Here is a 112,327-nt window from a genome sequence, read left to right as displayed (position 1 = left end):
GAGCACGTCGCGGCGCCTCAGGAGGCGTCGGCGGAGGGTTGCTGAGCGGTCTCGTCGGCCTCGCGCGGCACCTGCGGCGTACGGTCGGCGAAGGTCACCTCGACGGACTCGAACCCCTTGTGCCGCTGCGCCTTGGCGTACGCCACGTAGGCCCGCTGATCCGCGGGCGTGAGGATCACATTGTCCGTGAACGGCGTCAGGAGGGCTCGCGGGTACAGGCGACGACGGAGCACCACATTCACCTCCAGGCCCAGCACGGCCATGATCGACGCGATGTAGATGAACGCGACGAGGCCGAGGACCAGGGCGAACGTCTGGTTGACCTGGTTGTCCGCCTTGCCGATGACCTCGCGGACGTACGTGTTGCCGATCCACTGCAGCGCCTGCCACAGCGCCCCGGTCACAGCCGCCCCGGGGACCACGGCGCGCGGCTTGGCGCGTCCGAGGCTCACGAGACGGAAGATCGCGGTGAAGATGAGGACCGTCAGCAAGAAGCTCGCGAGCTGCACGAGGCGGCCGAGCGCGGGCCCGAGGTCCGTGCCGATGACGCCTGGGTTGGACAGCACGGACGTGGTGATCGCGAGCGCCATGATGCCGATGCCACCGACGAGCAGGAACGCCAGGCTGCGCAGCCTCAGCAGGAACGGGTTGGCACGGCTGTTGCGCGGCACGGACCAGGCGATGTTGGCGGCATTCTGGATCGCCTGGCCCAGCCCCATCGCACCGTACGTCGCCGTCACCGCACCGACGATGATCGCGCCGGTGCTGCCCTGCAGTCCCTCGGGACGGCCGAGCTGGTCGCCGACGATCGGGAACTGGCTGAGCGCCGAGTCGAGCAGGCGGTCGCGCAGCCCCTCGTCGCCCTGCAGGATGAACCCGAGGATCGAGGTGCTGAGCAGAAGCAGCGGGAAGATCGCGATGAACGCGTAGTAGGTGATGATGGCCGAGAGATAGGCGCCTTGGTCGTCGAAGTACTTGTAGATGACCGCGATCGGGAAGCCGACCACCGGGTGCTTGCGCTGGAATCGATCGATCCTGCCGATCGGCCGAGGACCCTCCTCGCTCACGGCGTCCTCGGCGGGACGGGGAGGTACGGCTCGAGCGCGCTCACGACGGCGTCGAAGCGGGGCTCGTCGAGCACCGCACCCTCGCGCCGCACGTCGGCCGGGTCGATCAGGAGGAAGCGGTTGAGGCGCACCTCGCTGGGCCGGCCCTCGCGGTCCCACGGACCCACTCCGATGTCGAGCCAGAACCGACCGTCCCGCGCCTCCTGCTCGTGATCGCGGTCGTGGTCCTTCGAGGTCATCATCAGGCCGACGAGCGACGCCCCGTCGTGGGCGATCAGGAGGACCGGCCGGTCCTTGCCCTGGGCCGGATCGTCCTCGTACGGGACCCACGTCCACACGACCTCCCCCGGATCCGGCCGCCCGTCCGGATGGGGGTCGTAGGCGATGTCCACCCGGCAAGCCTGCCACAGCGGAGCGCGTCGGCACGCCAGCGCGCTCAAGCGGCCAGTGTTCGTCCGAGGTAGGCGCTGCGCAGACCCGCGCGGGCGCGAGTGCCCAGCGCAGAGACCGCATTGGCCGACATGCCGAGCTCGGCAGCCAGCTCGTGCGGCCGTCGGCCCTCCACCTCGAGCTGCCACAGCACGCGCTGCCATCGCTCCGGCAGCGTCCGGTACGCCTCGCGCACCTCGTCGTCGAGCTCGGGCAGCGAGGTGGGCGTCGCCAGCCCCTCGATCTCGGCGGTCGGCTCGCACCGCCGCCCCTGCGCCCGCCGCCGCGCCGCCTCGTGGCGGACTGCCGTCAGCAGATAGGCCCGGAAGGACGCCACGGGTCCGCGGCCCGCGCAGATCTGCGCCAGCACCCGCGCGAACGACTCGGACACCACGTCGTCGACGTCCTCGCGGCTCGTGGACCGTCGGGCGACCCGCTCCGCCACCGCTCGGTGGCGCACGAACAGCACCCCGTACGCCTCGCGGTCCCCGGTCCGGGCCAGCACCACCAGCTCTGCGTCTGTGTCCATGGGACCAGTTATCGCCGACCCGGCAGGGCTGCCACCAGTGCCGTGACCCCTGCCTGTGGACAACCGGGACCGCCGGCGCCCGTCGCGGCGAGACTGGCGCCGTGGAGACCTTGACCCTCACCGAGCTGGCCCGCCGCATGGGCCGGCGCTGGGTCACGCTCCTGGCCGGGGCCGGCGCGGGGCTGGCCCTCGGGCTCGCGACCCACATCGTGCTACCGACCCGCTACGAGGCGGTTGCTGTCCTGCGGATCGACGGGCCCGACCCCGCGCGCATCGACATGGCCGCCGAGGAGGCGCTGGCCTCGTCGCGGCGTGTCACGGCCGAGGCGCGGGACGCCCTCGGGGAGTCCGGCCTCTCGATCCGCGAGCTCGAGGACGCGGTCTCGGCCACGACGGTCAAGGAGTCCCGCGTCCTGCAGGTGTCATACGCCGCGGACGACCCGAGGCGGGCGGCCCGCGCGGCGGACGCGGTCGCCAACGCATATCTCGCGGTCCGGGCCGTCGACGCGAGACGGCTCGGCGGGCGAGCGGCCTCGACCGCCGAGGTCATCGACCCCGCACGCACGCCCACGGCCCCGCTCGGACCGGGTCGCCCGACGTCAGCGCTCGGCGGGCTGGCCCTGGGGCTGCTGCTCGCGGCGCCGGTCTCGGCGCGGCCTACTGCTCGAACGCGGGCAGGTCGCGCTTCATGACCTTGCCGGTCGGGTTGCGCGGGAGCTCGTCCAGGAACATCGTGCGCGCCGGCACCGCGAACCGGGCCACCCGGCCCTTGGCGTACGCCGCGACGTCCTCCTCGCTGAGCGAGCTGCCCTCGCGCACGACGACGTACGCGGCGAGGACCTGGCCGAACCTCTCGTCGTCGATGCCCGTGACCACCACGTCGGAGATGTCCGGGTGCTCGACCAGCGCGTCCTCCAGCTCGCGGGGGAACACGTTCTCCCCGCCAGAGATGACCATGTCGTCGTCACGGCCCGAGACGAACAGGCGACCGTTCTCGTCGAAGTGGCCCACGTCGCCGGTGTTCATCAGGCCGTCCGCGAACGCCTTGCTGTTGCCGTCGGTGTAGCCGCCGAACGGCATGTCGTTGCCGACGTGGATCACGCCGGTCTCACCCTGCGGCACCTCGCGACCGTCGGGGTCGAGGACCTTGACCGTGGTCCTGAAGGGCGGCACCCCCGCGGTGCCGGGCGCCTCGCGCAGGTCACGGGGTCCGGCGATCGTGACCCAGCCGGTCTCGGTCGCACCGTAGAAGTTGTAGACGGAGTCCGTGAACAGGTCCATGTAGCGGTTGGCGAGGTCGCCGCCGAGCGCCGAGCCGCTGCTCGCGGTGATGCGCAGCGACGAGACGTCGGTCCGGGCGATGACGTCCGGGTCGGCGTCGACCATGCGCTGCATCATCAGCGGCACGACGACCAGCGCCTCCGCGCGGTGCTGCTCGACGTCGCGGAGCACCTGCTCGGGATCGAAGCGCCGCCGCAGGACGTAGGTCGGCACGGTCGAGAGGTTGAACGCGAAGTTGAGCAGTCCCCACGAGTGGAACAGCGGCGCCGCGATGACGATCGTGGAGCGGCCGCGGTACGGGATCGCGCCGAAGAAGGCGATCAGCGGCCTCAGGTCCTTGGGCTCCTCACGGCGGGCTCCCTTGGGCAGGCCCGTGGTGCCGGACGTGAAGATGATGATCTGCCCGTGGCGCGACGGCTTCGGGTGCGCCTTCGCCGAGAGCCCGCGGGCGAGCCCGGACACCGTCGGCAGGTCCGCGGGAGCGTCGGCGTCCGCCCAGCCGAGGACGATCGTGGACCGGTCGACGTCTTGCGCGACGTCCAGGAACTCCTGGTCCACGATGACGCACGAGGCGTCCTCGCGCTCCGCGAGCTCGGCGAGCTGGGAGCGGCTCGCCATGGTGTTGAGCAGCAGCACCCGGGCACCCACCTGCATGATCGCGACGATCGCGACGACCATGTGGCGGTGGTTGCGGGCGAGCACCGCGATCGAGTCACCGGGCTCCACGCCACGGTCCTTGAGCGCCTGCGTGAACCGGTTGACCTCGGCCGAGAGCTCGGACCACGTGATCTCGCCCGCCTCGTCGACGATCGCCGCCTGACCCGGGAAGCGCGCGGCCGCGGAGTGGACCCCCGACGGCAGGCCCGGCCCCCACTTGGCGAGCTGGATCCCGGCGCCGAGCAGGCGGTGGGGCGGGACCGGCCGCAGCATGCCGATACGGCGCACGACCTTCAGCGTGTAGCCCAGCTCAGTCATGGATCCTCGTTCCGCAGCGGTGGCCCGACCGTATCCGTCGGGACGACCCGAGCGAGTGTAACAACGAGTTACAGCATCTTCCAGAGCGCTGCTAGAGCGCTCCGTCGCGGGCCAGCACGGCTCGGACGGTGCGCGCGAGGATCGCCAGGTCCAGCCGCAGGTTCCAGTTGTTGACGTACTGCAGGTCCATGCGGATCGACTCCTCCCAGGAGAGCGACGAGCGTCCGCTGACCTGCCACAGCCCCGTGAGGCCCGGCTTGACGTGCAGGCGTCGCCAGACCCACTCGCTGTACTGGGAGGTCTCGGACGGCAGCGCGGGACGCGGCCCGACGAGCGACATCTCCCCCCGGAGCACGTTGACCAGCTGCGGGAGCTCGTCGATCGAGGTGCTGCGCAGCACGCGCCCGAAGCGGGTCACCCGTGGGTCGTTGGTCAGCTTGAACAGCGGACCGGCACCCTCGTTGCGCTTGCGGAGGGACGGGAGGCGCTTCTCCGCATCCACGACCATGGTGCGGAACTTCCAGATCGTGAACGGTCGGCCGTCCTGGCCCGAGCGCTCCTGCTTGAAGATCGCAGGTCCGCGGGAGCCGAGACGGATCAGCACCGCGATGAGCAGCAGGAGGGGTGACAGCACCAGCAGGAGAACGGCGGCCGTGACCCGGTCGAGCACCGACTTGAGCGCCAGCGACATGAGGTGGTCGTTGGGGGCGCGCAGCGACAGCGCGATCTGGTCGCCCACCCGCCGGGGGCGGAGGAACTCGACGTGATCGCTCATGTCGGCGACCACGAGGCACTCGACCTCGGCCCGCTGCAGCGCCCACGCGAGATGACGCAGCGCGGGCGTGGAGAGCGCCCGCCCGCTGGCGATGACGACCGACGTGGCCTGGCGCTGCACGACAGCCGCGAGGACCTCGCGGACGACCTCGGCGAGCCCGTCGTCGGACACCGCACCGACGGGGGCGAGCTCGTGCGGCGACCGCCACGAGCAGGTCGCGACGACGTTGACGTCCTTGCGCTTCGCCCAGCGCGACTCGAGCCGCCGCACGGACTCCACCTGGCCCACCAGGATGGTCGGGGTGCGCCGCAGGAGCTGGCGGTGCAGCACCGCGGAGAGCGACAGGACCACCGGCGCGGCGGCGACTGCGACCGCCGCCTGCCGGACGAGCTCGGTGTTCGGCGCGTCACCGAGGACGAAGCCGAAGGACGCGAGACCGAGGATCTCCACGAAACGGATCGCCGGCTTGAACGAGCGGGCCCGCTCGAAGGCGCGCAGGGCGGCGAAGCTGTAGAGCAGCCAGATCGCGACCAGCCCCACGACCCCTGCCTGCCACGACAGCGGCAGGGCGAAGTGGCGGTGCGCGAGATACCACGTGACCGCGAGGGCAGCGGCGTAGCCGATCACGCCCTGGCGCAGCACCGCCCGCGGGGCGCGGCTCAGCCTGGTGCCCCGCACGGCACGCGCGGTGACGTCGGTCTCGAGACCCATCAGCGGGGTGCTCACGTTCATCACGGCCATGCCTAGATCCCCTTCCCCGCGAGATTGGCGACCCGCGCCACGACGTCGGCGGACAGCAGCCGGAACGAGATCAGCAGGCCGAGCCAGGCGCGGACGTCGTGCCGCCGTGCGCCCAGCGCCCGACGGAGCCAGGGCCGCGCCTCACGTCGGCGACCGGCCGCGGCGAGCGCGAAACCTATCTGCGAGCTCATCCGCGCGAGCGCCGCGGGGTCCTCACGGAGGCCCGGATGCTTGTCGAGCAGATAGGTCAGCCCCTCGGCGTACTGCGCCCACCTGCCGTAGAAGAACGACTGCCCGGACCAGCGGACCGAGACCAAGGGCTCGTTGACGAGCCGGATCGGGGCGACCTGCGAGGTCGTCAGCAGCACGTCGTAGTCCTCGCCGTACGCCCCGGGAAGCTCCTCGTCGATCATGCCGACGGTGTCGACGAGCACGGACCGGCGAAAGACGAAGCTGCTCGAGTGCAGCCCCGCGATGCGGTCCCGCACGAGGTCGTCGTGGGTGACCACGGTCAGTGGGACGGGGCGTTGGTGGGTGCGGCGACCGTCGTCGACCTCCATGGCCGTGCCGACGAGGCCCACCTCGGGATGGGCCGCGAACACGGCCATCTGCGCCTCGAGCTTGCCGGGCAGCCAGTGGTCGTCGTCGTCGAGGAAGGCCACGAACTCGTGCGAGGCGGCGAGGATCCCGGTGTTGCGGGCCCCGGCCAGGCCCCGCACGCGGTCGTTCGTGACGGCCCGCAGGACGCGAAGGGGTGAGGTCTCGACGGCGGGGAGCTCGGGCTCGCACGCGTCGAAGACCACGATGATCTCGATCGGGCCGGAATAGGTCTGGTCCACGATGCTCTGCACGGCCCGCCTCATGAGCTCGGGACGGCGGTGCGTGGGGACGACCGCGGTGATGGGCGGGCACACGTCGGTGCCCGCGGTCGACGGACGCCGCTCGGAGGCGATCACTCGCCGCGCTCCGTCAGGAACGAACGCAGCATCGAGCTGGAGGTGTGCCGCGTGTAGGGGAAGTAGACGACGTCCACGTCGAGAGCGGCCATCGCGCGCTCCAGCCGATAGCCCTTGGGTGTCCCCTGCCAGTCGTTGCCCTTGAAGATCGCGTCGAACGGGCGCTGCTCCCAGGCCGCGACCTTGTCCTCGGACCGGTCGATGATGACCTCGTCGACGATCCCGAGCGCGGAGATGATGTCGATCCGCTCGTCACAGGGCACGACCGGGGGGCGACCCTTCAGGTTCTCGACGTACTCGTCGCTCGCGACCCCCACCACGAGGTGGTCACAGCGGTTGCGCGCCCGCCGCAGCAGGTTGAGGTGTCCGACGTGGAACATGTCGAAGACGCCACTGGAGTAGCCGACGTCGTACCTGGGGCGCACATCACTCACGGATTCCATGCCTTCACTCGGTGTCGACATGGAAGAGACCGCTGCCGCTGCTTCGTGACGGGAACGTGACGAGAATTCGCGAGCCGGCTCAGGAGGACGGTGGCGCGGCGACCTCCTGGTCGACCTCCTGCAGGTCCAGGTAGATCGACATGCACTCGCGGCAGACCGCGAGGTGGCCGTGGACCTTCTCCTGGTCACGCGCGGACGCGGTACGGCGCACGAACGCCGAGAGCTTGGCCCGCACGTCCCGGCACGAACGGCTGTCCTCCGGCGCGGCGGACTTCACGTGCTGCTGCAGGTACGCCTCGCGCAGACCGTTGCGTGCGCGGTAGACCAGGGCCGAGACGCCGTTGGGCGACAGGTCGAGCAAGGACACGAGCTCGTGCGGCTTGCGCCCGTCGACATCGAGGTGCCACAGCACCGTGCGCCACCGAGGGGGCAGCGACTCGTAGGCCGCGCGGATCGCGGCACGCTCGAAGCCGTCGAGCTGGCCGTCGCCGAAGGGCACGGGCTGATCGATCTTGGCGACGTCGTCGGTGGGCGTGACCCGTTTGCGCGCCTTCGCCCGCCGGGCCGACTCATGCCGGATCGTGGTGAACAGATAGGCCCGGAACGCGGTCTCGGGGCCCTTGCCCCGCCGCACGAGGTCGAGCACTCGGGCGAACGACTCCGCGACGACGTCCTCGGCGTCCTCGTACTGCCCCAGATTTCGGGCCAGGCGGTGCGCGGCGTAGCTGTAGCGCGTGAAGAGGGCGGCATAGGCCTCTGCGTGGCCGTCACGAGCCTGCGCCAGCAGCACTCCGTCGTCGACCTCGACGGATCTGTCGGCGCCAGGCACGTTGACCAAGTCAACGTCCTGCATGGTGTCCCCTGGATTTTTGTCGATCGAACCTCGTGAGAGATTCCCCTGGATCAGCTACCGCTTGTCACGGCAATCGGAAGCATGGCACGCGTCCCGGGGTTCGTCCATAGCTCGAACGGCCCCTGTTCCCGGTGATTTCACCCGTCAGCCCTGGGCAAAACCGACTACCCGGGCACCACGGGACGCCAATGGTTTTCCGGACCGTCGCGGAAGAAAAATCTTGTACGCGCGTCATGTCCGGGTGGTGCCCCGCTCTCTTGGAGTAGAGCCCCGAACAGGGGAACCGTGACCTCAAGGACGAATTCAGATGGCCTCCGCCCAGCAACCTGTGCAGCTGACCGACCTCGTCGGTTCGCTCAAGCGGCACTGGTCCGTCGTCGCCGTCGTGGCGATCGTCGGCCTCATCCTCGGAGTGCTCGCCTCCTTCGCGATCCCGCCGACGTACGACGCCACCACGACGGTGTCGGTCAACCCCATGGACGCCGATCCGCTCAGCTCGGGTGCCGACGCCTCCAAGTCGGTCAGCATGGCGACGGAGGCCGGCATCGTCACGTCGAGCAAGGTCGCCAAGGCCGCGGCCGCACTGCTTCGTCCCACCTATGACCTCAGCACCGAGCAGGTCCGCAGTGCGACGTCCACCGACTCCCCCGAGGGCTCGCTGATCCTTCGCATCCACTTCTCCGGCGACACCGCGAAGCAGGCCGCCGCCGGCGCGGACGCGGTCGCGGAGGCCTATCTGACGCTGCGCCGTGACGAGGCCGCAGGCCAGGTCGACCGCCTCGTCAAGGCCGCGAACACGCAGCTGCGCAAGATCCGCATCGACTCCAACACCGACGCGTACGCGAGCCGGCTCGCCCAGCAGTCCCTGCGCATCCAGGCCGACGCCCTGGGCGAGAGGATCGCCCAGATGAGCTCATTCGACCTGGTCCCCGGGCAGGTCGTCGGCGTCGCCGACGTCCCGTCGAGCCCGTCCAGCCCCGGCCCGGTCCCGCTGGGCGCGGCGGGCCTGTTCCTCGGCCTGCTGGTCGGCATCCCGATCGCCCTGTTCCGCAAGGAGGAGGAGGACTCCGAGATCGGCGGCGTCGACCGGTTGCACGCGCTCGGCGACCAGATCGTCCTCGACGGCACCAAGGACAGCAACCGCGCCGACACGTGGGACATCGCGGCGTTCATGCTGAAGATCCCGACCACGATCGGGGCCGACGGCCCGTTCATCATCATGGTGGACGCCGAGGACGACAACGGGCGCTCGCTCACCCCGGGCGAGGAGCTCGTGGACGCCCTGGCGCGCCGCGGCCGCGCCGCCCGCTTCGTCGACGCCGGTGCGATCAACGAGGGCAAGATCAGCCGCGGCTGGCCGACCGAGAAGAAGCGTCAGTCCTGGGCCGGCGAGATCGTCGTGATCGACACGACCCGCATGACCTCCGACGCCAACAAGGTCGCCCTGGCCACCCGCTCGGACTCGGTCCTGCTGGCCCGCGCCACGACGGACGACGCAGCGGCGCTGCGCAGGCTCGCGGGGCTGCTCTCGTCCAAGGGCGTCGACATCGCCCTGGCGGCGCTGTTCCCGCCCCGCACCGAGATGCTCGCCCTCAGCCGCTGACGCCGCCGCCCGCCGCTCGTCTCACCGCGAGCGGTGGGCGACCAGGTCGACGAGGCCCAGCCGGTGCCGCAGCGGGAAGCTGATCCCGAGGTAGACCGCGGCCACGACCACGACCGTGCCGAGCATGACCGGCACGGACGATCCGAGGACCAGGCGCGCCGCGAGGCACAGGGACCCCGTGAGCGCGAGCGAGAGCGCTGCGGCGACCAGGAGCGGTCTCCCCTGCGGGCGCAGGTCCATCAGGTGCTGCACCTGGTACACCACGACGGCGGTGTCCACGAGGATCGTGACGGCCCAGGCGACGGCCGCCCCCTCGATTCCCCACATCGGCACCAGGACCAGGTTGAGGGCGACGTTGAGCGCCAGCGCGCCGGACTTGTCGGCGAGCTGCCACGTGCTGCGACCGCCCATCAGCAAGATGGTCTGCACGGTCCCCGCGGCCGTGGCCAGGCCCATCGCGACCGCGAGCGTCGCCAAGGCGGGCCACCCTGCGTCGAAGCCGGGTCCGAACAGCGAGAGCACGGCATCGCCGAACACCGCCAGCACCACGAAGAACGGCCACGCGAGCCAGATCATCGCGGAGGTCACCAGGCCGTAGATCTCCCGGGCCTCGTGGACCGCGCCTCGCGCGAGCGCCGCGCTGATCTGCGGTCCCACCGCGATGCGGGCCGCCTGCTGGATCACCTCGCCGGCGCGGGCGCACCGGGTCACCACCGCGTACACCCCCGCCTCCTCAGCCGAGGTGAGCACGCCGACGATGAGGACGTCGACCCACTCGAGCAGGATCTCGACCGCGGCCGTCACGCCACGGGTCGCGCTGAACGTCCAGAACTCGCCGGACGCCCGCCGCAGCTCGGCGGGGCGGGCCGGGCGCCCCCGGACGGTTCCCGCGTGACGCCGCAGCATCATGACCGCGACCAGCGTCGCGAGCACGAGGACGACCGGCACCGGGGCCATCCAGGCCGTCAGCACCGCAGCGACACCCCCGCCCGCCGAGACCACCGCGAAGACGGCACCCAGGCGCAGGAACGGCAGGGCGATGTTCTGCAGCAAGGGGTACGTCAGCACGTCGCCGAGACCGCGGGACACCGACAGCATCACCGCGATCAGCGACGACAGCACCGCGAGCGCTGCGGCACCCACCACGAAGCGCGACGAGAGACCGTCGAACGCTCCCGGGTACGTGCGGACCGTCGCCGCCGCGACCGCCACGACGAGGACACCCCCCAGCACGACCGGACGCAGCGCGGTTCGCACCAGGTGGGGCACGTCCGCCGACCTCCCGGTGGCGCGCGCGGCCGAGACGAACCGCACCAGACCGGTGTCAGCCCCGAGCTCGGCGACGTTGGAGACGATCATGAAGACCGCGACGACCAGGAAGTAGGTGCCCGCGCCCTCCGTGCCGAGCTCACGTCCCACGACGGCCGCGAGCAGCAGGCCCACGACCGAGCCCGCGGCGCCGCCCACCAGGTTGACCGCCCCGGCCCACGCGATGCCGCGGGTGCCGGGCTCAGCCACCGGGGCGGGACGGGTCGAGGCCGTAGCGCCGGCGCAGGAGCACGGCGGCCACGAGCATCACGGTCAGCAGCTGCATGATGTCCATGCCGTAGACGAGGATGATCACGCTGGCGACCACGAGCACGCTGTGCAGCACCAGGTCGATGTCGCCGGGAGCGCGCCACGTGCGAGCGGCGGTGCCCCACAGGAAGACCAGGAACAGTGCGAGCCCGACGAAGCCGAAGCTGAACATCAGCATCCACACATAGCCCTGGGTGCCGAGCGAGATGCCCGGCTCCGCGGAGGGCCGCGGCGCCCCGTAGCCGAGCAGGGGCGACTGCAACGTGCGGCGGAACGTCTCCTCGTAGAGGCCGAACCGGGTCCCGTTGGAGTCGCCGTACTCCTGCCGGGTGTGGATCTGGGTCAGCAGGCCGTTGGCGACGAGCACCACCGCCGCCCCGATGCCGAGCACCGCGATCGTGATGACCGGCGCCGCCCGGTTGCGCACCGCCATGCGGATCACCACGTAGACGGCCGCCAGGACGAGCCCCGCGAACATCCCCCGGTTGGAGGTGCTGAGCGCAGGTGCCAGCATCCCGCACATCCCGGCCACGATGCCCGCCCGCAGCAGGATCGACCGGGTCTGCAGGAAGCACGCCACCGCGACGGGCGTGAGCAGGACGATCGCGACCCCCCAGCTGTTCGCGTACGGGAAGGGTGCGGACGGCCGGATGAAGTCGGTCGGCGAGCCGAAGGGCGACTGGATCTCCGCGAACGGCGGGAAGAACAGGTCATGGACGTACTCGTTGCTCGTCAGCGACGACGGCAGCAGCAGGCCCACCGGGGTCGACAGGCGCACCGTGGGGAACGCGAGCCCGGCCAGACCGCCGACGACCGTGAAGAACCAGACGAACGTCAGCGCATCGACGATCCTGCGGCGGCTCAGCCGGCTGCCGGCCGCGATCGTGTAGACGAACGCGGTCCCGACGATCACGAGGATCGAGAACCGGTAGGCGTATCCGAGCAGCCGGGACGTTCCCTCGACCATCACCGCGCAGGGCACGACCCACACCACGAACGCCGTGAAGGCGTGGACGCCGGGGACGAACCGGGTGGCTGCGTAGTGCGCGAGGTACGACAGCATCACGACGGTCAGCAGGACACCCGTGATGACGGTCGCCCCGAGCAGCCAGAAGACCGGGAACCCCCACAGCAGTGCGAGGACCGGCCAGCCCGGCAGGGCCTCGGCCGGCGAGTCGACGACGAGGTCCGGCTCCCGGACGCGGGCCACGGTGGCCATCAGGCCCCGCGGGCGAGCGATGCGAGCTCGCGACGGCGACGGACGCAGGTCGCGGCCAGCAGCAGCGCGTTGAGCGCCGCGAACACGCCGTAGGCCCACAGGAACGGGGTCGTCCAGGCCCACAGCACCACGACCAGGTTGAGCAGGCCGGTGTCGGCCGGCGCCTGGATCCACACGCCGAACCGGGGCACCGACTCAGGACCTGCCACGGGGTCCCTGCGCGCGAGCTGCTCGGCCAGGATCTGCGCGAAGAACCGCACGGTCGAGACCAGGGCGAACACGAGCGGCACGAGCAGCACCGCGTCGGAGACGTCCGTGAAGCGATGGAGCCCGATCAGCACCGCGAGGTGGAAGAGCAGGTGCCGGGCCGAGTCGACGACGTGGTCGAGCCATTCCCCTGCGGGCGATCCCGTGCCGCGCAGCCGTGCGAGCTGGCCGTCGGCGGAGTCGAGTGCAAAGCCGAGCTGCAGCAGCAGCATCGAGGCGACCGCCATCGTCGGGCCCGGCTCGACCCCGACCAGGAGGCCGGCCCCGGCCAGGAATGCGAGGAAGCTGGCCGCCGTCATGTGATCGGGCGTGGCCCGGGTCTGGGCGGCGCCCGCCGCGATGAGCCGGCCCAGCCGGCGGTTGACCACCCGCATGTACCAGGGGACCCCGGCCCCGCTCTTCTGCGCGCGGGACAGCGCGGCGTACGCGGCCCGCACCCCCGTCGACTCGGTCAGCCCGGGCGCCGTGCTCACGAGGTCGCCACGAGCGAGAGGTCCATGCTGGCGCTCGGGGTCGCCCGATAGTTCGAGTGCACCTCGACCGCGATGCTGTTGGCGCCGTCCTTCAGGACGCTGACCGGCACGTCGATCGTCACCGGGGCGGCCAGCGCCGACGCGGTCGACACCGCCGTCGTGGCATACGTCGTGCGCGTCAGCGCGCCGACGGGCAGGTTGGACCGCCCCACCTCGACGCCGTTGACGTGGATCGCGACTCCGTCGTCCGCGCGGGTCACCAGCGTGAGCTTCTTGACCGCGGACGCGTCGGGCACCGCGAACGAGCGCCGGTAGTACGACGTGAGCGCCCGCGTGCCCCCGGCGGCGACGTCGATGTTCGTCATGATCGGACCCGACGTGCCCCAGCCGAGGGGGGCCGCGCCGGTCCGCCACCCGCTCGTGGCCGCCTCGGACGTCGTCCAGCCCGCCGGGACCGTGGCCGCGTTGTCGAAGAGGTACGACCACGTCGACCCGGCCGGGACGAGAGGTGTCGACGTCGCCTCCGTGCCCGGCGCCTGGTTGCCCGCCTCGGCGACGAGCGACATGTCCATGCTCGAGCTCGGCGTCGACTTGTACATCGAGTGGACCTCGACGCCGATCGTGTTGGAGCCCGTACGCAGTGCCGACACCGGGACCGTGAAGGTGACCGGATTGGCCACGGCGGTCGCGGTCGACGGCGCGGACAGGGCGTACGTGCTCGCGCTGAGTGCGCCGGCCGGGAGGTTCGACCGTCCCACCTCGACACCGTTGACGTGGACCGCGACGGCGTCGTCGGCCCGCGTCGTGAGCGTGACGGTCCCGAAGGTGCTGCCCGGCGCGATCGTGAACTTCTTGCGGTAGTAGGACGTCACGGGGCGGGTCTGGCCCGCGGGGACGTCGACGTTGGTCGCGAGCGGACCCGTGCCCCAGCCCAGGGGTGCGGCTCCCGTGCTCCATGCGGAGTCGTCGAAGAACGACCGGTTCCAGTCGCTGCCGACCGCGCTCGGGTCGACGCGGTAGGCCCACGTGGAGCCCGTGGGCACCAGGGTCGTGGTGACGGGTGCGACCGCCGCGGAGACGACCGCGGTGGACGCCGAGCGGTTTCCCCAGCTGTCCGCGGCCCGGACCGCGTAGCGATCGGCCTCGATCGCGCCCGGGACCGTGACGCGCGTGGAGGTGCTGGTCGCCACGACCCGGTCGTTGCGCAGCACCTCGTACGTGACGCCGGACGTCGAGCTCGCGCTCCAGCTCACGGTCGCGGAGCTGCCGCTGCGCGCCACCGTGAGCCCACCCGGCCGGCCGGGCGCGGTGCTCGGCCTCGGGGCGTAGCGCACGAAGCCGCCGATCCACTGGTTGGCGCCGTTCTCCTTGACCGACGACGTGATCGAGCCGCCGGCCCAGAGCGTGCCGTCGCTCGCGACCTTCAGCGCCCAGGCGCCGAGACCGTTGCGCGCGCGCATCTCGGGTGTGAACTCCATCGCGAAGTCACCGGTCTGCTCGTCCCACGCGCCCACGTAGTAGGTCTTGTCTGCCTGCGTCCAGGTGATGTTGGTCGAGCCGGGGCTCGTGGTGTCGTACGCCGCGGTGTCCGAGTAGTTCCAGTGCTCGCAGTGGCACCCGCCGTAGACGACCCCGTTGCCGCCCGTGATGGCCTGCAGATCACCACCTGCCTTGGTGATGTGGGTGTTCTCCAGCGCGAAGGTCGAGGTGTCGTAGGAGAACATGCTGTGCTGGGAGCCGCCCAGCCAGACCTTGCTGCCGACCTGCTGCACCGCCTGCTGGTAGCGGGCCGAGCCCTTGGTGCTGAACGTGGGCTGCCAGGCGGCGGTCCTGTTGCCGCCCGCCGCGGTGCTGATCGCGGCGGCCCGGTCCGCAGGCTGGGCGCCGTCCTTCATCGTGGTGAAGTAGCCCGCGAAGTAGACCGTCGACTTGTCGTCGCTGACGTCCAGCGCCGTCCCGGTGCCGTTGAAACCGGGGTTCCAGCCGTTGTCCGCGGTGCCGGTCGACAGGGCGATGCGGCCGCCGTTCTTGGCGTAGCGCTCCGTCGTCCCGGCCTTGATGAAGTGCGTGAACGCACCGGTGAGGTAGAGGTAGGTGCCGTCGGTGTCGAGGCCACGCACCGACACCTTGCCACCCGACATGCGGTTCTCCAGGTTGGTCGCCCACGAGGTGTCGAGCGCACCCGTCGTGGGGTTCAGGACGACGAGGCCGCTGCGGGCCGTGCCCGCGACCTGCGTGAACTCCCCGCCGACCGCGAGCCTGCCGTCCGGCAGCGCGGCGAGCGACTTGACCATGCTGTTGAGCCGAGGGGTGAACGACCTGATGAACTCCCCCGTCTTGACGTCGAAGGCGGCGAGGTACGGCTGGGCCACGCGGTCGTTCCCGGTCGCCGTGGCCCCCTTGAGGACGGTCGTGAAGTTGCCGCCGACGTACATCGTGCCGCCGATCTGGGCGAACGCCTGCACCTCGGTCGCGTTCTCGGTCGTGCCGCCGTTGCCCAGACCCGTGACGCCCCACGTCGTGGTGAGCGAGCCGTTCTTGGGGACCGCGCGGATGGTCTGTGCGGGCGTGCCCGCGGCGGGGATCTCGGTGAACGTCAGGTCGCTGCTGCGCAGCTTGGGCCGGATGAAGACCTGGCTGAACGGCGTGCCGTACGCGCCGCCGGACGCCTTGGAGTAGATGTAGCTGCCGGCCGCGGTCGAGCCGATGCCGTTCTGGCCGAAGCTGAAGCCGCGCACGTAGCCGTTCCTGGCGTTCTCGTGCGTCCACAGCCGCTTGTAGGCCGTGTCGGCGCCGAACTCGTACGTCGTGGTGTTGGAGATGGACGAGCCACCGATCGTGACCGTCGCGAGGGGGAAACCGGCCCCCAGCGCCCAGCTCCACCTGTCGCGGGAGCCGGCCCGGTACGACCATCGCGTCTCCTGCCAGCTGGTGCCGTCCTGGTTGACCGCGCGGCGGACCCGCACCCCGCTGCCGTATGCGGGGTCGTCGAACCGTTTGCCGCCGAGCAGCCCGTTGATGACGGTCGAGTCGAGCTGACGGGGGGCGAAGGCGGCCTGGCCCGTGACCGTGCCGGCGACCTCGGCCGGGGTGCCCTTGCCGTTGTAGTTGTAGGTCCAGTTCTCGCGGCCGCGGCCGATGAGCGCCCAGCCACCGCCGTCCGTGCTCTGGTCGCAGTAGATCTGCGTCGGGACCTGCAGCTGCGGGGTGAGGATCCAGTAGACGCCGTCCGGTGCAGCACTGTCGAGCTGCTTGACCTCCCAGCACGAGGCCGCGGCGGTCGAGGGCGACAGACCGTCGACCGGGGTCGCGGCCCCGGCCGGGGAGCTGAGACCGGCGAGGCCGGACACGACCAGCACCGGCAGGAGGGCAGCCAGCAGGGCCGCACGGAGGGGGCGGTGGGAGAACGCGCTCACGGTGGATCCTCGGGATGTCGGAACCGGGCGCGACGAGACACCGCACCCTTCTACGAGGAAAGAGTCACCACACGCCCCATCATGACGTCGTGCCGGCACCCGATTGCCGGAACGCCGGGGTCATCGGGCTGGTTCGGCGGCGAGCAGCCGGGCCTCCTCCTCGGTGAAGATGCGCGAGCGGATGATGAACCGGTTGCCCGTGGGGCCCTCGATCGAGAACCCCGCGCCCCGTCCCGGCACGACGTCGATCGTGATGTGGGTGTGGGACCAGTACGCGAACTGCTCGCGCGAGATCCACACCGGCGCGACCTCGGGCGCCCCGTACTCCAGGTCCCCGAGATGGACGTCCTGGTGGCCGGTGAGGAACGTGCCCTCGGTGAAGCACATGGGGGCCGACCCGTCGCAGCACCCGCCGGACTGGTGGAACATCAGCGGCTTGTCGTGCGAGGCCCGAAGGCCGCGGAGCAGCTCCGCAGCCTTCGGGGTCAGCGCGACCCGCTCGACCGATGAGGGGTCGAGCGGAGACATCAGAAGAAGCCCAGCTTGTTCTCGTCGTACGAGACCAGCAGGTTCTTGGTCTGCTGGTAGTGATCGAGCATCATCTTGTGGTTCTCACGCCCGATGCCCGAGGACTTGTAGCCGCCGAACGCCGCATGGGCCGGGTACTGGTGGTAGCAGTTCGTCCACACGCGGCCGGCCTGGATGTCGCGCCCCGCCTTGTACGCGGTGTTGGAGTCGCGGGACCAGACCCCGGCGCCGAGCCCGTAGAGCGAGTCGTTGGCGATGTCGATCGCCTCGGCGTAGTCCTCGAAGCCGGTGACCGAGACGACCGGGCCGAAGATCTCCTCCTGGAACACGCGCATCTTGTTGTGCCCCTGGAAGATCGTCGGCGCGACGTAGTAGCCACCCGACAGGTCGCCGCCGAGGTCCACGCGCTCACCGCCGGTGATGACGCGGGCGCCCTCCTGCACCCCGATGTCGAAGTACGACAGGATCTTCTCCAGCTGGTCGTTGCTGGCCTGCGCTCCGAGCATCGTCTCGGTGTCGAGCGGATTGCCCTGCTTGATCGCCTTGACCCGCTCGGTGGCGGCCGGCAGGAACTGCTCGAGGATCGAGTTCTGGATCAGGCCACGGCTCGGGCACGTGCAGACCTCGCCCTGGTTGAGGGCGAACATCGCGAACCCCTCGAGGGCCTTGTCGTAGAACGCGTCGTCCTTGCTCGCGACGTCCTCGAAGAAGATGTTGGGGCTCTTGCCTCCGAGCTCGAGCGTCGCCGGGATGAGGTTCTGGCTCGCGTACTGCGCGATGAGGCGGCCCGTCGTGGTCTCGCCCGTGAAGGCGATCTTGCGGATGCGCGAGCTCGAGGCGAGCGGTGCACCGGCCTCGACCCCGAAGCCGTTGACGATGTTGACGACACCGGCCGGCAGCAGGTCACCGATCAGCTCGATCAGCAGCATGATCGACGCGGGGGTCTGCTCGGCAGGCTTGAGCACGACCGCATTGCCCGCGGCCAGTGCCGGGGCTAGCTTCCAGGTCGCCATGAGCAGTGGGAAGTTCCACGGGATGATCTGGCCGACCACGCCGAGCGGCTCGTGGAAGTGGTACGCGACCGTCTGCTCGTCGAGCTGCGACAGCGCACCCTCCTGGGCGCGGATCGCCCCGGCGAAGTAGCGGAAGTGGTCGACCACGAGCGGCAGATCGGCCGCCATCGTCTCGCGGACGGGCTTGCCGTTGTCCCACGTCTCGCCGACCGCGAGCATCTCCAGGTTCTGCTCGATGCGATCGGCGATCTGGTTGAGGATCGCGGAGCGCTCGGTGACGGACGTCTTGCCCCACGCGGGCGCAGCGGCGTGAGCCGCGTCGAGCGCCGCCTCGATGTCCTCGGCCGTGCCGCGGGCGACCTCGGTGAAGACCTTGCCGTTGACCGGCGACACGTTCTCGAAGTACTGGCCCTTGACCGGGGCGACGTACTCGCCGCCGATCCAGTGGTCGTAGCGCGACTTGTAGGAGACGACGCTTCCTTCGGCTCCTGGCTGGGCGTACACGGTCATGCGTAACTCCTTGGCTCGGGGATCGTGACGCTAGTCACAGCCCCGTTGCAGCGCCGTTGCAGCAGCCTGGGATGTCGACGGGCCGTCAGCCGAGCTCGTCGTCGAGCCTCGCCACGTGGCCCGCGACCTGCGCACCGCGCGGCGACGTGGGCGGCAGGATCGACAGGACCCGTTCCCAGATCTCGAAGTCGTCGCGCCCGTGATCGGTGTCGGCGAACGACAGCAGCGCGTCGGCGTCGTCGGAGGCGAGCAGGCACGACCTGACGCGCATGTGCAGCTCGTCGCGCAGCCGCTCGACCCCCGGCGCCGTGGACGCGGGCAGCACCGGCCCGCGGTAGCGCGCGACGGCGCGGCGCAGGCGACCGGCCGCCAGGTCGTCCCTGACCTGCGCGACGTCGGTGACGATGCCGCCGTCGACGCGGTAGGGCCGCGACAGCAGGCCGACGGGTCCCAGCACACCGCGGAGCCGGGACAGCTCCGCCCGGACCGTCACGGGCGCCTGGTCGTCATCGTTGAGGGCGACGGCGAGCTCGGCGGTGGTCAGCCCGTCCTGCGAGTCCGCGAGCAGCAGGATGATCTCGCTGTGCCGCAGGCTCAGTCGCGTCGTCGTGGTGTCGTGGCGCAGGGTCGCTCCGTGGACTCCCAGCACCTCGAGGGCCGGGGCCGGCCGCCCGTGCCTCGTGACGGACGTACGCCGCGGTGGGCTCAGCCGCTCGATCCGCAGCTCGGCCTCGACCGCTGCGACCGTCGCACGGACGAGCGACAGGCTCTGGGGCGACACGACCTCGACGCCGCCGGTGAGGTCGAGGACGCCGAGGATCGCACCGGTGTCGGGGTCGTGGATCGGCGCCGCCGAGCAGCTCCACGGGGTGACCTGCCGCGCGAGGTGCTCGGGGCCGAAGATCTGCACCGGCCGGTCGAGGGCCAGCGCCGTCCCGGGGGCGTTGGTGCCGACGCTCGACTCGCTCCAGTCCGCGCCGGGCAGGAAGTGCATGGCCTCGGCCCTTCCCCTGAGGGCCGCATCTCCCTCGACCCACAACAGCTGCCCCGCGGCGTCGCTCACCGCGACCAGGAGACCTGCGTCCGCGGCGCTCTCGACCAGGAGCTCGCGGATCACCGGCATGCCCGCAGCGAGCGGGTGGGAGTCGCGGATGCTCGCGAGCGCGGCGTCGTCGAGGCGGATGGCCGCGAGCACCTGCTCGGGGTCGAGCCCGTTGCGGACGCTGCGACGCCACGACTCGAGCACCAGACCGCGAAGGGCGGGATCGCCTCGGCCCGACGCCACGAACGTGTCGTGCGCGGCGTTGAGATACCTCGACAGGGTGACCGGGTCGGCTCCCGGTGGCATCGCGAGGTCGTTGGTCCGACCCATCCTCGGAGTCTACGTCTCGACGTGACCTGCGTCACGCCGATCGCCGTGCCGGCCTCCCGAGCCGGGATCAGGGCAGGTCGTCGAGGCTCCAGTCGACGTCCTCGCGGACGATCCGCGCGGGCGAGCCCGCCGCGACCGTGTGCGGTGGCACCTTCTGGCCACGCACCATGCTCCGCATCCCGACGACCGCCCCGTCGCCGATCTCGACGTGGCCGGTCACGACCGCGTCGCGGCACAGCCACACGTGCCGGCCGAGGCGGATGTGTGCCCCGTACGGATTGATCCGCTCGCCCGTCCGGCGGTCCTCGAGGCGGTGCATGTCGTCGGTCGCGATGTACACGTCGGCGGCCCAGAGCTGATCGGGCTCCGCGACGATGCTCCCGCCGTTGCGGGCGTCCACGATCGCGCTGCGCGTCGCGACGAGCGGGCCGTGCAGGACGATCTGCGAGCCCGCTCCGCAGTAGAGCTCCCCCGCCGTGAGCGCGCACCCGCGCCCGATGAAGACCGTCGCGCCGTCGCCGCCGACGAGCAGCGAGGTGAGCCACTCCAGGTGCGAGCCGACCGCGACCAGCACGTCCCGCACGGGGAACAACTGCAGCGACGCCAGGACGTGGTCGGGCAGCGAGGCGCCGTCAGCCAGGTAGAGGGCGTTGCCGCAGTCGTGCCACCAGTCGGGCATCGTGTCGGTCACGAGGTGCCAGGTCGTCCCGTCGAGGGCCGGGGCGTCGGCGCCGGCCGCCCGCAGGCGGTCTCGGTGCTCGACGGACAGGGTCGGGCGGGGGCTCAGGTCCACCGCGACATCATCGCGTCCGCCGCGGTCCACCCGGACGTCGGGGCGGCGCGCTCAGGCGTCGCGCCGCACGAACAGCGTGTACGCGAGAGCGATCAGGGCGGCCACGAACACCCCCATGACGATCCCTCCACCGAGCGCGCCGAACGGCTCGGCACCGAGGGCGCGCTGCACGAAGTCGTCGACCGACGACTGGACGTACATCTGGCTGCCGGCGTCGTACGGGAGGTACTTGAGGATCGCGGTGATGCCTCCCGAGCCGCGCGGATCGGCCGAGTTGGTCTTGATGATGACCACGATGCTCTGGACGATGAACTCCAGCAGGCTCGGCACCAGCATCAGCAGGGCGACCGCCGCGGTCTGGTTGCGCACGATCGCGGCGTACGCCAGGCCCGACAGCGCGAACAGCGCGGTGTACAGCACGATCCCGGCGCTCGTCTCGACGAAGGCCCCACTGCTGGGCATGTCGAGCCCGTAGACCGCGATGCACAGCAGCCCGATCAGCACGCACAGCACCGCCGTCACCGCGGCGATCACGGCGGTCGAGATCACCTTGGCCCAGAACACGTGCGTGCGGTTCGGGATCGCCGTGAGGGTTGCGCGGATCATGCCGTGCCGGTACTCGTGACCGGTCGAGAACACCCCCAGCAGGCCCACGACGTACGCCATCAGCAGCGGGGCACCGGTCGAGCCGCCGATCGTCGCCAGCACCTGGAAGGTCTCGTCACCGCCGGCGAACGACGTGGAGCGGTCGAGCGACCAGGCGATCAGCACCGCGAAGACCACCTGCAGCGCGAGTGCGATGCCGATCAGCCAGTACGTCGACCGGATCGTCCGCAGGCGCACGTACTCATAGCGCAGGGCGTCCATCATGACGGCTCCCCCTGGGTCCCGCGGAACTCCTCGGACAGGCCGGTGGCCTCGAGGAATGCCTCCTCGAGCGTCGCCTGCCGGGTCGTGAGCTGGTGGACGCGTGCACCCACGGCCTGCGCCGCATCGCCGACCTGCTCGGCCGAGACGCCCCGGACCACGAGATCGTCCCCCTCGGGGGCGATCGTGGCGCCCAACGCGTCCAGGGCCGGGCGCAGCAGCGCTGCGTCGGGCGTCCGCACCGTCACCGAGCCGAGGCGGCTGTGCGACACGAAGTCCTGCACCGGGCCGTTCGCGAGCATCCGGCCCCGCCCGATCACGACCAGCTGGTCGGCCAGCATCCCCATCTCCTGCAGCAGGTGGCTGGACACGAACACCGAGCGGCCCTCGGCGGCGAGCGACTGGAGCAGGTGGCGCAGCCAGGTGATGCCCTGCGGGTCCAGCCCGTTGCTCGGCTCGTCCAGGATCAGGGTGTCCGGATCGCCGAGCAGCGCCGCTGCGATGCCCAGCCGTTGCCCCATCCCGAGGCTGAACTTGCCCGGCTTGCCGCGGGTGACGCCGGTCAGGCCGACCATCTCGATCACCTCGTCGACCCGGCTGTCGGGGATCCGGTTGGGCGCCGCGAGCATCCGCAGGTGGTTGCGCGCCGATCGGGTGGGATGGAACGGCTTGGCCTCCAGCAGCGTACCGACGTGCCGCATCGGGTGGTCCAGCTCGCCGAAGGTCAGGCCGTCGTACGTCGTGGTCCCCTCACCCCGGTCCAGCCCCAGCATGAGCCGCATCGTGGTGGACTTGCCCGAGCCGTTCGGCCCGAGGAATCCGGTGACGCTGCCGGGCCGCACCGTGAACGACAGGTCGTGCACCGCCCGGTTGCTCCCGTACGCCTTGCCGAGCGAGCGTGCCTCGATGAGTGCCATCCGCTCACCCTGCCACGAACCGGCACCGCCTACCGTTCAGACATGGACCCCACATTTCGACCCATCGAGGACGAGGTCACCACCGACCTCCGCGGCGAGATGACCTACGCCGGCTATCTCCAGCTGCCGACCCTGCTGTCGGCCCAGCGTCCCGTCTCGGACCACCACGACGAGATGCTGTTCATCGTCCAGCACCAGGTGACCGAGCTGTGGCTCAAGCAGCTGATCCACGAGCTGCGCTCCGCGATCGCCCTGCTGGCGGAGGACGAGCTGTCCCCCGCGCTCAAGCGGCTGGCACGCGTCAAGGCGATCCAGCGCCAGATGTTCGAGCAGTGGTCGGTGCTCGAGACGCTGACCCCCGTGGAGTACGTGCAGTTCCGCGACTCGCTCGGCAAGGCGTCGGGGTTCCAGTCACCCCAGTACCGCACCGTCGAGTTCCTGCTCGGCAACAAGAACCCGCAGATGATCGACGTCTTCGCGCACGATCCCGAGCTGCGCGCCGGGCTGCAGGCGGACCTGGAGTCGCCGAGCCTCTACGACGCGTTCCTGCACTATCTCCGGCGCCACGGCCACGACGTGCCGCCCACCGTCCTCGACCGGGACCTCACCCAGCCGTACGCCGCGGACCCGGGCGTCGTCGAGGTGTTCCGCCGGGTCTACGCCGACCCGCAGGCCCACTGGGACGCGTACGAGATGTGCGAGGAGCTGGTCGACGTCGAGGAGAGCTTCCAGCTCTGGCGGTTCCGCCACCTCAAGACCGTCGAGCGCATCATCGGGTTCAAGCGCGGCACCGGTGGGTCGTCCGGCGTCCACTTCCTGCAGAAGGCGCTCGAGCTCACGTTCTTCCCCGAGCTCCGCGACGTCCGCACCCACCTCTGACCCGCGGGTGGCCTCCTACGCGGGGACGGGGACGGGCTCGGAGCGGCGCTGGTAGCGCAGGCCGACGATGAAGATCGCCAGGCCCAAGGTGGCCAGCACCACGCCGACGAGGCTGGTCGCACGATAGCCGTGGCCCGCCTCGATGATGACCGAGCCGAAGAACGCTCCGAGGCCGTTCGCGATGTTGAGCGAGGAGTGGTTCAGCGCGGCGCCGAGCATCTGCGCCTCCCCTGCGGCGTCCATCAGCCGGATCTGCAGGTTGATCGCGACGATCGAGCCTAGTGCGCCGACGGCGAAGACCAGCACGAGCGCCGGCACGACCTGCGCCGCGGCGAAGTAGAACGCGACCAGGACCAGCGGTGTGGCGATGAACCCGGCCAGGACCGAACGCTCGACGTCCCAGTCGGCCAGCAGGCCCGCAGCCCAGGAGCCGACCACCGAGCCGAGGCCGAAGGCGAGCGTGAAGACGGCGATCCACCCGGCGTCGAGATCGGCGACCTTGGTGACGATCGGCGCGATGTAGCTGTACATCGCGAACAGGCCACCGAAGCCGACCATGCCGGCCGCGACCGCGAACAGCACCTGGGGCTGCTTGAGGGCCGAGAGCTCTCCGCGCACGGAGGCGCCGGTGTTGGCCGGCGAGTGCGGGACGAACACGAAGATCATGAGGGCGGCAGCGGCCGCGATGCCGAGCACGGCCCAGTACGCGCTGCGCCACCCCAGCGACTGGCCGAGGAGCGTGCTCGCAGGCACACCCGCCACGGTCGCGACCGACAGCCCGAGCATCACCGAGCTGACGGCGCGTCCCCGCATCTCAGGACGTACGAGGGAGGCTGCGAGCAGCGAGGCGACGCCGAAGTAGGCGCCGTGCGGCAGGCCCGCGACGAATCGCGCCGCCATGACGGGCAGGTAGCCGCTGGCCAGCGCGGTGATCGCGTTGCCGAGACCGAGCGCGAGGATCAGCCCGATCGCGAGCCCCTTCTTGGGCAGGCGCGCGCCGAGGGAGACGATGATCGGCGCGCCGATCACGACACCGAACGCGTACGCCGTGATGAGGTGACCGGTCTCGGCGTTGGTGCGCTGGATGCCGTCGGCGATCTCCTCCAGCAGCCCCATCGTCATGAACTCGGTCGTGCCGATGGCGAATCCGCCCATGGCGAGGGCGATCAGGGCCAGCGACACGTGCCGCGTGCGCAGAGGGGTCTCGAGAACAGTCACACTCCAGTGCAAGCCGTCCCGGCGCCGAGGTGTTCCCCGGTCGACCTGCGTGTCACGTCACACTCGCGGGCGGCGTCAACTCACCTTGGTGCTCGCGCTGACCGCAGCGACGGACGCGAATCCCTTCTTGGTGCCGGTGACCCGCACGGACACCCGCTTGCGCCGGTCCTTCTTGGTCAGCTTGTAGGTCGACTTGGTCGCCCCCGAGATCGGCTTGCCGTTGCGCAGCCAGCGGAACGTCGTGTAGCGGTAGCCCGCACCGCTCCAGGCCCCGCGGCTCTTGATCTTGACCTTCTTGCCCACCTTGAACGTGCCCGAGACCGTGGGCCGGCTCCCGGCGTACGCGGGGATCCGCAGCGCGGCCGTGCTCGTCTCCAGCTCAGGTGCATCGTCCTTGACCGAGGTCGTCCGGAACGCGATCGAGCGTCCGGCGTCCTCGGTGGTCAGCAGGTACGTCTGCCCGGACGCCCCGAGGATGTCGAGCCCGTCGCGGGTCCACGACGAGATGACCGAGGCGCCCTCCGTGCCGGGGCTCGTGAACGTGGCCGTCAGGGTGCGCTTGACCGCGGCCGTGCCGCTGACCCTGACACCGGGTGCGGCGAGCCCGCGCTTCGTCGCCACGATCTCGTTGGACCGCAGCGGCTCGCGGCTCTCGTCGTACGGTCGGACCAGGACGCTCAGGCGCTGTCCGACGTCCTCGGGCGTGACCGTGTGCTCCGGGCCGGTGTCGCCGGGGCCGGGAACCTGCTCACCGTCCCACAACCAGACGTACGTGTAGCCGCCCGAGTCACCCTCGAGCGAGCCGAGGCTCTTGATCGTGAGCGTCTCGCCCACGCGTCCGGTGCCCGAGATGACGGGCGCCACCAGCGCCCCCTCGGCGTCCGCCGAGGATCTCGGCAGCACGAGGCCGGCCGCCGCGAGGGCCAGGACGGACAGCGCGAGGAGGAGCTTCTTCATGGGACACCTTCTGCTCGTGAGGTGTCCGGGACGGCTCGCAGACACCGTCCCGGACACTCACGAAGAGTCCGTGCCCCTCACTTCATGACGCGGAACGTCAGCTGAGCGTGGCCAGCACCTCGAGCAGCGTGCCCGAGGGACGCATGACCGCCTTCACCTTGGTCTCGTCGGGGCGGTAGTAGCCGCCGATGTCGGCCGGGGAGCCCTGCACCGCGAGGAGCTCGTCGACGATCTTCTGCTCGTTGCTGACGAGCGCGTCGGCGACCTCGGTGAACGCGGCCGCGAGGTCGGCGTCCTCGGTCTGGCTGCTCAGCTCCTTGGCCCAGTAGAGCGCCAGGTAGAAGTGGCTTCCACGGTTGTCGATCGTGCCCAGCTTGCGTCCCGGCGACTTGTTCTCGTCGAGGAACGTGCCGGTGGCCCGGTCGAGGGTGTCGGCCAGGATCTGCGCCCGGGCGTTGCCGGTCGTGGTCGCCATGTGCTCGAAGCTCGAGGCCAGGGCCAGGAACTCGCCCAGGCTGTCCCAGCGCAGGTAGTTCTCCTTCACGAGCTGCTGCACGTGCTTGGGAGCCGAGCCGCCGGCGCCGGTCTCGAACAGTCCGCCGCCGTTGATGAGCGGGACGATCGAGAGCATCTTGGCGCTCGTGCCCAGCTCGAGGATCGGGAACAGGTCCGTGTTGTAGTCACGCAGCACGTTGCCGGTCACCGAGATCGTGTCCTCACCCTTGCGGATGCGGTCGATCGAGTACTGGGTCGCCTCGACCGGGGACATGATCTCGATCGTCAGGCCGTCGGTGTCGTGCTCGGCCAGGTACGTCCGCACCTTCTCGATGAGGTTGGCGTCGTGGGCGCGCGACGGGTCGAGCCAGAACACCGCGGGGGTGTCGGACGCCCGGGCGCGCGTCACGGCGAGCTTGACCCAGTCGCGGATCGGGACGTCCTTGGTCTGGCACGCACGCCACACGTCGCCGGGCTCGACCGCGTGCTCGATCAGCACCGTGCCGTCGGCGGCGACGACCTGGACCGTGCCGGTCTCCGCGATCTCGAACGTCTTGTCGTGGCTGCCGTACTCCTCGGCCGCCTGCGCCATGAGGCCCACGTTGGGCACCGAGCCCATGGTCGTCGGGTCGTACGCGCCGTTGGCGCGGCAGTCGTCGATCACGGTCTGGTAGACGCCCGCGTACGAGCTGTCGGGGATCACCGCGAGGGTGTCGGCCTCGTTGCCGTCGGGGCCCCACATGTGGCCCGACGTGCGGATCATGGCCGGCATGGACGCATCGACGATGACATCGCTCGGGACGTGCAGGTTGGTGATGCCCTTGTCGGAGTCGACCATCGCCAGCGGGGGGCCGTCCGCGAGTCCCTGCTCGAACGCGGCCTTGATCTCGGCGCCGTTGGGGAGCTTGTCGAGGCCGGCCAGGATGCCGCCGAGGCCGTTGCTCGGGCTGAGGCCCGCGGCCTGGAGGTCGGCGCCGTACTGCTCGAAGACCGCCGGGAAGAACGCCTTGACGACGTGGCCGAAGATGATCGGGTCCGAGACCTTCATCATCGTGGCCTTGAGGTGCACCGAGAACAGGACACCCTCCTCCTTGGCCCGGGCGACCTGCGCGGCGAGGAACGCGTCGAGGGCGGCCGCGCGCATGACCGTGCCGTCGACGATCTCGCCCGCGAGGACGGGGAAGGCGTCCTTCAGCGTCGTCGTGGTGCCGTCGGCGCCCACGTGCTGGATCGACACGGTCGTGTCGGCGTCGATGACGACCGACTTCTCGTTGGAGCGGAAGTCGTCCGCGCCCATCGTGGCGACGTTGGTCTTGGAGTCGCTGCTCCACGCACCCATCGAGTGCGGGTGCTTGCGGGCGTAGTTCTTGACCGACGCGGGTGCGCGGCGATCGGAGTTGCCCTCGCGCAGGACCGGGTTGACCGCACTTCCCTTGACCTTGTCGTAGCGCGCGCGGACGTCCCGGTCCTCGTCGGTCTGCGGGTCGTCCGGGTAGTCGGGCAGGTCGTAGCCCTGCGACTGGAGCTCGGCGATGGCCGCCTTGAGCTGCGGCACCGAGGCACTGATGTTGGGCAGCTTGATGATGTTGGCCTCGGGCGTCTTGGCCAGCTCGCCCAGCTCGGCCAGCGCGTCACCGATCTGCTGCTCGGGGCTCAGGCGGTCGCCGAACAGGGCGATGATGCGCCCGGCCAGCGAGATGTCGCGGGTCTCGACCTCGACCCCGGCGGTCGAGGCGTAGGCCTCGACGATGGGGAGGAACGAGTAGGTGGCGAGGAGCGGGGCCTCGTCGGTGTGGGTGTAGATGATCGTGGCCATGAGAGCGGTGTCTCCTCCAGAGTGGGACGCCAGGAAAGTTGTTTGACATCAAGATATCTCACTCGGCGCCGGGCCGCTGCCGTCCCCTCCGGGAGCCGAAACGCCCGTGTCGGTCCGCGGCACCCGCACCGCCCCCGGGGCGCCTTCGGGACGCGGCTGCGCTACTTTCGGAAGGTATCTCCCAGATTTCCGCACCGTTCAAGGAGCACCTCTCGTGAGCACAACCCCCGTCAAGGTCGCCGTCACCGGCGCTGCCGGCCAGATCGGCTACAGCCTTCTCTTTCGACTCGCCAGCGGTTCGCTGCTCGGTCCTGACACCCCGATCCAGCTGCAGCTGCTCGAGATCACCCCGGCGCTGAAGGCGCTCGAGGGCGTCGTCATGGAGCTCGACGACTGCGCGTTCCCGACCCTCGCGGGCGTCGAGATCGGCGACGACGCCGAGAAGATCTTCGACGGCGTCAACCTCGCCCTCCTCGTCGGCGCGCGTCCGCGCGGCCCGGGCATGGAGCGCGGCGACCTGCTGTCGGCGAACGGCGCGATCTTCACCGCGCAGGGCAAGGCGCTCAACAAGGTCGCGGCCGACGACGTCCGCATCGGTGTCACCGGAAACCCCGCCAACACCAACGCGCTGATCGCCATGACGAACGCCCCCGACATCCCGCAGGAGCGCTTCTCCGCGCTGACGCGTCTCGATCACAACCGGGCGATCTCGCAGCTGGCCGCCAAGACCGGCTCGGCCGTGTCGGACATCAAGAAGGTCACGATCTGGGGCAACCACTCCGCGACCCAGTACCCCGACATCTTCCACGCGGAGATCGCGGGCAAGAACGCCGCCGAGACGGTCAACGACCAGTCGTGGATCGAGAACGACTTCATCCCGACCGTCGCCAAGCGCGGCGCCGCGATCATCGAGGCCCGCGGTTCGTCCTCGGCCGCCTCCGCGGCGTCCGCCACGATCGACGCGGCCCGCGACTGGCTGCAGGGCACGCCCGAAGGTGACTGGGCGTCGATGGCTGTCCGCTCCGACGGCTCGTACGACGTCCCCGAGGGCCTGATCTACTCCTTCCCCGTGACGACCAAGAACGGTGACTGGGAGATCGTCCAGGGTCTCGAGATCGACGAGTTCTCGCGCAGCAAGATGGACGCGACCGCGGCCGAGCTCATCGAGGAGCGCGACGCGGTCAAGGAGCTCGGCCTCATCTGAGCCGACCCCGCCCCATGAGTGGCGCAGCGTGACTGGTTCCCCAGGGAGTCCAGCCGCGCTGCGCCACTGGCGTTCGGGGGCCTTTCGCGTTCGGAGCCCTCAGCCGGGCTGGCCGGGGATGACCCAGGCGAGCACGATCAGCGCCGACCCCAGGGTCGCCATCCAGAAGATGTCGAACGCCTTGCCGCGCACCCGCAGCATGCCGGTGTGGTCGATCGGCACGACCGAGCGGGCGAGCGCTCCCACGACGAACGCGGCCCCGATCGCGACGATCCCCACGCGCCACGGTCCGACCACGACGAGCACGAGCCCGACGAGGACGACCAGCAGCTGCAGCAGGTACAGCTGCGAGCCGCGGCTGCGGGGTCCCCTCACGGGTGGAGACGCTCGGCGGTGTCGACCACGTTGGCCAGCAGCAGGGCACGGGTCATCGGACCCACGCCGCCGGGGTTGGGCGAGATCCAGCCCGCGACCTCGTACGCCGCGGGGTCGACGTCGCCGACGATGCCATTCGCGTCCCGGCTCACGCCCACGTCGAGCAGGGCCGCACCGGGCTTGACCATGTCGGCGCGGATGATGCCGGGGACGCCCGCCGCGGCGATCACGATGTTCGCGCGGCGCACCTCTGCGGCGAGATCTTTCGTGCCCGTGTGGCACAGCGTCACGGTCGCGTTCTCGGAGCGACGGGTCAGGAGCAGCCCCATGGGACGTCCGACGGTGATGCCGCGGCCGACCACGACGACGTGCTGCCCCGCGATCGGGACGTCGTGGCGGCGGAGCAGCTCGATGATGCCGCGCGGCGTGCACGGCAGCGGCGCCTCCTTGCCCAGCACGAGCCAACCGAGATTGGTCGGGTGCAGGCCGTCCGCGTCCTTGTCGGGGTCGATGCGCCCGATCGCGGCGTTCTCGTCCAGGCCCTTGGGCAGCGGCAGCTGCAGGATGTAGCCGGTGCACGACGGGTCTGCGTTGAGCTGGTCGATCGCGGCCTCGACGTCGCCCTGGCTCGCGGTCTCGGGCAGGTCGATCCGGATCGACTCGATGCCGACCTCGGCGCAGTCGCGGTGCTTGCCCGCGACGTACCACTGGCTGCCCGGGTCGTTGCCCACGAGGATCGTGCCGAGGCCGGGCACGACTCCCTTCTCGCGAAGAGCGTTCACCCGCTCACGGAGCTCGCTCTTGATCGCGGCTGCGGCCGCCTTGCCGTCGAGGATCTGCGCTGTCACGGGACGAGTGTTTCACGTCCGGGGCGCCAAATCGGCGACGGGCCGAGCCGGACGGACGCCTAGACTCTCCTGCGTAGCGATGTCTGGAGCAGGTCCAGGCACGTGAATGCGCAACAATTCCCGAGGGAGCATCGATGGTCACCCGTGCCCAGCTGTCCCAAGAACGCAGCCGCGTGCGTCGTGACGAGCTGCTGGCGGCGGCGATCGACCTGTTCATCGAAGGCGGGTCCCGGGCGATCACGCACCGTGCCGTCGCCGCCCGCGCGGGCCTTCCTCCCGCCACCACGACGTACTACTTCGAGTCGATCGACGAGCTGATCCGTGAGGCCCTCAGCTCCCACATCACGCAGTGGACGGTTGAGCTGGACGCGCTCGCGCAGATCGACATCGACGTGTCCGTGAGCCTGGACGAGGCGGCGACGTTCATGGGCAACGTCTTCGCCCACCGCGGCCCGGAGGCCGCGGCCGTGGAGCTGTCCATCTTCCTGGCGGCCGCGCGCGAGCCCGGGCTGCGTCACGCCGCCCAGGCGGCCATCACCTCGCTCGAGGCGGTGGCGACCAGCGTCCTCGGCCAGCTGGGCGTCGACCGGCCTGAACGCCTTGCCGCAATGATCGTCTCCCTCGTCGCGGGCACGGCACTGCGCCGACAGGCCGGCGTCTACGCCGAGGACGAGGAGGCCCGCATCCTGACCGCCGCGGTCCGCGACCTCGTCGCCGCGCACACCCTCGGGCCGGACGGAGTCGACCGCACGCTCGCGACGCTGCGGCCCGAGCCGGCCTGAGCAATTACGCTGTTCCCTCTTCTCAATTCGATTGTTTGTCGATAGATTAATATCGACCGACGATTGGATCCACTCATGGCCCGACCCACCATCCTCGTGCTGCGTCTCGTGATCGCCGCCATCGTCCTCGGCTCGTTGTTCGTGCAGGTCGTCATCGTGCCGCTGCTGGCGACCGACCTGTCCGAGGACGTCAACGACGACGTCGCAGCCGTCCGGGTCCCCGTCGTGGTGATCATCCTGCTCGCGATCGTGTGCGTGCAGGTCTCGATGATCAGCGTGTGGCGCCTGCTGACCATGGTCCGGCGAGGCACCGTCTTCTCACCTCGCGCCTTTCGCCACGTCGACGTGGTCATCGGTGCGATCGCGGTGGCGGCTGCGCTGATGTTCGCGCTCGGTGCGGTCCTGGCCCCCGGCGAGGCGGCCGCGCCCGGGGTGGTCCTGCTCATCGGAGGACTCGGCGTGCTGCTCGCGGGCGTCGCGCTCATCGTCACCGTGCAGCGCGCACTGCTGGTGCAGGCCGTCGAGCGCGACGTCCGGGCCCAGCAGCTCGAGTCCGAGCTCGGCGAGGTGATCTGATGGCGATCGTCGTGGACATCGACGTCATGCAGGCCCGCCGCAAGATGTCGGTCGCCACCCTCGCCGAGCTCGTGGGCATCACCCCCGCCAATCTCGCGGTGCTCAAGAACGGCCGGGCCAAGGCGGTGCGGTTCACCACGCTGGAGGCCCTGTGCGTCGCGCTGGACTGCCAGCCCGGGGACCTGCTGCGCTGGGTCCCCGACGACGCCGAGGAGCAGCCGCCGCTCAGTGGAAGAAGTGCCGGGTCCCCGTCACGTACATCGTGACGCCGGCGGCCTCGGCCGCCGCGATCGACTCCTCGTCCCGCACCGATCCGCCCGGCTGCACGACAGCCTTGACCCCGGCGTCGAGCAGCACCTGCAGGCCGTCGGCGAACGGGAAGAACGCGTCGGAGGCCGCGACGGCACCGGTCGAGCGCTCGGCACCGGCCCGCTCGACCGCGAGGCGGCACGAGTCGACCCGGTTGACCTGGCCCATGCCGACGCCGACCGAGGCGCCGTCCTTGGCCAGGAGGATCGCATTGGACTTCACCGCACGGCACGCGGTCCACGCGAACGCCAGATCGGCCAGAGTTGCCTCGTCCACCGGCTCACCCGCCGCGAGGGTCCAGGTGGACGGGTCGTCACCCTCGGCGTCGACGTGGTCGCGCACCTGGACGACGACGCCGCCGCTGATCTGACGGAACTCGCCCACCGTGTCGTCACCGCCGGCACAGCGCAGGACACGGATGTTCTTCTTGCCCTGCAGCACCTCGAGCGCTCCGGGCTCGTAGTCCGGGGCGACGATGACCTCGGTGAAGACCTCGGCGACCTGCTCGGCCATCGCGACGCTGACCGGGCGGTTGGTCGCGATGACGCCGCCGAAGGCCGAGACCGGATCGCAGGCGTGGGCCCGCGCGTGCGCCTCGGCCACGTCCGCGCCGACGGCGATGCCGCACGGGTTGGCGTGCTTGATGATGGCCACGGCCGGCTGGTCGAAGTCGTACGCAGCGCGGCGCGCCGCGTCGGTGTCGACGTAGTTGTTGTACGACATCTCCTTGCCGTGCAGCTGCTCGGCCTCGGCGAGCCCTCCGGTGCCGTCGGTGTAGAGGGCCGCCCCCTGGTGCGGGTTCTCGCCGTAGCGGAGCACCGTGGACTTGTCCCACACCTCGCCGGCGAACTCGGGCCAGCCGTCCTCGGAGGCCGCGTAGCCGTTGGCGAACCACGCCGCGACGGCGACGTCATACGCGGCGGTGTGGGCGAACGCCCGCCCCGCGAGCTGCTTGCGCTGCTCGAGCGTGAAGCCGCCGGCCGCGATCGCGGCGCGGACGTCGTCGTACGCCGACGGGGAGACGACCACCGCGACGCTGGGGTGGTTCTTGGCCGCGGCACGGACCATCGACGGTCCGCCGATGTCGATCTGCTCGACGCACTCGTCGGGCGTCGCGCCGGAGTCGACGGTCTCGCGGAACGGGTAGAGGTTGACGATCACCAGGTCGAAGGGCTCGATCTCGAGCTCGGCCAGCTGCTCGACGTGCGAGTCGAGCCGCAGATCGGCCAGGATGCCGGCGTGGACCCGCGGGTGCAGCGTCTTGACCCGCCCGTCCAGGCACTCGGGGAAGCCCGTGAGCTCCTCGACCGGGGTCACCGGCACGCCTGCGGCCTCGATGGTCTTGGCGGTGGAGCCGGTCGACACGATCGAGACACCCGCGGCGTGCAGGTCGCGCGCGAGCTCCTCGAGGCCGGTCTTGTCGTAGACCGAGACGAGGGCGCGCTTCAGGGGGCGGGGTGCGTCAGTCATGCCAGCTCTTTCATCGGGGGTGGTCCGGGCCGAGCCGCACGGCCCGGTCGTCGAGGTGGAAACCTTCGCGCGCGAGCGTGCCGACCCACTCGACCAGCATCGCGCGCTCGCTCGTCTTGATCCGCTCGTGCAGGGAGCTCTCGTCGTCCTCGTCCAGCACGGGCACCGCGACCTGGGCCACGATCGGTCCGGTGTCGACCCCCTCGTCGACGACGAAGAGCGTCGCGCCGGTGACCTTGACGCCGTACGCGAGGGCGTCACGGGGTCCGTGCATGCCGGGGAACGCCGGGGACAGTGCCGGGTGGGTGTTGAGCGTGCGCCCGCCGAACAGGGCCAGGAACGCGGGTCCGGTGAGCTTCATGAAGCCGGCGAGGACCACGAGATCGGGATCGTACGACGCGACCTTGTCGGCCAGGGCGATGTCCCAGGCCTGGCGGTCCTCGAACTCAGCGGTGCGCAGGACGAAGGTGGGGATCTCGTGACGCTCGGCGCGGGCCAGGCCCTCGATGCCCTCACGGTCGGCGCCGACCGCCACGATCTGCGCCCCGTACGCCGGGTCAGTGGACGCGTCGATCAGCGCCTGCAGGTTCGTCCCGCTGCCAGAGACGAGGACGACCAGTCGCGCTGGTGTCCGAGGGGCGAGGGGCACGGCCACCACGATAGTGGTTGAGCGCCGCGCCGATGGCCCCGCCCACCGCCATGACGGGCACGGCGACGAGCAGGGGGGTCAGGGCGGGCGGGCCGGCATCAGCCATGCGCCCCGGACCGATCGCTCCTCCGGACAGTGCGACCAGCACCCCGAGGACGAGTCCGGCGAGCGCGCCGGCGGCGCCACCGAGCACCACCCTGGCCAGGACGCCCTCGCGCGCACCCGGGACGAGCCGCCAGCCGCACAGGACGCCCGCGAGCAGCGGCACGAGCCCCAGCACGAAGACCCAGTCGGGGAACTGACCCGGCGCGGGCAGACCGGCGAGGACGGGGAAGCCCGGCACCTGGCCGAGCTGGGCGCCGCTGAGATCGACCGAGGTGTCGGTGCCGAGTGCGAAACCAGGACCGAGCAGGACCGAGGTGGTCCACAGGATCAGCGTCGGGACGGCCAGCAGGGACCCGACCCCGAGCGCCACTCCGCCGCCCGTTCCCGGGTCGAGCAGCGCCCAGAGGTCGCCTGCGCGGGCCACACCGCGGACCAGCAGCACCGCCACGACCGCGGTCGCACTCACCAGCACGGCGGCGATCCCGGGCACCGCGGCACGGATCACCGCGCGGACGTCGTCCGACGAGGTGAACCACCAGCGCTCGGCGTCCCGGTGCCGGACGGCCGATCCGAGCGCGGCCCCCAGCCCGCCGACCACGAAGGCGGCCAGCGCGGCGCGGGTCGTGGAGATGTCGACCCCGCCCGCATTGGTGACGGTCGACGCGACCCCGGCGATGACGCCGTACGCACCCGCGGACGAGGCCGCGAAGGCCACGAGGTCGTGGAGCGGCTCGGCCACGATCCAGGCGGCGACCGCGGCCACGATCACGAGGCAGACCAGCGTCGCCCCCAGCGGCACGAGCCCCACGGAGACCGCTCCGGCCTCGATGCCCGATCCCATCGAGACCAGCCACGTGCGGACGCTCGCCCGGCCGAACGACACGAGCGAGAGGTCGGAGGCGCCCCGGGCCAGCAGCACCAGGACCGCGGAGACACCGATCGAGACGAGGGCGGCAACGAGGGCGGTCAGGAAGGCGGGCCGGAGGAAGGAGGACTCAGCGGGCTCGGGCACCGCTTCATCATCCCCTGTAAAGTTGGCGCGTCGCACACAGGCACGCCGATCACCGAGGAGGCTGAGGATGACCCGCGTCGACGAGTTCGACAACTTCTACTCCTCGACCTTCGCCGAGGCCGTCCAGGTGACGTACGCCGTCAGCGGCGACCGGCAGGTCGCCTACGAGGCGACGGTCGACGCCTATCGACGGGCCTGGCGCGACTGGTCCAAGATCCGCGACCGCAACCCCATCTCGTACGTCCGCAACGAGGCCTGGAAGCTCACCGCACTCAGCCGCGGCACGCACCCCCTGCGCAAGCGCAACGAGGACGACAGCGACACCGAGCTGCTGACCGCGCTGCACGGCCTCGCGGTCGACGACCGGCGACTGATCGTCCTCATGACGCTCGGCAACACCGATCTGGAGGAGGCGTCCAGCGAGGTCGGCCTCCCGGCGGAGGAGGGCATCGAGAACGTCACGACCGCGCTCTCCGCGCTCGAGACGTCCCTCGGCGAGGGCATCGACGCGATCGAGCGCCGCATGCACGGCTTGTCGGCCGTGACCGACTCCCTACCCGTCCCCTCCCCCGCGGACGTCCGCACTGCGGCCCGGCGCGGGCTGCGCCGCAACACGATCATGCTCGTCGCCGCGGCGATCGCGCTCATCGTGGGCAGCGGCTTCGTCGCGACCGAGGGCGACGCCCTCGCGACGAGCTCGGACCTGCCGACCCGGCAGAAGTTCGGCGACGAGACCCCCGACGTCAAGCTTGACGCGCGCCAGGTCAGCGCCGACAACCTGCTGTCCGCCAAGCAGGTCAGCGCACTGGACCCCGCGCGCACCTGGAAGGTCACGAGCACTGACGAGGACGTCACCAACACGACGCCCTATGCGACCTGCCCGACCAAGCGCTTCGCAGATCCCGACCCCGTCAAGGTCTTCGTCCGGACGTTCGACGCCGCGGGGCCCACCAACGAGCGCGTCGCGCAGTCGATCGAGGTCTCCAAGAGCGATGCGGTGGCCACCCAGTCCTACGAGCGGCTCGTGCAGTGGTACTCCGACTGCGAGCACCCCCGTGTCGAGCTGGTCGCGGCTTACACCGTCAAGCGGCCGTTCGGCGACTTCAAGATCCTCAAGCTGCGCTCCCACCGCCAGCCCGAGCGGACGTTCACGGTCGGCTTCAGCCACTCCGGCACCATCACGAGCACCCTGGTGCACGAGGTCGACGGCGCCAGGGGCCCCAGCACGCAGGCCTTCGCCCGTACGCTCAACGAGTCGGTCGCCAAGGTCTGCAAGGACAGCGGTGGCAAGTGCTCGCGCACGATCAAGGTCATGCGCACCGATCCCCCGCCCACGTCCGAGGCGCCGGCCTTCCTCGGCATCGTCGACCTGCCGCCGATCGCCGACATCGACAAGGTCTGGGCCGCTGCCCGGGTCGATGCGCGCAACAACCCCGCCGCCACCTTGTGCGACAGGGCGGACTTCACCAACAAGTCGGTCTCGTCGGTCGGCTCGCGGATCTACGTGCTCTACCAGGCCAAGGACCTGCCCCGGGAGTTCGGCGTGGCCGAGACCGTGGCCCGGTTCCGGTCGACCAAGAAGGCGCGCGCGTTCGTCGACACGGTCGAGCGGCGGATCAGGACCTGCGACGACAAGATCCCGTCCGCCCGCATCGACCAGACCTCGACGATCAGGGGTCCGGGCTTCACGGGCCGGATCTGGCGGGTCGGCTTCGACATCTCCGACAAGAGCAAGAAGCGCGTCTACTACCGCACCGCGATCATCCGCCGCGGTGACGACGTGGCCCAGGTGACCTTCACCCCGGCCGGCAAGTACGACATCTCCCAGCGCCAGTTCGTCAAGATCGCGACCCGCGCCGGCACCCGTCTCCAGTACGCCGAGGAGCCGGCCCCCAAGACCACCCCCACCCCCAAGACCACCCCGACCCCCACCACCAAGCCGAAGAGCTGACCGGGCCCCCAGCCCCAAGGCGCCCCCACCACATACGAACAAGACCCCCGGCGCCGCAAGGCGCCGGGGGTCTTGTGTTCGGGAGTCGAAACCCGTCAGAGGGTCCTTACAGACCCTTGAGGATCTCCCGCATGAGGTCGGCGGTCTCGGACGGCGTCTTGCCGACCTTGACGCCCGCTGCCTCGAGGGCTTCCTTCTTGCCCTGCGCGGTGCCCGCACCGTCGGAGACGATGGCGCCGGCGTGGCCCATCGTCTTGCCCTCGGGAGCGGTGAAGCCGGCCACGTAGCCGACGACCGGCTTGGTGACGTGGGCCTTGATGTAGGCCGCAGCCTTCTCCTCGGCGTCTCCACCGATCTCGCCGATCATGACGATCGCCTTGGTCTCGGGGTCCGCCTCGAACGCCTCGAGGGCGTCGATGTGCGTCGTGCCGATGATCGGGTCGCCGCCGATGCCGATGGCGGTCGAGAAGCCGAAGTCGCGCAGCTCGAACATCATCTGGTAGGTCAGCGTGCCCGACTTGGAGACGAGACCGATCGGGCCCTTGCCGGCGATGTTCGCCGGCGTGATGCCCGCGAGCGCCTCGCCCGGCGTGATGATGCCGGGGCAGTTGGGGCCGATGATGCGCGTCTTCTTGCCCTGGGCGTACGCCCAGAACTCGGCGCTGTCCTGGACCGGCACGCCCTCGGTGATGATGACGAGCAGGCCGATCTCGGCGTCGATGGCCTCGATGACGGCGTCCTTGGTGAACGCCGGCGGGACGAAGGCGACCGACACGTCGGCGCCCGTCTTCTCGATGGCCTCGGCGACCGAGCCGAACACGGGGAGCTCGACGGTGTTGCCGTCGGCGTCCTTGTGCTCGACCGTGGTGCCGGCCTTGCGTGCGTTGACGCCGCCGACGACCTGCGTGCCGGCGGCCAGCATGCGGGCGGTGTGCTTGGAGCCCTCACCGCCAGTGATGCCCTGGACGATGACCTTGGAGTCCTTGGTCAGAAAAATAGCCATGTCTGCCCCTTAGCCGTTCGCCAGTTCGGCGGCCTTGTCGGCCGCGCCGTCCATCGTGTCCACCTGGGTGACGAGCGGGTGGTTGAGCTCGTTGAGGATCGCACGACCCTCCTCGACGTTGTTGCCGTCGAGACGGACGACCAGCGGCTTGGAGGCCTCGTCACCGAGGAGCTCGAGAGCGCCCTTGATGCCGTTGGCGACCGCGTCGCACGACGTGATGCCGCCGAAGACGTTGACGAACACGCTCTTGACCTGCGGATCGTTCAGGATGACGTCCAGGCCGTTGGCCATGACCTCGGCCGACGCGCCTCCGCCGATGTCGAGGAAGTTGGCGGGCTTGACGTTGCCGTGCTTCTCACCGGCGTACGCGACGACGTCGAGGGTGCTCATGACGAGTCCCGCGCCGTTGCCGATGATGCCGACCTCACCGTCGAGCTTGACGTAGTTCAGGCCCTTGGCCTTCGCCTTCGCCTCGAGCGGGTCAGCCTCTTCGTGGATGACGAACTCTTCGTGCTCGGGGTGACGCACCTCGGAGGCGTTCTCGTCCAGGGAGACCTTGCCGTCGAGCGCCTCGAGCTTGTCGCCCTCGAGGCGAGCCAGCGGGTTGACCTCGACGAGCGTGGCGTCCTCCTCGACGAAGACCTTCCACAGCGACTGGACCATGGCCACGGCCTGGTCGGCGAGCTCGGCCGGGAACTTGGCCTCCTCGACGATCGCGCGGGCCTTGGCCTCGTCGACACCGGTACCGGCGTCGATCGGGATCTGGCGCACGGCCTCGGGGTTGGTCTTGGCGACCTCCTCGATCTCCACACCACCCTCGACGCTGGCGATGCAGAGGTAGCTGCGGTTCGAGCGGTCCAGCAGGAAGGAGAAGTAGTACTCCTCGACCGGCGGGGTCGCGGGCGTGACGAGCACACGGTTGACCGTGAGGCCCTTGATCTCCATGCCCAAGATGTTGGAGGCGTGCTCGAAGGCGTCCTCGGGGGTCTTGGCGATCTTGACGCCGCCGGCCTTGCCGCGTCCGCCGGCCTTGACCTGCGCCTTGATGACGGTGACGCCACCGAGCTGCTCGGCGGCGGCCTTGGCTTCGTCGGCGGTCTGGACGACAACGCCGAGCGTCGTCGCGACCCCATGCTTGGCGAAGAGCTCCTTCGCCTGGTATTCCATCAAATCCACGGTGGTGTCCGTCCTCAGTTGGAAGTTCCGCTGTGCTCACGGTCGGCCGGAGGCCGCCTCAAATGAGCCTTTGCGACTCTAGCCGTTAACTCAGCGTTCACGAGCGTTGGCTGCGTCACACCGCGGCGTACCCACCTGCGGCGCGTCGACACCCAGTTCGGCGCAGAGGGCCCGCAGGCGCTCGAGGTCGTCCTCGTCACCGTCCGCGACGATGCGGCTCGCGTCCTCGGCGACCGCGGTGCGGACGAGCTGCTCGGCGGACTGCTCACCGCCGACGAGCACCACCTCGTGTCCCTCGTCCCGCAGCCTGCGCGCGATCTCCCGCGCGCGGGAGTCGGCACCGAACGCCCCCACCACGACCCGGTCCCTCGCCATGGCCCCGATGCTCCCACAGTGGTGAGTGCTGTCACAGTTTCGGGCGGTTCGGCGCGGGAAACGCGCGCCAAGACCAAGACTTGTACATATACGGTTTCCCCCGCACCCAGCCGTCGGCTAGGCTCCACGAGTTCCCGTTTCCACCCCCGGAGGTTTTCTGCGTGTCTTCGTCTGCGCCTAAACGCCGACTTGACGTTCGACACGAGACCCCTACCCGCGTGGCCGGCAAACGAGCGGCCGAACGCCGCAGGACCCGCAAGCGCTTCACCCCCACTCCAGCCATGGCCGGTGCCTTCGCACTCGTCCTGGCTGCTTTTGGTTCTGCCATCGTCAGCGACAACACGGACGCCAACTCGTTGCGGGCCGACAAGTACCAGACCATCTCGCAGAGCTACACGGGTCCGGACGAGGCTGCCGGCGGCGACGTCGACATCAGCCGCGACTTCAACCGCACGACGCAGCTGCGCCAGACCAAGGCCCAGGCCGGTCAGACCCAGCGCGCCCAGCAGGAGCTGGTCAAGGCCGTCGGCAAGGAAGCGACCAAGCAGCGCCTCAACCAGTGGGTCATCCCGGTCACGGGCTACCACCTGACGGCGCGATTCGGCCAGCGCAGCGGCCTGTGGTCCACGACCCACACGGGCCTGGACTTCGCCGGTCCCGCCGGCACCACGATCGTCTCGATCGCCGCCGGCACCGTGAAGTCCACCGGCTACGAGGGCGCATACGGCAACCGCACCGTCATCACCCTCAACGACGGCACCGAGGTCTGGTACTGCCACCAGAGCAAGATCGCCGTCTCACCGGGCGACCAGGTCGGACCCGGCGACGTGATCGGCTACACCGGCTCGACGGGCAACGTCACCGGTCCGCACCTGCACCTCGAGGTCCGCCCCGGCGGCGGCGGCCCGATCGACCCGTACGCGGCGCTGGTCGAGCACAAGGTCACCCCGTAACGTTGCCCGCCCGGGTCAGAGCTTCTCGACCGGTGCGTAGCGCAGCAGCAGGCGCTTGACGCCCTGCGAGCCGAAGTCGACCGACGCCACGGACTTCTCGGCCTGACCCTCCACCGTGATCACGGTGCCGAGTCCGAAGCTGTCGTGGCTGACCCGGTCGCCCGGTGCCAGCGAGACGATCTCGCGGTCGCCCTTCTTGCGGGCTCGCGCCGCGACGTTGGACGTGCGGAACGACGACTGCGCGGTCGCGGACGGCTGGCTCGGCGTCCACTGGGTCGGCGGCGAGGCGAGGCGGCGCCACTGCACGAGCGACTCCGGCAGCTCGTCGAGGAAGCGCGACGCCGGGTTGTACGCGGGCGCGCCCCACGCCGAGCGGGTCGTCGCCCGGGTGACGTACAGGCGCGTACGGGCCCGGGTGATGCCGACGTACGCGAGCCGCCGCTCCTCCTCGAGCTCCTTGTTGTCGGCCATCGAGCGCATGTGCGGGAACACCCCGTCCTCGAGGCCGGTGAGGAACACGACCGGGAACTCCAGGCCCTTGGCGGTGTGCAACGTCATCAAGGTGACGACACCGTCACCCTCGTCGGGGATCTGGTCGGCGTCGGCCACGAGCGCGACCTGCTCGAGGAAGGCCGCGAGCGACCCCTCCCCCAGGCTCGGCTCGTCGGGGATCGCCTCGACCGCGGCCGGACGCTCCTCGGCCGGCTGCTCGTCGGTGTCGTCGTCGACGGTGCTCGCGCCGACCACGAACTCGCGGGCGACCGCGACGAGCTCCGCGAGGTTCTCGACGCGGGTCTCGTCCTGCGGGTCCGAGCTCTGCTCCAACGAGCCGAGGTAGCCGCTGCGCGTCAGCGCGGCCTCGAGCACCGCGTCGGCCGGAGCTCCGGAGTCGGCCATCTCCATGAGCTCGCCCATGAAGGTCGTGAACGCCTGGATCGCGTTGAGGGAACGGGTGGCCAGGTCGGGTGCCTCGTCCGCGCGGGTCAGCGCCTCCCAGAAGCTGATGTCGTGCATCGTGGCGAGGCGCTGGATCGAGGCCTCGGCCCGATCGCCGATGCCCCGCTTGGGCTCGTTGATGATGCGGCGCAGCGAGACGGTGTCGCGGGGGTTGACCAGCACCCGGACGTACGCGAGCGCGTCCTTGATCTCCTTGCGCTCGTAGAACCGCACACCCCCGACGACGCGATAGGGCAGGCCGACGCGGATGAACACCTCCTCGAACACCCGGCTCTGGGCGTTGGTGCGATAGAAGATCGCGACGTCCTTGGCCGCGAACTCGCCGGAGTCGACGAGCTTGTCGACCTCATCGGCGATGAACTGTGCCTCGTCGCGCTCGTCGTCGCCCACGTAGCCGACGATCTTCTCGCCGTCGCCCTCCGCGGACCACAGCTGCTTGTCCCTGCGGCCCTCGTTGCGGCTGATGACCGCATTGGCCGCCGACAGGATCGTCTGGGTCGAGCGGTAGTTCTGCTCGAGCAGGATCGTGGCGGCGTTGGGGAAGTCGTCCTCGAACTCCAAGATGTTGCGGATGTTGGCCCCACGAAACGCGTAGATCGACTGGTCGGAGTCGCCCACGACCAGCAGATCGGACTCCTCGTCCGTGAGCTCCTTGATCAGCGCGTACTGCGCGTGGTTGGTGTCCTGGTACTCGTCCACCAGGATGTGGCGGAAGCGGCGGCGGTACGTCTCGCGGACGTCGGGCCAGGCCTGGAACAGGTGGACCGTGTTCATGATCAGGTCGTCGAAGTCCATCGCATTGGCGGACTGCAGGCGCCCCTGGTAGGCCTTGTAGGCCTCGGCGTAGATCTCCTCGGTGGGGTTGGTCGCCCGGCCGGCCGCCGACTCGTGGTCCACGAGCTCGTTCTTGAGGTTGGAGATCCAGTTGAGCACCGCGCGCGGGTTGACCTTCTTGGGGTCCAGGTCCATGTCACGGCAGATCAGGGTCATCAGCCGCCGCTGGTCGGCGGCGTCGTAGATCGTGAACGAGGACGTGAAGCCGAACTTGGTCGCCTCGCGGCGCAGGATGCGCACGCACGCGGAGTGGAACGTCGAGACCCACATCATGCGGGCCCGCGGGCCCACCAGCTCCGCGACGCGCTCGCGCATCTCGGCGGCCGCCTTGTTGGTGAAGGTGATCGCGAGGATCGAGCCGGGGTGGGCTCCACGGGCCGCGATGAGCCAGGCGATCCGCCGGGTCAGCACGCGGGTCTTGCCCGATCCGGCGCCGGCCACCACGAGCAGCGGCCCACCCGGATGGGACACCGCAGCCCGCTGCGCGTCGTTGAGGCCTTCCAGCAGGGTCTCGGAGCGGGGACGCCGCGCGTCGGCGGGCGTCAGGGAGGCGGCGGGTGGCACGGGGAACGGCAGCGTCATCGTGCCTTCCAGCCTAGTTGCCGCACCCGACATCGGGGGCGGGGGTTCCAGCGAACGTAGACTCCTGCCCATGCACCCCGCCCATGCCGTCCGGGAGGCCCGCGAGGGCGATCTCGATGCGCTGACCGACGTGTGGGAGCGAGCCGCCCGGTCGTCCCACGCCTTCATGGGCGACGAGGAGATCGCGGGCATGCGGCCCTTCATCCGCGATGCGTACCTGCCCTCGATGGACGTCTGGCTGGTGGAGGACGGGAACGCCGCGATCGCATTCGTCGGCGCCCGCGACTCCCACGTCGAGCTGCTCTACGTCGACCCGCCGTTCCACGGCCGCGGCCTCGGCACGTACCTGCTGGCCCGCGTGGGCGCCACGAGCGTCGAGGTCTACGAGGGCAACGACACGGGCCTCGGTTTCTACCGCTCGCAGGGATTCGTCGCGGTGCGGCGGCGTGACCGCGACGCGGCGGGCCGGCCGTTCCCGATGGTGGTGCTGGAGCGATGAGCCTCGACGTCAGGATCGACCCGACCGCCCCCGACGCCCCGTTCGAGCAGCTGCGCCGTCAGATCGCCGAGCAGGCGGCCGACGGCCGGCTGGCCGCAGGCCACCGGCTGCCGACGGTCCGTGGCCTCGCCGAGACCCTCGGCCTGGCGACCAACACGATCGCCAAGGCGTACCGCGCGCTCGAGGCCGACGGGATCATCGAGACGCACGGACGCGGCGGGACGTTCATCGCGGCCCGCCACCTGGACGACGCCGAGTCCGACGCGGCCGCTCAGGCGTACGCCCGGCTGGCCCGCCGGCAGGGCCTCTCGCGGGACGAGGCGCTCCGCCTGGTCGAGCGGCACTGGACCGCCTGACGGGCGTACGGGCCATTGATCGGACCGGATATCCTCAGGACGTGCCGTTCACCTTCGTCCTGTTCCTGCTGCTCGTCGCGGGCATCGTCCTCATCGGTCTGGCCCTCACCGGAGCCGGCAGCCGCGACCGGTCGCACGAGGCCCCGCCCCGCCTGCCCGGTCACGACGTGATCGAGAAGCGCAAGAAGCGCGAGAACCCCGAAGCCTAGTCATTCGGCGTTGGGGTTGGGCTTGCGCCACGTGCGCTCGAACGGCAGCCGCCACGCGCCCGGCGCGATGAGCTGGTGGATCGCGTTGGGTCCCCACGTGCCCTGCTGGTAGGGCCGCACCGGAGGCGGGTCCTCGAGCAGCGGCTCGGAGATCTCCCACAGCCGCTCGATGCCCTCGGCCGTCGTGAACAGGGTCCGGTCGCCGCGCATCGCGTCGTGGATCAACCGCTCGTACGCCTCGAGCACCTCACCGGCCCGCTCGGTCTCCTGCATCGCGAACTGCATGCTGAGCTTGTCCAGCCGCAGCCCCGGACCGGGACGCTTGCCGTAGAACGACAGCGACAGCCGGGAGGCGTCGGCGAGGTCGAACGTCAGATGGTCCGGCCCCGCGAGGCCGACACCCGATCCGGCGGGGAACATGCTCTTGGGCGGCTCGCGGAACGCGATCGAGATGATCCGCGCCCCTTCGGCCATCTTCTTGCCGGTGCGCAGGTAGAACGGGACGCCGGCCCACCGCCAGTTGTCGATCTCGGCCTTCAGCGCGACGAACGTGTCGGTCTCGGAGTCCGAGGCGACACCGTCCTCGTCGCGATAGCCCTGGTACTGACCGCGGACGACGTGGTGCGGGTCCAGCGGCCGCATCGAGCGGAAGACCTTGTTCTTCTCCTCCGAGATCCAGTCCGAGTCCAGCGACGTCGGCGGCTCCATCGCCATGAACGCGAGCACCTGGAACAGGTGGGTCACGACCATGTCCTTGAACGCTCCGGTGCCCTCGTAGAAGCCGGACCTGCCCGCCAGCGACAGCGTCTCGGGGACGTCGATCTGCACGTGGTCGATGAAGTTGCGGTTCCAGATCGGCTCGAACAATCCGTTCGCGAAGCGGAAGGCCAGGATGTTGAGCGCCGCCTCCTTGCCGAGGAAGTGGTCGATGCGGAAGATCTGCTCCTCGTCGAAGACTTCGTGGAGCTCGGCGTTCAGGGCCTTCGCGCTGGCCAGGTCCGTCCCGAACGGCTTCTCCATGATGATGCGCGAGCGTTCCACGAGGTTCGCCTCGTCGAGCGTGTGCACCACGTCCAGCGCCGACTTGGGCGGGACGCTCAGGTAGTGCAGCCGGCGCGGGCTGCCGCCGAGGTCCTTCTCGAGCTCCGCCGCAGCCCTCGCGAGCCCGTCGGCGCCCTCGCTCACGTTGATGTACGACAGCTTCGGCGCGAAGTCGCGCCACTTCTGCTCGTCGATCTCCCGCGTGCTGAACTCGCGGTAGGCCTCGCCGGCGAACGTCCGGAAGCCCTCGTCGTCGAAGTCGTCCATCGAGACGCCGAGGATGCGCGAGTCAGGGACCAGACCCGACTGCAGCAGGTGCATCACTCCGGGCAGGAGCTTGCGGCGGGCCAGATCGCCCGTGGCACCGAAGATCACGATCAGATGCGGCTGCTCGTCCATGCCCACAGGCTAGACCCGCCGGCGGGTCCCGGCGAGCCCTCAGCGGGTCGCGTTGACGCTGCGCAGGATCGCTCGCGGCGCGACCCGGGTCAGATACTTCGTGGACACCTTCGCGGGCATCTCGACCGTGATGACAGCTCCCGCCTTGTGGTGCTTGCGGAACCACATCGAGTACGTCCCGTGGCACGAGGAGAAGCAGTCGAACGCCTTCTTGGGCAGCCGGATCTGCGCGGCGAGGCGCTTGGCCCACTTGTTGTTGCCGGTGTCGCGGATGTCGATGCCGTTCAGCGGCTGGTGGAAGCTGATCGTGTACTCGGGCTTGATCTTGTCAGCGAAGCTGCGGATGGCCCTCGACTCGGGCTCGGAGAAGGCCTTGCGTCCGGAGTAGGTCGCCCCGCCCTGCTTCTTCCACCCGGTCGAGAAGTTGCGGTTGAGGTCGACCCCGCGGGCGTTCTGTCGCTTGCCCTTGGCCACCCCGTCACGGTTGAGGACGGGAACGACCCAGATGTCGGCACCCTTGATGGGCCGGCCGTCGCGCAGGGCGCGCAGCGTGCGCGTCGGGCCGGTCTCGTTGCCGTGCATCGCGGCGATGAGCAGCACCTTCTTCTTCGACGTCGGCGTGCCGAGTCGCCAGGCCACGATGTCGCGGCCGTTCACGCTCTGGCCGATGACCTTCTTCTCCACGATCGCGGACCGTGGCTTCTCGGCGGCGACCGCAGTCGACCCGGCCGTGGGGACGGCGAGCGCGACGGTGACCAGCAGGGCGGTGCCAAGAGACGTCATGGCGACCATCATGTCCCAGCCCGCCCGCGTACGCGAGTGGCGCAAACCCGTCCGCGAGTGGCGCGGACCCATCCGCGAGTGGCGCGGAAGTGGACGACACGCCGTCTCATTTCCTTCACTTTGCGCCAGTCGCGGGTTCGGGTCAGATGAGGCGGCGGTCGTTGGCCCAGCGGGTGAGCTCGTGGCGGCTCGAGAGCTGCAGCTTGCGCAGGACGCTGGAGACGTGGGTCTCGACGGTCTTGATCGAGATGAACAGCTCCTTGGCCACCTCCTTGTACGCATAGCCGCGGGCGATCAGGCGCATGACCTCGCGCTCGCGCTCGGTCAGCCGGTCCAGGTCCTCGTCGACCTGGGCGATCTCGATCGTCCCGGCGAAGGCGTCGAGCACGAATCCTGCGAGGCGCGGCGAGAACACCGCGTCGCCGGCCGCGACCCGGCCGATCGCGTCCAGCAGCTCGGGGCCCGAGATGTTCTTGGTGACGTAGCCCCGCGCGCCCGCGCGGATGATGCCGATGACGTCCTCGGCCGCGTCGCTGACCGACAGGGCCAGGAACTTGGTCTCGGGGTGCCGCAGGTGCAGCCGACGGATCACCTCGAGCCCTCCCCCGCCGGGCATGTGGACGTCGAGCAGGACGACGTCGGGCTTCGTCGCCGCGATCTGCGCCACGGCGCTGTCGACGTCCTCGGCCTCCGCGACGACGTCGACGGGGCCGTCGATCTCGGCTCGTACACCGGTGCGGAACATGGCGTGGTCGTCGACGATCGCGACGCGCAGGGTGGTCATGAGGGAGCCTCTTCGGTCGGTGGGGGTTCAGCGGGAGCGGGTCCGGTCGTCGGCTCGCCGGGACTGAGCGTGACACGCAGCGCGACCTCGGTGCCTTCGCCCGGACCGCTCCGGACCGAGGCGGTGCCACCGTGGCGCTCGACGCGGTCGACGATCGAGCCGCGGACGCCCATGCGGTCGGCCGCGATGGTCGCGAGGTCGAAGCCCACGCCGCGGTCCCGCACGAACACCTCGGCGACGTGCCCGTCCGTCTCGGCGTACACGTCGATCCGCTCGACCTTCGCGTGCTTCGCGGCGTTGATCATGGCCTCGCGCGCGGCGCGGGACAGCGCCAGCGCGTCGGAGTCGAGAGGGGCGTCACCGACCGCGATGACCTCGACCGGCACGCGGTGGGTGTCCTCGACCTCTGCCGCCGCGGCCCGCAGCGCCGCGACGAGCGAGTCCCCGGCCTGCTCGTCGTCGCCGTAGAGCCAGGCCCGCAGCTCTCGCTCCTGCCGGCGTGCGAGCGTGGCGACGGTCGCGGAGTCGCCCGCGTTCTTCTGCAGCAGCGCGAGCGTCTGGAGAACCGAGTCGTGCAGGTGGGCCGCGACGTCCGCGCGCTCCTGGGAGCGGACCCGCTCGCGTCGCTCCTCCCCCAGGTCGCCGACGAGCCGCGAGATCCACGGACCGAGGATGAGACCGATGCCCAGCACCGCGATGACCAGGGCGGACGCCAGGTTGAGCGCGGCACCCCAGCCGCCCTCCTTGCCCAGGAAGTAGAGCACCGCGAGCGCGACGAGCGCTGCGCCGGCCGCGAGGCGGGACGCGAACGCCCAGCCGCGGGTCTGCCGCATCCAGCGCTCCCACGCGACGTCGTCGAACTGGCGCCAGATGACCGCCAGCCCCACCACGCCGACCAGGAGCGGTGCGAACAGTCCGCCGCCGATACCGCGTCCGGTCGCCTGGATCAGGAACAGGACCCCGACCCCGACCGCTCCGAGGGCGATCGTCTGGGCGATCTCGGTCGGTCCGGTCCGGTCTCGGGTGCGCAGGCCGCGGCGGGTCGCCGACTCCAGGCCGGGCGAGAGCTCGGGGCGCTCCAACGGCAGGAACCGCCACAGCAGGAGGTACGCGATGACGCCCGCGCCCTGCATCCACGTCGCGACGATGAACACCAGCCGCACGTAGAGGACCGGGACGCCGAGGTGCTCGGCCAGTCCCGCCGAGACACCGCCGACGAGACGGTGGTCCGCGGGCCGGTACGCGCGCCGATAGCCGTCGGCGACGCGCAGGGGGTCTGGACTCACCCATGAATCGTCACACGTACGTGCGCGCGCCCGCCACCAGGAAGGCCCCTCGACCGTCGTCAGGGTGCCCGGGTGGGATTCAGGGTCGTACCCGATGCCCCGGGGCGCCGGTCTCCGCCACGATGGTGACATGACCGACTCCCAGCCGCCGCCCGCCCCGGGCCCTCAGCCCGGCGCCCGGGACGACGAGTTCGACCCGCACCGGTTGCGGACGATCATCGACATGAAGCGCTCGCAGGACGATCGTGTGGTCGCCGGCGTGTGCGCGGGAGCCGCACGATATCTGCGCATCGACCCGGTCGTGGTCCGCGTCGCGATCGTCGTCCTCACCGTGGCGGGCTTCGCCGGCGTGATCCTGTACGTCGCGGCGTGGGTGCTGCTGCCGTCCGAGGGCTCCGACAGGAGCCTGGCCGCCGAGTGGTTCAACCTGGACCGCAACGAGGAGCAGGTGCGCGTCGCGGGTCTGCTCGTGGCGGTGGTCCTGGCCTCGCTCGCGCTGGTCGGCGACACCAGCTGGTCCTGGTGGGACGGCTCACCGTGGTGGTTGCTCCCCGTCGCCCTGGTGGTCTGGGTGTTCTACCTCGGACCGCGGCGCCGACGCGAGGAGCGCGAGCGCCTCGAGCAGCCGGCGACGGTCCACGCGCCCGGCGGTGCGGCGGACCCGGCGGCGACCCGCCGGTTCCAGCGCCAGACGGCCGGCACACCGCGGGACCGGCGCTCCCAGGCCCTCCTGGGTCTCACGATGTCGTGGGTGGCCATCGCGGTCGCGGTGACGGTCATCTACGACGTGACGCAGGAGAGCGTGCCCCGGACGACGTACATCGCGGTCGCCCTGACGGTCGTCGCGATGGGACTCCTGGTCGGCGCGTTCTTCGGCAACAGCGGCGGTCTCATCGCGATCGGCGCGCTGCTGGCCATCGCCTTGACCATCGGCTCCCTGCTCCCGAACGGGCGGATCGGTGCGCAGCAGCCGACCCCGGTCACGGCCGCGGCGGTCGACGCGCACTACCGTCACGGGGTGGGGCTGCTCGAGGTCGACCTGTCACAGGTCGCGGACCCCCAGGCCCTGCTCGGGCGCAGGATCGTGATCCACGCAGGGATCGGCCACACCAAGGTCGTCGTGCCGGACGGTCTGGCCGTCCGGGTCGACGCGGACCTGCGGGCCGGCGAGATCTCCCTGTTCGGACTCACCGACAACGGCACGGACGTCTCGCTGGAGACCGGAGCCCCCGACCGGTCGGCCGCCCTGACCATCGACATCGCGCAGAAGCTCGGCAACATCGAGGTGATCAGAGAATGACCCGCCATCCGTTCCGCTGGGAGAGCCTCGCGTTCGGGCTGTTCTTCCTGGCCGTCGTCGGCAACTGGGCCGTCTGGGAGCGTGATCTGCTGACTCCGCGGGAGCTCAGCCTGACCGCGTCGGCCGTCCTGATCCTGCTCGGCCTGATCGGCATCGCAGCAACTGTCCGCCAGACCCGACCCACCCCCCACACCACGTCCCCCACCTCAGAAGGAGTCCCCGATGAAGAAGCTGACCCGCAACACTGACGACCGATGGATCGCCGGCATCTGCTCCGGCCTGGCCGACTACACCGGCATGGACGCCACCGTCGTCCGGCTGGTCCTGGTCGTCCTCACGGTCCTCGGAGCGGGATCGCTGATCATCGCCTACCTGGTCGCGTGGGTGCTGATCCCCAAGCGCTCCGACACGATCTGGGTGCAGCCTAACGACGTGCCGCCCACGCCTCCCGGGCCCGGACAGCCGTCTGCGTGAAGTCGCTGAACACGCCGTCGACACCTGCGTCGTAGAACGCGAGGTACTCGCGCACGGCATCGCCGTGGGCGGCCTTGTCGCGGCCGAGCCGGAGGTCGACCGGTAGGAAGTTGTTCTCGTTGCGCATCGTCCAGACGTGCACCAGCAGTCCGAGCTCGTGGGCGTCGCGCACGAGCCCGGTCTCGCGGGTCAGCCGCTGCGCGCGGTCACGCCCGATGACCAGGCTCTTGTTGGGCCCGATCCCGTCGGCGTACGCGGCGACGTCCCGCAGGCCTTCGGGCGTGGCCAGTGCAGCGTACGACCGTGGGTCGCCCGCCGCCTTCAGGTCGTACGGTGCGCCCTGCCGGTCCAGGAGCTGCACCAGCGTGAGCGGCGTCCGCTCCCGCAGGGCGCGCAGGTGGGTCGTCTCGTCGGACTGGATGACGATGCGAGCCCCTTCGTGGTTGAGCCCTCGCCGCTCGAGATCCGCGATCAGCAGGTCGTCGAGATTCAGGCCGAGACCGGCGAAGTACGTCGGATGCTTGGTTTCGACGTAGACCCCGATCGGCTCGTCACGGCCGACGCTGGCCCCCTCGGCGATGTCGAGGACCTCCTCGAAGGTCAGGATCTCCTCGGTGTGGGCCAGTGGGATGTTCTGCGGGCGCAGCTTGGGCAGCCGCTCGCGCGTCCGGAGCGTCTTGATCTCCTCGAGCGTGAAGTCCTCGGTGAACCAGCCCGCGCGGGGCACTCCGTCCACGACCTTGAGAGTCTTGCGGTCCGCGAACTCGGGTCGCTCGGCGACGTCGGTCGTCCCGTCGATCTCGTTCTCGTGGCGGGCGACGAGCACCCCGTCCCGAGTCGCGACGACGTCGGGCTCGATGTAGTCGCAGCCCTGCTCGATCGCCAGCAGATAGGACGCCCTGGTGTGCTCGAGACGCTCCCCGGGCACCCCGCGGTGGCCGATCACGACAGGTGTGGCCGGCATGCTTCCCGTCACCCCGGCATCGTTGGCGCGGGACCGTGGACCAGACGCACGGCACCGTCGCGGCGCGGGTCGGCAGCGGCCACCAGGTGCCCGTCGGGGCGTCGCAGCGTGGCGCCGACCCCGCCGTAGTACATCGTGAGGTCGGTCTCGGTCCGCACCACCTCGTCGGGCCGGCCGGCCCGGTGCACGTGGACCCGGCGGTGGTTGACCGCGTCCTGCAGACCGAGGCCGCCGTTGACGAAGCCCGCGAGCGTCTGCACGATCGCCGTCGTGATGCGGTCCGCACCCGGCGACCCGATCGCCATCGCGGAGCCGTCGACGTGCTGCCCGACCGTCGGTGCCATGTTGGACAGCAGTCGCGTGCCCGGGGCGAGGCCGTGCAGGCCTCGGGCGTTGAGCTCGGGCTCCCCGAGGCAGTTGTTGAGCCAGATGCCGGTCCCCTGCGCGATCATGCCTGAGCTGTAGCCCGACGAGACTGTGACCGCGCAGGCACCACCGTCGCTGTCGGTGGTCGAGACGTGCGCGGTGGACCCGGACTCCAGGAGAGCCAGGTCGTCACGGTCCACGAGGTCGAGGAACGCCGCCGCGTCGCGCTCGAGGTCGTCGGTGTGGTCGAGCACCGAGAGTCGGTGACCCAGGACTGCGCGCTGCACGTCGATGATGTGCTGGACGTCCTCGGGCTCCCAGTCGCCGCGCGGGCGTCCGTCGAGCAGTCTCAGCATCGCCGCGACGCACACCCCGCCGACCGACGGCGGCGGATTGGTGCCGAACGTCCAGTCGCCGGCGCGGGCCACGAGCGAGGGACGCACGACCGGACGGTAGTCGGCGAGGTCCTGGGCGCCCAGGATGCCGCCGCGCCGGACGACGTCCGCGCTGATGAGCCGCGCGAGCTCACCGGTGTGGAGCGCGCTCGCCCCGTCCGCCGCGATCAGCTCGAGCGACGCCGCGAGGTCAGGGACGACGATCAGGCCGGTCTCGATCTCACCCTCGGCGTCGTGCACCGCCGTGCGGCTCTCCTCGTCCCAGCCGAAGATGGTCTGGTGGACGTGATCGAGGTAGTAGCGGGAGGCCGAGCTCATGTGGAAGCCCTGCCGCGCGACCTCGATCGCCGGGGTCACCAGCTCGCGCCACGGGACGCTGCCCCAGCGCCGGTGCGTCTCCTCGAGCGCAGCGACCGAGCCGTGCGCGGCCACCGAGCCCGGCCCGATGGTGACCCTCACGCCGCCGCCGTACTCGGTGTCGGTGTCCCACGTGCCGCCACCGAGCGCCTGGCCGCGGCCCGGCATGTCCATCCAGCCGTCGACGGTCTGCGGCGGCCCGCCGTCGGGGGGCTGCACCGTGACGAAGCCGCCTGAGCTGAGCGAGACGAGGCCGACCTCGTTGACCATCGTGACGAGCACCGCCGCCACCGCAGCGTCGACCGCGTTGCCGCCGGCCAGGGCGATCTGCTCGCCGGCATCGGCCGCGGCCTCGTTGGGAGCAGCGATCGCGACGTCAGGCATGTCCGCAGGCTACCCGTGCGCGCGGAGGAGTGCCGGGCGCCGCGGCAGCAGCGTCGGCCGTAGAATGGTCGCTGGTGCGCCGGGAAGTCTGGTCGGCATGACGTCGTCGACCCCGGAAGCCCCATGACCACTTCACGCAATCGCCTGTTCAACCGCGGATCCTGGCCCGAGGCCTCGCGGATCGCCGAGATCCTTCGACAGGAGACGATCGGCGGGGCGCTGCTGATCGTCGCCGCCGTCGCTGCCCTCGTGGCGGCGAACACCGGCGACTGGTACGCCGATCTGCGCGACACCGTGATCGGCCCGTCCGCCCTCCACCTGGACCTCAGCGTGGGCGCCTGGGCCGCGGACGGCCTGCTCGCGATCTTCTTCTTCGTGGCAGGACTCGAGCTCAAGCGCGAGTTCGTCGCGGGCGATCTGCGCGATCCACGGCGAGCCGCGATCCCCGTGCTCGCCGCGGTCGGCGGCATGATCGTGCCCGCGGCCCTGTTCGTGCTGATCAACCTGGGCGGCTCGCTGGACGGCTGGGCGGTCCCGACGGCGACCGACATCGCGTTCGCCCTCGCGGTCCTCGCGGTCATCAGCACGCACCTGCCGACCGGGCTGCGCACCTTCTTGCTGACCCTCGCGATCGTCGACGACCTGCTCGCGATCGTCATCATCGCCGTCTTCTTCACCAGCGACCTGCAGATCGTCTGGCTCCTCGTCGCGCTGCTGCCACTGGGCGCGTTCACGATCCTCGTGCAGCGCCGCATCCGGACCTGGTGGATCCTGCTGCCGCTCGCAGTCACGATCTGGGCGCTCGTGCACGCCTCGGGCATCCACGCGACCGTCGCCGGCGTGCTCATGGGCTTCGCGGTCCCGGTGCTGCGCAGGGACGGGTCCGAGGGTCCCGGGCTGGCCGAGCACCTCGAGCACGTCTTCCGCCCGCTGTCGGCCGCCGTCGCGGTGCCGGTCTTTGCCTTCTTCTCCGCCGGGGTCGCGATCGGCGGGCTCGACGGGCTGCGGTCCGCGCTGCGCGACCCGATCACGATCGGCGTGGTCGTGGGGCTGTTCGCGGGCAAGAGCATCGGCGTGCTCGGCGCGACCTGGCTCGCGTCCCGCTTCACCAAGGCCGATCTCGACGAGGACCTCGCGTGGATCGACGTCGCAGGGCTCGCGATGCTGGCCGGCATCGGGTTCACGGTCTCGCTGCTGATCGGCGAGCTCGCGTATGGTGTCGGGACCCAGGCCGACGAGCACGTCAAGGTCGGTGTGCTGCTCGGCTCGCTGATCTCGGCGACCGCTGCCGCCGTGCTGCTGCGAGCCCGCAACCGGCACTACCGCGGGGTCCACGAGCGCGAGATCCGCGACGCGGACGGGGACGGCATCCCGGACGTGTACGAGGACTGACCACCGATGTGACGCCGGTCACGAATCACTAGCACAGATGGTTCGATGTGGCCATACCCACATCTGTGGGTATCCCTGTGAACTTGCGGTTCAGCCGTCGAGGGCACGGTCCAGGTTGATCGCCGCGCTGATCAGCGCCAGATGCGTGAATCCCTGCGGGAAGTTGCCGAGCTGGTCTCCGGTCGCACCGACCTCCTCGGCGTACAGCCCGACGTGGTTGGCGTAGGTGAACATCTTCTCCAGCGCGAGCTGCGCGTCGTCCAGGCGGCCCGCACGGGTCAGCGCCTCGACGTACCAGAACGAGCACAGCGAGAACGTGCCCTCCTCGCCGTCGAGACCGTCCGGGGCCTGGTCGGGGTCGTAGCGGAACACCAGGCTGTCGACCACGAGCCGCTCCTCGATCGCCTTGAGCGTCGAGAGGAAGCGCGGATCGGCAGGCGACAGGAACTTGACCATCGGCATGAGGAGCACGCCCGCGTCGAGGGCGTCGCCGTTCTCGACCTGGGTGAACGCCTTGAGGTCGGGGTTCCACGACTCGGTCATGATGCGCTCGTAGATCTGGTCGCGCACCGCGGACCACGCCGAGATGTCGCCGGGCAGACCCCGCTGACGGGCGATGCGGATCGTGCGCTCGATCGCCACCCAGCACATCAGCCGGGACGTGGTGTGCGCCCGCGTCCGGCCGCGCACCTCCCACATCCCGGCGTCCTCGCGGTCCCAGTTGTCGCACACCCACTCCACGACCCGAGTGACATCGCGCCACGCGTCGCTGCTGATGCCCGCGCCGTACTTGTTGAACAGGTAGACCGAGTCGATGAGCTCGCCGTAGATGTCGAGCTGGAGCTGGTCGACCGCCGCATTGCCGGCCCGCACGGGCCGCGAGCCACGGTGGCCCGCCAGATGGTCCAGGATCGTCTCCTCGCGGGGGACGTTCCCGTCGATGTCGTACAGGACGCGCAGCGGCCCGAGGTCGTCGTCCATGTCGTCGGTGTCGTTGCCGAGCCGCTCGGACAGCCAGCGGATGAAGGCCGAGGCCTCGTCGGTGAAACCGAGGCGCAGGAGGGCGTACAGCGTGAATCCCGCATCGCGCATCCACACGTAGCGGTAGTCCCAGTTGCGGTCGCCGCCGATCGCCTCGGGCAGACTCGTCGTCGGCGCCGCGATCACGGCCCCGCTCGGCTCGTGGGTCAACAGCTTCAGCGTGATCGCCGAGCGGTTGACCATCTCGCGCCAGCGGCCCGTGTACGTGGACTGCCCGAGCCATCCGCGCCAGAACTTCGCGGTCGCCTCGAACAGCGTCGACGTGTCCCGGACGTCGGCCTGCCGGAGCTCCTCGTCCTGGCCGAGCACCTCCAGCACGAACAGCGCGACGTCTCCGGTCGTGAGCTCCAGGTCCGCTGACACCACGCCGTCGTCGTCGCTCTCGACCTCGCACGACGCACTGAGCCCCATGCGCACCCCGTCGCCGGTCAGCAGGACGCCGTGCTCGACCGGCTCGGCCGTGCAGCGGGCCCGACCGTAGTCGGGTCGGGCGTCCAGGCGCATCCGGATGCGCGTGGTGCCCCGCACCGCCACGACGCGGCGCACGAGCCGCTGCCGGTGATCGGGGTCTCCGGCCTGCAGCACGGGCATGAAGTCGTGAACCTCCACGACCCCGTCGTGGGTCAGGAACCGGGTTGCGAGCATTGCGGAGTCAGGGAAGTAGAACTGCTGGGTGCGGACCGTGCCCTCGCGGGGTGCGATCTCCCAGGAGCCGCCCTCCTCCGGGTCCAGGATCGCCCCGAACACGCTGGGTGAGTCGAAACGCGGGACGCAGAACCAGTCGATCGTCCCGTTGGTCCCGACGAGCGCCGCGGTGCGCAGGTCACCGATCAGGCCATGGTCCTCGATGCCGAGCAGGTTGTCGGGGCGCTCAGGCATCCGGGAGCCGCCAGCCGCGGCTGCCGGGGAGAGCGACCGCGTCGTCGGGCCCCCACGAACCCTGCGCGTACGGCTGCGTGGGCGGCCGCGAGTCGAGCACCGGCTGGCAGATCTGCCACAGCCGGTCGACCTCGTCGGAGCGGGTGAACAGCGTCTGGTCGCCCTTCATGACGTCGAGCAGGAGCCGCTCGTACGCCTCGAGGGGCTCGTCCTGCGGATCGTCCTCGGCGACCTCGAGGTGGAGCGTGGACGTCGTGAGCGCCATCGTGGGCCCGGGCCGCTTGGCGTACAGGTCGACGCTGACGGTCGGCGAGTCGGTGAGCTCGAGGACGAGCTCGTTGGGCCCGTACGCGTCATCGCCGAAGCGACCCATCGGCGGCGTGCGGAAGGTCAGGGTGATGGTGCGCCGGGTCGCACCGAGGGCCTTGCCCGTGCGCAGGTAGAACGGCACGCCCTGCCAGCGCTCGGTGTCGACCCACGCCTCGAGGGCGACGAAGGTCTCGACCTCGGAGTCGGGGTCGACGTCCTCCTCGTCCCGATATCCCTCGTACTGGCCGAAGACGACCCGCTCGGGGTCGAGCGGGCGCATCGCGGCGAAGACCTTGGACTTCTCGTTGCGCAGCGCCGTCGGGTCGAGGGTGACCGGCGGCTCCAGCGCGACGAAGCCCATCACCTGGCACAGGTGGGTCGTGATCATGTCGCGGAACGCGCCGGTGGACTCATAGAAGCTGCCGCGTCCCTCGGCGGTCAGCTCCTCGGGGATGTCGACCTGGACCGAGACCACGTGGTCCCGGTTCCACGCGGGCTCGATCAGGCCGTTCGCGAACCGCAGCGCGAGGATGTTCTGCACCGCCTCCTTGCCCAGGAAGTGGTCGATGCGGAAGACCTGGTCCTCCGACACGACGTCCTTGAGGGTCGCGTCGAGCTCGCGAGAGGACGACAGGTCGGTGCCGAAGGGCTTCTCGATCACGAGGCGGGCGTCGTCGGCGACCCCCTCCCTGCCGAGCATCCCGATCATCGGCTCCATCGCGGTCGGCGGCACCGAGAGATAGATGAGCTTCTCCGCCCCCTCGCCCAGGTCGTCGAGAGCAGAATCCACTGCCTCGGCGAGGTCCGCGCCGTCGTCGGCGTCCGAGACGCAGAAGGTCAGCCGGCCGAGCACGTCGTCGGCGATCGAGTCGTCCAGGTCGTCGACGAACTCCGTCAGCGACTCGCGGATCTTGTCGCGGAACTCCTCGTCGGAGCCGGGCGAGTGGCGCCCCGAGCCGATGATCGCGTAGTCGTCGGGCAACCTCGACGCTGCTGCGAGCCGGTAGAGACCCGGGAACAGCTTGCGCCGGGCGAGGTCACCGGTCGCACCGAAGATGACGAAGACGTGCGGGGACGGGGTGTCGTTGTCAGGGGCCACCCCGCCAGCCTAGGCACCGTGCGGGGAGGCGCAACGGGAACGATCAGTCGTAGTCGGACTCGTTGTCGAGCGAGATCCAGTCCGACGACTTCTGCTTCGTCGTGCGGCCGTCCTTCGTCACGACCAGGGTGCCGTCGTAGGCCTGCACGGCGTAGGAGACGCCGTCCTTCTTGGCCACGAACGCGTCGAGCTGGGGGTCGTACTCACCCTTGACGTCGACCGTGTCGCCGCCGTCGGCCTGCGTGACGAAGCGGAACTCCTCCCCCGAGCTCGTCTTGCCACAGATCGACGTCTTGGCGCCCGTCGTCGTGGTCTTGTAGAGGATCACCGGGTAGGAACCGCCGCACGAGAGACCGAGGCCGGACTTCTTCTGCTCGGCCGGGGTGACCGGGGCCGGAGCGCCGCAGTCCGGCAGCAGGCTCTCCTGGCGGATGCCCTCGACGTTGAACTGGGTGTCCGGGCCCTCGCACTTCTCAGGCGCCTCGGCCTTCGGTGACGTCTTCTCCGGCGCGGGCGTCGTCGACGCCTCGGGCGAGGGTGACGCGGAGGTCGGCTCGCCGCTCGGGCCCGCGGCGAGCGGCGACACGTCGTCGTCCCCGCCGAGACGCCACACGGCCACGGCCACCAGCGCCGCGACCGCGAGGGCGACGACGAGGAGGAGCAGGGGCTTGCGCCGCGATGAGGCGGACTGACTCACGGTGTTGCCTTCCGGTGGACTGCCACGACCCTAACAAGACAGCGCCGTCTCGTCGGCATCGTGGCCTCGGCCCCCGGCACCCCGAGCGCTTTGGTCCAAGTGTCAAGCGCTGCCTAGGTAGCCAAGGGTCTCATCAGGGCTTGCGCCGCTCCCACCAAAACAGGGCGAGGGTCGCTCGTCGCTCAGGTCCCGTTGGGCCGATGTGCCTTCCGGGGATCACTGCCCTTGAGTTCCTCTTCTTCGCAACCACAGGCCCCCCGACACCACTGCCACGGCGAGCAGGATGAACCCGACGGTCCTCCACGCCGGATCGCGTGCGTCGATGATCGACAGGTTGTTGATGAGGCCGAGGACCGCCGCGAGGCCGCAGCTCAGGAGGAACCATTCTCGTGCTGGCATCGGTGATCCTTCATGGATGGAGATGAGTCGGGCCATGGCAAGGAACTGACACCCGGCGGCGGTCAACGGCGTTTGGAGAGCCTGTAGTTCCGTACCAGCACAAGAATCCCCAGTGGGAAAAGGATGACCCCCGCTACCACCCGGAGCGCACCAGGCGCATCGCTGGTCATCACCCCGAAGAGAACGAAGAGAACGACAAGCACCGCAACACTCAGAACCGCCTGACGACGTTTCTCTGAAGTACTGCTCGTCATCCGGAGCCCAATCGGTGATGGAACCAGTGATGGCCACAGGCGTTGAGTGGTGACGCCTCCCGCGATGGTAGTCACGTCGAATCCCCGTGTCCCTGGTTTCGACGTGACCGAGGAGACCACCGAAACTCCTGCACACAAGCACCCGTGCAGGCGGCGACACCATTTACGAAGTTGTACACGTCGCCAGACGCGCTGAGGTCAACACCCGCGGGCGCTCACTCCCACTCGATGGTTCCCGGCGGCTTGCTCGTGATGTCCAGCACGACGCGGTTGACCTCGTCGACCTCGTTGGTGATGCGGGTCGAGATGCGCTCGAGCACCTCGTAGGGCAGCCGGCTCCAGTCCGCCGTCATGGCGTCCTCGCTCGACACGGGACGCAGCACGATCGGGTGACCGTAGGTGCGGCCGTCGCCCTGCACGCCGACCGAGCGGACGTCGGCGAGCAGCACGACCGGGAACTGCCAGATCTCTGCGTCGAGGCCTGCCGCGGTGGTCTCCTCGCGGACGATCGCGTCGGCCGCGCGCAGGATGCGCAGCCGCTCGGCGTCGACCGCGCCGACGATGCGGATCGCGAGACCGGGCCCCGGGAACGGGTGGCGCCCGACGATCGCCTCGGGGATCCCGAGCTGACGACCGACGTCACGGACCTCGTCCTTGAACAGGGTGCGCAGCGGCTCGATCAGGCTGAACTCGAGGTCCTCGGGCAGACCGCCCACGTTGTGGTGGCTCTTGATGTTGGACGCGCCCGCACCGCCGCCGGACTCCACGACGTCCGGGTAGAGGGTGCCCTGCACCAGGAACTTGACCGGCGTGCCGGGCGTCGCGAGGACCTCGCGCTCGGCTGCCTCGAAGACCCGGATGAACTCGCGCCCGATGATCTTGCGCTTCTGCTCGGGGTCGGAGACGCCCTCGAGGAAGCCGAGGAACTGGTCCTTGGCGTCCACGACCTTCAGGTCGACCCCGGTCGCCTCGACGTAGTCCTTCTCGACCTGCTCGGCCTCTCCCTCACGCAGCAGGCCGTGGTCGACGAACACCGCGGTGAGCTGATCGCCGATCGCGCGCTGCACGAGCGCGGTCGAGACGGCGGAGTCGACCCCGCCCGACAGCGCGGAGATGACGCGGGCGTCGCCGACCTGCTCACGGATGAGCTCGATCTGCTCCTCCACGATGTTGCTGCTGGTCCAGGTCTGGCGGCAGCCGGCGATGTCGACGAGGAACGACTCGAGGATGCGCTGGCCGTGCTCGCTGTGCAGCACCTCGGGGTGCCACTGAACGCCGGCCAGACGCCGGTCGTCGTTCTCGAACGCCGCGACGGTGGCGCGCGGGGACTTCGCGTTGACCACGAAGCCCTCGGGGGCGCTGACGACCTCGTCGCCGTGCGACATCCAGGACGTGAGGCTGGTCGGCAGGCCCGAGAGCAGCTTGCCCGGCTCCATGACGCTGACCACGGTGCGACCGTACTCGCGCTGCCCGGTGTGGGCCACGGTGCCGCCGAGCGCCTGCGCCATCGCCATGAAGCCGTAGCAGATGCCGAAGACGGGGGTCGTGGACTCGAACAGGGCCGCGTCCAGCCGCGGGGCCCCCTCCTCGTACACCGACGACGGGCCGCCGGACAGGATGATCGCGGCGGGGTTGCGGGCGAGCATCTCCTCGACCGGCATGGTGTGGGGGACGATCTCGGAGTAGACCCGAGCCTCCCTCACGCGGCGGGCGATCAGCTGGGCGTACTGCGCCCCGAAGTCGACGACGAGGACAAGGTCATGTTCGGGGGTCACGGCCCCAAGTCTATCGGCTGGGGTCCGCTCAGCTCACGCCGACGATCGGCAGGCGCAGGGCGGCCGGAGCGTCCTCGGGGACGACCGGGTTCTTGGGCGCGATCGGCTCGATCCGGCGGTAGGCCTCCCCCATCGCCGGACGCGGGTCGGCCTCGCCCTTGTTGGGCCAGTACGACATCGCGCGCTCGGTCTGGGCGGTGATCGTGAGCGACGGGTTCACGCCGAGATTGGCACTGACCGTCGAGCCGTCGGCGACGTGCAGGCCCTCGTGGCCGTAGAGCCGCTGATAGGGGTCGACGACACCGCTCTCGGGCGAGTCCCCGATCGCGCACCCGCCCATGAAGTGTGCGGTCAGCGGGACGTTGAACGGCTCGCCGATCGTGCCGCCGGGCGTGCCGCCCATCTCCTCGGCCATCATCTGCACCGCGCGGTGGCCGGGCTCGATGAATGCCGGGTTGGGCGCACCGTGGCCCTGCTTGGACGTCAGGCGACGCCGCCCCGTGATGCCGCGCTTGGTGTAGGTCGTGATCGAGTTGTCGTGCGTCTGCATGACCAGCGCGATGACGGTGCGCTCGGACCAGTGCTGCAGATCGTAGAGCTTGCGCAGGTTGCGCTTCTGGCGCCACATCTCCTTGAGCCACACCCGCCACCGCGGGACCGTGGTGCTGCCGTCGGTGAGCACGGTCTGCAGCAGCGACATCGCATTGGACCGCCGTCCGTAGCGCGTCGGCTCGACGTGGGTGAACTCGTCGGGGTGGAACGACGAGGTGATCGCGACGCCCTCGCTGTAGTCGACGTCGTTGCCGTCGGCGATCGATCCGAGCAACGCCTCGGAGTTGGTCCGGGTCAGGACACCGAGGCGGGACGAGACGCGCGGCAGGTGGCCCTGGTCGCGCATCCTGTGCAGGAGCTTCTGGGTGCCCATCGTGCTGGCGCTGAAGACGACCTGCTCAGCCGTGATCACCCGGTGCTTGCGGAACCGCTTGTCGGTCCGGCGGGTCTCGATCTCGTAGCCACCACCGGCCCGCGGGCGGACGGACACCACGGTCGTGAGCGGGTGCACCTCCGCGCCCGCGGCCTCCGCGAGGTGGAGGTAGTTCTTGACCAGCGTGTTCTTGGCGTTGTGCCGGCAGCCGGTCATGCACTCGCCGCAGTTGAGGCACGCGTTGCGGTCGGGCCCCATGCCGCCGAAGAACGGGTCGGGCACGGGGGCGCCGCCCGGGGCAGGCGGCTCCTCGCCGGGCTCACCGAAGAAGACGCCGACGGGGGTGTGGTGGAACGTGCCACCCACGCCCATCCGCTCGGCGACCTTCTTGACGATCTCGTCGGCCGGCGACACGTACGGGTAGACGGTCACGCCCAGCATGCGCTTGGCCTGGTCGTAGTACGGCGCAAGCTCAGCCTTCCAGTCCGTGATGTGGCCCCATGCGGGGTCCTCGTAGAAGGGATCGAGCGGTTCGTAGAGCGTGTTGGCGTAGACGAGCGATCCCCCGCCGACACCGGCGCCGGACAGGATCAGCGCGTCCCGCAGCTTGTCGATGCGCTGGATGCCGTAGCAGCCGAGCTGGGGCAGCCAGAGGAACTTGCGCAGGTGCCACGAGCTCGCGGCGAAGTCCGCGTCCTCGTAACGCTTGCCCGCCTCGAGCACCGCGACCTTGTAGCCCTTCTCGGTCAGGCGGAGGGCCGAGACGCTGCCGCCGAAGCCGGAGCCGATCACCAGGACGTCGTAGTCGAACGCGGTCATACCCTGAGTATGACATCGGCGCTGTCACATGGCTACCGGTCGGTAACCATGCGCCGCCCGCGGATAGACTGCCCTGTGACCACCCCGCTGTTCCGGCTCCTCGCAGAGGACCTCCGGAGGGTCGGACCGGGCGCGGTGAACGGGCTGACCGCGACCCGCGTGGGCATCGCCGTCGCGGTCCCGTTGCTCACGCTCGTCGCGTTCGATCGTCTGGAGTGGTCGGCGTTCTGTGCCTTCGGGGCGTTCGCGGCGATCTACGGACGGACGCTCCCGCGTCGCGTTCGCGCCGTCCAGCAGGTGCAGGTGAGCCTCGCGCTCGTCACGGCCATCACCACCGGCACGATGGCCGCACTGTCGCCGCACCAGACCTTCTGGATCGTCGTCGGCGGATCGCTCGCGGCCATGATCATGGCCGTCCTGGCGGACGTCTGGCAGTGGAAGCCTCCCGGCGGCCTGTTCGCGGTGTTCGCGTTCTCGGTGTGCGCAACCCAGGCCGACGCCACGTGTGCCACCGTGCTGATCGCCGCTGCTCTCGGCACCGCGTCCGCCGCGTTCGCGATCCTCGTCTGCAGCATCGGACCCGCGGGCACCGGTCCCGTGCCGCAGCGGCGGGACGTGCGAGCCCACCTGGCCGATCCGGCGACCGTCCGGCACGCCGTCCGGCACCTGCTCGCGCCGCTGCTCACCGGTTCGGTCGCGGTGGCGCTCGACATCGGCCACCCCTACTGGGGAATGGTCGCCTCGATCGTCCCGCTCACCTCGCCGTCGATGCGCGAGATGGCGTTCCGGGGCGCCCACCGGCTGATCGGCACGGCGCTGGGTCTGGGCCTGACGGCAGCGATCCTCGCCTTCCACCCCGGCGAGGTGGCCCTGGTCGTGGTGATCATCGCGGCGCAGTTCCTGACCGAGCTGATCGTGATGCGTCACTACGCGCTGGCGCTGGTGTTCATCACGCCGCTGGCGCTGTTGATGGGCCAGCTCGTGCACCCCCTCCCCGCGGGCGACGTGGTCACCCAGCGCGGCGTCGAGACGCTCCTTGGTGTGGCCATCGGGCTCGCGGTCGCCTGGGCGACGCGCCGTCGGCCTCAGGCGAAGAGCTTCTCGCCCCAGTAGCCCTTCGTGTCGACGCCGGGCGGGCACGCGAACAGGCCCGAGCCGACGTGGACGATGTACTCGTTGAGGAGGTCGTTCTGCAGGCCCGCCAGCGAGCGCTGGATCTGCACGAACTGCTTCTCCGGGTCCCGCTGGTACGCGATGAAGAAGAGACCGGCCGAGAGCTGACCCAGCCCGTTGGAGCCGTCCACGAAGTTGTAGCCGCGGCGCAGGAGCTTGGCACCCTTGTTGACGTCGGGGTGCGCAAGACGTACGTGCGACTTCATGTCGATCATGGGCTTGCCAGTCTCGTCCTTGGCGTCGAAGTCCAGCGGTACGAACTCGTCGCCACCGGAGCGGGGCCCGCCGGAGCCCTTCGTGCGTCCGATGATCGCCTCCTGGCCCTCCAGCGGCTCGCGGTCCCAGGTCTCGATGCGCATGTCGATCTTGCGCGAGACGAGGTAGGAGCCGCCGACGAGCCACGCAGGCCCCTCGTCCTCGTGGACCCAGACGAAGTCGTCGACGTCCTTGGTGTCCTCGACCTTGACGTTCGCGGTCCCGTCCTTGAAGCCGAACAGGTTGCGTGCCGTGACCTGCGCAGTCGACGTCGACGACGTACGGCCGAAGCCCATCTGGGAGTAGCGGACCGAGGCACGTCCGAACGCGATGCGGGCGAAGTTGCGCACCGCGTGCACCGCGACCTGCGGATCGTTGGCGCAGGCCTGCACCGCGATGTCCCCGTCGCTGATCGCCGGGTCCAGCCGGTCGCCCGCGAACGACGGCAGGTCCTGCAGACGCTCGGGGAGCTGCCCGTCGAGACCGAAGCGGGCCCTGCCCTTGTCGTCCACGAACAGGCTGCGCCCGAAGCCGACCGTGACGGTCAGGCCCGACGGCGGCAGGCCGAGCGCCTCGCCGGTGTCCTCGGGCGGTGCGTACGGCGAGCCGCTGACGGCGCCGAAGTCGCCCACGTCGTTGCCCTGCGTCATCTGACGGGCCGCCGCGGTCCAGTCCTTGAGCAGCGAGATCAGGTCCTCGCGCTCGTCCGAGGTCATGTCGAACGTCGCGAAGTAGAGGCGGTCCTGCGCCGGGGTGACGATGCCGGCCTGGTGGGCCCCTTCGAACGGGACCGGCGCGGCGTGGGGATCGGCGACCCCCGCCGGCGTCGCGGGCTCCCCGGCCGCCTGCCCGACCGCGTAGCCGCCACCGGCACCGACAGCCAGCGCGCCGACGCCGGCCGCCCCCAGCAGCTTCCTGCGGGAGAGGCCGGAGCCGGAGTGGTCCTGGGCGGTCATGTCGTCAGGCTACGCAGACTTCGCAACCACGGCCGCGACCTGGCTGATGGGCTCGCTCAGTCCCGCCACCGCGTTGGACAGCGCCTTGATCTGGTCCTTGGTCAGCTCGTCGTAGAACATCCAGTCGCCCGTGGTCTTGTCCTGGTGCTGGTTGAGCTCCTTGTCGAGCGCCGCGAACTGCGCGTCGATCTTCTTCACGAGCGCGGGGTCCTGCTTCTCGAGCACGGGGCGCAGCGACGCGATCGCTGCCTGCGAGCCCTCGATGTTGGCCTTGAAGTCCCACAGGTCGGTGTGGCTGAACTCGTCCTCCTCGCCGGTGATCTTGCCGGTCGCGACCTCGTCCAGCAGGCCCTTCGAGCCCTGCGCGAGCTCGAGGGCGGTGAGCGGGGTGTCCTGACCCAGCTGGACGATCTTCTTGACGTTGGCGAGGAGCTGGTCGGCGTACTTGTCCATGCCCTCGGTGTTGTCCTCGACCCACAGCTGCTTCTCGATGCGGTGCCAGCCGGTGAAGTCGACGCCCTCGGCCTTCGCGTCGGGCTCGCGACCGTCGGTGATGGGGTCGAGGTCGCCGAACTTCTCCGCGACCGGCTCGATGCGCTCCCAGTACGTGCGCGCGATCGGGTAGAGCTTCTTGGCCTTGTCGACATCGCCGGCCTTGACCGCGTCGACGAACTCGGTGGTCTTGACGATCAGGGTGTCGCTCTGTGACTTCACGTAGCGGGCATAGCTGTCGGCGGCGGCCTGCAGCTCCTGGGAGTCCGAGAGCTTCTTGGCCGCGCCGCCCGTGACGGTCAGGGTCTGACGTATGCCGTCGCCGATCATGCCGGGCTTGCACGCTCCTTCGTACGTCCCCTTGGGCAGGTCGACGACCAGGTTGCGGGTCAGGCCGGGACCGATGTTCTCGACCTCGCCCATGATGCGGTCGCCGTCCGCGTACACGTAGAACTCGGTGACCTTGGAGCCCTTGTTGCTGACCTTGAACGTCGAGGGTCCGGCCTTGAGCTTCGTGGCCGACACCTCGCACTTCGAGTCGCTCGCGGCGACGGACAGGTCACCGCTCGCAGTCGAGTCCGAAGGATCGGACGCGCAGGCGCTGAGACCGATCGCGGCGAGGGCGCCGAGGACGGCGAGGCTGGACTTCATGGGCATTCCTTCGACGCTGTGGAGCCCGCCGATTAGGCAAGCCTCACCATGCTAAGCGAGATCATCCGCTGAAGCGACGGGGACGGGCGAACTGGCACCGGGTCGACGGAGCATGGAGGATGGGGACATGAGGCAGGCCTTGACGTGGATCGTCCCCGCAGCGCTGGCCGCCGCGGCCTGGCTCGCCTGGTTGGGCTGGGACGAGAGCGGGACGTACGCGGCCTGGCAGGTCGTCGGATCGGCGGTCTCGCTGGTCGTCGTCGTGGCTCTGGCCACCCTCGTCTTCCGGGACCCGGGGCAGGTCGCGCTCGCGGCGACAGCGGGCTACGCGATCGCATGCGCCGGGACCGCCACCACGGACGACGGGTCCGGGCTCTCGGACATCGGCCTCGCGCTGCTCGTGATCGGCGTGGGCGCGGCGTCGTTCGCGGTGGCGTTCGGCACCAGGGAGGTCCGCGCCCGGCAGCAGGGCGACCGTCCGTACCCCTAGGGCTCAGCCGAGCAACTTCTCGAAGCAGAGCGAGTAGGTCACGGCCTCGTAGGGCGGGAACACCGGGATGGGCGTGTAGCCGTGGCGGGCGTAGAACTTCAACGCGGCGTGCTGGCGGTCCCCGGTGTGGATCACGATGCGCGGGGCGCCGAGATCGCGCGCGACCTGCTCGATCGCGTCGAGCAGGGCATCGGCCGCTCCCCTGCCCCGCGACGGCTCGCGGACGTACAGCCGCTTCATCTCCGGCACCCCGGCCAGGTCGCCGTCGAGGAGTCGTACGCACGCGTGCCCGATCGGCTCGTCCCCGTCGTAGGCCACGAACGTCGCCACGATCGTGCTCGGGTCGATGCCCTCGGAGCCGCCCCGGTGGACCGCGGCGGGATCGTCGGCATACAGCCGGTTGCCCGATGCGACGTGCTCGTCGCGCAGCGCCACCGCGTCGGGATGGTCGAAGTCGACCCGCTCGACGCGCATCACAGACCTGCCGCGCAGCGGATCAACCGACGACGACCTCGACCCGCTGGAACTCCTTGAGATCGGTGTAGCCGGTCGTGGCCATCGCGCGACGCAGGGCACCGATGAGGTTCATGGTGCCGTCCGGGACGGACGAGGGACCGAACAGGACCGACTCGAGGTCGCCGACCGTGCCGATGTCGACGCGCTCGCCACGCGGCAGGTCGGGGTGCCAGGCCTCGGCGCCCCAGTGGAAGCCGCGTCCCGGTGCCTCGACCGCGCGGGCGAACGGCGAGCCGATCATGACGGCGTCGGCACCGCACGCGATCGCCTTCGCGATGTCACCGCTGCGGCCGATCGAGCCGTCGGCGATCACATGGACGTAGCGACCGCCCGACTCGTCGAGGTAGTCCCGCCGAGCCGCGGCGACGTCGGCGACAGCCGAGGCCATCGGCACCGAGATGCCCAGCACCGAGCGGGTCGTGTGCGCAGCGCCGCCACCGAAGCCGACCAGCACGCCGGCCGCACCGGTCCGCATGAGGTGCAGCGCCGCCTGGTAGGTCGCGCAGCCGCCCACGATGACCGGGACGTCGAGCTCGTAGATGAACTCCTTGAGGTTCAGCGGCTCGGTCTGGCCCGAGACGTGCTCGGCGGAGACGGTCGTGCCGCGGATCACGAACAGGTCCACGCCTGCGTCGACCACGGCGTCGGCGAACTGCTTGGTGCGCTGCGGCGACAGGGCGCCGGCGACCGTCACGCCGGACTCGCGCACCTGCTTGAGCCGGGCCGTGATGAGCTCGGCCTTGATCGGCTCGGCGTAGATCTCCTGCAGACGCTTCGTCGCGCGGGGGCCCTCGATCTGCGCGACCTCGTCGAGCAGCTCCTCGGGGTTGTCGTAGCGCGTCCAGAGACCCTCGAGGTCGAGGACGCCGAGACCACCGTGCTGACCCAGCGCGATCGCCGTCTCGGGGCTCATGACCGAGTCCATCGGCGCCGCGAGGACGGGCAGGTCGAACCGGTAGGCGTCGATCTGCCAGGCCGTGGACACCTCCTCGGGGTCACGGGTACGCCGGCTCGGGACGATCGCGATGTCGTCGAAGGAGTACGCCCGCCGACCGCGCTTGGCCGTGCCGATCTCGATGTCTGCCATGGGTCCAGCCTAGTGGTTGGCGAGACGACGCCCGGGGGGCCTCCGACTACTGCACGCCGCGCTGGATGTCGTCGAGCGACAGGTCGGTCAGCATGCCCGCGGGGTTGTTGGCGCGGCGCACCAGGACCGGCTGCGTGTCGTCGCTCTCGCGCGCGAGGGCGTACTGCGTGTCGGCCAGTGCGAAGCGCAGGGCACGCGACATCGAGCTGACCTTGGCGTCGGACGGGCTGATGCGAGGTGCGGCGGCCTTGATCGCCATCGCGAGGATCGGCAGGGTGCCGCCCTGGTTGGCGAGCTGGTCGCAGAAGCTGCGGACCTTGGGATCGGACAGGATCTGCTTGATGATCGCCTTGTAGTCCTCCGGCGACGTCGCCGGCCCCTCGTGGATGACCTCGATCTCCTTGGCCATCTCGTGCCACGAGATCTTGGCGCCACCCCTGGGCTGCTCGTGCTTGACCGCGCGCCTGGGCGCCCGCTCGCCCTTCACGGGCTCGGTCACGGCCGACTCGGTCACGGCGGGCTCGGACTTGGCCTGCTCGGCCCGGCGGGCCGGACGCTCCGACCGGGGCCGATCCGACCGCACGGGACGGCCGGTCGGCAGCTTGGCCGACGGGTCGCCGGAGAAGATCGGCTGCAGCGCCGCAGCAGGCGGCGTGGGCTTGACCTTCAGCGGGACGTACTGGTCGACCTCCTGCTCGAGCACGTTGTTGACCGGGTGGTCGGACAGTGTCGCCCCGATGACGTACTTGTCCAGCTCGTGCAGGCGTCGCACCAGCGGGACGAAGTCGCCGTCCGCAGACACGATGATGAAGACCTCGAGCTGCTCGAGATCCGCCGCGGCGCGCAGGCAGTCCACGACGAGCACGATGTCGGCGGCGTTCTTCTCGGCCTTGCTGACCGAGAAGACCTGCATCGTCTGGACGCCCGCCCGCTCGACGTCGCGGCGGAAGTCCTCCAGCCCCAGCGCGCCCCAGTCGGCGTACGCCCGGGCGAGCGCGATGTCGCCGGCACCTGCCTCGCGCGCCGCAGCGCGCTCGAGCTGGTCGAGGATGTCGGCCATCGACAGATCGGGGATGTCGAGCTTGCCGTAGCCCTTGAAGAGATTCTCGGCGTCGATGAAGACGGCGACGTTGCGACTGGTCACAAGGTCGAGGTTATCGGTGATCGACCGCGGCCCGCACCACAGCCACCCGGGCGCCCCACTCAGCGAGCCGAGTAGTTGGGCGCCTCTGCCGTCACCTGGATGTCGTGGGGGTGGCTCTCCTTGAGCGAGGCCGAGGTGATCCGGACGAAGCGGCCCTTCTCCTGCAGCTCGGGGATCGTGCGCGCACCGACGTAGAACATCGACTGCGTCAGACCGCCGATGAGCTGGTGGGCGACTGCGGACAGCGGCCCGCGGTACGCGACCTGGCCCTCGACGCCCTCGGGGACGATCATGTCGTCGCTCGTGACCTCGGCCTGGAAGTAGCGGTCCTTCGAGTACGACTTCTTGCCGCGGCTGCTCATCGCGGCGAGCGATCCCATGCCGCGGTATGCCTTGAACTGCTTGCCGTTGACGAAGATGACCTCGCTCGGCGACTCCTCGACGCCCGCGAGCATGGACCCGATCATCACGGTCTCCGCGCCTGCGACGAGGGCCTTGGCGATGTCGCCGGACTGCTGGAGGCCGCCGTCGGCGATCACGGGGATGCCGGCCGCCTTGGCCGCCAGCGACGCCTCGTAGACCGCGGTGACCTGCGGGACGCCGCATCCGGTCACGACACGGGTGGTGCAGATCGAGCCGGGGCCGAAGCCGACCTTGACGGCGTCCGCGCCGGCGTCGACGAACGCCTGCGCGCCCTCGCGGGTCGCGACGTTGCCGCCGATCACCTGCACGTGGCGGGTGGCCGGATCGGTCTTGAGCCGCTTGACGATGTCGAGCAGGAGGCGCACGTGACCGTGGGCCGTGTCGGCGACGAGCACGTCGACCCCCGCCTCGATGAGCGTCGTCGCGCGCTCCCACGCGTCGCCGAAGTAGCCGATCGCCGCGCCGACCATCAGGCGGCCGTCGCCGTCGTAGGACGCCTGCGGGAACTGCTCACCCTTGACGAAGTCCTTGACCGTGATGAGCCCGGCGAGGCGCCCGTCTGCGTCGACCAACGGCAGGCGCTCACGCTTGTGCTTGCGCAGCAGCAGGGTCGCCTCCTCACGGCTGATGCCGACGTCACCGGTGATCAGCGGCATCGGCGTCATCATCTCGTCGACCTTGGTGGTCGCCCACTCCGCGAGCGGCGTGAACCGCAGGTCACGGTTGGTGATGATGCCGATCAGACGGTTGTCGCGGTCGACGACCGGGAGGCCCGAGACGCGGTACTCCCCGCAGATCCGGTCGAGGTCCTCGAGCGTCGCGTCGGGGCCGATCGTGACGGGGTTGGAGATGATCCCGGTCTGGGTCCGCTTGACCAGATCGACCTGATAGGCCTGGTCCTGCAGGGAGAGATTGCGGTGCAGCACGCCGATCCCGCCCTGGCGCGCCATCGCGATCGCCATGCGCGACTCGGTCACGGTGTCCATCGCGGCGCTGATCAGCGGCACCTTCAAGGTGATCTCCCGCGTCAGTCGCGAGGTCGTGTCGATCTCCGCCGGGTTGAGGTCGGAGTACCCCGGCAACAGGAGCACGTCGTCGTACGTGAGTCCAAGAGATGCGAACTTGTCAGGAATGCCCGTCTGCTCCATGACCCCATGCTATCTCCCGGCCGAAGGCCTCCCCCGGCGCCCGCAGGGGCGACGACGGCGATGGACTCGGCACTTTCCGGACCAGAGTAGGGTGTGTTCCATGGAGCGCAAGCCAGGGCGCCCGCGGGCCCTCACTGTCGAAGTGATCGCCCAAGCGGCCCTCGACGACGGTATCGACAGCTTCAGCATGCCCTCGGTCGCTCGTCGGCTGGGTGTCGCGCACTCCGGGCTCTACCGCTACGTCACCGATCGCGACGACCTCCTGGTGCGCGCGATGGACATCGCCTACCAGGACGCGGTGTGGCCCGGCTCCGACCTGTCGTGGGAGGAGCTGCTGCGCGAGCTCGGCGAGTCGACCTGGCGCGCCTGCGACGCCCACCCCGGCCTCGACCGGGCGACCCAGATGGCACCTCGCCCCGCGCCCTCCGTCCTCGCGCAGATGCCCGGCTGGGTCAGCCAGGTCCAAAAGGGCGGATTCACCCGCGAGGACGCTGCGGTGGCGGTCGAGTTCGTGCTGGCCCTGGCCCTCGACTCGTCCTCGCAGATGGCGCGTCTGCGCCGCATCCGGGAGAAGTACGAGCAGAGCAACGACGTCCCCGTCGTCGAGCCCTACGACACCGATGAGGTGTGGACCGGCCGGGGTCTCTACGGCCGCAAGCTGGACATCTTCCTGGCCGGTCTCGAGACCCGCCGCAACGCCTGATCCCACGACGAAGGGGCCGCACACCGGTTGCCCGGTGCACGACCCCTCAGGTCGGCGGACCTACTTCTGCTTCTCCAGGTCGTCCGCGAGCCGGTCCATGAGGTCGGCGTACGCCTGGTAGCTCGGCGGCGCGACCGACGTCCACGGCACGTAGGCGTCGTTCTTGGCCGCGTCGAGGGTCTGGAAGACCTTCTCCTTCTCGAACAGCTGCATGCCGGCCTCGCCGATGCGGTCGTCGTACAAGAAGATGTCGGCCGGGTACTTGTCGGCCTTCTCCCAGCTGAGGCTCTCGAAGTAGCCGCCCTCGTCGGGGTTGTCCGGCACGGTCAGGGGCAGGCCGAGCTCGTCCTTCCAGTAGGACAGATCGGGGCTGACCTTGGGGTTGGAGACGTAGTAGTAGTCCGTGGCGGCCGAGCCGGCAAGGATCGTGCGGTCACCGAGATCGGCCGAGACCTGCTTGACCCGGTCCGCCGCAGCCTTGAACGCATCGTGCGTCGCCGTGACCTTGTCGGACTCCAGGTCCGCGCCCAGGGCCTTCGCGGCCCGCTCGGTGCCGTCCAGCAGCTCGGGCAGGGTCTTGCCGTCGAAGCTGACCACCAGGATCGGCGCGAGCTTCTCCAGCGCAGTCGCGCTCTTGTCGTTGATGTACCACAGGTCGTCGTCGAGATAGGCGCTCGTCACGACCAGGTCGGGCTTGAGCGCCGCAGCACCCTCGAGGTCGATCGAGCCGTACTCACCGCCACCGGTGACGTCCTTGACCGAGGAGACGTCGAGCCCGGCCACCTGCGAGTCGGGCTTCCCGTCAGCCGTCTTGAGCGGGCCGAACGTGCCGACGATCTTGTCGCCGAGACCGAGATCGGTCAGGGCCGCCGCCATCGACGACTGCACGAGCAGGCGCTCAGGGGCCTTGTCGAGATCGATCTGGTTGCCGAGGTCGTCCTTGTAGCTGAACGAGGAGGAGGCGGAGCCACCACCCTCGGAGTCGGATGAGCCGCCGCACGCGGACAGGGTCAGGAGCGCCGTCGCGGCGAGCGCAGCGAGGAAGGTCTTCTTCATAAGGGAAGGCTAACCTATGGGAAGGTGGTCTCCCGTGTGAGTCCCCTCATAGGTGAACACGACGCGGCGTCGCCCCTCGTCCACCTCCGCGAGCCGCACGCGGACGTGCTCGCCCTCGGGCAGGCCGGCACCGCGGCACGTCGCGATCGTCGGCGGCCTGGTCAGCACGATCTCGCCCTCGTCGTCGCCCGCCCGCAGGACGACCGCGTCGAAGACCTCGCCGATGCGCGACTCGAGCTCCCAGACCTCGGCCAGGTCGATGCAGGCGCGATCGGCCTTGGCGGCGCGCTGGTCGGACGTCCTCATGAGGTCGCCGAGCTCGGGCAGGGCCGATCGCACCCAGGCGGGCACGTCCGTGCCCCCGCAGATCGCGAGACAGATCTCGGTGCCGAACCGGTCGACCAGGCGGCGGAGCGGGGCAGTCACGTGGGCGTACGGGGCGCCGATCCCGGCATGGCCCGGCAGCTCCGGGGCGGCGCCGTCGAACGCGGTGTAGCCCGCCCCCCGGAGCAGACCCGTGGCCTCCCGCATCAGCGCGATCGAGGCCGGCAGGTCCGGGTCGAGACCGGCCAGCACCTCGGCCGCGGTCGTCCCATCGGCCACCGGGATGCCCAGCGTCGCGGCCGTGCGCAACAGCTCGGCGACCGCGTCCGGGTCAGCCTGCGGGAGCGTGCGGAGCAGGCCGATGCCGGCATCCAGCATGAGCCGGGCCGCCGCCATCCCCGTGAGCAGGGAGATCTCGGCGTTCCAGGCGTCGACGTCGGTGCGCCGGCGCATCCGGACGACCCAGTCGTCACCCTCGGCCGTGACCTCCTGCTCGGGCAGGGCGAGCTCGATCGCGCCGAGACCCACGCGGACGTCGAGCCGCAGGCGACCCAGGTCGGCCAGCGCCTCGACGGAGGGGTGGGGCGTCCCGGCGTCGAACGAGGCCTGGGCGCCCTCGTAGTCGAGCTGGGCGACGGACCGGATGCGGGCCCGCCTGACCGAGGCGTCGGTCACGACACCCCCACCATCCACGTCGATGGTCCACAGCGCCGCCGACCTGACCTCGCCCGGGAGCAGGCTCAGCGTGCCCTCGGAGATGACCGGCGGGTGCAGGGGGACACGGCCGTCCGGAAGGTAGATCGTCTGGCCCCGGCGCCTGGCCTCGGCATCGATCGCCCCGCCCGGGTCGATCGCGGACCCGAGGTCGGCGATCGCGTAGTGGACCCGGAAGCTCTCGCCCACCCGCTCGAGGAACATCGCCTGGTCCAGATCGCGCGCACCGGGCGGGTCGATCGTCACGAACGGGATCGCCGTGGCGTCCTCCCCCTCTGCGGGCCCCCGCGCCGCGATCGTCGCGGCCTCGGTGAGCACGTCGTCCGGGAACCTGTCGGTCTCACCGGCGGGCGGCAGCTCGAGCTCGGCACGGACGGACTCGAAGTCATGGGGCACGTCCCGAACGTACAACGCCCGCCCCGGTGGACCGGGGCGGGCGTCGTGCGATCAGCTGCGGATCAGTGGTTGTGACCCGCGTGCGCGTCGTCGGCCTCTTCGGCCGGCTTCTCGACGATCAGCGTCTCGGTCGTCAGGAGCATCGCGGTGATGGACGCGGCGTTGGCGAGCGCGGAGCGCGTCACCTTGACCGGGTCCAGGACGCCCTGGCCGACCAGGTCGCCGTACTCACCCGTGGCCGCGTTGTAGCCCTGTCCGCTCTCGCGGACCTTGTTCACGACGACCTCGCCGGAGACGCCGCCGTTGCGGGCGATCCACTCGAGCGGGGCGTCGGCGCCGAGGCGGACGATGCGGACACCGACAGCCTCGTCACCGGTCAGACCCAGGTTGTCGTCCAGGACCGACACGGCGTGGACGAGGGCCGAACCGCCGCCTGCGACGATGCCTTCCTCGATCGCCGCGCGGGTCGCCGAGACGGCGTCCTCGATGCGGTGCTTCTTCTCCTTGAGCTCGACCTCGGTGGCTGCGCCGACCTGGATGACGCAGACGCCACCGGCCAGCTTGGCCAGGCGCTCCTGGAGCTTCTCGCGGTCCCAGTCCGAGTCGGTGTTGTCGATCTCGGCCTTGATCTGGCTGACGCGACCCTCGACGTCGGCCTTGTCGCCGCCGCCCTCGATGATCGTGGTGTCGTCCTTGGTGATGACGACGCGGCGCGCCGTGCCGAGCGCCTCGAGGCCGATCGTGTCGAGCTTGAGGCCGACGTCGGGCGTCACGACCTCCGCGCCCGTGAGGGTCGCGATGTCCTGGAGCATGGCCTTGCGGCGGTCACCGAACGCGGGCGCCTTGACGGCGGCCGAGGTGAACGTGCCCTTGATCTTGTTGACGACCAGCGTCGACAGGGCCTCGCCCTCGACGTCCTCGGCGATGATGAACAGCGCCTTGCCGGACTGGACGACCTTCTCCAGGATCGGCAGCAGATCGCTGACCGAGGAGATCTTGCCCTGGTTGACCAGGATGTAGGGATCGTCCAGGACGACCTCCATGCGCTCGGTGTCGGTCACCATGTAGGGCGACAGGTAGCCCTTGTCGAACTGCATGCCCTCGGTGAACTCGAGCTCGGTGCCCATCGTGTTGGACTCCTCGACGGTGATGACACCGTCCTTGCCGACCTTGTCGAAGGCCTCAGCGATGAGCTCACCGATGTGGGCGTCGCGCGAGGACACCGTGGCGACGTCCGTCATGTCCTTGATGTCGTCGACGTCGCGGGCCTGCTCGTGAAGGCGCTCGACGACAGCCTTGACGGCTGCCTCGATGCCCTTCTTCAGGCCGACCGGGTTGGCGCCGGCGGCGACGGCGCGCAGGCCCTCGTGCACCATGGCCTGGGCCAGGACGGTCGCGGTCGTCGTGCCGTCACCGGCGACGTCGTTGGTCTTGGTGGCGACTTCCTTGGCCAGCTGGGCGCCGAGGTTCTCGAACGGGTCGTCGAGCTCGATCTCGCGGGCGACGGTCACGCCGTCGTTGGTGATCGTGGGGGCGCCCCACTTCTTGTCCAGGACGACGTAGCGACCCTTGGGGCCGAGCGTCACCTTGACGGTGTTGGCGAGCTTGTCCACGCCGCGCTCGAGTGAGCGACGAGCGGTCTCGTCAAATTCAAGAATCTTGGGCATCTGTTGCCTCTCCTACGAAAAATGGGGGTCTTGCCAGGACTGGGAGCAGTCCGAAAAGTGAGAGGCCCCAGCGCCCCGCATGGGGGCGCCGGGGCGTCAGATCACGAAACGACAGCGAGAACGTCGCGCGCGGACAGGATGAGGTACTCCTCGCCCGCGTACTTGACCTCGGTGCCGCCGTACTTGCTGAAGATGACCTTGTCACCCTCGGCAACGTCGAGCGGGACGCGGTTGCCGTTGTCGTCGACCCGACCGGGGCCGACCGACACGACGATGCCTTCCTGAGGCTTCTCCTTGGCGGTGTCCGGGATGACGAGTCCGGATGCAGTGGTCTGCTCTGCTTCGACGACCTGGATGACCAGGCGATCCTCGAGCGGCTTGATGGTGACCGACACGTGTCGACCTCCCCTTTCAGGCGGTGAAACGTTGGACGTAGGTGAGAACGCCGTCGCGGGGGTCGTGCTCACCTGTGAATTAGCACTCTCATGGTGGGAGTGCCAGTACCAAAGTTAGCACTCTCACGAGGTGACTGCTACCGGCTCCTGGCCGCGTTCCGCGATCTCCTTGAGCAGGCGCCCGATGATGCGCTGGATTGCAGCGTCGATCACCGGTTCGTCCACGTCGTCGATGCCCTCCAGGTGGCCGACGATCCAGGTCTTGGCGAATGCACCGAGCCTCTCCATGACCTCGGTGCCCTTCGCCGTCATCGTGAGATCGCCCAGCGAACCGGCCAGGTGTCCCGAGTGCAGCAGGCTCTCGAACGTCGGCTGCATGACGATCGCCGGCACCCGGTGCGCCTGCGCGACCTCGCCCAGGCTGGCCGGATGGCCCGTCCGGGCACGCCCGTGCACCTCCAGCAGGGCCCAGGTCCTGCCCTCGTCGAGCCCCAGGTCGGCGTCCTGCATGATCTGGATCAGCGGGCGTCCGTGGTCGGCGTACACCAGCCGCGCGATGCGCGTGGCCAGCCGGTCCTCGGCGCTCGCGGAGTCCGGCATCGCGAAGCCCTCGCCCAGGTCGGCTGCACCGGGCTTGACGCTTCCGTGCAGCGTGACCTGCGGGATCAGCAGGGCGATCAGGAGTCCCAGCAGCGCCACCGGCGCCGCCCACGCGAAGACGTGGTCGAGCGACTCGGCATAGGCGTGGACGACGGGCTGGATCGTCTGGTCCGAGAGCTTGTGCAGCGCCGACGGCGTGGACGCGTCCTGGGGTGTCACCGCTCCCTTGGTCGCGGCGATCGCCTCGGGCAGACGGCCGGACAAGAAGTTGGAGTACAGCGAGCCGAACACCGCCGCGCCGAACGCACCCCCCAGGGTGCGGAAGAAGGTCACCGCGGAGGTCGCGACGCCGAGATCGCGGTAGTCGACGGTGTTCTGCACGATGATGGTCAGGACCTGCATCGAGGCCCCGATGCCGAGGCCCAGCACGAACATCGACCCGGCCTCCTGGAGCGCCGGGCTGCTCTCGTCGAGCCGGCTGAGCAGCAGCAGGCCGATCGCGATGACGGGTGTCCCGACCACCGGGAAGATCTTGTACCGCCCGGTCTTGCTCACGATGTTGCCCGAGGTGATCGCGGTGAGCATCAGGCCCAGCACCATCGGCAGCATCCGCACGCCGGAGTCCATGGCACTCACGCCGTCGACGTACTGCAGGAACGTCGGCAGGAACGTGATCGAGCCCATCATGGCGAACCCGACGACGAACGAGAGCGCGCAGCACGTCCAGAACACCCGTTCGCGGAACAGGCGCATCGGCAGGATCGGCTGGACCGCCCGCAGCTCGACCAGCACGAAGATCCCCAGGGCCACCGCTCCGCCGGCGAACAGGCCGATGATCGTGGGCGACCCCCACGGATGCGTGGTGCCGCCCCAGCTGGTCGCCAGCACCAGGCACGACGAACCGATCGTGATGAACACGATCCCGACGTAGTCGATGACCTGGCGACCCTTCGCCCGGACGTTAGGAAGCGTGCGGCCGGCGACCGCGATGACCACCAGCGCAAGCGGCACGTTGATGTAGAACACCCATCGCCAGCTCAGGTTGTCGGTGAAGAAGCCGCCCAGCAGCGGCCCCAGCACGGTGGTGATGCCGAAGACCGCGCCGAGCGCGCCCTGATAACGGCCGCGATCCCGAAGCGGGATGATGTCGGCGATCAGGGCGGTCGCGGTGACGGTGAGACCGCCGGCACCGAGACCCTGGAGCGCGCGGGAGCCGATCAGCCAGCCCATGCCCTGGGCCAGGCCGCACAGCGCCGATCCGATGATGAACAGCGCGACGGACAGCTGGAAGATCGTCTTGCGCCCGAACTGGTCGCCGAACTTGCCGATGACGGCGGTGACGACGGTCTGCGCCAGGAGGTAGGACGTCACGACCCACGAGACGTGGTCGCCGCCACCGAGGTCGCCGACGATCGTGGGCAGTGCCGTCGACACGACCGTGGAGTCCAGAGCCGCCAGCAACATCCCCAGCGCAATGGTCAGGAAGGCGACCGTGCGCGCCCGCCCGCTCAGCGTGTGCGCCTCTGGCGCTCGTTCCTCCACCGTCGCCGTTGCCATGGCCCGACGCTTGCACAGGCCCGCCCGGACGTCGCCCGCCAAAGGTCCCGGGCGACCGGCAGACTTGGGGCATGGACCCGGAGACGTTCGCCCAGCTCATGACCCCCCGGGGACAGGAGCTCCTCGGAGAGATCGCCGCGCGCGCCGGGGTCGAGTCCGACCTGGCTCTCGGCACCCGTCTCCGCCGGACCCACCCGGTCGACCTGGTGGCCGCGGCAGTGACGCAGAACCACCTGCGGGGCAAGGCCGTCCGCAAGTTCGGCGCCGACGCCGCGAAGATGTTCTTCACCCATGACGCCCTCGAGCAGTCCACCCGCATGAGCGTCGCGACCCACCGCGCCGAGCGCCTGGCCTCGACCGGCGCCACGGCGGTCGTCGACCTCGGCTGCGGCATCGGCGGCGACCTCATCGCCCTGGCCCGCGCCGGCCTGTCGGTCCGCGGCGTCGAGCAGGACCCCGTACGGGCCGCGATCGCCGGGGCCAACCTCCGCGCGCTCGGCCTGGTCGGAGAGGTCGTCTGCGCGGACGCCAGGGAGGTGGACATCCGGCCGGACGAGGTCGCGTTCATCGACCCCGCACGGCGTGACGGCCGGGGACGGACGTTCTCGACCGCCGACCTCCAGCCGCCGTGGGACTGGGTCCGAGGACTCCTGGCCGGCCGGGCCGTGGCCAAGGTCATGCCAGGGCTGGCCCACGACGCCGTCCCGGACGGCGTGGAGGCCGAGTGGGTCAGCGACGGCGGCGACCTCGTCGAGGCGTGCCTCTGGGGGGTCCCGTTCGCGACGGCGGCCCGACGCGCCACGGTGCTCCCGTCCGGCGCGGGCCTGGTCGCGAGCGATGCGCCGGTCCAGGTCGGCGACGTCGGCACGTACCTGTACGAGCCGGACGACGCGGTCATCCGGTCCGGCCTGGTGGGCGAGCTCGCCGCGACGCTCGACGGCTGGCTGCCCGATCCCCACATCGCGTACGTGAGCTCCGAGCGCGCGGTGGCCACTCCGCTGGCCCGCGGGTTCCGGATCGTCGAGGAGCTGCCGTTCCGCGAGAAGGCGCTCAAGGCCGCGCTCCAGGAGCGTGGGGTCGGCACGCTGACGATCAAGAAGCGCGGCGTCGACGTCGTGCCGGAGGAGGTCGTGCGCCGGATGAAGCTCAAGGGGTCCGCGACGGCGCTCGTGGTCATGACCCGGGTCCGGGGGATCGGCGCGGCGTACCTCGTGGAGAGGATCTAGGCATGCGGATCGACCTCAACGCCGACCTGGGCGAGTCGTGGCAGCGGTGGCGCTCGGGTGAGGACGTCGAGCTGCTCGACGTGGTGACGTCCGCCAACGTCTGCTGCGGCGCGTACGCGGGAGACGCGGAGCTCATGCGGGTGACCTGCGAGGCCGCGGTCGAGCGCGGCGTCGCGATCGGCGCGCAGGTGGGATATCCCGACCGCGCGGGCTTCGGCCGCGCGCCGTGGAATGTCCCGGCTGACGAGCTGGCCGCCGAGCTGCTCGGCCAGGTGCTGCTGCTCGACGAGATCGCCCGCGCCGCCGGTGGGCGGGTCGCGTACGTCAAGCCGCACGGCGCGCTCTACAACACGATCGTGCACGACGAGGTCCACGCGCGGGCGGTCGTCGCCGCGATCCAGCAGCTCGTGGCGCCGGTCCCCCTCCTCGGGCTGCCGGGCGCGGTCTCACTGGACCTCGCGGCCGCACGCGGCATCCCCGTCGTCCACGAGGGCTTCGCCGACCGGGCCTACACGAGTGACGGGCGGCTCGTGGCCCGCTCAGAGGCGGGCGCGGTCCTGGACGATCCGCAGGCGGTCGCCGCGCAGGCGGTCCGGCTCCTGGGCGAGGTCGCGTCGATCTGCGTGCACAGCGACAGCCCCGGGGCGCTGCAGCTCGCACGCGCGGTGCGGTCCGCGCTCGAGGGCGCCGGGGCCGAGGTCGCGAGCGCCCCATGAACGTACGCCCCTGCGGCGACCGCGCGGTCGTGCTCGACTGCACGAGCCTCGAGGAGGCCCAGGGCTGGTTCGCGGCCCTGCACGGGCAGGCCGAGGTCGTCCTGGGTGCGCGGACCGTGCTGCTGCGAGGCGAGCCGTCCGCCCTGCGAGCGCTGGTGGAGCGCACCACCCCCGTGGCCCCCGGCTCGCGGCCCGACGCGACCGTCGTGGAGATCCCCGTGGCGTACGACGGTCCGGACCTCGACGACGTCGCCCGGCTGACCGGTCTGGGAACCGACGAGGTCGTCACGGCCCACACCGCGACGCCGTGGACCGTCGCGTTCGGGGGCTTCGCGCCGGGATTCGCCTATCTCGTGGGCGGCGACCCGCGACTCGCCGTGCCGCGCCGCAGCTCACCCCGCACGAGCGTCCCCTCCGGGTCGGTCGGCCTCGCCGGTGAGTTCAGCGGGGTCTACCCCCGCTCCTCCCCCGGCGGATGGCAGCTCATCGGCCGCACACCCGTGACGATGTGGGACTCCGGCCGCCCGGAGCCCGCGCTGCTGACGGCCGGGGCCACGGTCAGGTTCGTGGCAGCATGACGCTCCTCGTCGAGCGGCCGGGGCCGCTCAGCCTCGTGCAGGACCGCGGCCGTCCGGGACTCGGCCACCTCGGGGTCAGCGCCTCGGGCGCCTTCGACCGCGGCGCGCTCCGACAGGCCAACGCCCTGCTCGGCAACGACGACGGGGCCGCCGCGATCGAGGTGGTGGCCGGCGGGCTCGTGCTCCGCGCGGCAGCGCCGCACGTCGTCGCGGTGACCGGCGCGGCCGGGCCGGTGACGATCGACGGTCGCCAGGTCCCTGCCGGGCGCGCCCTGCGCCTGGACACCGGTCAGCGCCTGGCCGTCGATCCGCCGACCTGGGGCCTGCGCACGTACGTCGGCGTGTCCGGAGGCCTCGCGGTCGCGGCGGAGCTCGGATCGGCCTCGACCGACACGCTCGCGGGCCTCGGGCCGGCACCGCTTCGCGCCGGCGAGACCCTGCGCACCGGGGTCGGCCGGCCCCCGCCGCACCTCGAGGACGTGCCTGCGCTCGCGCGCACCGGCGAGATCACCGTGGACGTCGTGCTGGGCCCGCGCGACGACTGGTTCGTGCCCGCGGCCGTGCGGCGCCTGCTCGACGATCCGTGGCAGGTCAGCCCGGTGTCGGACCGGGTCGGCGTCCGGTTGACCGGCGGGGTCCTCCGACGCGCACGCGACGCCGAGCTGCCCAGCGAGCCCTGCTTGCGGGGCAGCGTCCAGGTGGCTGCCGACGGCTTGCCCATGGTCTTCGGGCCCGATCATCCCGTGACCGGCGGCTACCCGGTCATCGCCGTGGTGCTCGATGCGCACACCGACCGACTCGCCCAGGCGCGCCCCGGGCAGGTCGTGCGCTTCCGGCGGCGGCCCTGACCGCACGCCGGCTCAGCAGCGCTTGGGTGCGGGAACCCCGACGTCGACCGGGAGCTGCCCCTGCGCGCGAGCCTTGCCCTGCAGGACCTTGACCAACGCCCGCATCGCGGGGACGCCACGACCGTAGAGAGCGATCTTGGTCGGCGCAGCGCTGGACGCCAGCCCGTACGGCGCGTCGGTCGAGACCACGACGTCGCCCGACCCGCCCGAGGACCCCGGCCCGAGGAACACGACCGTCGTCCCCGCTCCGACGGGCAGTCCGGCCTCCTCCGCGGCGGTCCGGAAGGCCGTGACCGCCTCGGGCGATCCCACCGGGACGACCCCGGTGATCTTCGGGACGGGGCACGGGTGGGCCACGATCGTGGCGGCCGCGGCGCTCAGCGCCTGCGACTCGGCCACGTGGCTGCCCGGCTTCCCCGGCAGCTCGGGCGAGGACTGTGCGTGCAACAGGTACGCGATCGTGCGGGCCGCGGAGCGACGGGCCTGCTGCTCGGGGATCTCCCCCGACCGCAGCGCCTCGAGCACCGCGTCGTACGCCTCGTCGTTGTCGGCCGGCATCAGGGCGAGGTCGCTGCCCGCCTTGATCGCCTCGACGGTCGCGTCGCCGCCCGGATAGCGGTTCATGACCGCGCCCATGCCGAGGGAGTCGCTGATGACGAGCCCGTCGAAGCCCAGGTTGTCGCGCAGCCCGCGCGTGATGACCTTGTGCGACATCGAGGCCGGCACGCCCTTGTCGATCGCGGGCACGTCGAGGTGGCCGGTCATGATGCCGGGGGCGGCTTCCGCGACCGCCGCCGCGAACGGCACCAGGTCGTGGCTCCGCAGCCGCTCGCGGTCGCTGCGCAGGACCGGCAGGCCCTCGTGGCTGTCCTCGTCCACGTTGTGGCCGGGGAAGTGCTTGACCGCCGAGATCATCCCGGCCTCGGAGTAGCCGTCCACCGCTGCGACCACCGCGCGCGCCACCGTCTCGGGCTCCGAGCCTGCGGAGCGGCTGCCGATGATCGGGTCGGCGGGGCCGATCGTGATGTCACCGTCGGGGGCGAAGACCGTGTTGTAGCCCGCGGCCCGCAGCTCGGCGCCGGAGGCCCGCGCCGCGGCGGTCACGACGGCCTCGCCGCGAGCGCCGTGCCCCGCGACAGCCGCGCCCGCGGACATGAAGCTCGGGAAGGTCGTGAGCGGATCGGCCAGGCGCGCGACCAGCCCGCCCTCCTGGTCGATCGGCACCATGACGGGGAAGCCGCGGTCCTTGCCCGCGTCCTGCAGCTGTCGGTTGAACGCCTTGACGCTGTCCAGCGGGTCGTCGGTCGTGACATCGAGGATCTGCTGTCCCGTCACCATCACGCCCGCGAAGTGCTTGTCGCGCACGAGCTCGAGCGACGACTCGTTGGAGAAGCTGCGCGCGATGATGAGCTGTCCGGCGAGCTCCTTGAGCGACAGCCCCTCCGCGAGAGAGCGCGCCTGGTCCTTCTCGGCCGCGGTCGGCCCCCAGCCGGCCGGCTCCTTCGCGGCCTTCGCCCGGGGCGCGTCGCCCGCGCTCGGGGCTGCCGCTGGGGAGCCGGGCGACGAGGTGTCGCGGTCCGCCCACCACACGACGCCGCCCGCGACGACGAGCGCCACGACGGTCAAGCCGATGAGGACGGCCAGGCGACGGGCCCGGCGTGAGGCCGACACCTCAGGCCGCGACCACGTGGGTCACGGGCATGCTCGAGTCGACCGGCAGGTCGAGCGCGGACGGGGCCACACCGCGTCGTACGACCTCGGCACCGAGCGCGGCGACCATCGCGCCGTTGTCGGTGCACAGCCCCATCCGCGGGATGCGCACCTCGATGCCGGCCTTGGCGGCGCGCTCCTCGGCGTAGTGACGCAGCCGTCCGTTGGCGGCCACCCCTCCCCCGATGATCAGCGTGTCGACGTCGTGCTCGACGCACGCCGCGATCGTCTTCTTGGTCAGCACGTCGCAGACCGCGTCCTGGAACGAGGCGGCGACGTCGGCGGTCGAGATGCTCCGCCCCATGCGCTGCTCGTGCTGGACGTGGCGGGCGACCGCGCTCTTGAGCCCGGAGAAGGAGAAGTCGTAGCGGTGCTTGTCCAGGTCGCGTCCGGTCGTGAGGCCTCGGGGGAACGCGATCGCAGTCGGATCGCCGTCGCGGGCGACCCGGTCGATGTGCGGTCCGCCCGGGTAGGGCAGGTCCAGCAGGCGGGCGACCTTGTCGAACGCCTCGCCCGCGGCGTCGTCGATCGTCTGACCGAGCATCGTGATGTCGGTGACGATGTCGTCCACGAGCAACAGCTCGGTGTGCCCCCCGCTGACCAGGAGCGCCGCGACCCGCTGGTCGAAGCGGCCGTGCTCGAGCTGGTCGACCGCGACGTGGGCGGCCAGGTGGTTGACCCCGTAGAGCGGCTTGTCGTGGGCCAGCGCGAGCGCCTTCGCCGCCGCGACGCCGACCAGCAGCGCACCGGTCAGGCCCGGCCCGCTGGTCACCGCGATCGCGTCGACGTCCTGCACCCGGATGCCCGACTCGGCGTACGCCTGCTCGAGCGTGGGCACCATCGCCTCGAGGTGCGCGCGGCTCGCGACCTCGGGCACGACGCCGCCGAAGCGCACGTGCTGCTCCATGCTCGAGCTCAGTGCGTGCGCGAGCAGCTCGGTGCCGCGCACGATGCCTACTCCGGTCTCGTCGCAGGACGACTCGATGCCCATCACCAACGGTTCACTCACCAGCACATTGTGTCAGGGTGGGCAGATGGCACGCACCGACGACATCCCCCAGGCGTACGACGAGCGGTCGGTCCTGCTGCAGGTGCTGCACTACGCGCAGGACACCGCGGTCATGAAGGTCAGTGGCTTGAGCGAGGAGCTGGGCCACCGGGCGCCGCTCGCGGGGTCACCGCTGATGAGCCCCGTCAACCTGCTCAACCACCTGCGCTGGGTCGAGCGATCGTGGATCAACGCCGATCTGTTCGGCGGGGAGGACGACGCGCCGTGGAGCGAGGAGGACCCGGATGCGGAGTTCCGCCAGGGCGAGAGCCTCACCGTCGCCGAGGTGATCGACCTGTACGAGCAGGAGGCCGCCCGCACCCGCGCAGTCTTCGCCGAGGTCGACCTCGACATGGTGCGCCGCGGCGGACGCATCGAGCATCCGGTGACCGCGCGGTGGATCCTGCAGCACCTCATCGAGGAGACCGCCCGCCACAACGGCCACCTCGACATCCTGCGCGAGCTCGCCGACGGCTCGACCGGCGATTGACTACTCCTCGATGCTGACCTGTGACCGGTCGAACGCGACGTAGCCGCTGAAGTCGCTGCCCACGCGGTCGAATGCGGTCGGGATCGGGTCGGGGTAGGACCAGCCGCCGTCACGCGCGACGTCGGCGCCCGATCCGACGTTCCAGTACTGCGCATCGCCCTTCCACGGGCAGTGGTAGGCCGTGGGACTCTTCTCGAACGCACCGTCGGCCAGGCTCGACGGCGGGAAGTACCAGTTGCCCTCGATCTTCACGAGGTCCTCGGTGGGCGCCTCGGCGACGACCGTGGACCCGACGACTGCCTTCATGTGTGCCTCCTGGGTCTGTGCCTCCCAGTCTGCACCCGCGGGTCGAGCCCCGCGAGGTCTCAGCGGCCGGCAGAACGCCGGGCAGCGCGGGCGGCGTACTCCTGCTCGTCGAGCCGTGCCGCCTCCTCGAGCGTGGGGGCGGTGCCGCCGTGGCGAGCCGGGGCCCACCACTGGCCGACGGGGCTGAGGGGGTACTCGAGGATCGCCCGGTCCAGCAATTCGCTCATCGCCGCGCGCAGTCGTGCGGTCTCGGCCACGGGGTCCTCCCCCGTCACCTCCAGCGGCGCACCGACGTGCAGGCCGATCGTCTTGCCGCGGCCCGTCAGGTCCGACGGGTGATCCTTGGTCTTCAGCAGCTGCGTGCCCCACGTGACCATCGGGATCAGCGGGACGCCTGCCTCGGCGGCCATGCGCACGGCTCCGGTCTTGAGCTCCTTGATCTCGAACGCGCGGCTGATCGTGGCCTCGGGGAAGATGCCGACGATCTCGCCCTCACGGGCGTAGCGAACCGCGTCGTCGTACGACTGCTGGCCGTTGTCACGGTCGACGCTGATGTGGTGGTACGAGCGCATGACGGGCCCGGAGACCTTGTGGTCGAAGGCGTCCTTCTTGGCCATGAACCGCACCAGGCGACCGCTCGGCTGGGCCGCGAGCCCGTCGAAGATGAAGTCGACGTAGCTGATGTGGTTGGCCGCCAGGATCGCGCCGCCGGTGCGGGGGATGTGCTCGGTGCCGGTCATCTGGAACTTCATCCCGAGGACCTTGAACAGCGTCTTGGCGGTCAGGATCGTGGCCGGATACGTGAAGTCGCGCATGGCGCCAGAGTAGTGCACACGCGTGCACTCGGCGGGTGGCCGAGTGCACGCGTGCAGTAGTGGGTGGCGGTCAGTCCTCGATGACGTGGACCGCGGCCTCCTCGGCGCTCGATGCGGCGCCGTCGATCCCGACGTCCTCGCCGATGAGGTCCTTCTCGGTGTCCTCGCCGATGCCGCCGTCGGGGTCGACGAGACGGCCGGCGCGCTCCGCCCCGACCTCACCGTCGTCGAGGACCTCCTCGTCCGCGACGGCGTACGGATCGGGCTCGGGCTCCTCCTGGCGGAGTCGCTCGTCCAACGTCTCACCTTCCAGCTGCTCCTCGGCGGTCGTGCCGAATCCCTCGCCCCGGTAGCTCTCCGGCGGCGAGTACCCCGAGTCCAGGACCTCGTCGGGATCCGCGAACACGGCGTCCTGATCGAGGATCTCCGTGGGCTCGTTCGTGCGCTCGTTGGGTGTCTCAGTCATGCTTCCAGCGTCGCACGCCGACGCCGACACGCAAGAGGAGCGGGCGCCTCGACCAGCAAAAAAACCCAGCCCAGATTTGCGGGCTCCTGCACCGTTCCGCGCTACGGATTCGGTGCAGGAGTCCGCAAATCTGGGCTGGGGCGACCGGATCCTGTGGTGCGGCTCTCACTGCCACTCCGCGATCGTGAGCTCCATCACGAGGGCGTCGACACCGCCTGCGTAGTAGCCGCGCCGGGTGCTGATCGTGTCGAACCCGAACGACTCGTAGAGGCCGATCGCGGGCACGTTGTCGGCCGCGACCTCGAGCAGCAGACGCCCCGCGCCGAGATCGCGGGCGCGGTCGACGAGCTCCTCGAGCACATCGCGCGCAATCCCCCGGCCCCGCGCACCCGGCAGCACCGCGATGCGGTCCAGGTCGGCGGTCTCCCCCGCCAGCGACACGGCTCCGTACGCCGTCAGGTCGTCGTCCACCAGCACGACGTGCCGGTCGCTGACGACCTCCTCGCGCACCAGGGCCTCGCTCCACGCGGAGCCGCCGAAGCAGGCCTGCTCGATCGCGGCGATCGCGGCGACGTCGGCCTCCGTGGCCTCGCGGGTCATGCCCGCTTGGACGAGGCCTGCGGCACCGCGTCGGGCCGGCGCAGGTAGAGCGGCTCGAGTGGCACCTGCACCGCACGCCCGGAGGCCACGAGGTTCGCGAGCACCGCTGCCCGCGGGTCGCCGGCCTCGCCCGACGCGCGCAGGACGCCGTCGTAGAGGTGGGCACCGCGCCCGTACGCAGGCAGGTCGGGGTGCTGGGCCGCCAGGTCCGCGGGCTTCAGCACGTGGGGTCCGTCCAGGCGCACGTGATCGGCCCCGTAGCGGGCCCAGTAGACCTCCTTGCGGCGGGCGTCGGTCGCGACCAGGAACTCACCCTCGACCTGGACGTCGGCGGCGACGACGTCGAGCGAGCACACGCCGTGGGTCGTCAGGCCGAGGGTCGAGCCGAGGGTCAGCGCGGTGACGACGCCGACGCGCAGCCCCGTGAAGGGGCCCGGGCCCACGCCGACCGCGACGTCGGTCAGGTCGGCCATCGTGGCACCCGCCCGGGACATCGCCTCACGGATCGCGGGGGCGAGGAGCTCCCCGTGCGCCATCGCCCCCTCGCCGTACGCCTCGGCGATCACCCGGGTGCCGTCGTGGACGGCAACGGTGATCGCAGGAGTGGCGGTGTCGAACGCGAGGAGGAGCACGGCGCCAGCCTACGAGCCGAGAAGCGTGGAGCGGAGCGGGACACCGACCCAGCGGGGGCCGTGCGGCTTGATCGTGACGACGCGCGGGTCGACCTCGTCGGGGACGTCGCCGTCGTGCGGCGTGCCGAGCGGGTCGATCGGGCGCGGGCCACGGACCTCGATCTTGACGTGCAGCCAACTGTCGGCAAGCTGTTCGGCCATGCCGTCGCCCCACTCCACGACGGTCACCGCCGACTCGGTCGTCGAGTCCAGGTCGAGGTCGTCGATCTCGCTGAGATCGCCCAGCCGGTAGGCGTCGACGTGCACGAGCGGGGGTCCGTCGACCAGCGAGGGGTGGGTGCGGGCGAGGACGAACGTGGGCGACGTGATCGGGCCGCGGACGCCGAGGGCCTCCCCGAGACCCTGGGTGAACGTCGTCTTGCCGGCCCCGAGATCGCCCGACAGCACCAGGAGGTCGCCGGCGCGCAGCAGCGGCGCGAGCCGCGCTGCGAGCGCCTGCATCTCCTCGGCCGTCGGCACCTCACGGGCAAGCCACAACGTCTTGCCGAACTCGATGAACGGCTCGTCCCTGCCCACAGGCTCGTAGCGGCGCCGCGACCAGAACTGCACGGTGTCCGGCAGCTCCTCACGGACGTCGAGCCAGATGCCGTCCTTGCCGCGCTCCTCCGCGGTGTCCTCCGCGACGCCCACCATCGCCGAGGCGACGCCCCGGGCCTGGATGTCGGGATCGACGCACACGCGGCGAAGGCCCAGCTGGCCGGGCCGCGACTCGTCGAACAGCATCGCGCCCATCGGCAGGCCCCGGCGCTCGACGAGCAGGCCGCCCGCGGTCGCGAGGGTGTGGGCGACCGACTCGACGGTCTCGTCCAGGGCGGTGCTCGGCGGGTCCAGCACGGGACGGGCGCCGAACGAGCGGTGGATGATGTCGACGATCACCTCCGCGTGCTCGGGCCCCGCGTCGATGACGTTGAGAGCGTTGCTGCCGGTCATGACTCGATGTCCTCCAGGACGTCCTCGATCGCCCGGGTGACGGTCTCGTGAGCCTCGAACGGGGCCATGTGGCCGACGTCCTCCAGCACGATGAGCTTGGCGTCCGGTATCCGGTCGGCCAGCACGCGGGCGTGCTTGATGGGGGTCAGCAGGTCCGCGGTGCCGCCGATGACGGTGGTGCGGGCCCGGCCGAGATCGCCCAGACCTGCAGTCAGGTCCAGGCTGACGAAGTTGGGGTAGAAGTCCATGAGCACGCGGGTCGGCGCGCGCAGGATCATCTCGTTGACCATGTCGACGTGGCGCTCCGCGGCGCGCGGGCCGAGGGCCCACCGACGGATGACCGAATAGCTGTTGAAGCGGCGGCCCCAGTCCAGCACGGGGGTGCCGGCGCGCAGCAACGGCACGAGGTAGCGAAGAGCCGGGCTGCTGCGCATGAGCCTGCCCGAGCTGGTCGAGACGAGCACGACCCCCTCGATGCGGTCGCCGAACAGCTCCGGCCGTGTGCGGGCGAGCTCCATGATCGTCATGCCGCCCATCGAGTGGCCGACGAGCACGATCGGGCCCTCCGGGACGACCTGCTCCAGGACGGTCTCGAGATCGTCCGCGAGATCGGCCAGCGAGGAGTTGCCGGCAGACGATCGACCCGAGCGCCCGTGGGAGCGCATGTCGACGAACACCGAGCGCACGCGTCCGCGCAGCGCGAGGCGCTGGTAGTGCCACAGGTCGCTGTCCTCGACCCACCCGTGCAGGAACACGACCGTCGGGGTCGGGTGATCGGCCTCCTCCACCTCGACGTGCAGCGCGACCCCGTCGGGGGCCAGCAGCGACAGGGGCGTGCTGCGCACCGACCCGAACTCGACGTCCTCACCGCGGCGGCGGCGTCGCCCCGTGCGGTGGCGACCGTTGAGAAGCGTGGCGACCGTCCCGGCGGCCACGAAGGCTCCTGCGGTCGTCGCGAGCTTCGCCGTTCTCCTCATGCGCCACCCTCATAGGTCCGGACGATGCGGCCACCCAGCCGGGTGACCACCTCGTACGCAATGGTGCCCGATGCGGTTGCCCAGTCCTCTGCGGTGGGTTCGCCGTCGTGGCCGGGACCGAACAGGACGACCGCGTCGCCGCGCCGTGCGGACCGCTCGCCCAGGTCGACGACGAACTGGTCCATGCACACCCGACCGACGAGGGGCACCCGCGCGCCCGCGGCCAGCACCTCCGCACGGTTGGACGCCGAGACCGCGATGCCCTCGCCGTATCCGAGGGGCACGAGACCCACCGTGGTGTCGCGCTCCGCGGTCCAGGTCTGGCCGTACGAGACCTTGGCCCCGGCGGGGATGCGCTTGACCTGCGCCAGCCGGCCGCGCAGCGTGAGCACGGGCGTCAGCGGGGTCTCGTAGGTCATGCCCGGGTCGGGACGGATGCCGTAGGCAGCGATGCCCACGCGCACCATGTCGAAGTGGGCCGACGGCCGGGTCAGCGTCGCGGGCGAGTTGCAGAGGTGCCGCAGCCCCGGCTCGATCCCGGCGGCGGTCAGCTCGTCGACCGCAGCGACGAACACCGCCTCCTGTGCGTCGTTGGCGGGATGGGCGGGCTCGTCGGCGCACGCGAAGTGCGACCAGACGCCGGTGACCTCGACGCGTCCGGCCGCCTGCGCCGCCGCGGCAGCCGCGACGAGCGCGGTCCACTCCCGGCCGAGCGCGCCGTTGCGCGACAGGCCCGTGTCGACCTTGAGCTGCACCCGGGGACGACGCGGCGCGGCGGCCAGGATCTCGGCCAGCTGATCGGTCGACGAGGCCGTGACCTCGACGTCCGCCTCGACAGCGGCCGCGTAGTCGGCGCCGGGTGCGGCAAGCCAGCACAGGAGATCGCCCGTGTCGCCCGACTCCCGCAGGGCGAGCGCCTCGGCGAGCGTCGCGACACCCAGCCAGTCGGTTCCCGCGGCACGAGCGGCGCGGGCCATCGGGACCATGCCGTGGCCGTACGCATCGGCCTTCACGACCGTCATCTGCGCCGACGAGGGCGCACACGCCGCAAGCGCCTCGAGATTGGCGCCGAAGGCGTCGAGGTCGATGACCGCCTCTGCCTGTGGTGCGGTCATCGTCAGTGTCTCCAGTCGCGGACGTCGTCGAGCAGGCCGTCGTGGAAGGCCGCGACCGTGCCCGGGAGCGCGGCGGCGACGGCGGACGCCGTGACGGGCCCTCCGGGGTTGGCCCGGACGCTCGCGGCACCGTGCAGGAACGCCGCGAGGGAGCCGGCGTCGTGCGGGTCCGCGCCGGCGGCCATGAGCGATCCGGCGAGGCCGGCGAGCACGTCGCCCGATCCCGCGGTGCCGAGCCACGGCGAGCCCGTGAGGTTGACCCGGGTCGGGCGTCCGGGCGTCACGACGAGGGTGCGGGCACCCTTGAGCAGCACCGTGGCCCCCCACCGCTCGGCCGCGCGCGACGCATGGGCCAGCGGCTCGGCCTCCACGCTCGCGCGGTCGGTGTCGAGCATCTGGGCGAGCTCGCCCGCGTGGGGCGTGAGCAGGGCCGGGACGTCGAACGATCCGGGCAGGTGCTGCAGGCCCGAGGCGTCGACCAGCACCGGCACGTCGTCCTCGAGCGCCATCGACAGCTGGCCGGCCCCGTCGTCGCCACCGCCGGGGCCGACGACCCAGGCCTGCACACGTCCTCGGCCGACGACGACCTCGGGGGCACGGTCCACGATGCGCCTGCCGAGCTCGTCGCTGCCGACGAACCGCACCATGCCGGCCAGGCCCGCCTGCGCACCTGCGACGCAGAGGTGCGCCGCGCCCGCGTACTGCTCCGAGCCGGCCGCGATGCCGACGACACCCCGCGCGTACTTGTGGCTCGTGGGGCTGCGGAGCCAGTCGAAGAGATCGTCCAGCAGCCGGGAGTCCGAGGGCTCGATGGCCTCGACCGACGCGGTCGGCAGGAACGGGCCCAGGCCGATGTCCACGAGCTCGGCGATCGACGTGCCGTTCCAGCCGGCCGCTCCGCTCGCGGGCGCGACCAGAAGGGCGTTCTTGTAGGTCCCGAAGGTGATCGTCGCATCGGCCCGCACGTGGGCCCCGGGCACCGTCGCCCCGTCCACGTCGACGCCGGACGGCACGTCGACGGCGATCGTGTGGGGCCGGGCCCGGGCGATCCACTCGGCCCAGTCCGCCGCCCGTCCGGTGAGGCCGGGGCGCGCGCCGATCCCGAAGACCGCGTCGAGGCAGTGCCGCTGGTCGGTCGGCTCCTCGACCACCCGGGCGCCGGCGCCCAGCGCGGTCGCGAGACCGTCTGCGTGCACCGTGCCGGGGTCGAGCAGGCACAGGTCGACCCGGACCCCGCGATCCAGCAGGTGCGCCGCGGCGTAGAGCGCGTCGCCCCCGTTGTTGCCCGGGCCGATCAGCATCAGCACCACCTCGCCCGCCGCGACGTGACCGAGGGCGTCGGCGAGGCCCCGGGAGGCGCGGCGCATGAGCTCGCCGTCCGGCAGAGTGGCCGCGAGGGCGGCCTCCGCGGCGCGGACGTCCTCGACCCGGTGGGACCTCAGCATTCGGCCACCACGAACGCCGTCGCCACGGTGGTGTCGTGCGAGATCGACAGGTGCGTCGCCGTGACGCCCAGCTCGGCCGCCCGGTCGAGCGCGGCACCGTGCAGCTTCAGCTCGGGCGCACCCTGGGCGTCGCTGACCACCTCGATGTCCTGCCATGACATGCCCGCAGGGGCCCGGAGGGCCTTGACGAACGCCTCCTTGGCCGCGAAGCGGCCCGCCAACGACTCCAGCGGCAGATCGGCCTCCGCCGCCGTGAACAGCCGGTTGCGCAGCGTCGGCGTACGCTCCAGCGACGCCGCGAACCTGGGGATGTCGACGACGTCCACGCCGATTCCGAGGATGGTCATGCGGTGGTCCCGAGGATCACTCGACCGTGACCGACTTGGCGAGGTTGCGGGGCTGGTCGACGTCGTGGCCAAGGAGGCTCGCGAACTCCGCGGCGAATATCTGCAGCGGTACCGTCGAGACGAGGGGCTGCAGCAGGGTGGGGACCTTGGGCAGCCGGATCAGGTGATCGGCGTAGGGCACGACGTCCTCGTCACCGTCCTCGGCCAGCACGATCGTGCGGGCACCGCGCGCGCGGATCTCCTGGATGTTGCTGACGGTCTTCTCCTGCAGCTGGTCGCGGCCCTTGGGCGGCACGATGACGAACACCGGGAGGCCCTCCTCGATCACCGCGATCGGGCCGTGCTTGAGCTCACCTGCGGCGAAGCCCTCGGCGTGGATGTAGGCCAGCTCCTTGAGCTTGAGCGCACCCTCCAGGGCCACCGGGTAGCCGACGTGGCGACCGAGGAACAGGATCGAGCGCGAGCCGGCGAGCTCGGCCGCGAGCTTGCGCATCTGGTCGCCCTCGTCGAGCATCCGCTGGATCCCGTCGGGGATGCGACCGATCTCGGCGAGGATGCCGTCGATCTCGTCGCCGTACTTCATGCCCTTGACCTGCGCGATGTAGAGGGCGAGGAGGTAGCACGCGACGACCTGGCTGAGGAAGCCCTTGGTCGAGGCGACCGCGACCTCCGGGCCGGCGTGCGTGTAGATGACCGCATCGGACTCGCGGGGGATCGTCGAGCCGTTGGTGTTGCAGATCGACAGCACGCGAGCCCGCTGCTGCCGGGCGTAGCGAATCGCCATGAGCGTGTCCATGGTCTCGCCGGACTGGCTGATCGTGACGACCAGCGTGCTCTTGTCGAGGATCGGGTCGCGGTAGCGGAACTCCGAGGCCAGCTCGACCTCGCACGGCGTGCGCGTCCAGTGCTCGATCGCGTACTTGGCGACCATCGCGGCGTAGAACGACGTGCCGCACGCGATCACGATGATCTTGTGGACCTCGCGCAGCTCATCGTCACTGATGCGCATCTCGTCGAGCTGCAGCAGGCCCCCGGGTGTGTAGCGCCCCAGCAGCGTGTCGGCGACCGCCTGGGGCTGCTCGTCGATCTCCTTGAGCATGAACCACTCGAAGCCGCCCTTCTCGGCAGCCGACACGTCCCAGTCGACGTGGTACTCCGTGGTCTCGGCGGGGTGCCCGTCGAAGTCGGTCACGACGATGTCGTCGGGCGTGATCGTGACGACCTGGTCCTGGCCGAGCTCGACGGCGTCGCGGGTGTACTCGATGAACGCCGCGACGTCCGAGCCGAGGAAGTTCTCGCCGTCGCCACGTCCGACCACGAGGGGCGAGTTGCGGCGGGCGCCGACGACCACGTCGGGCTGGGCGGCGTCGCAGATCACGAGCGTGAAGGCGCCCTCGAGGCGGCGGCAGACCGCACGCACCGCGTCCGACAGGTCGGGGGTGCGCTCGAGCTCGTCGCGCAGCAGGTGGGCGACGACCTCGGTGTCGGTCTCCGAGACCATCTCGTGGCCCCGCTTCTCCAGCTCTGCGCGCAGGGACGCGAAGTTCTCGATGATGCCGTTGTGCACGACCGCGACGCGACCCGTGTCGTCGAGGTGCGGGTGCGCGTTGACGTCGTTGGGCGCACCGTGGGTGGCCCACCGCGTGTGCCCGATGCCGGTGTGCGCGACGGGCAGCGGGTGCGCCGCGAGCTCGGCGTCGAGGTTGACGAGCTTGCCCGCCTTCTTGGCCGAGAGGAGCTCACCGTCGTGCACCAGGGCGACGCCGCCGGAGTCATATCCCCGGTACTCCAGGCGTCGCAGGCCCCCCATGACGACGTCGAGAGCCGAGCGCTGACCGACGTATCCGACAATTCCACACATGGTTCCTAGGGTAGCGAGTGCGGCCCACCTAGGGCCGAGTGCAGCGCCGGAGCGTCAGCCGCGCCACAATGGCGGCATGACGCGCGACCAGTCACCGTACGTTGAGCTCGAACGGGCCGCATGGGCCGAGCTCGCCGGTGACGTCCCCCAGCCGCTCAACCCCGACGAGATCGAGCGGGTACGCGGCCTCGGCGACGAGCTCGACCTCGAGGAGGTCCGCCAGGTCTACCTGCCGATGACGCAGCTGATCAGCATGCGCGTACGCCTCGCGGCCGCCTTGTACGAGGCGACCGAGGAGTTCCTGCACGCCCCCCAGTCGCGGCGCACCCCGTTCGTGATCGGCATCGCCGGATCCGTCGCAGTCGGCAAGTCCACGACCGCCCGCCTGCTGCGCGAGCTGCTGGCCCAGTCCCCCGACCACCCCGTGGTCGAGCTGGTCACGACCGACGGCTTCTTGTTCCCCAACGCCGAGCTCGAGCGCCGGGGGCTGCTGGATCGCAAGGGCTTCCCCGAGTCGTACGACCGCAAGGCCCTCCTGCGCTTCGTGATGGAGGTCAAGTCCGGTGTCGAGGTCGTGACCGCCCCGGTCTACTCCCACCTGACGTACGACCGCACCGACGAGGTCGTGACCGTCAAGGCGCCCGACATCGTCATCGTGGAGGGCCTGAACGTCCTCGCCCCCGCACGACCCCGCGGCGACGGCTCGCCCGGCCTGGCCGTCAGCGACTTCTTCGACTTCTCGATCTACGTCGACGCGTCGGGCAAGGACCTGCGCCGCTGGTACATCGACCGCTTCCTGACCCTGCGCAAGACCGCCTTCGCCGATCCCGCGTCGTACTTCCACCGCTACAGCTCGTTCTCCGACGAGGAGGCGGTGCAGCGCGCGAGCGAGCTGTGGGACACGATCAACTACCCCAACCTCAAGGAGAACATCGCCACGACACGTGGCCGTGCCTCCCTCGTGCTGCGCAAGGGACCCGACCACGCCGTGAGCTGGGTGCGCCTGCGCAAGATCTGAGCCCACGGACCGAGGTCAGATCGTTCGCACGTACTCCCCGGCCCAGGCGCTCTGCCAGAAGCCGAGCCGCTCGTTCACCGCGATCATGTGGGTGTTGCTGGCCGCATTCCACGTCGTGATGCGCCGCCGGCCCTCCAGCAGGTCCGCCGCGGCCTGCATCGCGTGGATCTTGAGCGCGAGACCGAGCCCATGACCGCGGTGGGCCGGGCGGACGAGGGTGTCCCACTGATAGACCTCGTCACCCTCGCCGGGGAAGGCCAGCTGGGTGTGGCCCGCGAGCGAGCCGTCGGGGGCACGGGCGACCGACACCTGCATGATGCGGCCGACCCGGGCCAGGTCGGCCTCGTCCTTGCGGACCCGTGCAGCGTCCCAGTGCTCGTTCTCCAGCCCGATGTCGCCGCTGGGCGCCTCGGCATTGAGCATCCGGCGCAGGTCTGCGTACTCGTCGAGCCACTCCTGCGGGCACGGGCCGCGCCACGTCTCCAGCGTGTACGCGGGGTCGAGCACGAGGGGCGGCACGTCGGCGGGCAACGTCAGCTCACGCACCGCGTCCACGATGTCGAGCGTGAACCCGCGCGCCTCCGCGAAGGCACGCCCCGCATCCGTCTGCTGGTCGACCGCCCACACCGCCTCCCCGAGAGCGATCGTGCGTCCGTGCTGACGTCCGATGTCGAGCAGCGCATCGAGCACGGCCGAGCCGTGACCCCGGCGACGGTGCTCCGGCGGCACGAACACCTCCACGAAGGCGATCGCCGTGTTGTCCTGCAGCGCCATGACGGCCGTGCCGCCCGCGACGGCGAGACCGTGGACGTCCCGGGCGACGACGGCGGCCTTGGTGCCGTACGCGTCATCGGTCAGGTTGACCCGCTTCTCGATCGCCAGGTAGGGACCATCGAAGGTCCGTGCGTGCGCTCGTGCGTAGAGGCCGTAGAGCTCCGCGAACGCCGCGTCGTCGGACACGTCGACGCGCTGGACCCTGGTCATCCCTCGACCCTACGGCTCCGGCAGGTCGAGGAGCGGCAGGTGCTCGGCCCGCACGATGCCGGCCGACACCGCGTACTCGACCAGCCGCGAGCGGCGCGACGTGGCGAGGCGGCCCGCCCCGCCGTAGAGACCCTTCACGCCGTTCCTGGCGAGCCTCTCGCAGACGTTGTCGAGCTTGCGGTTGAAGGTCGTGATGGGCACCCCGAGGCGCTCCGCCGCGGCCGCGCTGGTCGGCACCGCGCCGGGCGCTCCGCCCCTGCGCCGGAGCACCGGCTCGGCGAGCGCCAGCACCAGGCGCAGCTGGGACGGGGTCAGCTCGACGGCACCGAGCGTCTCATCGCCCGATCCCGTGACCGGTGCGGGAGACCCGGAGTAGGCCGGCTCGTCGCAGTCGACGGTGACCTCGTACATCGTGTCGCCCGCCGTGAACAAGATGGCTTGGCTCGCCATCACCACCGGCAGCCGCGACCCGGGGCCGATCCAGGACTGCAGGGTTCCCGCGTCGCCGCTGACCGTGACCGACAGCCGGGTCCCCACGTTCACGATCCACCAGAAGCCGGCCTCGTGGCGCAGCTCGACCGCACGCCGGTGCAGGTAGGGGTTGTCCTCGTCGACGACCAGGTCGCCCTCGCGGCCGATCGTGAAGACGTCGCCCGGCTCCACGACGAGCTCCTCGCCGCAGAACTCGATCGTCAACCGGCTCATGGCGCCACCTCCGGATCGATGTGCTTCATCCGCCATGGTGCCGTGCCGTCCGTCCGTCGCGCGCGCCGAGGCGGTCAGCGCACCGCGACCTTGACGGTCGTGCGGGCAGGGGCCGTGCTGGACGTCCCCGCGTAGTCGACGTGGAACGTCCGGGTGCCGGCGGGCACGCCGGTCAGCGTCACCGTGCCGACGCCCTTCGCGAGGGAGACCGTGCGGCGGACGTCCTTGCGCGAGACCGTGATCGTCCCGCTGGGGTGGTGGCCCGTGGCGCGGCGGGTCACCTCGACCGTGAACGTGGCCCGACCGGTGCCGGGCCTGGACGACACGCCCAGCCGGGCGGTCGACTTCAGCGTGGTGGTCAGCCGCTCGACGAGCGCGCCCTCGTCCAGCGAGAAGACCTGCGGCTGCGTGCTGCCGGCGATCGTCTGCCACCGCGTCGCCCAGATGTTCTTCGGGTCCTCGAACCGCAGCTGCACGTCGTTCGGCGCCTCGGTGGCCAGGTCGTATCGTCCCGTCGACCACGTGCGGGTGGACCCCGCATATCGGCTCGTGCCCACCACGCGAGGCCTGACGGAGATCCCCCGGAGCCGCTCGCCGCTCGTCGAGGTCACGATGCCCTTCACGTGGGCGAGGCGGTGGTCGAGCACGTGGGCCTTGACCGTGGTGGTCGCGCCCCCCGTCACCGTCAGCTCCGTCGCAGCCGTCTCGGAGAACACCTCGTCATGGCACTCCTGCCGGTACGTCGAGGAGGTGTCGCGGTAGCAGAGGGTGTACGTGCCGGCCGGGAGCCCGCGGAAGCGGTACGTCCCCGCGGCGTCGACCCCGCGGTCCACGTCGTACCTCTTCGTCGAGAGGTTCTCGTACACGCTGCTGTCGGGACCGTCGACGATCTCCGCGCGGATGGACGTGGGGGACGCACCGTCTGCCCGGGTGACCTTGCCGGTGATCGTGCCGGCCGGCTTCAGGGTCACGTTGCGGGTGACCGTGCGCGACCGGTTCCCCATGAAGTCACGACGAGCCGTCACGGCGCGTTGGCCCGGGTCGCTCACGACGACGTTGTCGTACCACCACGTCGTGCTGCTGCCAGCGGGACGGGTGAGCGAGTAGCGCCCGGCGCTGTCGGTCGTGACCGTCTTGTACCGCTCGAACGCATCACCGCTGTCCCCGTCGCGGCGCACCAGGGTCACCTTGGCCCCGGCCAGGGGTGTGCCCGCGATCGTGACCGTGCCCTTCACGGTGCCACCCGGGACGGTGGTCGCGTGGGCCGGTGCCACGAGCAGACCGCCGCCGACGACGACGGCCGACAGGAGCCCGACGAGCGGGCGGATCGTGCGGCGGTGCTGGGTCATGATGTCCTCCGAGAGCTCGCTGACGCGCATCACCTCTGACGCTAGGCGGCGCCCGTCCCGCCGTCCATGGGCAGAGGTTCCCTCAGCCGCGCCGTTCGGCGCCCCGGCATGCCCGCTGCCGTCGGATAGTGTGGATCGCACCCCAGAGCCCAGCGCACCGGCCAGCTCGCTCGCTCCCAGGAGACGCACATCGTGCCAGCACGCGGTCTTCCGCCCCCTGAGCTGGACGGCTTCACCTTCGTCCGGCTCATCGGCCGAGGCGGCTTCGCCGATGTGCACCTGTATCGACAGGCCGTCCCGGCGCGCGAGGTCGCGGTCAAGGTGCTCCACCCTGTCGTCGCCGCCGAGACGGACATCGAGTTCTTCCACGCCGAGGCGAACGTCATGGCCCAGCTGTCCGGGCACCCGTCGATCGTCCCGATCTTCCAGGCCGACGTCGCGGCGGACGGACGGCCCTACATCGTGATGGAGTACTGCCCCGGCCCCAGCCTCGGGGAGCGCTACCGGGTCGAGGAGATCCCGCTGTCGGACGTCCTCGAGATCGGCATCAAGATCGCCGCCGCGGTCGAGACCGCCCACCGCGCCGGCATCCTGCACCGCGACATCAAGCCGCACAACGTCCTCACGAACGCGTACGGCACACCCCTGCTGACGGACTTCGGGATCGCGACGGCCACCGACGACCCGCAGACGACCGAGACGACGCTGTCGGTGCCGTGGGCCCCGCCCGAGGCGTTCCGCGGCACGGCCGCCAAGGACGTGCGCAGCGACGTGTACTCGCTCGGCGCCACGGTCTACAGCCTGCTCGCGCGGCGGTCGCCGTACCAGCGCGACGACCAGCCGAACGACGCGATCGCGATGGGCATCCGCATCTCCACCGAACCCTTGCGCCCCACCGGGCGCAGCGACGTCCCGGCCGCCCTCGAGGAGGTGCTGGCCCGGGCGATGGCCCGGTCGATCCACGACAGGTACGCCTCGGCGCTCGACTTCGCGCAGGCCCTGCAGCGCGTCCAGATCGACCTGGGCCTGCCACCGACCCGTATCGAGGTGCTCGACTCCTCTGCCGACCCCCGGCGCCACACGGCCGTCGTGGACGACCTCACCACCGTTCGCCCGATCACGCTGACCGTTCCCGAGGGAGCACCGGCCGGCACCGGCACCGGCTCCGGCCCCCGCCCACGATCGGGCGCTCCCGGACGGACCTGGGCGAAGCGGGCAGCGGCGGTGCTCGCGGTCGCGGCGGTCGCCGCGGGGGCCCTGGCCTTCCTGCGTCCCGACGACGCCCCCTCCAGCGACGGGCCGCTGCCGGCCGTCGTCGGCGCGGCCTACGACAACCCCGCGTGCACCGAGGAGTACATCCTGCAGCTCACCCGGGGCAATCCGAGAGGCTTCGCCGAGCGGATCAACGCCGTCTCCGAGCTCGTGCCGGACGTGAAGTACCTCCGCGGATCGGACGCGTGCGAGACCTACGATCCGGTCAACCGCGACGGCGAGCCCTACTACCTCGCGTGGACAGGTCCCTACGCCACGCTCGAGGACGTGTGCACCGCACGCCGCGAGGCCGGCATCCGCGAGGCGATCCCGCACCTGCTCGACGCAGATCAGCGCGGGCGCAGCTTCTGCGTGTGCCTGGAGTCCGTCGACGACCTCCCGGCGCTCGACAGCTCGACCGACACCTCGTTCGACGAGGGGCTTCTCGTCAACGAGCTGCAGCAGATCCTGCTGATCCGCGGCTACCTCGACGAGCCCCGCACCGACGAGGGCATCGGCATCATCGCGCAGGGCTTCGACGCCCCGACGACCGCGGCGCTCAAGGCGTACCAGGCGGACCAGGGCATCGCGCCCGACGGCCGCACCGGGTCCGCGACCTGGAGCGCCCTCAAGGCCGAGGAGTACGACAGCGGACGACCGGTGTGCCCCTGAGGACCCCGCACCACCCGGGGGTGGTCACAGCGACAGCGTCAAGCGGACCACACCGGCCAGGTGCTCGGCCACCTCGGTGGCCTGCTCGGCCGTCGCCGCCTCCACCATCACGCGCACGAGCGGCTCGGTGCCGGACTGGCGCAGCAGCACCCGGCCCGTGTCGCCGAGCCTCGACGACGCGATGGCCACCTCGCCCAGCAGCGTCGGATCGGTGTCGGCGCGGGACTTGTCGACGCCCGGGACGTTGATCAGCACCTGCGGCAGGCGCGTCATGACCGACGCGAGCCGCGACAGCGGAGTGCCGGACTCGGCCATGCGCGCGGCCAGGTGCACCGCGGTCAGGACCCCGTCGCCGGTGGTCGCGTAGTCGCCCATGATGACGTGGCCCGACTGCTCGCCGCCCATGTTGAAGCCACCGGCACGCATCGCCTCGAGCACGTAGCGGTCGCCGACGGCGGTCTGGATCACGGAGATGCCGGCGCTCTCGAGCGCCTGGACGAAGCCGAGGTTGCTCATCACCGTCGCGACGACCGTGTCGTCGGTCAGGCGTCCGGCGTCGCGTGCTGCGAGCGCCAGGATCGCCAGGATGTGGTCGCCGTCGACGACCGCGCCGGTCTCGTCGACCGCGAGGCAGCGGTCGGCATCACCGTCGAAGGCGAAGCCTGCGTCCGCGCCGTGCCGGACGACGGCGACCTGCAGGTCGTCCAGGTGCGTCGAGCCGCAGTTGTCGTTGATGTTGAGGCCGTCGGGCTCGGCGTGGATCGCGATGACCGTCGCGCCGAGCTCCTCGAACACCGCAGGACCCACCTCGTACGCCGCGCCGTTCGCGCAGTCCAGCACGACCCGCAGGCCGTCGAGCGGACGCGGGCAGGTCGACACGAGGTGCTTGACGTACGCCGCCACACCCGCATGGCTGTCGCCGATGCGACCGACGCCGGCGCCGGTCGGCCGGTCCCACGGCTCCTCGAGGCGATCCTCGATGAGGACCTCGAGCTGGTCGTCGAGCTTGAGCCCGCCGCGGGCGAGGAACTTGATGCCGTTGTCGGGCATCGCGTTGTGGCTCGCGGAGATCATGACGCCCATGTCCGCCTCGAGGAAGGAGGTCAGGAACGCCGCTCCCGGCGTCGGCACGACGCCGAGGCAGTGCACGTCCACACCGGCAGAAGCAAGGCCCGCGACCACCGCGGCCTCCAGGAACTCTCCTGAGGCGCGGGGATCGCGGGCCACGACTGCTGTGGGGCGCTGGTCGGCGAAAGCACCGACCTCACCCAGGACGTGGGCCGCGGCGACCGCGAGGTCGACTGCGAGCTCGGCCGTCAGATCACGATTCGCGACTCCGCGAACGCCATCGGTGCCAAAGATCCGGCCCACGAAGACTCAGCGCTTGCTGTACTGCGGAGCCTTACGAGCCTTCTTGAGACCAGCCTTCTTGCGCTCCTTGATGCGCGAGTCACGCGTCAGGAGTCCGGCCTTCTTCAGCACCGGGCGGTTGGCCTCTTCGTCGATCTGGTTGAGCGAGCGGGCCACGCCGAGACGCAGGGCGCCGGCCTGACCGGTCATGCCGCCACCGGTGACGCGAGCGATGACGTCGAAACGGTCCTGCAGACCCGTCTCGGCGAAGGCCTCCTTGGCAATCTGCTGGTGCAGCTTGTTGGGGAGGTACTCCTCGAGCGGCTTGCCGTTGACGGTCCAGACGCCGGTGCCCGGCACGATGCGGACGCGAGCGATGGCCTCCTTGCGGCGGCCCGTCGCAGCACCCGGAGCGATCGTCGCGGGCTTGCTGGAGGTCTCGGAAGCGCCAGCTGACTCGGAGGTGTAAGCAACACCCTCGGAGTTGGTCTGGAACTCGGTGGTCTCTTCGGTGGTGGTCTCAGCCACGATGCGCCTGCTTCTCTTCTTTACTGGGAGATCTGCGTGATCTCGAACGGCTGGGGCTTCTGGGCGGTGTGCGGGTGCTCGGGGCCGGAGTAGACCTTGAGCTTCGTGATCAGCTGATCACCCAGACGGTTCTTGGGGAGCATGCCGCGGACCGACTTCTCGATCGCCTTGCGGGCATCCTTGTCCAGCAGGTCACCGTAGGCGATGGACTTGAGTCCACCCGGGTAGCCGCTGTGACGGTACGCGAGCTTGTCGCGACGCTTGTTGCCCGAGAGGGCAACCTTCTCCGCGTTGACGATGATGACGAAGTCGCCACCGTCGACGTGCGGAGCATATGTCGGCTTGTGCTTGCCGCGGAGCAGCGTCGCAGCCTGGACGGCGAGACGGCCCAGAACGATGTCCTCGGCGTCGATGACGTGCCACTGACGGGTGATGTCAGACGGCTTGGGGCTGAACGTGCGCACGGCGTGACCTTCTCGTTCTTCGATGGTGGTGATCCTGAAACAAACTCTATGGTGGTCGCAACCCATGACGAATCCGCTGGGTTCGACGACACACTAGGTTAACCGGCGGGTGAGGCTCGGGTCAAAACGAGGTCCGTCCTGGCACCCCGTTGCCCCGTGAGGTTTGCCTCACGTCTAAGTTGATAACCGGTCCGCGCCACCGTAGCGGACCGTTCAACCCGTCACAGGAGACCCATCGTGACCGAGAACCAGACCCTGACCGTCCGAGACAATCGCTCGGGCGAGGAATTCGAGATCCCGATCACGGATGGCACCATCCGCGCGGGCGACCTCGGCAAGATCGGCAAGACGGACGATGAGCCCGGACTTGCGGTCTACGACCCCGGCTTCACCAACACCGCCTCCACGCGCAGCTCCGTCACGTTCATCGACGGTGACAAGGGCATCCTGGAGTACCGCGGCTACCCGATCGAGCAGCTGGCCGAGAAGTCCACGTTCCTCGAGGTCGCCTACCTGCTCATCCACGGCGAGCTGCCCACGAAGGAGCAGCACGAGCAGTGGGTGCACGAGATCACGTTCCACACGTTCGTGCACGAGAACGTCAAGTCCCTGATGCAGGGCTTCCGCTACGACGCGCACCCCATGGGAATGCTGCTGTCGAGCGTCGGCGCCCTGTCGACGTTCTACCCCGAGGCGCGCAACATCAGCGATCCGCAGGTGCGCCACGAGCAGGTCGTGCGCATGATCGCCAAGATGCCGACGCTCGGCGCATGGTCGTTCCGCCACGCCCAGGGCAAGCCGTACGTCTACCCCGACAACGACCTGTCCTACACCGAGAACTTCCTCTCGATGCTGTTCAAGATGTCCGAGCCGAAGTACGACCCGGACCCGCGCCTGGCCAAGGCCCTCGACGTCCTGCTGATCCTGCACGCGGACCACGAGCAGAACTGCTCGACCAACGCGGTGCGCTCGGTCGGCTCGAGCCAGGTCGACCCCTACTCCGCGGTCAGCGCCGGCATCGCGGCCCTCTACGGCCCGCTGCACGGTGGCGCCAACGAGGCCGTGCTGAAGATGCTCAAGCGCATCGGCAGCAAGGAGAACATCCCGGCGTTCATCGAGGGCGTCAAGAACGGCGACGAGAAGCTCATGGGCTTCGGTCACCGCGTCTACAAGAACTACGATCCGCGCGCCACGATCATCAAGAAGGCCTGTGACGACGTCTTCGAGGTCACCGGGGTCAACCCGCTCCTCGAGATCGCCCAGGAGCTCGAGAGGATCGCGCTCGAGGACGAGTACTTCGTCAAGCGCAAGCTCTACCCCAACGTCGACTTCTACTCGGGCCTGATCTACGAGGCGCTGCAGTTCCCGCCCGAGATGTTCACGGTCCTGTTCGCGATCGGCCGCACCCCGGGCTGGCTCGCACAGTGGTCGGAGCTGGTGGACGACAAGGAGCAGAAGATCGCTCGTCCCAAGCAGATCTACACCGGCGACCGTCAGCTGGAGTTCATCCCCGCTTCCGAGCGCTGGGCCTGACCCACACCCCCTCGAAAGGCCCTCACCGTCCGCGGTGGGGGCCTTCGTCGTGTGCGCCGAGCCGTGGGGCTACCGTGGGCCGGGTGCGGCTGCGACTGGATCTCTCCTACGACGGAGCGGGTTTCCGCGGCTGGGCCGTCCAACCGGGCCTGCGCACCGTCCAGGGGGAGGTGGAGACCGCGCTCGCGACCATCCTGCGCCGAGACACCGCTCCCCAGCTGACCTGCGCAGGGCGCACCGACGCCGGCGTCCACGCCCGCGGACAAGTCGCCCACGTCGACCTCGAGGACGTCGATCCTCCGGCGCTGGAGCGCCGGCTGCGCCGCCTGCTCCCGCCCGACATCGCCCTGCGCGGCTTGACGGTCGCGCCGGAGGGGTTCGATGCCCGCTTCTCCGCGCTGCAGCGCCGCTACGTCTACCGCCTGTGCGACTCCCCCGCCGGCCCTGACCCGCTCGTCCGCGGCAGCGTCGTGGGCTGGGGACGCCCGCTCGACCCGTCGTTGATGGACGCGGCGGCCGACCACCTGCTCGGCGAGCACGACTTCGCGTCCTTTTGCAAGCGTCGCGAGGGCGCGACCACGATCCGCACGCTGCTGGAGCTGCGCACCGACCGGCGCGGCGACGTCCTGGAGACGACCGTGCGCGCGGACGCGTTCTGCCACTCGATGGTGCGATCCCTCATGGGCGCGCTCGTCGCCGTGGGCGAGGGTCGGTACGCGCCCGAGTGGGCCGGCCAGATCCTCGCCGGTGCGACGCGGGACGCCCGGGTCAAGGTGATGCCCGCGCACGGCCTGGTGCTGGAGGAGGTCGTCTATCCCGCCGACGACGCCCTGGCCGCACGGGCCCACGAGTCCCGGAGGCGACGCGACGAATGAACGTCCGTCTCGCCGTCGTGACCCCCACGACCTTCCAGGCCCTGGCCGCGGGCGACATCGTCGCGGCGCAGGCGCAGCTCGGCCTGCCCATCCCGCAGGCGTTCGCCGAGGCGGTGGACATCTGGCGCTTCATGAACACCCTCGCGAACGAGCAGCCGGCCAATGCGGACTGGCTCATGCGGGCCGTGGTCGCGGACGACGTCATCGTCGGCAACGCCGGCTTCAAGGGGGCACCCGTGGACGGCCGGGCCGAGCTCGGCTACCGGATCCTGCCCGATCACCGACGCCGCGGACTGGCTCTCGCGGCGGTCCGGCTCCTGGTGGACCACGCGTGCAGCACCCAGGGGCTCGACCGGGTCATCGCCCGCATCGCTCCCGACAACGAGGCCTCCGTCCGGGTCGTGACGGCGGCCGGATTCGTGCCGGACGGGGAGCACATCAGCCCGCGGTGGGGCCGCCAGCTCCAGTTCGCGATGCAGACACCCGGGCCCGACGCCTGACAGGATGGGGGCGTGGCAATCACGTGGGCGGAGGTCGTGGCGTACGCCGTGACGCTGCCCGAGGTCGCGGAGTCCACCTCGTACCGCACGCCGTCGCTCAAGGTCGCCGGCGCGCTCATGGCCCGCCTGCGCACCGAGAGCGAGGGCGGCCTGGCCGTCAAGTGCTCGCTCTCGGACAAGGAGGCCCTCGTGAACGGTGAGGACCCCGCCTACTACACGGTTCCGCACTACGACGGCCACGCGTACGTCCTGGTCGACCTCGACGTCGTGGATCCCCAGGAGCTCCGCGAGCTCGTCGCCGACGCCTGGCGCATCGCCGCCCCGCCCTCCCTGCGCAGGCGGCTCGACCTGTGACCGGCTTGCTCACCTCGGTCCTGGTGACCCTGGCCCTCTCCGCCTCCCCCGTCGGGCCTCCGCCCACCGGGGGCGTCGCGGACTACCAGCTCGGCGGTGCGTACGCGCCCTCACCCGATGTCGACATCGTGACCCGCGACCGCACCGAGAAGCCCGTCGAGGGCCGCTACTCGATCTGTTACGTCAACTCGTTCCAGACCCAGCCGGGCACGCTCAGGTGGTGGAAGAAGAAGCACCCGAGGCTCCTGCTGCGCGATCGCAAGGGGCATCTCGTCCGCGACGCCGACTGGCCCGACGAGGTGCTGCTGGACATCCGCACGTCCACGCGACGGGCGGCGATCGGCCGGCTCAACCGGGCCTGGTTCGCCCAGTGCGAGCGCAAGGGCTTCCAGGCCGTCGAGCCCGACAACCTGGACTCGTGGACCCGCTCGCGCGGGCTGCTCAAGAAGTCGTACGCGATCAACTTCGGCAAGCGGCTCGTGCGCGAGGCACACCGCTCGGGGGTCGCGATCGCGCAGAAGAACGCTCCCGAGCTGAGCCGCAAGCGCATCGGCTTCGACTTCGCGGTCGCCGAGGAGTGCGAGGTCTACCGCGAGTGCGGGGCGTACACGCGCACGTACGGGACGCGGCTGATCGAGATCGAGTACACCGACAACGGGCGCAGCGCCTTCGCCCGGGCGTGCGCGGCTCGTTCGGGCCGGGCATCGATCCTGCTGCGCGACCGCGACGTCGTCCCGAGGGGCGCCAAGGGGTACGTCTTCCGGTCCTGCTGAGCGGCCCTGAGACACTGGAGCAGTGGCAGAGCACTACTTCGAGGGAACCCCGACCAGCGACGACCGCCGTCGTGACGTCACGACCCACATCTGGGACCAGGACGTCACGTTCACGACGTCGTCAGGCGTCTTCTCCCAGGACGGGCTCGACAAGGCCACAGCAGTCCTCCTTCGCAACAGCGCGCCGCCGGTCGGCGGCACGGTGCTCGACCTCGGCTGCGGGTGGGGGCCCATCGCCTGCTCGCTGGCCCGCAGCGCCGACGCAGTGTGGGCGGTCGACACCAACGAGCGCGCGCTCGAGCTGACCCGGCTCAACGCCGAGCGTCTCGGAGTCACGGTCCACGCGTGCCTGCCGGACGACGTGCCGGCTGACCTGGTGTTCGACGAGATCTGGTCGAACCCGCCGATCCGCATCGGCAAGCAGGCCCTGCATGACCTCCTGCTGCGCTGGCTCCCCCGCCTCGCACCCGGCGGCTCGGCACGGCTCGTCGTCGGCAAGAATCTCGGCGCCGACTCCCTGCAGCGCTGGCTCGGCGAGCAGGGCTGGCCCACCGAGCGGCTCGACAGCGAGAAGGGATTTCGCATCCTCCTCGTGCGTCGGCCTATCGCGCCCTGATCGTGCGGACCGCCGAGTACGTCGACTCGATGTAGTCGCTGTCACGGAAGTAGACCCGGATCTTGTGGGTGCCCTTCTTGAGCTTGGGCAGACGCAGCGTCTTGCGTCCACCGCCGGTGCTCGAGAGCCGGGTGACACGGATCCGCTTCTTGCCGTCGTAGACCCGCAGCTCGCCGGTGGGGCTCGCGAACAGGTCGGGGCGCTCGAGGACCCGGATCTTGAGCGTCGCCCGCGATGAGGTCTTCACCCTCGTGCGCAGGGACGTCGACACCTTGGCGGGGAGCCGCTTGATCGTGAGGGCACGACGCGGCGACGACGCCCGAGGAGTCGTCCCGTCGCCGTCGTACGCCGCGCGCACGGACGTGCTGCCGGGCTTCAGCTTGCGGGCCGTGGCGGCCGAGACCGTGATCGAGGCCGTGCCACCCGGGCCGACCGTCCCGCTCCCGTACGTCGTGCCGGAGTCGGACAGCAGCCTGACCCGACCTCCGGTCGCGGAGGCCACGCTCACTGCGACCGTGAACGCCGATCCGTACCTCGGCTGCGAGGCCGGCGTCCTCAGGGTCACGGCGGGCCCGGCCGGGACCGCCGTCGACGCGCTCGAGGTCGCCGACAGCTTGGCGAAGGCGGCGGTCGACGGGGCGACCGTCACGGTGATGGTCCTGCCGACGTCGGCGAGCGTGGGCCAGTAGACGCTGCCCGTGCCCTTGACCACGCCGGCGACCTTCCACGTGTACCTGGGCGCTGACGGCGTGCGCACCCAGGTGCCGAGCGACGTGCGCAGAGGCTCGCCCACGACGGGCGTGCCGGAGATGACCGGGGGCGCCAGGGGCGCCTCGACCCGGCTCAGGTCGAGCCGCCCGCGTCCGCACCACTGGCGGCCCGGCGCGGTGCAGTTGAGGTCGTAGCGGTCGGGCCCGACGGCCTTCTTGGCGTACGCGCCCGACCTCGCTCGAAACGGCGACACCGAGGCGTACAAGGCCTTGGTGAGCTCGGCCGGCGTGGTCAGGCCGAGACCGTGGAGCAGGGCCGCGGCACCGGCGACCTGGGGCGAGGCCATGCTCGTGCCCTCGTAGGCCACCAGCGTGTCGGCGACGGGCCCCTTGGTCCCGCTGTTGCCCAGCGACCAGATGCGGTCGCCCTTGGCGGGGTCGGTACCGCGGTAGGGGTCCACCTGCGTGTCGCCACCCGGCGCGGACAAATCGACGGTCGAGCCGACGTTGGAGTAGATCGCACTGAAGCCGTTGATGCTCGTGGCGCCCACCGAGATGAACTCCGAGCACGAGGCGGGGGTGACCCGGTTGGCGTTGCCACCGTCGTTGCCCGCGGCGGCGACGTAGAGCGTGCCGCGTGCCTTGCCGACCCGCGCGGCCGCGTTGTAGACCCGGCACTCGGCCTCGCGCTGCTGGGCCGTGCCGGGCGACCCCGCCAACGACAGGTTCACGACCGCGGCGGGATGCGCGTTGTTGCGCAGCCCGGTCAGGGGGATGCCGGCGGCCCACTTCATGGCGTCGACGATGTCGCTGTCCCACCCGCCGCAGCGACCGAGCGCACGGATGGGCTGCACCTTGACGTTGGGGGCGACCGCCGCGATGCCCGCGCCGTTGTCGGTGGCCGCTGCGATCTGGCCCGCGACGAACGTGCCGTGCCACGAGCTGTCGCTCGAGCCCGGGAAGTCGCACTGGCCGTTGGCGTACCAGTCCCCCGGGTCGGTGGGGTCGTCGTCGCGGCCCTTCTTGGCGTCGTTGTCCCGGGCGATGGACGAGAACGTGTCGGTGCCCGGCACCCGCTGGGAGGCCGGCAGGTCCCGGTGGTCGACGATCCCGGTGTCGATCACCGCGACGACGGTCGCGGCGCGCCCCTTGGTCGCGCGCCACAGGGCAGGCGCCTTGATGCTGTAGCCGCCGTTGCCGGGCACACCGAGCGACGAGCTGGTCGTGTAGCCGCGGTTCCACAGGTTGTGCTGTGCGGGGAACAGCTGATCGTTCGTGCTCACCGGGGGCGCGGTCTGCACCTGGCGGAGCCGGTTGGGGGCCGCCCACACCACGTCGTTGCGCTCGGCGATCTGCGCTGCGGCGTCTTCTGCGACGTCGGCGGGGACGACCTCGTCGAAATCGACGGTCGAGACGTTCGCGAGCAGCTTGTCGTCCTCGGTGACCTCGGCGTCGTCGCCGAGAGCGGCGTCGGTGGCCGCGAGCAGCCCGTCGGACGGCGTCGCGGTCGTGGTCTCGACGATGATCCCGCGGGCCAGGTCCGGCACCTCGGCCTCGGTGCCGGGACCGCCCTTGGGCGAGGTCACCGTGGGCGGCGGGACGTCAGCTGCGTACGCGTCGACGGACAGACCTGCGACGGTGATCGAGGTGACGACGGCGACGGTCAGTGACCGGCGGATGCTGAGCACAGCTGGTGATCCCCATCTGAAGGCGCGAGGCGTGCCGCTCCGCGCGGAACCTCAAAAGTATCAGCATGCGCCCGGACGGACAGGACGCCCGCCACCTCTGCGGTGACGGGCGTCCTGGATGGTGCTGATGACTACTTGGCGTCGTCCTCGGCCGGGGCCTCGGAATCGGTCGAAGCCTCGAGGTTCTCGGCCGCCTCGGGGGCGTCCTGAGTCGCCTCGACGACGTCGACATCCGTGCCGAGGTCGTCGGACGGAGCGTCCTCGGCCTCGACGACGGCGGCCTCGGGCTCGGCGGCCGGAGCCGTCGCGCCCTTCTTCGGCGTCTGGTTCTGAGCGCCGAACTGCTTCGCCTCGACGATCTCGATCACGGCCATGGGGGCGTTGTCGCCCTTGCGGGGCGCGATCTTCGTGATGCGCGTGTATCCGCCGGGACGGGTCGCCATGGCGGGACCGATCTCGGTGAACAACGTGTGCAGGATGCTCTTGTCACGGATGATCTTGACGACCTGGCGGCGGTTGGCCACCGTGTCCGTCTTGGCCTTCGTGATGAGCGACTCGGCGTACGGACGCAGACGGCGGGCCTTGGCCTCGGTCGTCGTGATCCGGCCGTGCTCGAACAGGTTCTGTGCGAGGTTGGCGAGGATCAGCCGCTGGTGAGCCGGGCTACCGCCGAGGCGGGGACCCTTCGTGGGGGTGGGCATGGTGATTACTCCAGTTTTGGTGTGATCGGCTTCGACGCGGACGAGAGCAGGAAGCCGTCTGGGCGCTTAGTACTGCTCGTCCTCGGCAAAGCTGGCGTCGTCGTCGTACGCCTCGATGGCCGCGGTCGGGTCGAAACCGGCCGGGCTGTCCTTGAGCGCGAGACCCATCTCGCCCAGCTTGGCCTTGACCTCGTCGATCGACTTCGAACCGAAGTTGCGGATGTCGAGCAGGTCCTGCTCCGAGCGCGTGATGAGCTCGCCCACGGTGTGGACGCCCTCGCGCTTGAGGCAGTTGTAGGACCGGACCGTGAAGTTGAGGTCCTCGATCGGCAGGGCCAGGTCAGCAGCGAGCTGCTCGTCGACCGGGCTCGGGCCGATGTCGATGCCCTCGGCCTCGACGTTCAGCTCACGCGCCAGACCGAACAGCTCGACCAGGGTCGAGCCGGCCGACGCGATCGCGTCACGCGGCAGGATCGACTTCTTGGTCTCGACGTCGATGACGAGCTTGTCGAAGTCGGTGCGCTGCTCGACACGAGTCGCCTCGACCTTGTAGGTCACCTTCAGGACCGGCGAGTAGATCGAGTCGACCGGCATGCGGCCGATCTCTTCGTCACCGGACTTGTTCTGGACCGCGGACACGTAGCCGCGACCGCGCTCGACGACGAGCTCGATCTCGATCTTGCCCTTGGCGTTGAGCGTGGCGATGTGCAGATCGGGGTTGTGGACCTCGACACCAGCCGGGGGCTGGATGTCGGCGGCGGTCACGCTGCCCTCACCCTCCTTGCGGAGGTACATCACGACGGGCTCGTCGTTCTCCGAGGAGACCACGAGCTCCTTCAGGTTGAGGATGATCTCGGTGACGTCCTCGGTCACGCCGGGGACGGTCGAGAACTCGTGCAGGACACCGTCGATCTTGATCGACGTGACGGCTGCACCCGGGATCGACGACAGCAGCGTACGACGCAGCGAGTTGCCGAGGGTGTAGCCGAAGCCGGGCTCGAGGGGCTCGATGACGAACCGCGAACGGAACTCGTCGACGACCTCTTCGGACAGGGCGGGGCGCTGGGCGATCAGCATGATTCTTCCTTTCCGAACCGACCTCTATATGAAGGTCCGGGTAGTGCTCTGTCTCCAGAGCGGGGTGGGATCAGATCTTGGAGTAGAACTCCACGATCAGCTGCTCCTGGATGGGAACGGTGATCTGCTCACGGATCGGCTGGGCGTGGACGAGGATGCGACCGCGGTCGGGCGCCACGTCGAGCCATGCCGGGACGGTGTCCTTGTCGAAGGTCTCACGCGCGACGATGAACGGCGTGGTCTCCAGCGACTTGGGCTTGACGTCGATGATGTCGTGCTTGCTCACCTGGAACGACGGGATGTCGGTCTTGACGCCGTTCACGATGAAGTGACCGTGGTTGACGAGCTGGCGGGCGTGACGACGCGTACGGGCGAAGCCCGCACGGTAGACGACGTTGTCCAGACGCGACTCCAGGATCTGGAGCAGGTTGTCACCGGTCTTGCCGGGACGACGCGAGGCGAGCTCGTAGTACTTGCGGAACTGCTTCTCGAGGACGCCGTAGGTGTAGCGCGCCTTCTGCTTCTCGAGCAGCTGGTTGCGGTACTCCGACTCCTTGACACGCGCGCGGCCGTGCTGGCCGGGAGGGTAAGGACGCTTTTCGAATGCAGCGTCACCACCAACGAGGTCGATGCCGAGACGGCGCGACTTCTTGGTGAGAGGTCCGGTGTAACGGGCCATGGGTGATTACTCCTAGGAAGAAAAGATCGACGTCAGAGACGACGGTGCTTGGGGGGACGGCAGCCGTTGTGGGGGCTGGGGGTCACGTCGGAGATGGTGCCGACCTCGAGGCCGACTCCGCTCAGCGACCGGATCGCCGTCTCGCGGCCCGAACCGGGGCCCTTCACGAAGACGTCGACCTTCTTCATCCCGTGCTCCATCGCCTGGCGACCGGCCGACTCCGCGGCCATGCCGGCAGCGAACGGCGTCGACTTGCGCGAGCCCTT

At 70.4% G+C, this 112,327-nt stretch carries 109 protein-coding genes (1 of these 109 only partly in view); 32 read left to right on the top strand and 77 right to left on the bottom strand.

Annotated elements, in window-relative coordinates:
* Positions 1 to 17: 17 nt before the first annotated feature.
* From GEV27_RS04210 to GEV27_RS04200, 3 genes are read right to left on the bottom strand one after another with little or no spacing between them, the layout of a single operon-like run.
* Positions 18 to 1,067 carry a YihY/virulence factor BrkB family protein gene (locus tag GEV27_RS04210; RefSeq protein WP_153654124.1) on the bottom strand — a complete coding sequence of 350 codons (1,050 nt, stop codon included), beginning with the start codon at positions 1,065 to 1,067 and terminating at the stop codon, positions 18 to 20.
* Complete coding sequence (locus GEV27_RS18205) at positions 1,064 to 1,459, bottom strand: type II toxin-antitoxin system PemK/MazF family toxin (RefSeq protein ID WP_309222021.1); 396 nt, start codon at positions 1,457 to 1,459, stop codon at positions 1,064 to 1,066. The genes GEV27_RS04210 and GEV27_RS18205 overlap by 4 nt, the downstream gene beginning before the upstream one ends.
* Before the next feature lie 44 nt (positions 1,460 to 1,503).
* On the bottom strand, positions 1,504 to 2,025 hold the full coding sequence (locus GEV27_RS04200) for an RNA polymerase sigma factor (protein WP_153933516.1): 522 nt from the start codon (positions 2,023 to 2,025) through the stop codon (positions 1,504 to 1,506).
* 101 nt (positions 2,026 to 2,126) lie between these two features.
* Between GEV27_RS04200 and GEV27_RS04195 the strand changes: the two genes are divergently transcribed.
* On the top strand, positions 2,127 to 2,717 hold the full coding sequence (locus GEV27_RS04195; protein ID WP_153933515.1) for a hypothetical protein: 591 nt from the start codon (positions 2,127 to 2,129) through the stop codon (positions 2,715 to 2,717).
* On the opposite strand, the gene GEV27_RS04190 is transcribed toward GEV27_RS04195, so the two are convergent.
* From GEV27_RS04190 to GEV27_RS04170, 5 genes are all read right to left on the bottom strand, one after another.
* The gene (locus GEV27_RS04190; protein WP_228764917.1) at positions 2,683 to 4,281 is read right to left on the bottom strand and encodes an AMP-binding protein; all 1,599 of its coding nucleotides are present in this window, start codon (positions 4,279 to 4,281) and stop codon (positions 2,683 to 2,685) included. The genes GEV27_RS04195 and GEV27_RS04190 overlap by 35 nt on opposite strands.
* Before the next feature lie 91 nt (positions 4,282 to 4,372).
* On the bottom strand, positions 4,373 to 5,797 hold the full coding sequence (locus GEV27_RS04185) for an exopolysaccharide biosynthesis polyprenyl glycosylphosphotransferase (RefSeq protein WP_153910116.1): 1,425 nt from the start codon (positions 5,795 to 5,797) through the stop codon (positions 4,373 to 4,375).
* A gap of 2 nt (positions 5,798 to 5,799) precedes the next feature.
* Positions 5,800 to 6,753 (bottom strand): glycosyltransferase family 2 protein, encoded by a 954-nt coding sequence (locus GEV27_RS04180; RefSeq protein ID WP_153654134.1) that lies wholly within the window; start codon positions 6,751 to 6,753, stop codon positions 5,800 to 5,802.
* A complete protein-coding gene (locus tag GEV27_RS04175; protein WP_243838770.1) occupies positions 6,750 to 7,187 on the bottom strand; it encodes an adenylyltransferase/cytidyltransferase family protein in 438 nt (145 codons plus the stop codon). Before GEV27_RS04175 ends, GEV27_RS04180 begins: the two co-directional genes overlap by 4 nt.
* 88 nt (positions 7,188 to 7,275) lie before the next feature.
* Positions 7,276 to 8,049 carry a sigma-70 family RNA polymerase sigma factor gene (locus GEV27_RS04170; RefSeq protein WP_153933514.1) on the bottom strand — a complete coding sequence of 258 codons (774 nt, stop codon included), beginning with the start codon at positions 8,047 to 8,049 and terminating at the stop codon, positions 7,276 to 7,278.
* A gap of 307 nt (positions 8,050 to 8,356) precedes the next feature.
* Between GEV27_RS04170 and GEV27_RS04165 the strand changes: the two genes are divergently transcribed.
* Positions 8,357 to 9,652, top strand: a complete 1,296-nt coding sequence (locus tag GEV27_RS04165; RefSeq protein WP_153654140.1) for a Wzz/FepE/Etk N-terminal domain-containing protein — start codon at positions 8,357 to 8,359, stop codon at positions 9,650 to 9,652.
* 21 nt (positions 9,653 to 9,673) lie between these two features.
* On the opposite strand, the gene GEV27_RS04160 is transcribed toward GEV27_RS04165, so the two are convergent.
* From GEV27_RS04160 to GEV27_RS04115, 10 genes are all read right to left on the bottom strand, one after another.
* Complete coding sequence (locus GEV27_RS04160; protein WP_153654141.1) at positions 9,674 to 11,170, bottom strand: polysaccharide biosynthesis C-terminal domain-containing protein; 1,497 nt, start codon at positions 11,168 to 11,170, stop codon at positions 9,674 to 9,676.
* On the bottom strand, positions 11,163 to 12,449 hold the full coding sequence (locus GEV27_RS04155) for an O-antigen ligase (protein WP_153910111.1): 1,287 nt from the start codon (positions 12,447 to 12,449) through the stop codon (positions 11,163 to 11,165). The genes GEV27_RS04160 and GEV27_RS04155 overlap by 8 nt, the downstream gene beginning before the upstream one ends.
* Positions 12,449 to 13,189: a CDP-alcohol phosphatidyltransferase family protein gene (locus tag GEV27_RS04150; RefSeq protein WP_309222020.1), complete on the bottom strand. Its 741-nt coding sequence runs from the start codon at positions 13,187 to 13,189 to the stop codon at positions 12,449 to 12,451. Before GEV27_RS04150 ends, GEV27_RS04155 begins: the two co-directional genes overlap by 1 nt.
* Entirely contained in the window at positions 13,186 to 16,605 is a 3,420-nt protein-coding gene (locus tag GEV27_RS04145) for a fibrinogen-like YCDxxxxGGGW domain-containing protein (RefSeq protein WP_153933513.1), read from the bottom strand. Before GEV27_RS04145 ends, GEV27_RS04150 begins: the two co-directional genes overlap by 4 nt.
* Positions 16,606 to 16,725: 120 nt before the next feature.
* On the bottom strand, positions 16,726 to 17,133 hold the full coding sequence (locus GEV27_RS04140) for a DUF779 domain-containing protein (protein ID WP_153654147.1): 408 nt from the start codon (positions 17,131 to 17,133) through the stop codon (positions 16,726 to 16,728).
* Positions 17,133 to 18,656 carry an aldehyde dehydrogenase family protein gene (locus GEV27_RS04135; protein WP_153654148.1) on the bottom strand — a complete coding sequence of 508 codons (1,524 nt, stop codon included), beginning with the start codon at positions 18,654 to 18,656 and terminating at the stop codon, positions 17,133 to 17,135. The genes GEV27_RS04140 and GEV27_RS04135 overlap by 1 nt, the downstream gene beginning before the upstream one ends.
* An 85-nt stretch (positions 18,657 to 18,741) precedes the next feature.
* Positions 18,742 to 20,028: a GAF domain-containing protein gene (locus GEV27_RS04130; RefSeq protein WP_153933512.1), complete on the bottom strand. Its 1,287-nt coding sequence runs from the start codon at positions 20,026 to 20,028 to the stop codon at positions 18,742 to 18,744.
* A gap of 67 nt (positions 20,029 to 20,095) precedes the next feature.
* The gene (locus tag GEV27_RS04125) at positions 20,096 to 20,821 is read right to left on the bottom strand and encodes a hypothetical protein (RefSeq protein WP_309222019.1); all 726 of its coding nucleotides are present in this window, start codon (positions 20,819 to 20,821) and stop codon (positions 20,096 to 20,098) included.
* 51 nt (positions 20,822 to 20,872) lie between these two features.
* Positions 20,873 to 21,691 carry an ABC transporter permease gene (locus GEV27_RS04120; protein WP_153933511.1) on the bottom strand — a complete coding sequence of 273 codons (819 nt, stop codon included), beginning with the start codon at positions 21,689 to 21,691 and terminating at the stop codon, positions 20,873 to 20,875.
* Entirely contained in the window at positions 21,688 to 22,605 is a 918-nt protein-coding gene (locus GEV27_RS04115; protein ID WP_153654154.1) for an ATP-binding cassette domain-containing protein, read from the bottom strand. The genes GEV27_RS04120 and GEV27_RS04115 overlap by 4 nt, the downstream gene beginning before the upstream one ends.
* Positions 22,606 to 22,647: 42 nt before the next feature.
* Here GEV27_RS04115 and kynA point away from each other — a divergent pair, with 42 nt between their 5' ends.
* On the top strand, positions 22,648 to 23,484 hold the full coding sequence (gene kynA / locus GEV27_RS04110; protein ID WP_153933510.1) for a tryptophan 2,3-dioxygenase: 837 nt from the start codon (positions 22,648 to 22,650) through the stop codon (positions 23,482 to 23,484).
* Positions 23,485 to 23,499: 15 nt separating this feature from the next.
* Here the strand turns inward: kynA and GEV27_RS04105 are convergent, their stop codons facing one another.
* The 3 genes from GEV27_RS04105 to GEV27_RS04095 form a co-directional block, all read right to left on the bottom strand.
* On the bottom strand, positions 23,500 to 24,702 hold the full coding sequence (locus tag GEV27_RS04105) for an MFS transporter (RefSeq protein WP_309222018.1): 1,203 nt from the start codon (positions 24,700 to 24,702) through the stop codon (positions 23,500 to 23,502).
* Positions 24,703 to 24,777: 75 nt separating this feature from the next.
* Positions 24,778 to 25,659 carry a hypothetical protein gene (locus GEV27_RS04100; protein WP_153933509.1) on the bottom strand — a complete coding sequence of 294 codons (882 nt, stop codon included), beginning with the start codon at positions 25,657 to 25,659 and terminating at the stop codon, positions 24,778 to 24,780.
* A gap of 97 nt (positions 25,660 to 25,756) precedes the next feature.
* A complete protein-coding gene (locus GEV27_RS04095; RefSeq protein WP_153910106.1) occupies positions 25,757 to 27,970 on the bottom strand; it encodes an NADP-dependent isocitrate dehydrogenase in 2,214 nt (737 codons plus the stop codon).
* A gap of 214 nt (positions 27,971 to 28,184) precedes the next feature.
* Between GEV27_RS04095 and GEV27_RS04090 the strand changes: the two genes are divergently transcribed.
* Complete coding sequence (locus tag GEV27_RS04090) at positions 28,185 to 29,174, top strand: malate dehydrogenase (RefSeq protein ID WP_153654161.1); 990 nt, start codon at positions 28,185 to 28,187, stop codon at positions 29,172 to 29,174.
* Between the two features lie 99 nt (positions 29,175 to 29,273).
* Here the strand turns inward: GEV27_RS04090 and GEV27_RS04085 are convergent, their stop codons facing one another.
* Together GEV27_RS04085 and GEV27_RS04080 are read right to left on the bottom strand one after the other, a co-directional pair.
* On the bottom strand, positions 29,274 to 29,549 hold the full coding sequence (locus GEV27_RS04085; protein ID WP_194839876.1) for a DUF3017 domain-containing protein: 276 nt from the start codon (positions 29,547 to 29,549) through the stop codon (positions 29,274 to 29,276).
* Positions 29,546 to 30,397, bottom strand: a complete 852-nt coding sequence (locus GEV27_RS04080; RefSeq protein WP_309222017.1) for a bifunctional methylenetetrahydrofolate dehydrogenase/methenyltetrahydrofolate cyclohydrolase — start codon at positions 30,395 to 30,397, stop codon at positions 29,546 to 29,548. The genes GEV27_RS04085 and GEV27_RS04080 overlap by 4 nt, the downstream gene beginning before the upstream one ends.
* 134 nt (positions 30,398 to 30,531) lie before the next feature.
* Here GEV27_RS04080 and GEV27_RS04075 point away from each other — a divergent pair, with 134 nt between their 5' ends.
* The 3 genes from GEV27_RS04075 to GEV27_RS04065 all read left to right on the top strand — a co-directional run bounded on the left by GEV27_RS04075 (position 30,532) and on the right by GEV27_RS04065 (position 32,021).
* On the top strand, positions 30,532 to 31,179 hold the full coding sequence (locus GEV27_RS04075) for a TetR/AcrR family transcriptional regulator (RefSeq protein ID WP_153654167.1): 648 nt from the start codon (positions 30,532 to 30,534) through the stop codon (positions 31,177 to 31,179).
* Positions 31,180 to 31,254: 75 nt separating this feature from the next.
* Positions 31,255 to 31,755, top strand: a complete 501-nt coding sequence (locus GEV27_RS04070; RefSeq protein ID WP_153654169.1) for a DUF2975 domain-containing protein — start codon at positions 31,255 to 31,257, stop codon at positions 31,753 to 31,755.
* Complete coding sequence (locus GEV27_RS04065; RefSeq protein ID WP_153654171.1) at positions 31,755 to 32,021, top strand: helix-turn-helix transcriptional regulator; 267 nt, start codon at positions 31,755 to 31,757, stop codon at positions 32,019 to 32,021. The genes GEV27_RS04070 and GEV27_RS04065 overlap by 1 nt, the downstream gene beginning before the upstream one ends.
* Here GEV27_RS04065 and purH read toward each other — a convergent pair.
* The 3 genes from purH to GEV27_RS04050 are packed head-to-tail and all read right to left on the bottom strand — an operon-like array spanning position 31,981 to position 35,300.
* Positions 31,981 to 33,534, bottom strand: a complete 1,554-nt coding sequence (gene purH / locus GEV27_RS04060) for a bifunctional phosphoribosylaminoimidazolecarboxamide formyltransferase/IMP cyclohydrolase (RefSeq protein WP_153933508.1) — start codon at positions 33,532 to 33,534, stop codon at positions 31,981 to 31,983. The genes GEV27_RS04065 and purH overlap by 41 nt on opposite strands.
* Before the next feature lie 10 nt (positions 33,535 to 33,544).
* Complete coding sequence (purN, locus tag GEV27_RS04055) at positions 33,545 to 34,183, bottom strand: phosphoribosylglycinamide formyltransferase (protein WP_375335580.1); 639 nt, start codon at positions 34,181 to 34,183, stop codon at positions 33,545 to 33,547.
* A complete protein-coding gene (locus tag GEV27_RS04050; protein WP_153933507.1) occupies positions 34,092 to 35,300 on the bottom strand; it encodes a DUF6350 family protein in 1,209 nt (402 codons plus the stop codon). The genes purN and GEV27_RS04050 overlap by 92 nt, the downstream gene beginning before the upstream one ends.
* Before the next feature lie 67 nt (positions 35,301 to 35,367).
* On the opposite strand from GEV27_RS04050, the gene GEV27_RS04045 reads away from it, so the two are divergent.
* Entirely contained in the window at positions 35,368 to 37,251 is a 1,884-nt protein-coding gene (locus GEV27_RS04045) for a sensor domain-containing protein (RefSeq protein ID WP_153933506.1), read from the top strand.
* A gap of 106 nt (positions 37,252 to 37,357) precedes the next feature.
* Here GEV27_RS04045 and sucD read toward each other — a convergent pair whose 3' ends face one another.
* The 3 genes from sucD to GEV27_RS04030 form a co-directional block, all read right to left on the bottom strand.
* A complete protein-coding gene (gene sucD, locus GEV27_RS04040) occupies positions 37,358 to 38,254 on the bottom strand; it encodes a succinate--CoA ligase subunit alpha (RefSeq protein ID WP_153654181.1) in 897 nt (298 codons plus the stop codon).
* A 9-nt stretch (positions 38,255 to 38,263) separates the two neighbouring features.
* The gene (gene sucC, locus GEV27_RS04035; protein ID WP_153654183.1) at positions 38,264 to 39,430 is read right to left on the bottom strand and encodes an ADP-forming succinate--CoA ligase subunit beta; all 1,167 of its coding nucleotides are present in this window, start codon (positions 39,428 to 39,430) and stop codon (positions 38,264 to 38,266) included.
* Positions 39,431 to 39,520: 90 nt separating this feature from the next.
* Positions 39,521 to 39,805 carry a hypothetical protein gene (locus tag GEV27_RS04030; protein ID WP_153933505.1) on the bottom strand — a complete coding sequence of 95 codons (285 nt, stop codon included), beginning with the start codon at positions 39,803 to 39,805 and terminating at the stop codon, positions 39,521 to 39,523.
* A 218-nt stretch (positions 39,806 to 40,023) separates the two neighbouring features.
* On the opposite strand from GEV27_RS04030, the gene GEV27_RS04025 reads away from it, so the two are divergent.
* Positions 40,024 to 40,758: a M23 family metallopeptidase gene (locus tag GEV27_RS04025; RefSeq protein WP_208430743.1), complete on the top strand. Its 735-nt coding sequence runs from the start codon at positions 40,024 to 40,026 to the stop codon at positions 40,756 to 40,758.
* A gap of 15 nt (positions 40,759 to 40,773) precedes the next feature.
* On the opposite strand, the gene pcrA is transcribed toward GEV27_RS04025, so the two are convergent.
* Complete coding sequence (gene pcrA / locus GEV27_RS04020) at positions 40,774 to 43,131, bottom strand: DNA helicase PcrA (RefSeq protein ID WP_153933504.1); 2,358 nt, start codon at positions 43,129 to 43,131, stop codon at positions 40,774 to 40,776.
* A 70-nt stretch (positions 43,132 to 43,201) separates the two neighbouring features.
* On the opposite strand from pcrA, the gene GEV27_RS04015 reads away from it, so the two are divergent.
* The 3 genes from GEV27_RS04015 to GEV27_RS04005 are packed head-to-tail and all read left to right on the top strand — an operon-like array spanning position 43,202 to position 44,195.
* Positions 43,202 to 43,630 carry a GNAT family N-acetyltransferase gene (locus GEV27_RS04015; RefSeq protein WP_153933503.1) on the top strand — a complete coding sequence of 143 codons (429 nt, stop codon included), beginning with the start codon at positions 43,202 to 43,204 and terminating at the stop codon, positions 43,628 to 43,630.
* The gene (locus tag GEV27_RS04010) at positions 43,627 to 43,986 is read left to right on the top strand and encodes a GntR family transcriptional regulator (protein ID WP_153933502.1); all 360 of its coding nucleotides are present in this window, start codon (positions 43,627 to 43,629) and stop codon (positions 43,984 to 43,986) included. The genes GEV27_RS04015 and GEV27_RS04010 overlap by 4 nt, the downstream gene beginning before the upstream one ends.
* Positions 43,987 to 44,027: 41 nt before the next feature.
* The gene (locus tag GEV27_RS04005) at positions 44,028 to 44,195 is read left to right on the top strand and encodes a hypothetical protein (RefSeq protein WP_153654192.1); all 168 of its coding nucleotides are present in this window, start codon (positions 44,028 to 44,030) and stop codon (positions 44,193 to 44,195) included.
* Here the strand turns inward: GEV27_RS04005 and zwf (GEV27_RS04000) are convergent, their stop codons facing one another.
* From zwf (GEV27_RS04000) to GEV27_RS03985, 4 genes are all read right to left on the bottom strand, one after another.
* On the bottom strand, positions 44,196 to 45,635 hold the full coding sequence (gene zwf / locus GEV27_RS04000; RefSeq protein ID WP_153654194.1) for a glucose-6-phosphate dehydrogenase: 1,440 nt from the start codon (positions 45,633 to 45,635) through the stop codon (positions 44,196 to 44,198).
* Positions 45,636 to 45,674: 39 nt separating this feature from the next.
* Positions 45,675 to 46,418, bottom strand: coding sequence for a M14 family zinc carboxypeptidase (locus GEV27_RS03995; RefSeq protein ID WP_194839877.1), 744 nt, complete (start codon positions 46,416 to 46,418; stop codon positions 45,675 to 45,677).
* Between the two features lie 142 nt (positions 46,419 to 46,560).
* Complete coding sequence (locus GEV27_RS03990) at positions 46,561 to 47,202, bottom strand: response regulator transcription factor (RefSeq protein ID WP_153654198.1); 642 nt, start codon at positions 47,200 to 47,202, stop codon at positions 46,561 to 46,563.
* Positions 47,199 to 48,488: an ATP-binding protein gene (locus tag GEV27_RS03985; RefSeq protein ID WP_243838773.1), complete on the bottom strand. Its 1,290-nt coding sequence runs from the start codon at positions 48,486 to 48,488 to the stop codon at positions 47,199 to 47,201. The genes GEV27_RS03990 and GEV27_RS03985 overlap by 4 nt, the downstream gene beginning before the upstream one ends.
* Before the next feature lie 130 nt (positions 48,489 to 48,618).
* Here GEV27_RS03985 and GEV27_RS03980 point away from each other — a divergent pair, with 130 nt between their 5' ends.
* The 3 genes from GEV27_RS03980 to GEV27_RS03970 are packed head-to-tail and all read left to right on the top strand — an operon-like array spanning position 48,619 to position 50,262.
* On the top strand, positions 48,619 to 49,788 hold the full coding sequence (locus GEV27_RS03980) for a PspC domain-containing protein (RefSeq protein ID WP_194944118.1): 1,170 nt from the start codon (positions 48,619 to 48,621) through the stop codon (positions 49,786 to 49,788).
* Positions 49,785 to 50,036, top strand: a complete 252-nt coding sequence (locus tag GEV27_RS03975) for a hypothetical protein (protein WP_153654203.1) — start codon at positions 49,785 to 49,787, stop codon at positions 50,034 to 50,036. Before GEV27_RS03980 ends, GEV27_RS03975 begins: the two co-directional genes overlap by 4 nt.
* Positions 50,011 to 50,262, top strand: a complete 252-nt coding sequence (locus GEV27_RS03970) for a PspC domain-containing protein (protein WP_153654205.1) — start codon at positions 50,011 to 50,013, stop codon at positions 50,260 to 50,262. Before GEV27_RS03975 ends, GEV27_RS03970 begins: the two co-directional genes overlap by 26 nt.
* Here GEV27_RS03970 and GEV27_RS03965 read toward each other — a convergent pair.
* Entirely contained in the window at positions 50,213 to 51,238 is a 1,026-nt protein-coding gene (locus tag GEV27_RS03965) for a glycerophosphodiester phosphodiesterase (RefSeq protein ID WP_309222015.1), read from the bottom strand. The two genes, GEV27_RS03970 and GEV27_RS03965, sit on opposite strands and share 50 nt — an antisense overlap.
* Positions 51,235 to 52,728: a gamma-glutamyltransferase gene (locus GEV27_RS03960; protein WP_153654207.1), complete on the bottom strand. Its 1,494-nt coding sequence runs from the start codon at positions 52,726 to 52,728 to the stop codon at positions 51,235 to 51,237. The genes GEV27_RS03965 and GEV27_RS03960 overlap by 4 nt, the downstream gene beginning before the upstream one ends.
* A 123-nt stretch (positions 52,729 to 52,851) precedes the next feature.
* Here GEV27_RS03960 and nhaA point away from each other — a divergent pair, with 123 nt between their 5' ends.
* On the top strand, positions 52,852 to 54,120 hold the full coding sequence (gene nhaA, locus GEV27_RS03955; protein WP_153933499.1) for a Na+/H+ antiporter NhaA: 1,269 nt from the start codon (positions 52,852 to 52,854) through the stop codon (positions 54,118 to 54,120).
* A gap of 90 nt (positions 54,121 to 54,210) precedes the next feature.
* Here the strand turns inward: nhaA and GEV27_RS03950 are convergent, their stop codons facing one another.
* The 6 genes from GEV27_RS03950 to GEV27_RS03925 form a co-directional block, all read right to left on the bottom strand.
* The gene (locus GEV27_RS03950; RefSeq protein WP_153910094.1) at positions 54,211 to 56,040 is read right to left on the bottom strand and encodes a glycoside hydrolase family 15 protein; all 1,830 of its coding nucleotides are present in this window, start codon (positions 56,038 to 56,040) and stop codon (positions 54,211 to 54,213) included.
* Positions 56,033 to 57,448 (bottom strand): glucose-6-phosphate dehydrogenase, encoded by a 1,416-nt coding sequence (gene zwf / locus GEV27_RS03945; protein ID WP_153654213.1) that lies wholly within the window; start codon positions 57,446 to 57,448, stop codon positions 56,033 to 56,035. The genes GEV27_RS03950 and zwf (GEV27_RS03945) overlap by 8 nt, the downstream gene beginning before the upstream one ends.
* 43 nt (positions 57,449 to 57,491) lie before the next feature.
* Positions 57,492 to 58,145, bottom strand: coding sequence for a hypothetical protein (locus GEV27_RS03940; RefSeq protein ID WP_153933498.1), 654 nt, complete (start codon positions 58,143 to 58,145; stop codon positions 57,492 to 57,494).
* Positions 58,146 to 58,361: 216 nt separating this feature from the next.
* On the bottom strand, positions 58,362 to 58,544 hold the full coding sequence (locus GEV27_RS03935) for a hypothetical protein (RefSeq protein ID WP_153654217.1): 183 nt from the start codon (positions 58,542 to 58,544) through the stop codon (positions 58,362 to 58,364).
* A gap of 469 nt (positions 58,545 to 59,013) precedes the next feature.
* On the bottom strand, positions 59,014 to 60,573 hold the full coding sequence (guaA, locus tag GEV27_RS03930) for a glutamine-hydrolyzing GMP synthase (protein WP_153654219.1): 1,560 nt from the start codon (positions 60,571 to 60,573) through the stop codon (positions 59,014 to 59,016).
* A 28-nt stretch (positions 60,574 to 60,601) separates the two neighbouring features.
* Positions 60,602 to 62,317 (bottom strand): GMC oxidoreductase, encoded by a 1,716-nt coding sequence (locus tag GEV27_RS03925; protein ID WP_153933497.1) that lies wholly within the window; start codon positions 62,315 to 62,317, stop codon positions 60,602 to 60,604.
* 75 nt (positions 62,318 to 62,392) lie between these two features.
* Between GEV27_RS03925 and GEV27_RS18015 the strand changes: the two genes are divergently transcribed.
* Positions 62,393 to 63,430: an FUSC family protein gene (locus tag GEV27_RS18015; RefSeq protein WP_194944117.1), complete on the top strand. Its 1,038-nt coding sequence runs from the start codon at positions 62,393 to 62,395 to the stop codon at positions 63,428 to 63,430.
* Here GEV27_RS18015 and efeB read toward each other — a convergent pair.
* Together efeB and efeO are read right to left on the bottom strand one after the other, a co-directional pair.
* On the bottom strand, positions 63,403 to 64,701 hold the full coding sequence (gene efeB, locus GEV27_RS03915; protein WP_153933495.1) for an iron uptake transporter deferrochelatase/peroxidase subunit: 1,299 nt from the start codon (positions 64,699 to 64,701) through the stop codon (positions 63,403 to 63,405). The genes GEV27_RS18015 and efeB overlap by 28 nt on opposite strands.
* Before the next feature lie 9 nt (positions 64,702 to 64,710).
* Entirely contained in the window at positions 64,711 to 65,844 is a 1,134-nt protein-coding gene (gene efeO, locus GEV27_RS03910) for an iron uptake system protein EfeO (RefSeq protein ID WP_153933494.1), read from the bottom strand.
* 127 nt (positions 65,845 to 65,971) lie between these two features.
* On the opposite strand from efeO, the gene GEV27_RS03905 reads away from it, so the two are divergent.
* Positions 65,972 to 66,334, top strand: a complete 363-nt coding sequence (locus GEV27_RS03905; RefSeq protein ID WP_153910088.1) for a hypothetical protein — start codon at positions 65,972 to 65,974, stop codon at positions 66,332 to 66,334.
* Between the two features lie 3 nt (positions 66,335 to 66,337).
* On the opposite strand, the gene GEV27_RS03900 is transcribed toward GEV27_RS03905, so the two are convergent.
* From GEV27_RS03900 to guaB, 4 genes are read right to left on the bottom strand one after another with little or no spacing between them, the layout of a single operon-like run.
* Positions 66,338 to 66,808: a GNAT family N-acetyltransferase gene (locus GEV27_RS03900; protein ID WP_153933493.1), complete on the bottom strand. Its 471-nt coding sequence runs from the start codon at positions 66,806 to 66,808 to the stop codon at positions 66,338 to 66,340.
* Between the two features lie 22 nt (positions 66,809 to 66,830).
* Positions 66,831 to 67,937 (bottom strand): GuaB3 family IMP dehydrogenase-related protein, encoded by a 1,107-nt coding sequence (locus GEV27_RS03895; protein ID WP_153654232.1) that lies wholly within the window; start codon positions 67,935 to 67,937, stop codon positions 66,831 to 66,833.
* 46 nt (positions 67,938 to 67,983) lie between these two features.
* Positions 67,984 to 69,081 (bottom strand): NYN domain-containing protein, encoded by a 1,098-nt coding sequence (locus GEV27_RS17525; protein ID WP_194944116.1) that lies wholly within the window; start codon positions 69,079 to 69,081, stop codon positions 67,984 to 67,986.
* A 59-nt stretch (positions 69,082 to 69,140) separates the two neighbouring features.
* Complete coding sequence (guaB, locus tag GEV27_RS03885; protein WP_153654236.1) at positions 69,141 to 70,652, bottom strand: IMP dehydrogenase; 1,512 nt, start codon at positions 70,650 to 70,652, stop codon at positions 69,141 to 69,143.
* 100 nt (positions 70,653 to 70,752) lie between these two features.
* Between guaB and GEV27_RS03880 the strand changes: the two genes are divergently transcribed.
* Positions 70,753 to 71,355, top strand: coding sequence for a TetR/AcrR family transcriptional regulator (locus GEV27_RS03880; RefSeq protein ID WP_194839881.1), 603 nt, complete (start codon positions 70,753 to 70,755; stop codon positions 71,353 to 71,355).
* A gap of 60 nt (positions 71,356 to 71,415) precedes the next feature.
* Here GEV27_RS03880 and GEV27_RS03875 read toward each other — a convergent pair whose 3' ends face one another.
* The 5 genes from GEV27_RS03875 to GEV27_RS03855 form a co-directional block, all read right to left on the bottom strand.
* Positions 71,416 to 72,411 carry an ABC transporter substrate-binding protein gene (locus tag GEV27_RS03875; protein ID WP_153654240.1) on the bottom strand — a complete coding sequence of 332 codons (996 nt, stop codon included), beginning with the start codon at positions 72,409 to 72,411 and terminating at the stop codon, positions 71,416 to 71,418.
* A gap of 9 nt (positions 72,412 to 72,420) precedes the next feature.
* Complete coding sequence (locus GEV27_RS03870; RefSeq protein ID WP_309222014.1) at positions 72,421 to 73,845, bottom strand: RNB domain-containing ribonuclease; 1,425 nt, start codon at positions 73,843 to 73,845, stop codon at positions 72,421 to 72,423.
* Between the two features lie 62 nt (positions 73,846 to 73,907).
* Positions 73,908 to 75,512, bottom strand: coding sequence for a chaperonin GroEL (groL, locus tag GEV27_RS03865; protein ID WP_153910084.1), 1,605 nt, complete (start codon positions 75,510 to 75,512; stop codon positions 73,908 to 73,910).
* A 101-nt stretch (positions 75,513 to 75,613) separates the two neighbouring features.
* Positions 75,614 to 75,907 (bottom strand): co-chaperone GroES, encoded by a 294-nt coding sequence (gene groES, locus GEV27_RS03860; protein WP_056606353.1) that lies wholly within the window; start codon positions 75,905 to 75,907, stop codon positions 75,614 to 75,616.
* Between the two features lie 123 nt (positions 75,908 to 76,030).
* Positions 76,031 to 78,064: an MDR family MFS transporter gene (locus tag GEV27_RS03855; RefSeq protein ID WP_153933491.1), complete on the bottom strand. Its 2,034-nt coding sequence runs from the start codon at positions 78,062 to 78,064 to the stop codon at positions 76,031 to 76,033.
* A 71-nt stretch (positions 78,065 to 78,135) separates the two neighbouring features.
* Between GEV27_RS03855 and GEV27_RS03850 the strand changes: the two genes are divergently transcribed.
* From GEV27_RS03850 to GEV27_RS03835, 4 genes are read left to right on the top strand one after another with little or no spacing between them, the layout of a single operon-like run.
* A complete protein-coding gene (locus tag GEV27_RS03850; RefSeq protein WP_153933490.1) occupies positions 78,136 to 79,290 on the top strand; it encodes a class I SAM-dependent methyltransferase in 1,155 nt (384 codons plus the stop codon).
* Positions 79,291 to 79,292: 2 nt separating this feature from the next.
* On the top strand, positions 79,293 to 80,006 hold the full coding sequence (locus tag GEV27_RS03845; protein ID WP_153933489.1) for a LamB/YcsF family protein: 714 nt from the start codon (positions 79,293 to 79,295) through the stop codon (positions 80,004 to 80,006).
* A complete protein-coding gene (locus GEV27_RS03840) occupies positions 80,003 to 80,584 on the top strand; it encodes an allophanate hydrolase subunit 1 (protein WP_153933488.1) in 582 nt (193 codons plus the stop codon). The genes GEV27_RS03845 and GEV27_RS03840 overlap by 4 nt, the downstream gene beginning before the upstream one ends.
* Entirely contained in the window at positions 80,581 to 81,432 is an 852-nt protein-coding gene (locus GEV27_RS03835; protein WP_153933487.1) for a biotin-dependent carboxyltransferase family protein, read from the top strand. The genes GEV27_RS03840 and GEV27_RS03835 overlap by 4 nt, the downstream gene beginning before the upstream one ends.
* Before the next feature lie 12 nt (positions 81,433 to 81,444).
* On the opposite strand, the gene GEV27_RS03830 is transcribed toward GEV27_RS03835, so the two are convergent.
* On the bottom strand, positions 81,445 to 83,103 hold the full coding sequence (locus tag GEV27_RS03830) for a glycoside hydrolase family 3 N-terminal domain-containing protein (RefSeq protein ID WP_153933486.1): 1,659 nt from the start codon (positions 83,101 to 83,103) through the stop codon (positions 81,445 to 81,447).
* A 1-nt stretch (position 83,104) separates the two neighbouring features.
* Positions 83,105 to 84,151, bottom strand: a complete 1,047-nt coding sequence (tsaD, locus tag GEV27_RS03825) for a tRNA (adenosine(37)-N6)-threonylcarbamoyltransferase complex transferase subunit TsaD (RefSeq protein ID WP_309222013.1) — start codon at positions 84,149 to 84,151, stop codon at positions 83,105 to 83,107.
* Between the two features lie 25 nt (positions 84,152 to 84,176).
* Here tsaD and GEV27_RS03820 point away from each other — a divergent pair, with 25 nt between their 5' ends.
* Positions 84,177 to 84,680 (top strand): DinB family protein, encoded by a 504-nt coding sequence (locus GEV27_RS03820; RefSeq protein WP_153654256.1) that lies wholly within the window; start codon positions 84,177 to 84,179, stop codon positions 84,678 to 84,680.
* Here the strand turns inward: GEV27_RS03820 and GEV27_RS03815 are convergent, their stop codons facing one another.
* The 11 genes from GEV27_RS03815 to glmS form a co-directional block, all read right to left on the bottom strand.
* On the bottom strand, positions 84,681 to 84,986 hold the full coding sequence (locus GEV27_RS03815) for a DUF427 domain-containing protein (protein ID WP_153933485.1): 306 nt from the start codon (positions 84,984 to 84,986) through the stop codon (positions 84,681 to 84,683).
* Positions 84,987 to 85,045: 59 nt separating this feature from the next.
* On the bottom strand, positions 85,046 to 85,801 hold the full coding sequence (locus GEV27_RS03810; RefSeq protein ID WP_153933484.1) for a 1-acyl-sn-glycerol-3-phosphate acyltransferase: 756 nt from the start codon (positions 85,799 to 85,801) through the stop codon (positions 85,046 to 85,048).
* Between the two features lie 70 nt (positions 85,802 to 85,871).
* On the bottom strand, positions 85,872 to 86,267 hold the full coding sequence (locus GEV27_RS03805; RefSeq protein ID WP_153654262.1) for a DUF5709 domain-containing protein: 396 nt from the start codon (positions 86,265 to 86,267) through the stop codon (positions 85,872 to 85,874).
* A gap of 165 nt (positions 86,268 to 86,432) precedes the next feature.
* On the bottom strand, positions 86,433 to 86,867 hold the full coding sequence (gene rimI / locus GEV27_RS03800) for a ribosomal protein S18-alanine N-acetyltransferase (RefSeq protein ID WP_153933483.1): 435 nt from the start codon (positions 86,865 to 86,867) through the stop codon (positions 86,433 to 86,435).
* Complete coding sequence (tsaB, locus tag GEV27_RS03795) at positions 86,864 to 87,499, bottom strand: tRNA (adenosine(37)-N6)-threonylcarbamoyltransferase complex dimerization subunit type 1 TsaB (protein WP_153654266.1); 636 nt, start codon at positions 87,497 to 87,499, stop codon at positions 86,864 to 86,866. Before tsaB ends, rimI begins: the two co-directional genes overlap by 4 nt.
* A gap of 9 nt (positions 87,500 to 87,508) precedes the next feature.
* Positions 87,509 to 88,489: a tRNA (adenosine(37)-N6)-threonylcarbamoyltransferase complex ATPase subunit type 1 TsaE gene (tsaE, locus tag GEV27_RS03790; protein ID WP_153654268.1), complete on the bottom strand. Its 981-nt coding sequence runs from the start codon at positions 88,487 to 88,489 to the stop codon at positions 87,509 to 87,511.
* Complete coding sequence (locus GEV27_RS03785; protein ID WP_153910077.1) at positions 88,486 to 89,466, bottom strand: alpha/beta fold hydrolase; 981 nt, start codon at positions 89,464 to 89,466, stop codon at positions 88,486 to 88,488. Before GEV27_RS03785 ends, tsaE begins: the two co-directional genes overlap by 4 nt.
* Positions 89,463 to 90,581 (bottom strand): alanine racemase, encoded by a 1,119-nt coding sequence (gene alr / locus GEV27_RS03780; protein ID WP_153933482.1) that lies wholly within the window; start codon positions 90,579 to 90,581, stop codon positions 89,463 to 89,465. Before alr ends, GEV27_RS03785 begins: the two co-directional genes overlap by 4 nt.
* 2 nt (positions 90,582 to 90,583) lie before the next feature.
* Positions 90,584 to 92,026 carry a bifunctional ADP-dependent NAD(P)H-hydrate dehydratase/NAD(P)H-hydrate epimerase gene (locus tag GEV27_RS03775; RefSeq protein WP_153933481.1) on the bottom strand — a complete coding sequence of 481 codons (1,443 nt, stop codon included), beginning with the start codon at positions 92,024 to 92,026 and terminating at the stop codon, positions 90,584 to 90,586.
* Positions 92,020 to 92,373 carry a holo-ACP synthase gene (locus GEV27_RS03770; RefSeq protein WP_153654276.1) on the bottom strand — a complete coding sequence of 118 codons (354 nt, stop codon included), beginning with the start codon at positions 92,371 to 92,373 and terminating at the stop codon, positions 92,020 to 92,022. Before GEV27_RS03770 ends, GEV27_RS03775 begins: the two co-directional genes overlap by 7 nt.
* 16 nt (positions 92,374 to 92,389) lie before the next feature.
* The gene (gene glmS / locus GEV27_RS03765) at positions 92,390 to 94,234 is read right to left on the bottom strand and encodes a glutamine--fructose-6-phosphate transaminase (isomerizing) (RefSeq protein ID WP_153654278.1); all 1,845 of its coding nucleotides are present in this window, start codon (positions 94,232 to 94,234) and stop codon (positions 92,390 to 92,392) included.
* A gap of 76 nt (positions 94,235 to 94,310) precedes the next feature.
* Here glmS and coaA point away from each other — a divergent pair, with 76 nt between their 5' ends.
* Entirely contained in the window at positions 94,311 to 95,252 is a 942-nt protein-coding gene (coaA, locus tag GEV27_RS03760; protein ID WP_153654280.1) for a type I pantothenate kinase, read from the top strand.
* A gap of 15 nt (positions 95,253 to 95,267) precedes the next feature.
* Here coaA and GEV27_RS03755 read toward each other — a convergent pair whose 3' ends face one another.
* The 3 genes from GEV27_RS03755 to GEV27_RS03745 all read right to left on the bottom strand — a co-directional run bounded on the left by GEV27_RS03755 (position 95,268) and on the right by GEV27_RS03745 (position 98,320).
* The gene (locus GEV27_RS03755) at positions 95,268 to 96,236 is read right to left on the bottom strand and encodes a GNAT family N-acetyltransferase (RefSeq protein ID WP_153910074.1); all 969 of its coding nucleotides are present in this window, start codon (positions 96,234 to 96,236) and stop codon (positions 95,268 to 95,270) included.
* Between the two features lie 9 nt (positions 96,237 to 96,245).
* Positions 96,246 to 96,941: a hypothetical protein gene (locus tag GEV27_RS03750; protein ID WP_153910073.1), complete on the bottom strand. Its 696-nt coding sequence runs from the start codon at positions 96,939 to 96,941 to the stop codon at positions 96,246 to 96,248.
* Between the two features lie 74 nt (positions 96,942 to 97,015).
* Positions 97,016 to 98,320, bottom strand: a complete 1,305-nt coding sequence (locus GEV27_RS03745; RefSeq protein WP_153933480.1) for a carboxypeptidase-like regulatory domain-containing protein — start codon at positions 98,318 to 98,320, stop codon at positions 97,016 to 97,018.
* 162 nt (positions 98,321 to 98,482) lie between these two features.
* Here GEV27_RS03745 and GEV27_RS03740 point away from each other — a divergent pair, with 162 nt between their 5' ends.
* A complete protein-coding gene (locus GEV27_RS03740) occupies positions 98,483 to 100,213 on the top strand; it encodes a serine/threonine-protein kinase (RefSeq protein WP_153933479.1) in 1,731 nt (576 codons plus the stop codon).
* A 24-nt stretch (positions 100,214 to 100,237) separates the two neighbouring features.
* Here the strand turns inward: GEV27_RS03740 and glmM are convergent, their stop codons facing one another.
* From glmM to rplM, 3 genes are read right to left on the bottom strand one after another with little or no spacing between them, the layout of a single operon-like run.
* Entirely contained in the window at positions 100,238 to 101,584 is a 1,347-nt protein-coding gene (glmM, locus tag GEV27_RS03735) for a phosphoglucosamine mutase (protein WP_309222012.1), read from the bottom strand.
* 6 nt (positions 101,585 to 101,590) lie between these two features.
* Positions 101,591 to 102,091: a 30S ribosomal protein S9 gene (gene rpsI, locus GEV27_RS03730; RefSeq protein WP_153654291.1), complete on the bottom strand. Its 501-nt coding sequence runs from the start codon at positions 102,089 to 102,091 to the stop codon at positions 101,591 to 101,593.
* Positions 102,092 to 102,111: 20 nt separating this feature from the next.
* Positions 102,112 to 102,555 carry a 50S ribosomal protein L13 gene (gene rplM, locus GEV27_RS03725; RefSeq protein WP_108579662.1) on the bottom strand — a complete coding sequence of 148 codons (444 nt, stop codon included), beginning with the start codon at positions 102,553 to 102,555 and terminating at the stop codon, positions 102,112 to 102,114.
* A gap of 237 nt (positions 102,556 to 102,792) precedes the next feature.
* On the opposite strand from rplM, the gene GEV27_RS03720 reads away from it, so the two are divergent.
* From GEV27_RS03720 to GEV27_RS03695, 6 genes are all read left to right on the top strand, one after another.
* The gene (locus tag GEV27_RS03720) at positions 102,793 to 104,088 is read left to right on the top strand and encodes a citrate synthase (protein ID WP_153654293.1); all 1,296 of its coding nucleotides are present in this window, start codon (positions 102,793 to 102,795) and stop codon (positions 104,086 to 104,088) included.
* 83 nt (positions 104,089 to 104,171) lie between these two features.
* Positions 104,172 to 104,963: a tRNA pseudouridine(38-40) synthase TruA gene (truA, locus tag GEV27_RS03715; RefSeq protein WP_153654295.1), complete on the top strand. Its 792-nt coding sequence runs from the start codon at positions 104,172 to 104,174 to the stop codon at positions 104,961 to 104,963.
* A complete protein-coding gene (locus tag GEV27_RS03710; protein ID WP_153933478.1) occupies positions 104,960 to 105,463 on the top strand; it encodes a GNAT family N-acetyltransferase in 504 nt (167 codons plus the stop codon). The genes truA and GEV27_RS03710 overlap by 4 nt, the downstream gene beginning before the upstream one ends.
* Positions 105,464 to 105,475: 12 nt before the next feature.
* Positions 105,476 to 105,817: an MmcQ/YjbR family DNA-binding protein gene (locus tag GEV27_RS03705; RefSeq protein ID WP_309222011.1), complete on the top strand. Its 342-nt coding sequence runs from the start codon at positions 105,476 to 105,478 to the stop codon at positions 105,815 to 105,817.
* Positions 105,814 to 106,590: an endo alpha-1,4 polygalactosaminidase gene (locus GEV27_RS03700; protein ID WP_208430740.1), complete on the top strand. Its 777-nt coding sequence runs from the start codon at positions 105,814 to 105,816 to the stop codon at positions 106,588 to 106,590. The genes GEV27_RS03705 and GEV27_RS03700 overlap by 4 nt, the downstream gene beginning before the upstream one ends.
* Positions 106,591 to 106,612: 22 nt before the next feature.
* Positions 106,613 to 107,206, top strand: coding sequence for a methyltransferase (locus GEV27_RS03695; protein WP_309222010.1), 594 nt, complete (start codon positions 106,613 to 106,615; stop codon positions 107,204 to 107,206).
* On the opposite strand, the gene GEV27_RS03690 is transcribed toward GEV27_RS03695, so the two are convergent.
* The 5 genes from GEV27_RS03690 to rpsK form a co-directional block, all read right to left on the bottom strand.
* Positions 107,193 to 109,604 (bottom strand): S8 family serine peptidase, encoded by a 2,412-nt coding sequence (locus GEV27_RS03690; RefSeq protein ID WP_153933477.1) that lies wholly within the window; start codon positions 109,602 to 109,604, stop codon positions 107,193 to 107,195. The two genes, GEV27_RS03695 and GEV27_RS03690, sit on opposite strands and share 14 nt — an antisense overlap.
* Before the next feature lie 131 nt (positions 109,605 to 109,735).
* On the bottom strand, positions 109,736 to 110,305 hold the full coding sequence (rplQ, locus tag GEV27_RS03685; RefSeq protein ID WP_153654306.1) for a 50S ribosomal protein L17: 570 nt from the start codon (positions 110,303 to 110,305) through the stop codon (positions 109,736 to 109,738).
* A 66-nt stretch (positions 110,306 to 110,371) separates the two neighbouring features.
* Entirely contained in the window at positions 110,372 to 111,382 is a 1,011-nt protein-coding gene (locus GEV27_RS03680) for a DNA-directed RNA polymerase subunit alpha (RefSeq protein WP_153654308.1), read from the bottom strand.
* A 70-nt stretch (positions 111,383 to 111,452) separates the two neighbouring features.
* Positions 111,453 to 112,061 carry a 30S ribosomal protein S4 gene (gene rpsD, locus GEV27_RS03675; protein WP_153654310.1) on the bottom strand — a complete coding sequence of 203 codons (609 nt, stop codon included), beginning with the start codon at positions 112,059 to 112,061 and terminating at the stop codon, positions 111,453 to 111,455.
* Positions 112,062 to 112,093: 32 nt separating this feature from the next.
* On the bottom strand, positions 112,094 to 112,327 hold the 3' portion of the coding sequence (gene rpsK, locus GEV27_RS03670) for a 30S ribosomal protein S11 (RefSeq protein WP_108579682.1). The gene runs 162 nt beyond the window's last position; the window shows 234 of its 396 coding nt (coding positions 163–396); its start codon lies off the right edge, out of view; its stop codon occupies positions 112,094 to 112,096.

This window comes from Aeromicrobium sp. S22, assembly GCF_009661045.1.
Taxonomy (GTDB): domain Bacteria; phylum Actinomycetota; class Actinomycetes; order Propionibacteriales; family Nocardioidaceae; genus Aeromicrobium; species Aeromicrobium yanjiei.
Note: the sequence above shows the minus strand (reverse complement) of the source record. Positions and strands in the feature narration are given on the sequence as shown.

Coding starts and splice junctions, on each gene's coding strand:
- GEV27_RS04200 (WP_153933516.1), bottom strand. CDS start 2,025: ATGGACACAGACGCAGAGCTGGTGGTGCTGGCCCGGACCGGGGACCGC.
- GEV27_RS04190 (WP_228764917.1), bottom strand. CDS start 4,281: ATGACTGAGCTGGGCTACACGCTGAAGGTCGTGCGCCGTATCGGCATG.
- GEV27_RS04185 (WP_153910116.1), bottom strand. CDS start 5,797: ATGGCCGTGATGAACGTGAGCACCCCGCTGATGGGTCTCGAGACCGAC.
- GEV27_RS04170 (WP_153933514.1), bottom strand. CDS start 8,049: ATGCAGGACGTTGACTTGGTCAACGTGCCTGGCGCCGACAGATCCGTC.
- GEV27_RS04165 (WP_153654140.1), top strand. CDS start 8,357: ATGGCCTCCGCCCAGCAACCTGTGCAGCTGACCGACCTCGTCGGTTCG.
- GEV27_RS04155 (WP_153910111.1), bottom strand. CDS start 12,449: ATGGCCACCGTGGCCCGCGTCCGGGAGCCGGACCTCGTCGTCGACTCG.
- GEV27_RS04140 (WP_153654147.1), bottom strand. CDS start 17,133: ATGTCTCCGCTCGACCCCTCATCGGTCGAGCGGGTCGCGCTGACCCCG.
- GEV27_RS04135 (WP_153654148.1), bottom strand. CDS start 18,656: ATGACCGTGTACGCCCAGCCAGGAGCCGAAGGAAGCGTCGTCTCCTAC.
- GEV27_RS04130 (WP_153933512.1), bottom strand. CDS start 20,028: ATGGGTCGGACCAACGACCTCGCGATGCCACCGGGAGCCGACCCGGTC.
- GEV27_RS04120 (WP_153933511.1), bottom strand. CDS start 21,691: ATGATGGACGCCCTGCGCTATGAGTACGTGCGCCTGCGGACGATCCGG.
- GEV27_RS04115 (WP_153654154.1), bottom strand. CDS start 22,605: ATGGCACTCATCGAGGCACGCTCGCTCGGCAAGGCGTACGGGAGCAAC.
- kynA (WP_153933510.1), top strand. CDS start 22,648: ATGGACCCCACATTTCGACCCATCGAGGACGAGGTCACCACCGACCTC.
- GEV27_RS04100 (WP_153933509.1), bottom strand. CDS start 25,659: ATGAAGAAGCTCCTCCTCGCGCTGTCCGTCCTGGCCCTCGCGGCGGCC.
- GEV27_RS04095 (WP_153910106.1), bottom strand. CDS start 27,970: ATGGCCACGATCATCTACACCCACACCGACGAGGCCCCGCTCCTCGCC.
- GEV27_RS04075 (WP_153654167.1), top strand. CDS start 30,532: ATGGTCACCCGTGCCCAGCTGTCCCAAGAACGCAGCCGCGTGCGTCGT.
- GEV27_RS04070 (WP_153654169.1), top strand. CDS start 31,255: ATGGCCCGACCCACCATCCTCGTGCTGCGTCTCGTGATCGCCGCCATC.
- GEV27_RS04065 (WP_153654171.1), top strand. CDS start 31,755: ATGGCGATCGTCGTGGACATCGACGTCATGCAGGCCCGCCGCAAGATG.
- purH (WP_153933508.1), bottom strand. CDS start 33,534: ATGACTGACGCACCCCGCCCCCTGAAGCGCGCCCTCGTCTCGGTCTAC.
- GEV27_RS04045 (WP_153933506.1), top strand. CDS start 35,368: ATGACCCGCGTCGACGAGTTCGACAACTTCTACTCCTCGACCTTCGCC.
- sucD (WP_153654181.1), bottom strand. CDS start 38,254: ATGGCTATTTTTCTGACCAAGGACTCCAAGGTCATCGTCCAGGGCATC.
- GEV27_RS04030 (WP_153933505.1), bottom strand. CDS start 39,805: ATGGCGAGGGACCGGGTCGTGGTGGGGGCGTTCGGTGCCGACTCCCGC.
- pcrA (WP_153933504.1), bottom strand. CDS start 43,131: ATGACGCTGCCGTTCCCCGTGCCACCCGCCGCCTCCCTGACGCCCGCC.
- GEV27_RS04015 (WP_153933503.1), top strand. CDS start 43,202: ATGCACCCCGCCCATGCCGTCCGGGAGGCCCGCGAGGGCGATCTCGAT.
- GEV27_RS04010 (WP_153933502.1), top strand. CDS start 43,627: ATGAGCCTCGACGTCAGGATCGACCCGACCGCCCCCGACGCCCCGTTC.
- zwf (WP_153654194.1), bottom strand. CDS start 45,635: ATGGACGAGCAGCCGCATCTGATCGTGATCTTCGGTGCCACGGGCGAT.
- GEV27_RS03995 (WP_194839877.1), bottom strand. CDS start 46,418: ATGACGTCTCTTGGCACCGCCCTGCTGGTCACCGTCGCGCTCGCCGTC.
- GEV27_RS03990 (WP_153654198.1), bottom strand. CDS start 47,202: ATGACCACCCTGCGCGTCGCGATCGTCGACGACCACGCCATGTTCCGC.
- GEV27_RS03980 (WP_194944118.1), top strand. CDS start 48,619: ATGACCGACTCCCAGCCGCCGCCCGCCCCGGGCCCTCAGCCCGGCGCC.
- GEV27_RS03975 (WP_153654203.1), top strand. CDS start 49,785: ATGACCCGCCATCCGTTCCGCTGGGAGAGCCTCGCGTTCGGGCTGTTC.
- GEV27_RS03970 (WP_153654205.1), top strand. CDS start 50,011: ATGAAGAAGCTGACCCGCAACACTGACGACCGATGGATCGCCGGCATC.
- GEV27_RS03960 (WP_153654207.1), bottom strand. CDS start 52,728: ATGCCTGACGTCGCGATCGCTGCTCCCAACGAGGCCGCGGCCGATGCC.
- nhaA (WP_153933499.1), top strand. CDS start 52,852: ATGACCACTTCACGCAATCGCCTGTTCAACCGCGGATCCTGGCCCGAG.
- GEV27_RS03950 (WP_153910094.1), bottom strand. CDS start 56,040: ATGCCTGAGCGCCCCGACAACCTGCTCGGCATCGAGGACCATGGCCTG.
- GEV27_RS03935 (WP_153654217.1), bottom strand. CDS start 58,544: ATGCCAGCACGAGAATGGTTCCTCCTGAGCTGCGGCCTCGCGGCGGTC.
- GEV27_RS03925 (WP_153933497.1), bottom strand. CDS start 62,317: ATGACCGCGTTCGACTACGACGTCCTGGTGATCGGCTCCGGCTTCGGC.
- efeB (WP_153933495.1), bottom strand. CDS start 64,701: ATGACCGCCCAGGACCACTCCGGCTCCGGCCTCTCCCGCAGGAAGCTG.
- efeO (WP_153933494.1), bottom strand. CDS start 65,844: ATGAAGTCCAGCCTCGCCGTCCTCGGCGCCCTCGCCGCGATCGGTCTC.
- GEV27_RS03905 (WP_153910088.1), top strand. CDS start 65,972: ATGAGGCAGGCCTTGACGTGGATCGTCCCCGCAGCGCTGGCCGCCGCG.
- GEV27_RS03900 (WP_153933493.1), bottom strand. CDS start 66,808: ATGCGCGTCGAGCGGGTCGACTTCGACCATCCCGACGCGGTGGCGCTG.
- GEV27_RS03895 (WP_153654232.1), bottom strand. CDS start 67,937: ATGGCAGACATCGAGATCGGCACGGCCAAGCGCGGTCGGCGGGCGTAC.
- guaB (WP_153654236.1), bottom strand. CDS start 70,652: ATGGAGCAGACGGGCATTCCTGACAAGTTCGCATCTCTTGGACTCACG.
- GEV27_RS03880 (WP_194839881.1), top strand. CDS start 70,753: ATGGAGCGCAAGCCAGGGCGCCCGCGGGCCCTCACTGTCGAAGTGATC.
- GEV27_RS03875 (WP_153654240.1), bottom strand. CDS start 72,411: ATGAAGAAGACCTTCCTCGCTGCGCTCGCCGCGACGGCGCTCCTGACC.
- groL (WP_153910084.1), bottom strand. CDS start 75,512: ATGCCCAAGATTCTTGAATTTGACGAGACCGCTCGTCGCTCACTCGAG.
- GEV27_RS03855 (WP_153933491.1), bottom strand. CDS start 78,064: ATGGCAACGGCGACGGTGGAGGAACGAGCGCCAGAGGCGCACACGCTG.
- GEV27_RS03850 (WP_153933490.1), top strand. CDS start 78,136: ATGGACCCGGAGACGTTCGCCCAGCTCATGACCCCCCGGGGACAGGAG.
- GEV27_RS03845 (WP_153933489.1), top strand. CDS start 79,293: ATGCGGATCGACCTCAACGCCGACCTGGGCGAGTCGTGGCAGCGGTGG.
- GEV27_RS03840 (WP_153933488.1), top strand. CDS start 80,003: ATGAACGTACGCCCCTGCGGCGACCGCGCGGTCGTGCTCGACTGCACG.
- GEV27_RS03835 (WP_153933487.1), top strand. CDS start 80,581: ATGACGCTCCTCGTCGAGCGGCCGGGGCCGCTCAGCCTCGTGCAGGAC.
- GEV27_RS03820 (WP_153654256.1), top strand. CDS start 84,177: ATGGCACGCACCGACGACATCCCCCAGGCGTACGACGAGCGGTCGGTC.
- GEV27_RS03815 (WP_153933485.1), bottom strand. CDS start 84,986: ATGAAGGCAGTCGTCGGGTCCACGGTCGTCGCCGAGGCGCCCACCGAG.
- GEV27_RS03810 (WP_153933484.1), bottom strand. CDS start 85,801: ATGCGCGACTTCACGTATCCGGCCACGATCCTGACCGCCAAGACGCTG.
- GEV27_RS03805 (WP_153654262.1), bottom strand. CDS start 86,267: ATGACTGAGACACCCAACGAGCGCACGAACGAGCCCACGGAGATCCTC.
- rimI (WP_153933483.1), bottom strand. CDS start 86,867: ATGACCCGCGAGGCCACGGAGGCCGACGTCGCCGCGATCGCCGCGATC.
- tsaE (WP_153654268.1), bottom strand. CDS start 88,489: ATGACCGGCAGCAACGCTCTCAACGTCATCGACGCGGGGCCCGAGCAC.
- GEV27_RS03785 (WP_153910077.1), bottom strand. CDS start 89,466: ATGAGGAGAACGGCGAAGCTCGCGACGACCGCAGGAGCCTTCGTGGCC.
- alr (WP_153933482.1), bottom strand. CDS start 90,581: ATGACCGCACCACAGGCAGAGGCGGTCATCGACCTCGACGCCTTCGGC.
- GEV27_RS03775 (WP_153933481.1), bottom strand. CDS start 92,026: ATGCTGAGGTCCCACCGGGTCGAGGACGTCCGCGCCGCGGAGGCCGCC.
- GEV27_RS03770 (WP_153654276.1), bottom strand. CDS start 92,373: ATGACCATCCTCGGAATCGGCGTGGACGTCGTCGACATCCCCAGGTTC.
- glmS (WP_153654278.1), bottom strand. CDS start 94,234: ATGTGTGGAATTGTCGGATACGTCGGTCAGCGCTCGGCTCTCGACGTC.
- coaA (WP_153654280.1), top strand. CDS start 94,311: ATGACGCGCGACCAGTCACCGTACGTTGAGCTCGAACGGGCCGCATGG.
- GEV27_RS03755 (WP_153910074.1), bottom strand. CDS start 96,236: ATGACCAGGGTCCAGCGCGTCGACGTGTCCGACGACGCGGCGTTCGCG.
- GEV27_RS03750 (WP_153910073.1), bottom strand. CDS start 96,941: ATGAGCCGGTTGACGATCGAGTTCTGCGGCGAGGAGCTCGTCGTGGAG.
- GEV27_RS03745 (WP_153933480.1), bottom strand. CDS start 98,320: ATGCGCGTCAGCGAGCTCTCGGAGGACATCATGACCCAGCACCGCCGC.
- GEV27_RS03710 (WP_153933478.1), top strand. CDS start 104,960: ATGAACGTCCGTCTCGCCGTCGTGACCCCCACGACCTTCCAGGCCCTG.
- rplQ (WP_153654306.1), bottom strand. CDS start 110,305: ATGCCCACCCCCACGAAGGGTCCCCGCCTCGGCGGTAGCCCGGCTCAC.
- GEV27_RS03680 (WP_153654308.1), bottom strand. CDS start 111,382: ATGCTGATCGCCCAGCGCCCCGCCCTGTCCGAAGAGGTCGTCGACGAG.
- rpsD (WP_153654310.1), bottom strand. CDS start 112,061: ATGGCCCGTTACACCGGACCTCTCACCAAGAAGTCGCGCCGTCTCGGC.